Here is a 115,343-nt window from a genome sequence, read left to right as displayed (position 1 = left end):
TGTACGGTAAACCAACAGCGTCGCCTTTGGCGGTAATGTGTCATTATCTTACAAGGTAAGGCTGTAATTCGTAACGTGCTGAAAAATAGCGGGATGCCAGAGGTGTCCCGCTTTTTTATTGGAACTCCATCACAAATAACCCCAGAATTAATGTGTAATAAAATTACAGGAAATCGCCAAAACAAAAAAATTATCAAATAATGCTTGTAATAAAACTACAGTTAGCTATACTTGCTCTCGTTGACAGGGCAAGATGCCCGTCACCTCTAGTCAATCCAGGATGGATACCTCTCCAGGGAACCGAGTGACAAGTTGTCTCCACGGATATGAGAATCTCTAGCTCCAGGGAACCGAGCCAAGCTTCGCTAGAGTACTTACTGACTTGTTAATTTGGAGCTTATGACTATGTCTTACACTGGTAAAAACGCATTTGTTTGGCAGAACACCTGGTTTAACGCAACTTTGCTGCGCGGTGGTCTGTACACCATGACTTTCAAGGGTTAATCGTCCCCTTAATGGCGGTTCAAGGGTTTAACTACCCCTTCCCTAAGTAGTTTCCATCATCCATCAACCTTTGTGTTACCCCTTTGGGGTACTTTTTGGACTCAAGTTGTATGTTGATACGCATCTGTCGACATACCAGGTTTTTCCGCTAGCGCGGTAATTCTTTTCCCATCCGGGACGCTTGAAACATGTCTTTGCCTGCTCATTGAGCAGGCTTTTTTTTATCCATTGCAACCATAGCCGCTAATTTGCGCATTCGATTGCATCCTGTCTGCTGCCCCGCTTAGGGAAGGTGCGAACAAGTCCTCGCACAGCTCTGGCTTTGATAGCGACGACAGTTCAAGGCATTCAACTGAAAGCATGCCGAGGCCTGCTGAAGTTGAATAACGCCGAAATGGTGTTGCTATCAAAGCCCCGTAGGGCGTGGCTTAAAGCGGTATTTGCTGCGTTACAGTTCTTGCGAAGGACTAGGGCCATTCGCTGCAAACTGTGCCTTGCATCTATCCACTTTAAGCACACGCAGAGCAAGCACGGGACTTATTCGCACCTTCCTTAGCCATTTATTCTGGCCTGACCAGGCCAAAGTCCCTATAATCTGCGCCGGATTGAAAATGTTAAGGCATTTTTACATTCGCTCTGATACCCATTATTAAAACAAGATCAAGGAACCCGGTTCCATGTTAGAAAAAATCTTTAAACTCAAAGAGAATCAAACGACTCTGAAGCAGGAAGTGGTTGCGGGGTTAACGACCTTCCTGACGATGGCGTACATTATTTTCGTCAATCCCATGATGCTGGCCGATGCTGGTATGGATCACGGCGCCGTGTTTGTGGCGACCTGTCTTGCGGCCGCAATCGGCTGCTTGATCATGGGCCTGATGGCCAACTATCCCATCGCGCTGGCACCCGGCATGGGCCTGAACGCCTTCTTCACCTACACGGTGGTGGGTGAGATGGGTTACAGCTGGGAAACCGCGCTGGGCGCCGTGTTTATGTCCGGTGTCTGCTTCCTGATCCTGTCGCTGGTACGTATTCGCGAGTGGATTGTGAACTCCATTCCCATGTCGCTGCGTCTTGGTATTGCTGCCGGTATTGGCTTGTTCCTCGCCCTGATTGGCCTGAAAAGTGCCGGTATTGTGGTGGCGAGCCCGGCAACTCTGGTGACCATGGGCGACATCAAAGCCTTCCCGGCGGTGATGGCGGTACTGGGCTTCTTCCTGATCATTGCCATGGTCAACCGCGGCATGAAGTCGGCGGTTATCTTAAGCATTCTCGCCATTACCGGCCTGGGTCTGCTGTTTGGTGATATCCAATACAATGGTTTGGTTGCCGCGCCGCCATCAATTGCGCCCACCTTTATGAAGATGGACCTCTCGGCCGTGCTCGAAGTGAGCATGCTGTCGGTGGTGTTTGCCTTCCTGTTTGTGGATCTGTTTGACACCTCGGGCACCTTGGTGGCCGTGGCCCAACGTGGTGGTTTCCTTGATGACAAGGGCCGCCTGCCACGCCTGAACCGCGCCCTGACTGCCGACAGCGTGGCCACCATTGCCGGTGCTGCGCTGGGTACGTCAACGACCACCAGTTACATTGAGAGTACCGCTGGCGTGAGCGCCGGTGGTCGCACCGGTCTGACCGCCGTGGTGGTGGGACTGCTGTTTTTGGCCGCGCTGTTTATATCGCCACTTGCGGGTATGGTGCCGGCTTATGCCACCGCAGGTACCCTGTTCTACGTGGCCATTCTGATGATGTCTGGCCTGGTACATGTTGAGTGGGAAGATATCACCGAAGCTGCCCCAGTGGTGGTGGTGTGTCTGTTGATGCCGCTGACCTTCTCGATTGCCTCGGGTATCGCCTTTGGCTTTATCTCTTATGCTGCCATCAAGGCGCTCAGTGGTCGCTTCCGTGACCTCAATGTGGGCGTGGTGGTGCTGGCGCTGCTGTTCCTGGCGAAGTTTGCCTTCGCCTAAATAAAGCGCTCAGTGATTAAGGGTCATACAGTGTATGGCCCTTTTTTTATGGGATTTTTCAGCAAAGGTGCTTTTTGTGGCAAATATTACCCGGCCCCGTTGTGCAAGGGCGCTTGCTTTGGGTATAAGGGATGGTGCGAACAAGTCCTCGCACAGCTCTGGCTTGGATAGCGACGACAGTTCAAGGCATTCAACTGAAGGCATGCCGAGGCCTGCTGAAGTTGAATAACGCCGAAATGGTGTTGCTATCAAAGCCCCGTAGGGCGTGGCTTACAAGCGGTATCTGCTGCGTTACAGTTCTTGCGAAGGACTAGGGCCATTCGCTGCGAACTGTGCCTTGCATCTATCCACTTTAAGCACACGCAGAGCAAGCACGGGACTTATTCGGTAAGTTCGGCTTTTTTTACTGGAACAATATGAACTCGAATGAGCAAGGCTACCGGCGGGTAGTGGTAAAACTGGGAACCAGTGTGCTCACCTCCGGCAGCAAATCGCTGGATAAGGCGCATATGGTGGAGCTGGCCAGACAGATGGCAGCACTGATGAAGTCAGGTGTGGAAGTGGTGTTGGTGACCTCGGGTGCCATTGCTGCTGGCCGTGAACATCTGGGTTACCCGGTTCTGCCCGACACCATGGCCAACAAACAGCTGTTGGCTGCTGTCGGGCAAAGCCAGCTCATTCTCGCCTGGTCACAATTGTTCAGCATTTACGGCCTGCATGTGGGCCAACTGTTGCTGACCCGGGCGGATCTGCACGACCGCGAGCGTTATCTCAATGCCCGCGATACCCTCAATGCGCTGCTGGCGCAGGGGATTATTCCCATCATTAATGAAAATGATGCGGTGGCGACCACCGAAATCAAAGTGGGCGACAACGACAACCTGTCGGCCAGGGCGGCGCTCCTGTGCGATGCCGACCTTCTGATGTTGCTCACCGACCAAAAAGGCCTCTTTGATGCCGACCCCCGCAAGGAGCCCAACGCCAGGCTCATTCCGGAAGTGCAGCACATTGACGACAGCCTGCGTTTGCTGGCCGGGGGCTCTGTGTCCGGTCTTGGTACCGGCGGTATGGCCACCAAGCTTGAAGCGGCAGATATCGCCCGCCGCGCAGGTATCGAGGTGATTATCGCCTCAGGTCATCATTCGGAAGTGATCCAAAAGGCCGCCAGCCGTGAGGCGGTTGGCACCCGTTTTCTTGCTATCGAAAGCCCGCTTGAGAGCCGCAAACAGTGGATTTTAGCCGGTCCCAAAGCCAAGGGGCGGCTGTATCTGGACGCCGGCGCCGTGGCTGCCGTGACGAGCCGTGGCCGAAGTCTACTGGCCAAGGGCATTGTCTCGGTGGAAGGTGAGTTTGAGCGCGGCGATACCCTGGAGCTGCTAAGCCCCGAGGGCAGGGTGGTTGCCAGGGGCATAGCCCGCTATCAGGCCAGGGCGCTTAGCGCCATCGCAGGTAAACACTCCGATGATATTGAGCCGCTGCTTGGCTATGACTATGGCGATGCCGCTGTGCATCGCAACGATATGGTGGTATTGGCGGGAGGTGAGCGCTGATGAGCGAGCAACAAGCGTATTTGGAACAACTGGGGCAAGCGGCAAAGACCTCGGGTTTTGCGTTGGCAAATCTGGGTATTCAAGCTAAAAATCAGCTGCTTGCGGCTATTGCCGCTGAGCTTCACGCCGACAGCAGCACAATTTTGGCGGCAAATCGCCGTGATGTGGCATCCGCCCGCGAAGCCGGGCTCAACGATGCCATGATAGACAGGCTGCTGCTGGATGAGGCGCGGCTTAATGCCATTATCGCCGATATCGACAATGTAATATCCCTTGCCGATCCTGTGGGTGAAGAGTTTGATAACCGCGTGCTGGATAACGGTATTCGCCTCAGTCGCCGCCGGGTGCCCCTTGGGGTTATTGGGGTGATCTACGAGGCGCGCCCCAATGTTACCGTGGAGATTGCGGTGCTGGCGCTGAAAACCGGTAATGCGGTCATTTTGCGTGGCGGCAAGGAAACCCGTGAATCGAACCTGGCACTGGCGGCCGCTATTCGCCGGGGGCTGAATCAGCAAGGACTGCCGCAAGATTGCGTGCAACTGATTGATAATCCAGACCGTGCTTTGGTGACCGGGCTTTTGAAGCTCGATAAACATGTCGACATGATAGTGCCCCGAGGCGGCCAGGGACTGCAGCGGCTGTGCGCCGAGCAGGCGACCATTCCGGTTATTCTGGGTGGGATTGGTATTTGTCATTTGTATCTGGATAAGGATGCCGACACCGGCCGCGCAGCGGATGTGATTATCAATGCCAAGGTGCAGCGTCCGACCGTGTGTAATGCGCTGGATACCCTGCTTATCCATCAGGATAAACTCGACTGGTTGCCGCAGCTTGCCAAGGCTTTGCAGCAGCAAGGTGTGAAGCTGGTGGCCTGTGAGCAAAGCCGGGAGGTACTGACAGGCGCTGGCTTGGCCTCTGAAGCGGCAACCGAGGAGAGTTTTGGCATCGAGTGGTTGTCGCTCACCCTGGGGGTGCGGGTCGTGCCTGATATAGACACAGCCATCAACCATATCCGCCGCTATTCATCCGGGCACTCAGAGGCGATTCTTACCGACAATCTCGCCGCAGCGACCCACTTTATGAATGAGGTGGATTCGTCGGCGGTGTATGTCAATGCCTCGACCCGCTTTACCGATGGCGGTCAGTTCGGCCTTGGCGCCGAAGTAGCGGTCAGCACCCAGAAGCTGCATGCCAGAGGGCCAATGGGACTGGAAGCGCTGACCACCTACAAGTGGCTCGCCATCGGCGACTACACCTGCCGCTGAACCGATAAGTTACAGCAGCCACTAAAAAAGCCGCATCAAGCGGCTTTTTTATTGTCTTTTTATCAGCGTGGTTTTTTCGGTGGCACGTATTGATCGCCCATCAGCTCTTTCAGCCTTTCTTCTTTGGGGAAGACCGGCGGGTCGACGATGTAATCCACAATTGCGATGCTCCAAACGATAACCATGCCGATGATGATGGCGATGGACATAATTCGAAAGGCAATGATTGGATCCTGGGCGTGGGCGAAGTACCTGAGCTGTACATAGCGGTTCAGGTAAATGGCGGGAAACAGAAACATGGAATACATCAGCACTGCGGTGGTGGTGAATACATTGCCGTAATAATGGTCCACCACGAGCATAAACAAACACACCAGTAAGGCCGTGTAACGAAAGCGAATTTCGGCCCTGGGAGAAAGGTGGAACAGGGGTTTGCCGTCAATAACCAGACTCATGCTCTTGCGCGCTCCTTTGCACTTGAGGTTTCAAGTTATAAACCTGTTAACGGAAGTTTTCAACCTCGTATGGTCTGAATGGCCAAGTCGATGGTGAAATTCACTAATAGCTGAGGCCTTGGAAACTCATCTTTCGCTGCGCCAATTTTATCGTGTTGAAAAATAAGGATATAAATTTTGGCATTCTCTTTGCTATCTCAACCTTTAGACAAACTGAAGAGTTCCGCGTTTCAAGGAGAATCAAAATGAGAACAGCACTGACCACAGCCACCCTGACTGCACTGTTATTAGCCGTACCTGCGTTTGCTGCCGATAAAACCCTGACCCAGAGTTTTGATTATCAGGGCGAAACCCTGACCCTGGATGTGGGCGTGGGTGAGGTGGAGATAGTTGCCGCCGATACCCAGCAAGTTCAGATTGAGGTAAGGGTTGAGCCTTCCAACGATGGTTTCCTGTTTTTCGGTGGCCGCAAGGATGTAAGCGATGTGGATCTGCACGCCAAACTTACCGAAGGCAAGAAGCTGACGCTGCGTCTTAACGACAACGACGATGTGAAAGAGCACTGGCGCATCTCCATTCCGGCCTCAGCCGCCATCAATGTGGACATGGGCGTGGGCCGCATCGAAACCAACGGACTGGATAACAGCGTCGAAATCGACCTGGGTGTGGGCGAAGTGGAAGTGAATCACAGCCACGATTATGGCGATATCTCGCTGCACTCGGGTGTGGGTGATGTGAGCTTCAGCCACAATGGCCAAAACGTTGAAGTTGAGCGCGCCATGGTGAGTGCCAGCTATCAGGCCAATGCCGGTGGTCAGGGCCGTCTGGCGGTGGATGTGGGTGTAGGCGAAGTCGACATCAACAAGCTGTAAGCGGTTTTCCGGCATTAAAAAAGCCCCATCGAGGGGCTTTTTTAATGGGCGGGCTCAGCTGCTTAACGGCGCCTTGGCGGTATTTTTAAGCCGTGGCAGCAATTGCTGCAGTGCCAGCGCGAACAGAATCAGCGCCAGCCCAACAAAGGTTGAGGCTTTAATGGCTTCGCCCAGGATCAGCGCGATAAAGCCAATCGACATCACTGGCGAAAGGAATACCAGGGTGCTGATGCTGGCGGTGCGTTCGGCGGTTTTCAGCGCCATCAGCCACAGCACGAAGGTGACGCCCATTTCAAACAGACCCACATAGACAGCGGCCGCCAATCCCTGAGGATTAAAGCTTGGCCATCCCTGCGTGGCCAGCATTGCCAGGGTCACGAAAGGCAGACCCACCATAAAGCTGAGCAACAGGCTCACCACAGGGTCGCCCTTATCGCGGGTATTCACTATCCAGTACAGACACCAGAGCACAGTGCTGGTGAGCGCCATCAGCATGCCGGTGGGCTTCTCAATCGAAAAGCCACCCAGGCTGCCACCGGTGGCAATTACAAACACGCCGCCGTAGGCCACAAGCGCCGCCAGTAAGTCGGTTTTTCGCAGTTTTTGCCCAAGCAGCGGCACCGCCAGCAGCGGCAATAAAATTGCCCAGGTGTAATTGAGCGACAGGGCTTGCTGGGCGGGCAGCAGGTCGTAGGCTTTAAACAGCACCAAATAATAGAGGAAAGGATTGAGCAGCCCGGTTTGCAGATAAAACAGCGGCCGCGTTTTGAACTGGCGCTTGAGTAATGACAGTTTGCCCTGATATCCCAAAATGGCAGCAAGGGCACAGATGGAGCTGATGACAGCAATAAACAGCAGCTGCAGAGGCGAATAGTGCGCCAGTGCCAACTTAAAGGCCGTGGCAACCGTAGACCATAGCAGTACGGCAGCCATACCGTAAACATAGGCCAAACTTGAGGTTTTCAACGATAGTGTTCCTGTGAACCGAGACAACGTTGTCAATGGCATGGCCACTGACGCTTCGATTGCATGCATTATACGCTTTTCGGCTATCAATTTTGCAAAAAGGATCAAAATTTTTTATTCGGCCCTTGTAATCGAAAAGACCGACCCAATATAGGCGTTAAGGACGAGATGTGGCGAGCATCATGCGGGACTTGAAAAGTTCAGACCGCGGCCCCATATCCAAAACCAAGCAACGAATTACTGCATTTAAAAGATTTTTTGGAGGACTCCATGGGTAAGATTATCGGTATCGACCTCGGCACAACCAACTCTTGTTTAGCTGTGCTCGATGGCGGCAAGGCGCGAGTGATTGAAAACGCTGAAGGCGATCGCACTACGCCCTCCATCATTGCGTTTACTGAAGACGAAACGCTGGTAGGCCAGCCTGCAAAACGTCAGGCCGTCACCAACCCAACCAACACTTTCTTCGCGATCAAGCGTCTGATTGGTCGTCGTTTCAAAGACGACGAAGTTCAGCGCGACGTGAACATCATGCCATTCAAGATCATCGAAGCTGACAACGGTGATGCCTGGGTGGAAAGCCGCGGCAAGAAGATGGCACCTCCACAGGTGTCTGCCGAAGTGCTGAAAAAGATGAAGAAAACGGCTGAAGACTTCCTCGGTGAAGAAGTGACTGAAGCGGTTATCACTGTACCTGCTTACTTCAACGACGCCCAGCGTCAGGCCACCAAAGATGCCGGCCGTATCGCGGGTCTGGAAGTAAAACGTATCATCAACGAGCCAACCGCTGCGGCGCTGGCCTATGGTATCGACAAGAAGCAGGGCGACAACATCGTGGCCGTGTACGACCTCGGTGGTGGTACTTTCGATATCTCCATTATTGAAATCGACAACAACGATGGCGACCAGACCTTCGAAGTACTGGCTACCAACGGTGACACTCACCTCGGTGGTGAAGACTTCGACAACCGTCTGATCAACTACCTTGCTGACGAGTTCAAGAAGGAGCAGGGCCTGGATCTGCGTAACGATCCACTGGCAATGCAGCGTCTGAAAGAAGCCGCTGAAAAGGCCAAGATTGAGCTGTCCAGCACCAACCAGACCGAAGTGAACCTGCCGTACATCACTGCCGATGCCACTGGTCCAAAACACCTGGTGGTTAAGGTGACCCGTGCCAAGCTGGAATCGCTGGTTGAAGATCTCATTCAACGTTCTCTGGAGCCGCTGAAAGTGGCCCTGGCCGATGCCGACCTGTCTGTGTCTGACATCAACGAAGTGATTTTGGTGGGCGGTCAAACCCGTATGCCAAAGGTTCAGGAAGCTGTAACCAACTTCTTCGGCAAAGAGCCTCGTAAGGATGTAAACCCTGACGAAGCTGTGGCTATCGGTGCTGCCGTTCAGGCCGGTGTACTGGCTGGTGACGTGAAAGACGTACTGCTGCTGGACGTGACCCCACTGTCTCTGGGTATCGAGACCATGGGTCAGGTGATGACTAAGCTGATTGAAAAGAACACCACTATTCCTACCAAGGCAAGCCAGGTGTTCTCTACTGCCGACGACAACCAGAGCGCCGTGACCATTCACGTGCTGCAGGGTGAGCGTAAGCAGGCCAGCGCCAACAAGTCACTGGGTCAGTTCAACCTGGAAGGCATTGATCCAGCACCACGCGGCATGCCACAGATTGAAGTTACCTTCGATATCGACGCCGACGGTATTCTGCACGTGTCTGCCAAAGACAAGAAGACCGGCAAAGAACAGAAGATCACCATCAAGGCTTCTTCTGGTCTGTCTGACGACGAAATCGAAAAAATGGTACGTGACGCCGAAGCCCATGCCGACGAAGACAAGAAATTCGAAGAGCTGGCGCAGGCCCGTAACCAGGCTGATGGTCTGGTACACGCGACCAAGAAGCAGGTTGAAGAAGCCGGTGAAGCCCTGGGCAGCGATGACAAGGCCAAGATTGACGCCGCCATCGCCGATGTTGAAGTGGCTGTAAAAGGCAACGACAAAGAAGCCATCGACAAGGCCACTCAGGCACTGATTGAAGCTTCTTCCAAGCTGGTGGAAATCGCTCAGGCCAAGGCCCAGAGCGCCGAGGGCAGCGCCCAGGGTCAGTCTTCCAGCAATGCCGGTGGCGACGATGTTGTTGACGCCGAATTCGAAGAAGTGAAAGACGACAAGAAGTAATAAGCCCGGCTTATTACCTCGGTAGCGGGCGTTAGGGGCAACCCTCACGCCCGTTTGTCCAAGCCAAGCAATGAAAGCGTGAGCATATGTCAAAGCGAGATTATTACGAGGTGCTCGGCGTTGGCCGTGACGCCAGCGAGCGGGAAATCAAGAAGGCGTACAAGCGCCTGGCGATGAAGTATCACCCCGACCGTAACCCCGGAGACAAAGAGGCAGAAGCCAGCTTTAAAGAGGTTAAGGAAGCCTATGAAATCCTGACCGATGCTGACAAGAAAGCTGCTTACGATCAGTTTGGTCATGCCGGTGTTGATCCCAACCGCGGTGGCGGTGGTTTCGGTGGTGGCGGTGATTTCGGTGATATCTTCGGCGATGTGTTCGGCGATATCTTCGGCGGCGGCCGCCGTGGTGGTCAGCGTCAGGCAGCCCGAGGCTCAGACCTGCGTTACAACCTGGAGCTGTCACTGGAAGAGGCCGTACGCGGTCTGACCAAAGAGCTGAAAGTGCCAACCCTGGTTGGCTGTGACAGCTGTGATGGCTCAGGTGCCAAGAAAGGCTCGTCTGCCACTACCTGTGGTACCTGTCATGGTATGGGCCAGGTGCAGATGCGCCAGGGCTTCTTTGCCGTGCAGCAGACCTGTCCAACCTGTCATGGCCGCGGCAAGATAATCAAAGATCCTTGCAGCAAGTGTCATGGCAATGGCCGTGTTGAGAAGACCAAGACCCTGTCGGTGAAAATTCCGGCCGGTGTCGATACCGGCGACCGTATCCGTCTGGCCGGTGAAGGTGAAGCGGGTGAGTTCGGTGCACCACCGGGAGATCTGTATGTACAGGTAACCGTGCGTGAACACCCGATTTTTGTTCGCGACGGCAACAACCTTTACTGTGAAGTGCCGATTTCCTTTGCCAAGGCTGCCCTTGGCGGTGAAATCGAAGTGCCGACCCTGGATGGCAAAGTGAGCCTGAAGATCCCGGCCGAAACCCAGACCGGACGCATGTTCCGTCTGCGTGGAAAGGGCGTAAAATCGGTTCGCAGCCATGCCGTGGGCGATCTGCTGTGTAAAGTGGTGATGGAGACGCCGGTCAACCTGTCTGAGCGTCAGAAAGAACTGCTGCGCGAATTTGAAGCCAGCCTCACCGGTGAGTCGAAAAAACACAGCCCCAAGGCTGAAGGCTTTTTCGATGGGGTGAAGAAGTTCTTCCAGGATCTGAACAGCTGATCCCAATCCGTAAATTGAAAAGCCCGGCAATGCCGGGCTTTTTATTGTCTGATTTTTATCGTTTTTTCAGAGCAGACTAAACGGCTACTGCGCCTTGGGGGCGGGCTTGGGCTGACGGAATACCAGTTTGGCACCATCGAATATCAACCTTGAGAGCAACTTTTTACAGTTGCCGGTGCCGGTATCATCAAATTGCAGGCCATATTCCTGACGGCCCCTGTGGACCCGGCGGTTGCGGATAATGCCTGACAAGGGGAAGGTTTCGCCGCTGTCGGGGGATGCGACTTCGAGCGTCATCTCCTGCCCCGACTCAAACACCGGCGCTATGCCCTGATAGGAAAAACAGCAGCCGCTCATGGAAATGTCTTTGAGCGCCACCTCCATCCGCCGCTGTGCAGTCAGCAGAAATCCATTGATATTCAGCTGATAGCGCATCTCGCCCCTCAGCTGGAACAGGGTGGCCTGTTCGGGCAGCTTGAGGATCATCAGCCCAACCGGGGTGCGAATGACATGGTCGATGCAGGTTTTGAACTTAACGATAGCGCCTTCCGCCCGCTCGGAAATACAGGTAACAAACACCCAGAAACCCACCTGCAGGTACAGGTCCATTTCGGCGGGTTTCATCGCAGGCAGGCTGTAAAAGATGTGCTTTTTATTGTCGTAACCGATGAAGTGGGTGTTGGCCGTTAGCCTTTGCCCAAGCGGGGTGGTAATTTCCACCGACACTTCGCTGCCATGGTCGATATGATCCATGGCCATCAGGCCCGACACTGCCTTTTCACGGTCTTTGGAGTAGAGAGCTTTGGGCTTGTTTTTGGCCTGATTTGTCATGGAACGCATACGCTTTTATTGGGTGCCTTCCTAAAAGATAACACAATTTTTACAGGAGGCACCCTGAACAAATCAGCAGCACATCAGAGGCTTATCGGCGCAATTTCGCCCATTTCCACCATGCGGCCGATGGCAGGGCGGTCAATACAGCGTTTCAGGTAATCCATCAGCTCAGGCATCACCTGCAGCCCGACCTTGAAGTGCATCATCAGTGCCACACAGTTGTGAATGTCGGCCAGAGAAAAGCCGCTTTCCAGCAGATAGCCGCTGCTGCTTATTCCTTTGTGCAGAATGCGCTGGGCCCGCATGCCCTCCCAGCCCATGGTTCGCTTGAGCGGTGCCATCTCCAGCTTCAGCTCATCCGGGTAGATACGCTCGTTTTTAATCAGTCCCCAGGGCCCGACTTCCAGCTCTGACAGAGCAAAGTCGCTCCATTGCATCAGCTTTGCCTGTGCTTTGGGGCACTCGGGCAACAGTGGACTTTGCGCCGCTTTGGCGATGTAAAAACAAATGGCGTTGGTTTCAAGCAAAATCAAATCATCATCCTGCAGCGCCGGTACCTTGCCATTGGGATTGATGGCGAGGTACTCGGGCTGGCGACACTCGCCGCCGCGCAGATCCAGCCTGCGATACTCGTAGGGCAGGGTGGTTTCTTCCAATGTCCATAACGCCCTCACGGTTCGGGTGTTGGGGCTTCCAAATAAGGTCAACATACGCACTCCTTTGTCAGTGTTTCAATCGGTCTTGTGCTTGCCAGTCTAGTGCTTGCAGTTAAGGCAAATAATGGTCATATTTGCCCATAAAGGTGCGAAATGTGACTTGGAGCCAGGAATGCCAACGATTGCCGTGTTAGCCATGCCAGGATGTATGGCCTCTTCAGTGCACAATGTGCTGGATGCCTGCTATGTGGCTAATCGCTGTATTGCCGCATCAAAAAGTCCGCAAAAGGCTGATGACCAATCCGCTGAGCTCTCTTCAGGCCTGAGCGCCAATGCCAAGGCTGGCAATGGCCAGGCGGCTTCCGGGCAACATGGGCTTATAAAAAATGTTGAGGCCGGGTTTGTCGCCAAGATAGTCACCATGGATGGCAAACCGGTCGATACCACTACAGGGCAGCAGATCCATCCCCATGCAGGCATCGATGATATTGAGCGGCCGGATATCATTCTTATCTCAAGCCTTTTATCTGCCTCGGCCACCTTTGCCGATGTGGATAGCTATCTTAAGAATGCCGCGCCTGCGGTCGACTGGGTCCGCCAGATGAGCCGGGACGGCAGTTTTATTGCCAGCGCCTGCAGCGGCACCTTCCTACTGGCAGAGGCCGGGCTGCTCGATGGCCGCGATGCTACTACACACTGGATGCTTGAAGGGGTATTTCGGCGCCGCTACCCAAGAGTCAGCTATCACGGTGAGCGATTACTGCTGGAATATGGCGACCTTATCTGCGGCGGCGCTTTCAGTGCCTTTAATGATGTGCTGCTTCGGCTGATTGAGCGCTACGCCGGGCGGGAAATCGCGATGCTCTGTGCCCGGGTGATGCTGCTTGAGCCGAGTCGTGAACTGCAACAGCCCTTTGCCGAGTCCGGCAACAAGCACCACGAAGATGAAAGCATTGCCCGCGCCGAGGCCTGGCTTAAGCGCCATTTCGACAAGAAAATCAGTGTGGAAGAGGCCGCCGATGCCGTCGCCATGGGCGGGCGTAACTTCAAACGTCGCTTTAAGGCGGCGACCGGGGAGACCCCGCTTGAGTATTTACAGCGGCTTCGTATTGAATCGGCAAAACGCCAGCTGGAGCAATCGGCCCGAAGCAGCCTGAACGTCATCTGGTCGGTGGGGTATGAAGATGCCAGCTCGTTCAGGCGCCTGTTTAAGAAGCACACCGGGGTGACAATGGAGCAATACCGGCGTCGTTTTGGGATGGTCCACGCGCCCGGAGCGCAATCGCCGCAGGCATCCGCGGGCGATTTGGCCTGAGGCAGCAGTCGGCGTAGAATGGTGCCCATGTTGAGCCCCTGTTAAATCATGACGGGTAATTAAAGGAATAAGCCAATGAAACAACTCCTTTGCGCCGCTGCGCTGCTGGCGCTGCTTGGTGGCTGTGCCACTCACCAATCGCCAACAGGCCGTGGCCAAACCCTGCTGTTTTCCGCATCAGAAATGGACCAGCTTGGTGCCGCGTCGTTCGAAGAGATGAAAAAGCAGCAAAAGATCAGCAAAGACAGCAAGGTAAATGCCTATGTGGGCTGTGTGGCCAATCGGGTCACAGCGGCGCTGCCGGGTAACACCCAGCGCTGGGAAGTGGTGGTGTTCGACTCGCCCCAGGTGAATGCCTTCGCGCTGCCGGGGGGCCATATCGGCGTGTACACAGGCCTTTTGAAGGTGGCTGAAAATCAGGACCAACTGGCGGTGGTGCTGGGCCATGAAGTGTCCCACGTGCTGGCGCAGCACAGTAATGAACAGGTGTCCCGGGCACAGATGACCGGCACTGGGCTTCAGCTGGCCAATGTGGCACTGGGCGCAGGCGGTATCGCCAATCGTGACCTTTATATGGCGGCGCTGGGGCTTGGCGCTCAGGTGGGCTACATTCTGCCCTTTGGCCGCGAGCAGGAAACCGAAGCCGATGTGATGGGGCTTGAACTGATGGCCCGCGCCGGTTTTGACCCCAGAGCAGGCACCAGGCTGTGGCAAAATATGGCTAAAGTGGGCGGCGAGCAGGGGCCAGAGCTGCTTTCAACCCACCCTTCACACGGCACACGCATCAGTGAACTTAGCCGTCTGGAGCAAAAAGTGCTGCCCCTGTATGAGGCCGCAAAAGCGGCCGGGGTGAAGAACTGTCAAATTACTAAATAAGGCAGAGCTTTTTCGCCGCGGCTGCCTATTTCGTGATAGAATACCTGCCGTTATTTTCATGTACATTCGAGAGAACCCGAATTATGTCTGATAAATTCAGCACTGTTGAGCTGCAGGCGAGCTACGGCGTAGGCCGTCAGCTGGGCGAGCAACTGGCCGCCAATTCCTTTGAAGGTCTGGACATCCCTGCCGTACAGGCCGGTCTGGCCGACGCATTCGACGGCAAAGAAAGCGCCGTTTCCATGCAGGATCTGCAGATTGCCTTTACCGAAATCAGCCGCCGCCTGCAACAGGCTCAGGAAGAAGCTGCCGAAGCCGCTATCGCCGAAGGCGAAAACTTCCTGGCTGAAAACGCCAAGCGTGACGGTGTATTCGTGACTGAATCTGGTCTGCAATACGAAGTGCTGAGTGAAGGTAATGGCGACAAGCCTACCTACGAGTCAACTGTTCGCACTCACTACCACGGTTCTTTCATCGACGGTAAAGTGTTCGACAGCTCTGTTGTGCGTGGTCAGCCAGCCGAGTTCCCGGTATCTGGCGTTATCGCCGGCTGGACCGAAGCGCTGCAGCTGATGAACGTTGGCGCCAAGTACAAGCTGTACGTGCCATTCCACCTGGCCTATGGCGAGCGTGGTGCGGGTTCTTCCATCCCGCCATACTCAACTCTCGTTTTCGAAGTTGAGCTTCTGGATATCGTTTGATGTTAAGCGCCTGAGCAATGCTCGGGCGTTTTTTTGTGTTTCAGGGAGCAATAGATGACAGCACATGTGCGAGTCGCCGTCATTGGTGCCAGCGGCCGTATGGGCCGTGCACTGCTGGAAGCGGCCGGTAACCACGAAGGCATAGTGCTCGGCGCCGCCATTGAGCGTCCGGGTTCAACCTTGATCGGTGTTGATGCCGGTGAAATGGCCGGTTTGGGTAAGCTGGGCGTGAGCCTGGTGGATAGCCTGGATGCGGTAACCGAGCAGTTCGACGTACTTATCGATTTCACCTCTCCGGAGTCCACGCTGATTAATCTTGATTGGTGTGTTAAGCACGGCAAGGCCATAGTGATTGGCACTACCGGTTTTAACCATGCCCAGAAAGAACAGATAGTGGCGCTGGCAGAAGAAACACCAGTGGTGATGGCCCCCAATATGTCAGTGGGTGTCAACCTGATGTGGAAACTGCTGGAAGTAGCCGCCAGGGTGATGGGTGAGTACACAGATATCGAAATCATCGAAGGCCACCACAGACACAAGAAAGATGCGCCTTCCGGTACCGCACTCAAGATGGGCGAAGTGATTGCCCAAACCTTGGGGCGTGACCTGGAAAAAGTGGCCGTCTACGGCCGTGAGGGCATCACGGGTGAGCGCGATCGTCAGACCATCGGCTTTGCCACTGTGCGCGCCGGCGATCTGGTGGGCGAACACACCGCCATGTTTGCCGATATCGGCGAGCGTTTGGAAATTACCCATAAAGCATCCAGTCGTATGACCTTTGCCAATGGCGCTATGCGTGCAGCCAAATGGTTGGCCGATCAGAAGTCGGGTCTTTACGATATGCAACAGGTATTGGGATTGAGTTGATTAAAAAAACCGCCATTGAGCGGTTTTTTTATAATCTCTGACCGTACTGTATAGACGAAGCCAAGCTTCGCAGATATAATCATTGGAATTTGTCAAAATTTCGTGTTTTTGCGGAAAATTGGTAATTAAATCGACAAAATTCTTCAAATAACAATGACTTGGCTCTTTCGGAGGTCGCGTTGACAAAGTCTGCCTTACTCGTACTCGAAGATGGAACCCTGTTCTCAGGCACAGCAATAGGTGCAGATGGAATTGCTGTCGGAGAAGTTGTTTTTAACACTTCAATGACAGGCTATCAAGAGATATTGACGGATCCTTCTTATTCTCGCCAGATAGTTACCCTGACTTACCCCCACATCGGAAACACCGGTACCAACGATGAAGACACTGAATCCAATGGGGTTCATGCCTGTGGTCTCATCATTCGCGATCTTCCCCTAATCGCCAGTAACTTCCGTTCCACCCAATCCTTAAGTGATTATCTCAAAGCCAACAACGTCGTTGGTATTGCCGATATCGATACCCGCAAGCTGACCCGCATTCTGCGTGAAAAGGGCGCTCAGGCCGGTTGTATCCTGGTGGGTGATTTGGACAGCGACAAGGCACTGGCTGCGGCCAAAGCCTTCCCAGGCCTCAAGGGCATGGATCTGGCCAAGGAAGTGACCACTGCCGAGCGCTATCAGTGGCGCAAGGGCAGTTGGCGTCTGGAAGGCGGTCTGCCTTCAGATACCCCGGAAAGCGAACTGAAATTCAAGGTTGTGGCTTATGACTACGGCGTGAAAACCAACATCCTGCGTATGCTGGTTGACCGTGGTTGTGACGTGACCGTGGTACCTGCCAAGACTCCAGCCAGCGAAGTGCTGGCGATGAATCCGGACGGTGTGTTCCTGTCAAACGGCCCTGGCGACCCAGAGCCATGTGACTACGCCATTGCGGCAATTCAGGACATCCTCAAGACAGACATTCCGGTATTCGGTATCTGTCTGGGTCACCAGCTCCTTGGCCTTGCCAGTGGCGCCCAGACCCTGAAAATGAAGTTCGGTCACCATGGTGCCAACCACCCAGTGGGTGACGTTGAAAAGGGCACTGTGATGATCACCAGCCAGAACCACGGTTTTGCCGTGGACGAGGCAACGCTGCCAGCCAACCTCAAGGTGACCCACAAGTCACTGTTCGACGGTTCGCTGCAGGGCATTCACCGCACAGACAAGCCGGCGTTCAGCTTCCAGGGGCACCCGGAAGCCAGCCCAGGTCCACACGACTGTGCCCCGCTGTTCGACCATTTCATCGAACTGATTGAAGAGTATCGCAAGAACGCCAAGTAAGCCGAGCTGGAGAAGATTGAAGCAATGCCAAAACGTACTGACATAAAAAGTATTCTTATCCTGGGTGCTGGCCCGATTGTTATCGGCCAGGCCTGTGAATTCGACTACTCCGGCGCCCAGGCCTGTAAAGCCCTGCGCGAGGAAGGCTACCGCGTCATCCTGGTGAACTCCAACCCGGCCACCATCATGACCGACCCAGAGATGGCCGATGCCACTTACATCGAGCCAATCCACTGGGAAGTGGTACGCAACATCATCGCCAAAGAGCGTCCAGACGCCATTCTGCCTACCATGGGTGGCCAGACTGCGCTGAACTGTGCGCTGGAGCTGGAAGCCAAAGGCGTTCTGAAGGAATTCAACGTTGAGATGATCGGCGCCACTGCTGATGCCATCGACAAGGCTGAAGACCGCGCCCGTTTCGACCAGGCCATGAAGAAGATTGGCCTTGAGTGTCCACGCGCCGGTATCGCCCACAGCATGGAAGAGGCCTACGGCGTTCTCGACCTGGTTGGCTTCCCTTGTATCATCCGTCCATCCTTCACCATGGGTGGCTCGGGCGGCGGTATCGCCTATAACAAGGAAGAGTTCGAAGAAATCTGTTCTCAGGGTCTCGAACTGTCTCCAACCAATGAACTGCTGATTGACGAGTCGCTGATCGGTTGGAAAGAGTACGAGATGGAAGTGGTGCGTGACCGCAACGACAACTGCATCATCGTCTGCGCCATCGAAAACTTCGACGCCATGGGTGTGCACACAGGTGACTCCATCACTGTGGCTCCAGCCCAGACTCTCACCGATAAGGAATACCAAATCATGCGTAACGCCTCTATGGCGGTACTGCGTGAAATCGGTGTGGAAACCGGTGGCTCCAACGTACAGTTTGGTGTCAGCCCGACTACCGGCCGTATGGTTGTTATCGAGATGAACCCCCGTGTATCGCGCTCATCTGCGCTGGCCTCTAAAGCAACCGGTTTCCCGATTGCCAAGGTTGCCGCCAAGCTCGCCGTGGGCTTTACCCTCGATGAGCTGATGAACGACATCACCGGCGGTCGCACCCCTGCGTCCTTCGAGCCGTCCATCGACTACGTGGTAACCAAGGTGCCACGCTTTAACTTCGAAAAATTCGCCGGTTCCAACGACCGTCTGACCACTCAGATGAAGTCTGTGGGTGAAGTGATGGCCATCGGCCGTACTTTCCAGGAGTCGGTACAAAAGGCCCTGCGTGGTCTTGAAGTAAGCCGCAACGGTTTCGACCCTATCGTCGACCTGACCGACGCCGATGCTATGCAGAAAATTCGCCATGAGCTCAAAGAGCCGGGCGCTGACCGCATTTGGTACATTGGCGATGCCTTCCGCGCCGGTCTGTCTGTGGATGATATTTTCGCCCTGACCAACATCGACCGTTGGTTCCTGGTGCAGATTGAAGAAATCATCCAGCTGGAAGCCAAGGTGAAAGAACTGGGTGTTACCGGTATCGATGCGGACTTCCTGCGTAAACTCAAGCGTAAAGGTTTCTCCGATGCGCGTATGAGTGCTCTGCTTGGGATCAGCGAAGGCGAAATCCGCAAGCTGCGTGAGCGCTTCAACGTGTTCCCGGTTTACAAGCGTGTGGATACCTGTGCCGCTGAATTTGCCACCGACACCGCTTACATGTACTCCACCTACGAGGAAGAGTGCGAAGCCAATCCGTCCGACAAAGACAAGATCATGGTACTGGGCGGTGGTCCAAACCGTATCGGTCAGGGCATCGAGTTCGACTACTGCTGTGTACACGCCGCGCTGGCGCTGCGTGAAGACGGTTATGAAACCATCATGGTTAACTGTAACCCTGAAACCGTTTCTACCGACTACGACACTTCAGACCGTCTGTACTTCGAGCCAGTGACCCTGGAAGACGTACTGGAAATCGTGCGTATCGAGCAGCCAAAAGGCGTTATCGTGCACTACGGTGGCCAGACGCCACTGAAACTGGCCCGTGCCCTCGAAGCTGCCGGTGTACCTATTATCGGTACCAGCCCAGACGCCATCGACCGCGCCGAAGACCGTGAGCGTTTCCAGCAGGCCATCAAACGCCTTAACATGAAGCAGCCTGAAAACGATACAGTCACCACGGTTGAAGGTGCTGTGATTGCTGCCGAGCGTATCGGTTACCCACTGGTGGTTCGCCCATCTTACGTACTGGGTGGCCGCGCGATGGAAATCGTGTACGACGAGCAGGATCTGCGCCGCTACTTCAACGAAGCAGTAAGCGTATCCAACGCCTCGCCAGTACTGCTGGACCGCTTCCTGGACGATGCCACCGAGGTGGATATCGATGCCGTGTGTGATGGCGAAACCGTGGTTATCGGTGCCATTATGGAGCACATCGAACAAGCCGGTGTTCACTCTGGTGACTCTGCCTGCTCGCTGCCTCCTTACACCCTGTCCAAGGCGATTCAGGACGAAATGCGTGAGCAGGTGACCAAGCTGGCTTTCGAGCTGGGCGTAGTGGGCCTGATGAACGTGCAGTTCGCCGTGAAGGATAACGAAATCTACATGATTGAAGTTAACCCACGTGCTGCCCGTACCGTGCCATTCGTGTCCAAGGCCACCGGTGTGCCACTGGCCAAGATTGCCGCCCGTGTGATGGCAGGTCAGAGCCTGAAACAGCAGAACTTTACCAAGGAAGTTATCCCGCCTTTCTACTCAGTGAAAGAAGTGGTGCTGCCTTTCAACAAGTTCCCTGGCGTTGACCCGCTGCTCGGCCCTGAAATGCGCTCTACCGGTGAGGTAATGGGTGTGGGCGATACCTTCGCCGAAGCCTATGCCAAGTCTGAGCTGGCCTCTATCAAGGATGTTCCACGCTGTGGCCGCGCGCTTCTGTCTGTGCGTAACAGCGACAAGAAGAAGGTTGCCGACCTGGCCGCCAAGCTTTTGGAGCTGGGCTATGAGCTTGACGCCACCCACGGTACCGCCGTGGTACTGGGTGAAGCCGGTATCAACCCACGTCTGGTGAACAAGGTGCACGAAGGCCGTCCACACATTCTTGACCGCATCAAGAACGGTGAGTACGCCTATATCGTGAACACCACCGAAGGCCGTCAGGCCATCGAAGATTCACGCCAGCTGCGCCGCGCTGCACTGCGTTACAAGGTGAACTACACCACCACCCTGAACGCGGCCTTCGCCAACTGTGTGGCTCACAACGCCGACGACCGTAACAAGGTTGCTTCGGTGCAGGAACTGCACGAGCGCGTGAACAAAGCCCAGGGCTAATTGGCCACTAAGCCAACACGCTAAATAAAAAAGCCACCCAATCGGGTGGCTTTTTGTTTCAGGGTAGAAAAGTGTTGGGAGATTGGTTAGGAGCCCTGAAACCAGGGCTCCCCGAGCAAGGTTAGAACTTGTAGTTCACACCTACAGTGAAGCGCTGGCCGATTACATCGTAATAGGCACCGGCGTTGTAGGCGCCTGGCTGACGAGGTGGGGTTTCGTCAAACAGGTTGAGGATACCACCGCGAACCTGCAGATCGTTGGTGATGTTGTAACGAGCGGTCAGGTCAAACGTGGTGTATGAGGGAACCTCATTGTAGTTGTTCACGTTTGGAGCCCAGTCGTTATCCAGCACGCTGCTGTCTCTGTGGTTCATGGTCAGCACCGCAGAGAAGTCCTCGTAGGTATAGTCTGTGGTGAAACGATGACGCCAGCGAGGGAAAGCCTGCTCGCCACGCTCAACCACTTCGTCCTCAGCAAAACCGGTTGAGTTGAACTTACGCTCATCCAGGTAGGTGGTGAACAGGCGGAAGCCTATGTCACCAAAGCCGGTTTCAAGCTTGTAGTTCACTTCGATGTCGATACCGGCAGTTTCGCTCAGAGCCGAGTTAACAGGCTTTTCATAGTAGTTAACGATTTCATGGCTGACTGGGTCGCGTTCGATCAGCGGGCAGAACTGGTTGTCTACGCTGCTCGACTGGTAGCAGTATTTCACCAGGTTTGGACCGCTGAAGCTGTAGATCATATTTTCGATCTCAAACTTCCAGTAATCCATGGTGATGCTGAAGTTTTCAATGAAGCTTGGGGTATACACGAAGCCCAGAGTGATGTCGTGAGCCACTTCGTTTTGCAGATCTTCGTTACCTACGATGAAGCCTGGGCGGGTAGAGCCGTACCATTGTTCTGAAGGTTCGAAATCAGCAGGAATACCCTGTGCAGCACAGTTGGCCAGCACGTTATCCAGGTACTCTGGGTTGATCTGATTGCGGTAGCTCAAGGCACAGTAATCGCGCATGCTGCGATAGGTCTGGCCAGGTGGGTTGTATAGCTCGGCAATGTTTGGAGCACGTACTGACTTGGAGCGGTTCAAACGCAGACGCAGATCGTCATACACGCTCCAGTTCAGGCCGATTTTCCAGGCATCGTCGGAACCAGAAGTAGAGTAATCCATGTAGCGGTAAGCTGTTTCCAGTACTACATCTTGCATCAGGAATACGTCAGAAATCAGCGGAATAGACAGTTCTACCGCAGCTTCAGTTACGTCAAACTCACCTTCCATTGGCTGAGAGCTGTTGTTGAACAGCAGACCGGCGCGCATGGCTGGATCGGGCAGAGTATCAGAGGATTCTTTACGGTATTCAACCGAGAAAGCACTGGCCACAAAACCTGCTGGCAGTTCGAACAGATCGCCGCTTACAGAGGCACCGGCAGCGATTTGCTCAATGGATGAGCGGCGCAGCGCGTCGGTGGCAACCCAGTCATAAGCTTCCTGATCGTACAGACCACGGCCAAAGATGTTCAGTGGCAAACAGCCCTGGGCACGAGCAACTTCGTCGCGACAAACAATCTCACCGGCGTCGTTGCGCACCACATCAACGGCGCTCAGGAAACGCTGCTCGAACATTTCACCGTACCATTCGGTGTCTGCCTGCACGTGGCCGATAGTGGCATAGACGTCGTAGCCCCAGGTATCGGTCAGGCTGCCTTCAAAACCGACAGCACCGCGCAGAGTCGTACGCTCCTGGCTGTATTGACGGTTACCAAAGTCTGCGGCCAGATAGCCAACACCTACGCGATTACCGACAATAGCGGCTTCTTCAGGGGACAGGAAGGCGTTGTCGCCACGCAAACCGAAGAACAGGAATGCAGGAGAGCTTTCGCCATAGGCTTCTGAACGGGCTGCAGAAACTTCCATGGTAAATCTGTGATCATCATTGATGTCATAGTTCATGAAGCTGAAGAAGTTAATGCGGTCCAGCGGAGTACGCATGTAACCGTTTTCTGCAAAGCTGTAACCTTCACCGCCGAGGTAATCGATACGACCACTGGTCAGTGGTGGCAGAGGCTCACCCAGCTGTTGCAGGCGCAGGGTACCGTTGTCGTCAAAGGTGTAGCGCTGGCCGTCAGATGCACGGAAGCTACCAGTTTTGGTGTAAGAGGCCAGCACCTGTTCACCGTAACCCCAGAAAATTGCCTGAGGGTCGTTTTCAGTTTGCGCATCCTGGTTGCGAACCACGATAGGCGCATCGCGCAGGAAGTCACGGTCGAGGTAAGAGATCTGTCCCTGAGACGCAAAGCTCAGGTTAGCGATAAAGCTCGCTTTCTCACCTTCGTTACCCACGGTCAGCGAGGCGTATTTCTCTTCGCCACCGTCCTGTGAAGGTTGAGTGGTAGAAACATCCACAGCCAGGCCGTCAAAGCTCTTCTTGGTAACAATGTTTACCACACCGGCGATAGCGTCGGAGCCATATACAGCAGAAGCGCCACCGGTGGTGATTTCGATACGTTCAACCACGGCAGTCGGAATGTTGTTAAGGTCAACAGCACCAGAGCCTGGAGAGCCGGCTACGAAGCGACGGCCGTTTACCAGCACCAGAGTACGGTTCGAACCCAGACCACGCAGGTCAGTGTTGTTCAGACCACTGGCGAAAATGGTGTTGTTGGTGGTTTCTGGTGACAGACCAACCAGAGTGTTAGGCATTTTGTGCAGCAGGTCGGCAACGTTAACCACGCCAGCTTCTACCAGGCCATCACCGGTAATAACGGTAACTGGAGTCGGGGCCAGTTCACCGATACGCTTGATTTTAGAACCGGTAACTTCAATACGTTCAACAGGCTGTTCTTCTGCTGCTACAGCTGGAAAAACCAGACTGGTGGAAAGCGCCAAAATCCCCAAGCGCACTGCGTTTGCTGTCAATGATACAGAGTTCTTCATTACATCTCCTTGAACTTTATAGTTATGTCCGTTGCCAATTGAGCACGGTTAAGCTCGTGGCAATGGGCTGTTCCCGCAATGTTTCTGTGTGTGTTTCGTCTGTTGCGAAAATATTGCGGACTGTGCATATCAAATGAATTTCCTTAAACAATTCTTAAAACATGTAAATTCGGGCGGGATTTTCATCAGCAATGCTGGATAAGGGTGGAATAATTTCGATACAGACGGGCGGAGAAACGGCGGCAGGCATGATGTATAGGGTCATCAGAGTGCAAAACAAGCCTGTCATGCTGCCTGTATCAGACGCTCGATTGATTTTTGTGTTCGGGTGGCCAATTATATTTAAGAGAGGGTTACCAAGTTGTTGCAATGCTGCCAAAGGCTTGGGTGGCACCCTCTAGTTGTCGTGCAGTGCTGAACCCATCCGGCTGCCAGGGAAGGAGGTACGGAGTTTATAACCCTAACCAGGAGAACCCGTATGTTTTCCAGCCTCAGGCTCTCTCAGCAGCTCTATTACTCATTCGGTGCCGTGATTCTGCTTCTAATGGTGGTCACAGTGGCCGGATACCGTGGACTGACTCAGGGCTTTGATAACTTCACTGAATATAGGTTGCTGGCGCGAAGCTCCAACGCAGCCAGTGAAGCCGAAGCCACTTTGCTCCGTGCCCGGGTCGATGTCCTCAAGTACCTTAAAACCCCGGAAGATAAGGTTTATCAGTCATTTCAGACAAACATGGCTGAGCTCAATAAAGGCTTTGCCAAGGCCAAGGAACTGGAGCTTGATGCCGCCCGCGACCGTCTGCTGGCCCAGGCCGACGAACTGGTGAAAAACTACGCCTCTACCTTTGAAGCCGTTACCCGCGACTTTGCCGCCCGCAACAAGGTGGTACACGATGTATTGGACCCTACGGGGCTTGGCATGCGGGAAAAGGTGACCGATATCATTACTGCCCTGTATCAGGAAGGTGATTCCGAAGGCTTGTTTATTGCCGCAAGAAGCCAGGAAAAACTGATGCTTGCCAGGCTGTATGCTTCCAAGTTTCTGATTTCCAATAAAGAAGATGATTATCAACGGGCATTGCAGGAACTGTCAGCCCTCGATGGCACTGTCGATGGTCTTAAAAATACCGAAAGCGCGGCCGTGATTGCCGACAAGGTACAGAGCATAGATGAAGGCCGCGCCAAATACCGCGACGCACTTAAAGAGGTGTACGGCATTATTCAGGGCCGCAATAAGCGCATCAATGAGGGACTGAATGTGATTGGCCCCAAGGTGGCAGGGGTGCTTGATGAGTACAACAAAGCGATTCAGCAGCAGCAGGATGAGCTGGGCCCCCATGCGCAGCAGGAAAGTGAAGCAGCCATCAATACCGTGATTGTGGTATCCATAGCAGCGCTGCTGCTGGCCATTTGGCTTGCCATTACCGTAGTGCGCGCCATTCGTCGGCCTGTGGGTGGCGAACCCAGAGAAATGGCATCCATTGCCCGAGAGATCGCCGCTGGGAACCTGGGGCAGAACTTCCAGACCCAAGGCAGTACCGGTATTTATGCGGCCATGGCTGAGATGAATGACAACCTGCGCCGCATTGTCAGCGAACTCACGGAGGCATCCCGTACTCTGGGCGAGTCCTCCAGTGGCATGCTGGGCGTCACCGAAGAGAGCCGGGTCAACTCAGAGTCTCAGGCCGATCAATTGGCGCATACCGCCTCGGCGATGCAGGAGATGACCCACACTGTGGATGACATAGCCCAGAATGCCCAGCGCGCTTCGGAAATGGCCTCTGAAGCCGATCACCATGCTCAGGACGGCATGGGCGTGGTAGAAGACACCCGTCGCAGCATTATGGCGCTGGTGGACAATATCACCGATGTGAGCGGCATTATCGAGAACCTTGAGAAAGAAACCGAAAACGTAGGCTCTATCCTTGGGGTTATTCGCGGCATTGCCGAGCAGACCAACCTGTTGGCGCTTAATGCCGCCATTGAAGCGGCCCGCGCCGGCGAACAGGGACGCGGCTTTGCGGTGGTGGCAGATGAGGTGAGAAATCTTGCCAGTCGAACCCAAAACAGTACCGAAGAAATTCAGTCGCTGATTGGCCGCTTGCAGGCCGAGTCCCGCCGCTCGGTTGAATCCATGCGGGTCAATGTGACGGAAGCCACTCAAACATCAGAAAAGGCCAATAAGGCGATTGCTGCCCTGGGGGCGATTGCCGACTCTGTGATGGCTATCCGTGACATGAACCACCAGATTGCGGTTGCCGCCGAAGAGCAGGCCACTGTGGTCAACACCATTAACCTGAGTGTGGAAGAAATCAGCGTGCTGGCCCGCAAGAACGCCGAGGGCAGTGAGCAGGTGCAAAGTTCGGCCAATGGTATCAACGGAATATCCAGTAAACTCAGTGGTATAGTAGGGCGATTCAAGCTCTGATCCCCAAAGCCCCGACATCATATGGCTGGTCTGTCCTTTGTGATGTTGGGGCTTTTATTATTGGCGCGCCGCTGCAGGCGTGTTATCAACGACCTGTTAGCCCAACCTTTTTGATTATTTACAGGCCGCAGGTTTTGCTTGCACCAACGCAGTTTCTGGAGAAGCGTCGGCCCTTATTGATGGTATCCCGCCACGGATGCCTGGACGGGGAATCGCCATGAGTCTCAACAAACTTGCCGAAGCCAAACATTTGCTGGAGCAGCCCATGACCCTGGGTAACCTGAAACGCTTTCAGGTGCTGTGTCAGGGAATGGACGCCGAAACCGACGCTGTGCGCGAGCTGCGTGAACCACTCAAAGCCCGCGTGGCCGAAGATGAAGAGCTGTTTTTTACCGCACTCGAGCAGGGGCTGCTTTGACCGGCACTCAGTACAAGTGAGCTACCGCCAAGACGCCTGGCTTCAGCCAAGAACATAAAGCTTCAGCTGCGAAGCAGCTGCACGAGCCACGATATAGAGCCAATGTTTAGTGTTCGGTGCGCTCCCGGCTTACTGTTGTTTCGTGCCCATCCAGCACTTGATGTAATCTGCCCTTGAAAAGTGCCTGAGCGAGCCCCATATTAGCCACTATGAACGCCACCAAATCTGTCTTTGCCGCACTGCTATTTGTTCTCGGCCTGCTTTTCGCAGTCTGGGCGGGCGCGGTGCAGGCATCTGCCGCCGACCACTCGGTCGAGTCGGTGGCCTTATCCGGTGGACAATCCTGTGTTGAGCTTTGCTCTGATTTCGATGGCATTTTTTCTGAAATCAATGGCATTTTTTCTGACATTAATGGCACAAGCGGTGATAACTTGCCGGTGCATCTGGACCTCAGTGCCGCCACGCCGCTGGCCGCCAAGGTATTGGGATCGGGAAGTCATCACGCCGGCTCGTCACTGCCGCTTGGCAAAGATCTTAATATTCCCCGCTCGTTTCGATGGCAGGTGCTGCAAAGTCAGTGGCAGCGCGATTTTGCCCCCGAATATCAGTTGCTGTTCGAATTGGCGATGCCAAGCTCGCCCGAACTTGAGCCGGGACGGATAGAACCCAAGCCACCTCAGGTACAGTGGGTGCTTGGGCCGCAAACCGGTGGCACCTTGCGCCCCGGTGGCTGGAAAGACACCAATCTGCAATTCCGCTTTATCCAACAAGCCGATTTTTCTCTCGCTTAATCAGGCCTTTGGCCTGTCTGGGGCCGCGCGGTTTCGTCGCGGCTTGGACACAGATTTTGTGAGAGAACATCATGATTACCGATTCTATCCTCCAGCGTGGGCGGCAAAAGTCGTCTGCGCGTAAAAGCCTTAACCGTAATTCCCCCTGGCAGGTGCTCAGCCTGCTTATTGGACTGATTTTACTGGCATTGTCGGCCTTGCCGAGCTTCTTTGGTGAAGATGCCGCGCTGGTGGTGGGCAAAGATGCCTGGCTTGGGCCAGAGACCATCAGTGAGCAGCTTGGCGCTGCCAATATTGCCATTAAGCACATCAGCCGCGACGGCGATAATGTGCTGGTGGTGCTTGCCGAGCCGCAGCAGCAAATGCCGGCCCGAGCGCTGTTGTTGCCAACAGCCAGAGAAGCCTCAGCCATTACCCTGTCTATGGTGCCTGCCGCGCCCGAGTGGCTCAGTCGGCTCGGGCTTTCGCCGGTAAAACTCGGGCTGGATTTGCGAGGCGGGGTGCAGTTTTTGATGCAGGTGGATCTGCAACCTGTGTATGCCGCCCAGGGTGATGCCTTGTCGTCGGCTATCCGTGAACAGCTGCGTGCTCAAGGCAGCCGCGGCGTTGCGCTTTACAAAGACGATGCCAGCGGCGAGACGCCTGACGCCATCCGCGTTGCAGGCGATGAAGCTGGCTTGTCGCAGCTTAAAGTTTGGCTGCAACGCAGCTATCCACAGTGGCATATCAGCACCAAAGACGGTGCGCTGCATTTGCGCCTGTCCGATAACGAACGTCAGCTTATCCGCCAGCAAACCATGGGTGAAAACGTGCGCATTATGCGTGGCCGCATTGGTGAGCTTGGGATCACTGAAGCCGTGGTGCAGCGACAGGGCGACAGCCGCATTCTGGTGGAGCTGCCCGGAGTGCAGGATCCGGTTGCCGCCAAGCGGGTGCTGGGGGCAACTGCAAGCCTGGCCTTCTATGAGCTCAGCGACAGCCCCGGCGCGCAGCAAATGCCCTTCGGCGAAGGGCGTATCGGCATTGCCCGTCAAAGCGTGCTTGGGGGCGAGCATATTAAGGATGCCCGCGCTGGCAGCGATGAAATGGGACGCCCTTCAGTGAATATTGCGCTGGATACCGAAGGCGGCCGCCGGATGGCGGATTTTTCCCGTACGCACATTGGCAAGCCCATGGCCACCAGTTACAGCGAGTATCAGGCCACAGAGCAGGGCACCCGCAAGGACAGCCGGATTATTTCGGTGGCTACCATCACCAGTCAGCTGGGGAATCGCTTTTCTATCACAGGGCTTGGCAGCCATCAGGAAGCGCAGGAGCTGGCCATGTTGCTGCGGGCTGGCTCAATGACGGCGCCGGTGACCATCAAAAAAGAGCGCACCATAGGCCCAAGCCTGGGGGCGGAAAACATTCACAATGGCTTTGCAGCACTCACTCTGGGGCTGGGAGCCACCTTGCTGTTTATGGCGCTGTGGTACAGACGTCTTGGCTGGGTGGCCAATGTGGCGCTGCTGGCCAATATGATCATGTTGCTTGGGCTGATTGCCCTTATCCCCGGCGCTGTGCTCACCCTGCCGGGCATCGCCGGCTTGGTGCTCACCGTCGGTATGGCTGTCGATACCAACGTACTGATATTTGAGCGTATCCGCGACAAGATGAAAGAAGGGCGCAGCCTGGCGCTTGCCATCGACCGCGGCTTTTCCTCTGCCTTTGGCACCATCCTCGATGCCAACCTCACCACCATGATCACCGCGTTGGTGCTGTATGCCATAGGTAATGGTCCGGTGCAGGGCTTTGCCCTGACCCTGGGTCTGGGATTGGTGACTTCCATGATCACCGGCATCTTCTTATCCCGGGTGATTATCAATTGGGTATATGGCCGCGATGAGCGCAAGGCAGTGAGGATTTAAACATGAAAAATCAAACGTTAAGCCGAATTCGGTATCTGATGAGCGGCATCTCTGTGCTGCTGCTTTTAGCCTCTATGCTGCTGGTGGGGTTCAAGGGCTTTAATCTGGGACTCGATTTTACCGGCGGCGCCTATGCCGAAGTGGTGATGGCCCCCGACACCGAGCCCCGTACCCTGGAGCAAGCATTGACCCCAGTGATGGGCGCCAACCTGTCGGTGGTGGCCACCGAGCCTGGGCGATTTTTGATCCGTACCGGCGAGCCGCTGGATGAAGTCTCCCGTCCGGCGTTCAATCAGGCGCTGACATCCATCGATGCCGATGCGCGGGTGCTCGACAGTGACTCAGTTTCGCCGCAGGTGGGCGAGGAGCTGTTTGAGCAGGGCGGGCTTGCGCTGCTGGTGGCGCTGATGTGTATCCTCGGCTATCTGTCGCTGCGCTTTGAGTGGCGTCTTGCCAGTGGCGCCCTGCTGGCGCTGCTGCACGATGTGGTGTTGGTGCTGGGGGTGTTTGCCGTTACCGGAATGGAGTTTAACCTCACTGTGTTGGCGGCGGTGCTGGCGGTGCTGGGTTATTCGCTCAACGACTCCATCATTATTGCCGACAGGATGCGCGAGCTGATGATTGCCCGTCCCCATGACAAGTTGGCTGACATCAATAACGCCGCCGTGGTGCAAACCTTCTCCCGCACCATGGTCACTTCGGGCACCACGCTGATGACGGTCGGTGCCCTGTGGCTGCTGGGAGGCCCGGCGCTGGAGGGGTTTGCCACTGCCATGGTGATAGGCATAGTCACCGGCACCTTCTCGTCGATTTCGGTCGGTACCGTGCTGCCGGAGCTTTTGGGTCTTACGCCCCAGGCGCTGGCCAAGCCGGTGCATGAATCGCCCTGAAAGCGCGATTGAAAGCAAGCAGGCTGCCCTGTGGCGGCCTGTTACCAATTGATGCAGTTGCGCTGGATCTATACAGCATCAGCAGCTTAGGAGTAGCTAGGTTGTGAGCAGTTTGGTTGCTTGTAAGTCAAAGGTTTGAGTCTTTTGGTTAAATGGCATAGCATGCGAAAAAACTTTGCTGGACATGTCATGCAGTCTGTTATCGATTATTTTGCCGAACACCAGATAAACGACTTTGTGTTTATTCCCAATCCGGGCAACGCCGGGGATTCGCTTATCAATGCCGCCACCTTTCAGGTATTTGATGAAGCAGGCCTGAACTATCAGGTCAGAAGCCCCCGGCAGTTGTACAAAGCCATTTGTGCCGGACACAGCATGGACGCCCTGCAGCTGAAAGACAAAATCGTGGTAATGGGGGGCGGCGGCGCCTTTACCTCCCAGTACCGTTATTCTGCGACCCTGGTGCAGGCGATCCACTCGGCCGCCAGGCGCTTGATATTACTGCCCTGCACCGTGGAGGGGCATCAGCAGCTCCTTGGCAGCCTGGGGGCCAACGTCACCATTTTCTGCCGCGAGCGCATCAGTCTTGCCCATGTTCAGCGCCATTGTGATGGGCCCGAGGTATTGGTGCACCACGATATGGCATTTTTACTGAATGTACCCTGGCTGCTGTCACAGCCGCTGCAGGGCATCAGTCTGCGAAAGCGGATCCGGCTCTATTTCAACCGCCGTGGCATGGCAGCGCTCAGGCAGCGCAGCGGTAATGAGGTGCTCAATGCCTTCCGTTTGGATGTGGAGTCCTGCGGCCGCGCTATTCCGAAAGACAATAAAGACCTGTCGCAGCTGTTTTCCCTTGGCAGCCAAACCCGGGCGCAAAACCTGTCGTCGGCCAAAAGCTTGCTGTCGGAGGTTAATCAGTTTGAGCGGATTAAAACCAACCGCCTGCATGTGGGAGTGGCCGCTTTTCTGCTGGGTAAGCGCCTCGACTTTTACGCCAATTCTTATTTTAAAAACCGCGCCGTGTATGAGTTGTCTATCGCAGGGCGAGATGGGGGCAGGGTGAGCTTTATCGACTCCCCCGCAAAAGATACAGCCGCTGCTGAAACAGCAGCGAATGGGGCTGAGACCGGCACAGCAGCCTGAGTTTCCATACCGCAAAACGGCAGCCCTGGGCTGCCGTTGTTGTTTCAGCCGTTTAAGGGTTACCATGGCCAGCACATAGCCGCTTTTACATCGGCGTTAACAAGGTGGGAAAACAGCGGGCAGAGGTATTTCTCCCTGCACCTACCGACAAAAAGTAATCAGGGAATGGATATCAGGGAATGGGTACAAAAGTGACTTGGGATATATGGGGGCTACTGTGAGCAGCATGTCCGGCACCGCTGTCAACAACAGCATTACCAACACCGCCAGAACAAAGCTGGTGGCCGTGACTGCCGCCGATGAGCCTCTGCTTCAGGTTCTAAGTGAGGCTTTACCGGCGATACTCACCCCTGAGGTATGTCTGCATTTGCCGCCGAATTTTTCAGATATCGGCTCTGCAGCCAAGGCAAGAGCGCTGCTGGATGAGATGTTATCTCAAAGTCAGGTCACTGCTATTTTTGTCAATCTGGACGATAAGCAAGACGCTAACCCACTGGCTGGGCTTATCTTTATGCATATCGACGCGCAAGAGTCGGCGAGCGGCGCTTCCGAGGCGCACCTGGGTTACCTGTTGGCGGAGCGCTTTTGGGGCGGCGGCATCGCCAGCGAATGCCTGAGCGCCTTTGTCGCTGAGGTGACAAAGTCGGCCCCGGTGAACACCCTGGTGGCCGGGGTCGAGGTTGGCAATCTTGCATCTATCCGATTGCTGGAAAAACTCGGCTTCAGACTGCAGGCCAGTGACAGCCAGAAGAACAGTGATAGCCAGCAGAGCAGAGACAGCCAGCAGGCCACGCTTCACTACGCTCTGGACCTGCGCTGTCACGGCTAGTCCTTTCACAGCGAGTCTCGTAACAGCTAGTCCCGCCGTTTTGAACTGGCTTGGCGATTCTCTGCTTTAACGCCTGGATCTGTACTGGCATAGGCTGCCACTCACTCTCTCAGAGGCAGTAGCCGCCATCTATGGTGAGGCTGGTCCCTATTACCCCTTCGGAGCCGGGAGACAGCAGGAATGTCAGTCCCGCCAGCATCTGCTCAGGTTGCAGGAAACCGCCAAAGGCTGTGGCGGACAGCTGGTCGCCAAGGCCGTCAATCTGCTGTTGGCTGAAGCCGGCCTTTTGCTGAATTTCGGTCAGAGTCACCCCGGGGCGCAGGCTGTTGATGCGAATGCTCCGCGGCGCCAATTCCAGGTTAATGGCAGCCACCGCCGCTTCGAAGGCGCCTTTGCTGGCGCTGTAAATAGCGGCACCGGCAAAGCCTTTTTCAACCGCAATGCTGGAGGTATACACCACGGACGCGCCCTGGTTCAGCAGTGGCAGCAGGGTTTGCAGGGTAAATAGCGGCCCTTTGAAATTCACCTGCATGGTTTCTTCAAACATCGAGTCTGTCATATCGGTAAGGTCAAACGGCTTGAAAATCCCGGCATTGAGCAGCAGGGCATCGAGGCGGATTTGGCACTCTTCCAGCGTGTGCATAAGCCTCGGTAAATGCGATACATCAGCGCTGTCGGCCAGCACGCCCAGCACCTTTGCCCCTTTTTGCTGTGCCAGCAGCTGACTAACGGCATCATCGAGCCTTGCCTGATTGCGGCCGGTTATCACCAGCTGCCAGCCGAGTTTAAGAAAATGGCTGGCGGCGGCATAGCCGATGCCTGAGGTGGCGCCGGTGATCAGCAGTGTTTTTTGTGGGGCTTGTTGTGTATCCATGGGGTTCTCCTGTGGTGTATTGAGCTGCTTTTCAGCATACTTAAGCCTTGGCGCAAGGATTAGCCCCCAACTGGGCAACACAATGATTCCCAAAGGTAAACACTGATGTATGAGCCTGTTTTTACAGCGGATGTTAGCGATGACAGCAACAGCATCGCACCCGCACAGCCGCCCCAATCTCCCATTAAACCGCATCTTTTGCACCAGCAGTTGCCGCTGATTTATGTGTTCAGGCTGGTGGCTGAGCTTGGCAGTTTTCAGGCGGCGGCCCACAGGCTGGCGTTGCCACGCTCTTCTGTCAGTAAAAAAATTGCGGCGTTGGAAGACTTTTGCGCCGAGCGCCTGTTTGCCCGTCATACCCGGGCACTCAAATTGACCGATGCCGGTGTGGCCTTGCTCAATGCTACCGATGGCCTGTCGCAGCTGCTGGCCCAAACCGAAAACTGGTTGGTGGGTCAGCAAAGGTCACTTTCAGGCAGAGTAAAGCTCAGCTGCTCGACCTTGCTTGCCGCCGAATACCTGATGCCAAGGGTGATTGAACTGCGGCGCCTCTATCCACAAATCAGCCTGGAGCTGGACTTTCGCGACGAGCTGGTGGATTTGCTCGATGAAGGGGTGGATATTGCCATTCGGGTGGGCAAGCTGCCGGATTCGTCGCTGGTGGCAAAAAGGGTTGGGCTCAAACGCTTTGGCTGGTATGCAAGCCCCGGCTATCTTAAGCAGCGAGGCGTGCCAGAGGCACCTGAGTCTTTAAGCGAGCATGATTGTATCGTGTATCGCAATCGTCATTTGTGTATGGATTTGTGGCGGTTCAGTGGCCCCGACGGGCGAATCAGCGAGCACAGGGTTAGTGCCGCAATACTTTCAAGCGACAGCCGCAGCCTGCTGGAGCTGGCGCTGGCCGATCAGGGAATTATCATGGCCGACCGCCTGCTGGCCCGCCGCTACCTAGGCACCGGCCAGTTGGTGAGCCTGTTCGATGAATGGCAACATCCTGAAACCCAACCTGTGCATCTGGTTTGCCTTGGCCGCAATAGCCGCAGCCGCGCTGCAGAAACCCTATGGGAGCGACTGGCTGAATGGCTGCAAGCAGATTTGGCCTGAACAGGCTTGGCCTGACCTGTTTGTTTTGAACAGGCTTGGCCTGTGCTGCGGAGCGCTTTGGTGATCGATATCAGCCGCTGGTTCGTAATCTTTGCTGACTGCCACGGCTTTTGCCATCGCCTTTGCCTTTGCGAACGCCTTTGCACAGGTTGTGATTACCCTTTGTCGTGGCCTTTCTTTCCCAGCCGGAATGAGCCACAACCCGATGTTACCCCAAAGCCCCAAGGGCGATTTTAAGTTCCATACGCTTCGATTACTCCTTGGCGATCAGCTGGGGAGTCACCACTCCTGGTTCAGTCAGCGCGATGATGGCGTGCTCTATCTTATTGCTGAGCTTAAGCAGGAAAACAGCTACGTTACCCATCATATCCAGAAGGTGTGCGCCTTTTTCGCGGCCATGGTGGACTTTGCCACAAGCCTTAAGGCAGCGGGTCATAGGGTGCTGCACCTCACCCTGGACGACAGCGCCGAATTTGTCGACCTGCCAGCGCTTTTAAGCCATGTGCTGCAAATAACAGCTGCCGGTCGCTTTGAATATCAGCGCCCCGATGAGTATCGGCTGCTGTTGCAGCTTGGCAGCTTTGAGCCGCCTGGGGTGCAAGTCGAGATGGTGGAAAGCGAGCACTTTTTACTGCCGTTTGATGAGATAAATGCGCTCTTTCCCAAAGGTAAACACATACTGATGGAAAGCTTTTATCGGCGGATGCGAAAGCGCTTTAACATTCTGATGGATGGTGCCAAGCCCGTCGGTGGTCAGTGGAATTTCGATGCCAGCAACCGCAATAAATTAAAAGCGCCCGACATTGCAAACTTGCCGCAGCCTTTGCAGTTTACAAACGATATCAGCGAGATAGTCGCGCGCCTGCAGCGCCATGGCATTGTTACCATCGGCAGTCTTAAGCCCGGAGCAAGGCAAAGCTTCGCAATGGAAAGTGAGTCATACGCCAGTGGCGACCTCTTCGCCACATTCGCTGAGCCAGAACCAGAACTTGAGTCTGAACATGCCTCCCGGGCCACACCACACACACTGCTGTGGCCCATCAATCGCCAGCAAAGTCTGGCCCTGCTGGCTCATTTTTGCCGTTACTCCCTGCCGCAGTTTGGCCGTTTTCAGGACGCGATGACGGCAAACCATCCGTCCGCCTGGAGCCTTTACCACAGCCGCTTATCCTTTTCGATAAACAGCAAAATGCTGCATCCGGCCGAGGTGATAGATGCCGCCATCAGCGCCTTTGAGGCCTGCGGCAATGATGGAGCAAGCGGCGCAATCGATATGGCGCAGGTAGAAGGATTTGTACGGCAAATTCTTGGCTGGCGGGAATACGTGCGCGGTGTCTATTGGGCCAATATGCCGGATTACGCCAATCTTAACGCCCTTGGCGCTCAAAAGCGGCTGCCGCACTATTTCTGGAGTGGCGATACCCGCATGAACTGTATGCGCCGCGCCATAGGGCAATCACTGGATTATGCCTATGCCCATCATATTCAACGGCTTATGATCACCGGCAATTTTTGCCTGCTCACCGACATCGACCCTACGCAGGTGGACGATTGGTATCTGGGCATCTATGTGGATGCCATTGAATGGGTCGAGATGCCCAACACCCGAGGCATGGCGCTGTTTGCCGATGGCGGCATTGTGGGCACCAAACCCTATGCCGCCAGTGGCGCCTATATCAACAAGATGAGTGATTACTGCCAGGACTGCCATTACAACATCAAGGCCAAAAGCGGCGCGGGCTCATGCCCCTTTAACAGCCTGTATTGGCGCTTTATGGATAAACATAAAGAGCGCCTTGGCGCCAACCATCGGCTGGGGATGATTTTCGCCAGCTGGTACAAAATGACTGAGTCGCAGCGCAGCGCGATTCTGGCCACGGCCGAACAGTATATTGCCGACCTGGAGCGACTGTGATGAAGATTTTGATTGTGGGCGGCAGCGGCGGTATTGGCAGTGCCATGGTCAAAGAGGCGATGGCAAGGTTTCCAGATACCGAGGTGCACGCAACTTTTTACACAAGAAGCATTCCGCCCAACAGCGAGCAGATTCCCGGTGTTCGCTGGCACAGGCTCGATGTAACCGATGAGGCCGAAATTCAGGCACTAAGCGCAAGCTTTGACAGTTTGGACTGGCTTATTAACTGCGCAGGTATGCTGCACACCGCCAGCAGGGGGCCGGAAAAGTCCCTGTCGCAGTTTGATGCGGATTTTTTCCTGCACAATATAAAAGTGAACGCCTTGCCTTCTTTGCTGCTCGCCAAGCACTTCAGTGCAAAATTAAAGTCCAGCGCTGCGCCGCGACTGGCGGTGCTTTCCGCCAAAGTTGGCAGCATCAGTGATAACCGCCTGGGCGGCTGGTACAGTTATCGGGCCTCCAAGGCGGCACTCAATATGCTGATTAAAACCCTGGCGGTGGAGTGGCAGCGCAGCCTGAAACAGGGCGTGGTGCTGGCGCTGCATCCCGGCACCACCCAAACACGCTTATCCGCGCCGTTTCAGGCCAATGTACCCGAGGGCAAGCTGTTCTTACCCGAGCGGGTAGCGGCTGATTTAATTACCATTATTGCCAATGCCAAGGTTAGCGACAGTGGCAGCTTCCTTGCCTACGACGGCACAGCGCTTTGTTGGTGAAGGCTTAGGGAAGGTGCGAACAAGTCGTCGCACAGCTCTGGCTTTGATAGCAGCGACAGTTCAAGGCATTCAACTGAGGGCATGCTGAGGCCTGCTGAAGTTGAATAACGCCGAAATGGTGTTGCTATCAAAGCCCCAGAGGGCGTGGCTTACAGCGGTATCTGCTGCGTTACAGCTCTTGCGAAGGACTAGGGCCATTCGCTGCGAACTGTGCCTTGCATCTATCCACTCTAAGCACACGCAGAGCAAGCACGGGACTTATTCGCACCTTCCTTAGAGAAAATCCTCAATAAACCAGGCGGCAAAGCCATGTCTGCCGCTGACTCCGGCCTTTTTGTACACCGCCGAGGCCTGCTGGCGAATGGTCTTCTCGGCGGTGCCACGCAGCAGGGCAATTTCTCTCAGTGACAAGCCCTTAAGTAACAGCAGCCCCACTTCTTTCTCGCTTTGGGATAGCTCCCAGCGCTGAAATTGCAGTGCTATCACCTCCGATAATCTGTGCCTGACATCTATCAGGCCTTCATCCTGTGGCAGCGGCAGATTGCGGGCTTCATCCAGCGCCTGTTTCAGCGCCGCTATCTCAGTCTTTTGCCTATGGTGGCTGTTTAAGATCCAACCCAACATCAGGGTAGCCAGCAGCAACAGCGCGCCTTCCTGAAACAGGTGCGCCCTGGAAGCCCCTTGGCTTAAGTCGGCATAAAGATCCTGACCACTGGCAAAAATCACCAATAGCAGCAGCCCTATGGTCAAGGTGTCGCGGTTTGGCATTGGTTGTCCTCAATTCCTCTGTTATCGCTGTTTTGGCCAGATTTTTGGCTCTTTGATGTATCCGGCAAATGTCCTAAAGGCTTGTCAGTCAGGCGTTTGCCCAATGTATCTGGCCATTCGCAGGCAGATAATCCGCTTATCGCATAGAGCCTTACGGCGCCGATTATCCAAGCCCTGCTGCGGGTGAACTTTTACCGGGCAGCCACGGAAAACCGCAATAGCAGCAGGGCTTTTTTAGACATCACACAGGAGTCAGTGTCATGCAAGAGAAAAAATACGTTTGGGACATTTTTGTCAGAACCTTCCACTGGTCGCTGGTTATCGCCTTTGTGGTGAGCTACTTCAGTGGCGATGAGCTGCAAAGCCTGCACGTGGCCAGTGGCTATTTCATCCTTGGCCTTATCCTGATGCGGCTGGTGTGGGGCTTTATTGGTACCAAGCACGCGAGATTCAGCGACTTTGTCCGCTCCCCGGTTGCCGCCTTTGGTTACCTCAAGGGGCTGCTGGGAGGCGATGGCCGAGATGCTGGGCCACGGTATGAAGGCCACAACCCGGCTGGCGGCCTGATGGTGTTGATGCTGCTTGCATCTATACTCGCCACCGGTTTCAGCGGCCTTAAAATCCTTGGCTATGAAGGTGAGGGGCCTTTTGCCCAAACCGGCATCGCTCAAAGCGACGGCAATAGTCAAACCGACATTGTTCAAACCGATATGGCTCAAAGCGAGATGGCGCCAACCCTTGCAGCTCAGCCAGATATCGCCATCAAGCAGCCAGCAGCAGGCAAGGATGATGATGACGATGACCATCATCAAAGCGCCTTTGGCAACGACGGGCACAACCGGCAAGCCTATGCCTCGGTGGGCGACTTCCATGACCATGAAGGCGCCGAGAGCGAAGCCGAGGAGTTCTGGGAAGAAATTCATGAGTTCTTTGTCAACTTCACCCTGCTGTTGGTCATACTGCATGTGGGCGGGGTATTCCTGTCGTCCCGCGCCCACGGCGAGAATCTGGTGAAGGCCATGGTAACTGGTTATAAAGGCGAAAAAGACTGACTTGCCCCGGGCGATTGCAGGGGCAGCCGCACAGTCGTTTTCAGTATCTTGCAAGTGGCACAGCGCTGTTTGGTAAACGGCGCTGCGTCGCTGGTAAACTGGCGAATCTACTACTTCAGACCTACCTTTAATCTGGTTTATCAGGAGCAGATAAAATGGAGGTCAAAATGAAACCGGCAAAAATGATTGGCGTGTCGGCAGCTATGATTTCAGGGCTGTTAGCCACAGGCGTACAGGCAGACGTGGATACTGAGGCGTTTCCTTTGGTTTTTCTGGAGGTTAACACCCAAAGTGCCGACACCTTCCTGCAGTATCACGGTAAGGCACTGACCAAGATAGCAACCGGTGTTTATGAGGAATACCGCTGGGGTGGTACGTCCTGCGGTACCCGGGTGCTGAACGACGATCAGATTGCGATGCTGCAACGGGCCTTGGATAACCCGAATGTGAAGGTGGCGTTCAGGTATCTGGATGGTCAGGGCATTTCCAAGTGTGTTGTGGGTTTCTCCCTGGTTCGTAAAGGGTATTCGGAATAGCCATTCGGAGTTGTCATTCGGAGTGTTCAGCAAACAGGCGAGCCCCGAGGTATGGGGCCGTTTAGCCGACGGCAGGGCGGCATTCTTCGGCGTTATCATCCCTTCAAGTCTTCAGTTCAGCAAATCTTCACTTCATCAATCAGTTCATCTATTTGCTTATCCGCTGTTTCTACAACCATGGTGCTTGGGCTTGCTGGTTAAAACGTCATACGCTAGTATCGCTCTATAGAGTGTTTTTTATTAATTGCCAATTAAAACAATGGTTAAGGTGTCTCTTAATTAATTGGGTACTGACAGTGGTTTTCCACTGTGGTGTTGGTGGTTTTAGCGTTTATGCGTGCGCGGCAGCAAGGGATTGCAGATGTTTATTCCTTTCCTTACTTCTTCTCACCCGATACGTGGTTTTTCAGGGCGCTGCCTTGAACCTATTTTAATCGCTTTTTGCAGGGTTTAACCCTGCGGGTTGGCTATCTGACTCGGTCGGTATGAAAGAGTCGCTTTGCAAGCGACTGAAAACCGAAGCCTTCCAGGCTTCACCGGGGCAAGGGGCTTTGCTCGTCCAAAGCCCCTTGCAACCCAAAAGACGCCCCGACGAAGCCGGGCACTTTGGCTTTCCGGGCTGAAAACGACCAACGCGTCAGACGCTCATCCATGATTCGACTGACGCTGCCTCGACGTCCCTGTCTCGGCTCACTCGTTTCACTCAGCCCAACAGCCAAAGCGGCTTCGAGGGGGAATAAGCGTGTCTGACGACACGCGGGGTAGGGGGAGCAAGCCCCGGCAGCTGAGTCGTTGATGATGAATAGAGCTACCTTGCAAGGTAGGGCAAGCTTACAAGCTTGGGTAACCTTGCATGGTCGTATGAATAAAATGTTAGGCGCAGGAAATATTAAATGAATTTGGATGAGATTGATTGGGTTTTTATCGTAGCCGTAATTATCGGTACGTTGGCTTCACTTGCACGAGAGGTTGTAAACTTTGTTGGAGCTGACAACCTAGATGCGATAATTCTAACAATGAAGTTTATAGCTGCAGTGTTGACTGTAGTGTTTGCTATTTTGAAATTTCTACGCCTAAAACCATTTACAATTGATTTGAGAGCATCAGATTTTCACTTTTCAGATCGCGCTGATTTAAAAGAAGGTGTGGCATTCATAAGTGCAAAGAGGCACAAAAAAGGAAAATCCCCATCGGTAAAAACATACGATGTTAAAGCAGATGGATCAATCGCACAAAAGAAAGGACAGCCAAACCTTTTGGATGTTTTTCATACCCTCGACTAGGCTTTGAAGTACCTGCTTTGAACCCGTTGAGGCTTGCTATGACTACCGCCCGTCGCCAGTTGATAGATGCTGAAAGCACGCCCTTCTACCATGTGATTAATCGCTGTGTTAGAAGGGCGTTTTTGTGTGGAAGAAAAGAAGGGACAGCCAAACCTTTTGGATGTTTTGCATACCCTCGACTAGGCTTTGAAGTACCTGTTTTTAACCGTTGAGGCTTGCTATGACTACCGCCCGTCGCCAGTTAATAGATGCTGAAAGTACGCCCTTCTACCATGTGATTAATCGCTGTGTTAGAAGGGCGTTTTTGTGTGGCGAAGATGTGCTTTCTGGTCGAAGTTATGAGCATAGGCGAGGCTGGATAGTGGATAAAATCAGGCAGTTATCGTCCATATTCTGCATTGATGTGTGCGCCTATGCGGTGATGTCCAATCACTATCATCTGGTGCTGAAAATTGATGTGGCGGCTCAACAATCCTTATCTCAATTTGAGGTGATAGAGCGTTGGACTCGGCTTTTTTGCGGTAACCCTGTAGCGGCAAAATTCCTCAAGGGGGACAAGTTAGTCGAAGGTGAAAGAATACTGCTCGATAGCCTGGTTTGTGATTGGCAGGAGCGACTTGGCAGTATCAGTTGGTTTATGCGCTGTCTAAATGAAGAAATCGCCCGCAAGGCCAATCGGGAAGACGGTTGCAAGGGTGTGTTTTGGGAGGGGCGCTTCAAATCTCAGGCGCTGCTGGATGAGCAAGCACTGCTCGCCTGCATGATGTATGTAGACTTAAATCCGATACGGGCAGGCATAGCTGACTCGCTGCAAGGCTCTGATTACACATCGATTCAGGAGCGAATTGAAGAACTTGCAGAAACTAAACCTGCAAACCTCTCACTTAAGCCATTGCTTCAATTTGATGGTGCAGTCACAGCCGCCGAGCAAACGGATATCCCGTTTCACTTTGCCGATTACCTTGAGCTGATTGATTGGACTGGCCGCGCGGTGCGGCAAGACAAGCGTGGTTTTATCGACTCCTCAAGGCCAAAGCTATTGGCAGAACTTGGTATCAGTGATGATGCCTGGATAACCTCAGCCAAGGAGTTTCGCCGCCAATATAGTGGACTGAGCGGCCGCTGGGATGCGATGTGTGCCATGAAGGCTAAATCTGGCGGTAAATGGTGTCGGGGTAAGCGACAAAGCGAAGCTATTCATCCCTGTTAACTTGGCAAGTTGGTTCTTTCTTCACTCTTCACTTAAACAGGCACAAGCCTGCGGTTTGTCTGAGTGTAAATCAGCCTTTTTAACTCTATATCCCTGAGTCGTCTGATTTTTCGATAGGTTTTATGACAATCACCATTGGAACTGTAGGTATTCGAGAGGAGTAGTGCCTTGTCAGTTTGTGTGGTAAGTGTTTTGGATGTCCCGTTTCTCTTCAGTGCCTTGTCAGTTTGTGTAGTAAGTGTTTAGGATGTCCCGTTTCTCTTCAGTGCCTTGTCAGTTTGTGTAGTAAGTGTTTAGGATGTCCCATTGCTCGCCGTGAAAATCTCATCAAGGTGTTGGTGATAGTCTCGAGGAAAGGTCAGTATATCTAGAGTGGATTACTTTAAATTAATGGAGTAAATATGGAAGAAGGAAAAGATGTCGGTAATAAGGGAGTTTCTGACGCTAACTATAGTACTAAAGGCATTTTTGTTGCTACAGTTTTAAAAATGTGTATTGGTATCGTTTGCATAGGCATTATTTACCTTACCAAAGAAATATCCTTTGTAGGTTTCGGTTTGCAATGGATTGTCTATTTGATTTTTTCTGCTTATTTTCTTTTCGAGAGTATTTGCTTATTTCTCGCATCTACAATCACACTTCTAGGTGTTGATGATGACAAGCCTTTGATACACATTTTATTTGATGCATTTCTTGAGGCGACCATGATCTTCAATTCACTTTTTATTATAGGAGTGACGTATTCAATCTCTGAAGGTCTTACTTTAGAGAATTTTTCAGAGTTCAAATTTACATGGTCAACAGCTATGCTGATAGCTTATTTATCCGTTATGGTTGTCTTAATGATTCCTTCCATAAGGAATTCGATTTCTAGGCGAGTTTCTGAAAATTTTAGAGAAACAAATTTTGATAAATTTAAAAATACCGTCAAAGATGATTTGGGAATAGATTTGTCTCATTTGAAAACCTCGAGTGAAGTGTTTTTATTTCTACAACAGAAATACCCAGAGAATTATTTAATGTTTGATTGTGAATGTGTAGGTGATGATTTTTCGTATAGAGATTTGTTGATGGAATATTGCTCAATAACCAACGGTTCCTTGAAAGCGAAAAATATTAAATCAAAAATAGACTGGGATTCAGAAAAGGCATATGTAATTGGGGAGTTAAATAATAAATCAGTAAGATGGAGCTTTAAACAAGACTCCGACTGGTTTAGTGGTGATTTTCATAAAAAAATGAAGAGGATTTCAAAAAAAATTACTAGCGGAGAGTTCTTAGCCTTTCCAGTAGAAGATCAATGCGCAAAAGTGATTTTTCTGGAAAGGAAAGAAGCTAAGGTATTTAAAAAGTATGGCTACTTATACTAGGGAATTCGTAATGGAATGATAAGAAAGATAGGGCAGGCACAACTTTTTGCTTGAAGGTTGCACCGCTTTTGCCCCATCGAAGCGGCCGAAGCAGCGCCAGTCGAGAAGGGGCGAATGTCGCGAAGCGACAAGCTAATGAGCGCGAGGCAAGGAAAGCCGAGCTGAGGTGGATTTATAGGGACGTAAATTCGAGCGTCTGGCGCGTTAGCCAATTTTCAGCATAAGCCCGAAGGGGCTTTCGACAACTGCTCCCTGCGTTGTTCTACCTCCAACATCCATGTTGTCGTCCGATTCGTCTGGGGTCGCTGGGGGATTGGAGCTCGTGAGAGCGCTTATGAGCGAGAGGCATGGAGGCGAACTGGCTCTTTTGCATGGATGCAATTGCAAGTCGATACTGCCCCCTTTCCCCGGGTGAAGCCTGGAAGGCTTCGATTTCAGTCGCTTGCAAAGCGACTTCTCATCAAGGGGTGATAAACTGCCCCGTCCAAGAGAGTGGGGGTCGGTATCTAAGCCATGAAACGATTTGGGTACATTCTGAGCATATTTCTGATTTCCGCTGTGGCAGAGGCGGAGTTATTTGAGTTTGGTGCTTATGACGCGAGGGCGCAATCTGCGTTGATCCAGCTTAGCTATGGAACTCAGACAGGGCGGCCGTTTGCTGAAGCTATCCGGGATATCAATCTGGAAGCGGATGTTGTGGTTATCCGGCTGCTCGGACACTTTTCCGATAAGACTAACGCCGAACTGCTGAGTTACTATCACAAGAAAATTCCTGCCGAGTTGCAGATTGCGCTGGGATCTTCAGGGAATCTGCACAACCCCGCGCTGCGGCCACTGCTAACCAACTTCTCCGCTGCCTTTAAAGAAACAGAGTTATACCTGAGCATAGAAACAGAGCTGCAAAAGACTGGGTATCAGGTGTCATCTGTAGAATTTGAGAAATATACCATCAACACCAAGGGCTCTCCCCGGATTTGGGTTGCCGATATCTGGCTGACGTTCAGTAAGTGAAGAAAAGCGGCGAATTTTATTTGTATTCATAACTCAGGAATATTCAGGCAGATCTCTGTGGTGTTGCCTTCTTCGAGCAGACATACCTTATTATTTTCAATGGTTTCATAGGAGTATGAGCGCCCATCAAACCGTTCGGTCTTTCGGTTGGAGTAGAATAAATTTATCAAAAATCCCCTTGTTCGGATCTTTGTAATATCTTCAGCGAAGGAGACAAACCTTGGTCTGGATGTCATGGCTAAGAGTGAGCCTACGGGATTTAAAATATCCAATACCAAGTGGGGGTTATTGTCTGTGTTGTAATTGATAAAGCTCCAACGCTGGAGCAGTTCTTCATTCTTTATGCCCATGACGGTACATTCGTACATCAGGTTGATAGTTTTCTTTCGATTGAAAGCAAGCTTGTGATTCAGGTAGTCGATCATGTTGTCGTTTTTATCCAGGTTGTTTTCAGAAATCATCTTATCCATCAGGTAAACCTGACTGGCAAATTCGAGATCGTATACATCTTCCTCGGCCAGTATGGCTTCGGTGACGGGCTTGAATATCTTTTCGATATCGCCCCAGAGATGTTTGTCCTTTGTTTGCTGATACAGGTAGGGGAAGAGATGAATGGCACTATCCAGGATCAACAGTGACTTTATTTTTTCATTCAGGTAGGGCGATTGCGCCATTATCAAAAGCGCATGCTCAATGATTATTTTGAAGTTGTTGACCGCCTGCGCTTCGTCGCCAGCCCGGAGCAGGTTGAGCAAGTTAACCAGATTTATCTTTTGAATATTGAGCCCCATAAGTTCCGGGTCAAACAATTGGTAGCTGTCTGCGGCTGTCGAGATTGAAATCGAGTCGAAGTATCGATAGGCGTAAACACCCTGATATTCATCGAATATTTCTTGGTTTTGTTGGATAGCCTCGTGGGCCAGTGCGGATATCGCGAGCAGCGCCTTTTGACACTCGAGTTGCTCAAATTCACACAGGAACTGCTGTTGCTGCTCAGATAGTTCAAGTTCTACGTAACTCATTAGCGGCGAGCCACTGTTATTCACGAGTGTCAGCCCGCGCTCGTATGGGGTTCCTTCTCCCCTATAGTAGAGCCCAAGTTGGTACACGCTGCCGTTAGCTACCAGATTGCTTTGGCTGTATTTATCCAGCAAACGTTGAGCCTGAGGGAATATTTCCTCTGCCAGGGCAACGGATGAAAACAGGCTTAGCGCCAGAAGTGGCGCGAATGAAACTGCCCAGAGTTTCGCTTTACCCATAATCAACAAACTCATTTAAATAAAACCGCCGGCTGCATGGCCCAAGTGCTCAAGGTGTTTGACTGGTACTGAGCATATTTAATTGAAGAAAGGCGAGCAACCTGAAATGTAGCTTGCACAATATCCGCTGAAACACTTTATGTAGCACACTACAAAGTACGCGCCATAACTTTGTATGTATCTGACTTTAAACTAAAAAGTCCGTTCTTGGTCGTCCTTCAACAATCTTCAGAAACCTTTAAGACCCTTCAGGCCAGTTTGTCCCTAAGCTGTGAGTCTCGCTAATCCGAAGGAAGATAATATGATACGAAACAGCCTGTTGATAATGGTGGTTGCCGCGCTGGGCATAGCAGCCATTACCCCTGAAACTATGATCGGAGCTATGACAGGATCTGGTCTGATAGCGAAAGCCGCTGCGGCCGAAGCTGCTGCAACTGATGTATCTCAGCAAGGCGCCCGGCAGCAAACTGAAGCCGCCAAAGCACATGTGATAAGCGACAAGCTGAACATTGGGGCGCAGATATTGGCATCCGAGCCGAAGCTGTTAAGCAGCGTGATAGTGATGCACCAGGGCAGATTGGTGCATGAGTCCTACTACAATGGCGCCAAGGCGGATGGCCTGCATGACTTTCGCTCCGCCAGTAAGAGTCTGACTGGCTTGATGTTTGGGGTTGCGCTGCACGATGGCTATTTTAATTCAGAGCACGATAAGGTATTGCCGCTGTTTAAAGACTATGACCCCCTGCTGTACCCCAGCACTGAGAAGTCGGCGATGAGCTTTTTCGACTTGCTGTCGATGACCAACCCCCTCGAATGTGACGATATGAATAACTTCTCGGCAGGCAATGAAGAGCGGATGTATCTGCGTAAAGACTGGCTACGATTCTTCTTCGATTTGCCGTCACGGGCTAATCCGCCCTGGGAAGCACCGATGGATAAGCAGCCCTTCGGCCGTGACTTTTCATACTGCACCGCAGGCATTTCCATTACCGCGGCGGCCATCGAGCGAGCGTCAGGCAAGCGATTGTCTGATTACGCCGACGCGGCGCTGCTAAAACCCATTGGAGTGGGCGAAACCCAGTGGCTGTATTCGGCCACTGGCATTACCCAGGGGGGCGGCGGACTGCGGATAGCGCCGCGGGACTTTTTGAAAATTGGCGAGCTGATTTTGAACAAGGGCCGCTGGGGCGACAAACAGTTGCTGCCCGCCGAGTGGATTGCCAAGAGCCTCGCGGCCTATTCTGAGTCTATGCCTGAGCTGAATGCCAGCTATGGCCTCACCTTCTGGCAGTTTCCCTATGAGGTAAAGGGCAAAACAATCAATGCCTTCGCGGCAGCTGGCAATGGTGGTAACTATCTGTTTATTGTGCCTGAGCTTAAGCTTGCGGCCGTGATTGCGGCCACGGCCTACAACACGCCTTACATGCACAAACAATCCCAGGGCATTTTTTCCGCTATTGTGCTGCCTGCATTAGTTGATTAGGCAAGGGCAGGGATATCAGGCCGATTTTGGTGCGCTCGCGGGCACTTAAATCGGCCATATGATCCAGCACCTTTTGCAGCTCGCCTGTCTGAAGCAGGCCTTTAAAAGGGGGCAGGCTGGCAATAAACTTATGGTCCAGATAGCCAAGCCGCGCCGCTTGTTCCAGCGCCTCTATTGCGGCCTCGTTATGGCCATCGGCGATGTCCAGCAGGCTTTGGGCAATGAAGAGGTTAGGCCAGCCATCCAGGCTGGGGTTGATCTGTGGTTTCAGCGGCATCTTGGTTTGCTGCGTATCTGCTCCAGGCTCAGTTTTTAGCAGCCAGTAGCGCAGGGCAAGGGCGGTGGCCGAGTTGCTGTCTTTCGAAATGGCGCTGTCCAGCAGCGCCATTGCTCTTTGCCAGTCCTCGGCCTGCATCGAAATCAGCGCCTGTAACAGCAGGCTGTCGGCGGTGGCAGTATCCAGGGCGTGCAGCTTTTCAATCGCCGCAAGTGCCTCAGCAGATTGGTTATTCACCATCAAAGACCTGGCATAGAGCAGCGAAGTGAAGTTGTCGTTGGGGGCCAGGCTGTAGGCAAGCGCTATCCACTCATCGGCCTGGGGCGCATCAGCCAGATAGAGCACTTCGGCAATTTGCAGATACTTGTAAGGGCTGTTGCCTGCCAGCGCCGACAGATTGAGGTTGATTGACTCGTACAGCCGCCCTTTTTGGGTGTAGAGGTAGGCGAGGGAGCCTGCTATCCGGCTTTGCAGCTTTGAGGGCTTTGCGAGTGCCAGCTCGTAACTGGCAATGGCCTGATTAATATTGCCAAGCACATCCTGATGGTAGCCTTCGAGCCAGAGGATTTCGGCGTCCGGCTGCGGGTTTTGCTTAAGGTCTGAGATAAGGCTGGCGGCTTCATCCAGCAGTTCAGCCTTGCCATCGAACTTGGCCACCCGCTCCAGCAGCGCCTTACAAAGGCCAATCTGTGCTTGCTGCTGGCTCGGTGCACCGGCTAAAAACTGCCGATAGAGCTCTATTGCCAGCAGATTACCCGCCGCAGTGTGCTGGTTGGCAAATTGCCCGGCCTTTTGCAGCAGCACAGGTAAGTCGGCAGCTTCTTGGTTGTTACTCATTCTCCCTAAGCCTGAACCACTATCAAAGGTGGCCGATTGCCAGTTAACCCAGGCAAAGAGGGCCAGGGCGCACATCAGCGCAGCCGCCATTACTACAGGCCAATACCGCTTTTCTCCTTTGGTGGCTGTTTGCGCATGCACAGGGGCGGCTGAGGCCAGACCGGCAACGCTTGGAGGTTTGGGCGCTTCAGCGGATGCCGAGGTGACTTCCCCAAGCCAGATATAACCCACACCGCGCTCGGCTTCTATGGCATCACGGCCCACATCGCCGAGGGCTTTTCTAAGCAGGGATACCCGCTGGGCAAGGGTATCGTCACTGACAAAGTCTTTGTTCCACACCAGCTTGGTAAGCTGCTCTGTGGGCAGCGGCTTGGCGGGATTGAGCAAGAACACCTCCAGCAGGCGATAACTTAGGCCATTGATATTCACGGCCTCGCCATCAATGCAGACCTGCCTTGACTGGGTATTTAGCTGAATGCCACGGCTTTGCAGTATTGTCGGCCCGCTGGCTGAATTGATATAGATATCAGGCATATCCGCTAAGATAACCAAGCTTGGTGGAAATTGATACTGCCAAGCAGACCGTTTGATAGGGGAAAGACGCAAATTCAAAACAGCCCGCTATCGCAGATAGCAAAAAGGCCCGCGAGGGCCTTTAGGGTCATGCCATTTAGAGGATGGCATAAAAGGGATGTTACTGAATCATCCCAAGGTTATTCCGGCTTGGGTGGAACATAACCTTCGATTTCAACATCCTTGCCTTCGAACAGGAACAGCTGCATTTGCTCTTCGAGCAGCTTGCGATGCTCCATATTCATCATATTGAGCTTCTTCTCATTGATAAGCATGGTCTGCTTTTTCTGCCACTCTCCCCAGGCTTCTTTGCTGATGGTGTCGAAAATGCGCTTGCCGAGTTCACCGGGGTAGAGCTGGAAATCCAGACCTTCGGCTTCTTTACCCAGATAGACACACTGAATGGTACGGGCCATGTTTTACTCCTTGTTGGCGGCAGCGTTGCCGCCGGATTCTTGCTTAAGTTCGCTTACAAGGCTCGCCAGAATGCGCTCGGTGGCGGCGGCAAGCCCAAGATTTTCGCCTTGGAGGAGGTTATACCAGAGACTCAGGTTATCTTCCATGATAAGCGCCTCAGCCTGGGGGCTGCCAAGGCGCAGCTTTACCGGCTGAATGTCGAGGTGAAAGTGGCTGAAGGTGTGGCGAAAGCCATCGAGCAGGGCAAGCTTATCGCTATCAAAGCCATTGGCCTGGACAAAATCATTGAGCGCCTGCTGGCTGTCAAACTGCGGGAAGCACCAGAGGCCACCCCAAATTCCGCTGGGTGGCCGCTTGATAAGCTTGACCGTGTCTTGCTGCTGCAGAATAAGCATCCAGCCTTCGCGGGCGGGAATGGTCTTTTTCGGCTTTTTGCCGGGGAACTCAGTCTGGCGACCGGCAAGCTGGGCCCGGCAGTCAATGGCGACCGGGCAATCGCCGCATCTTGGGCTGCTGCGGGTGCAGACATTGGCGCCCATATCCATCATCGCCTGATTGTACTTTTGAATATCTTCCTTTGGCGTCAGCGCTTCGGTGAGCTGCCACAGGGCGGTATCAACACGCTTCTCACCGGGCCAGCCTTCGATGGCGCCGTGGCGCGCCAGCACTCTTTTTACATTGCCATCGAGAATGGGGTGATGTTGCCCCAAAGAGAGCGACAGCACTGCACCTGCGGTGGAGCGGCCAATGCCGGGCAGGGCCAGCACTGCGTCAAAATCGGTGGGAAACTCGCCGCCGTGCTCATCGCGGATAATTTGTGCAGCCTTATGCAGATTACGGGCGCGGGCGTAGTAGCCAAGGCCGGTCCAGTGGTGCAGCACTTCATCTTCGTGGGCGTTTGCTAGGTCGCTTACCGTGGGGAAGCTCGCCATAAAGCGCTCAAAGTAGGGGATAACAGTGGCCACCTGGGTTTGCTGCAGCATGATTTCCGACACCCACACTTTATAAGGCGTCTTATTTTGCTGCCACGGCAGACTCTTGCGGCCGTGTTTGTCGTACCAGTTGATAATGCGCTCGCCAAAGGAGGCGCTGGGGTGAGTTGCTGCCATGGAAGGTGTGAACCGCTCCTGAATACCTGAGTGTGATGCTAAGGATTGGCGGGCAGTGTAGCCTCGCAGCGCCTAAGGGACAAGCCGGACGCAGCAGGCTGTCAAAAAGCGTTATGAAAACGGCTGGGAATTCAGGCTGTCAGCAGGCGCTGCTGCTGGTATACTTTTTCAGCTTCGGGGCTTGCGCTCAAGGGATAACTTTGGATAATGCCCCTTCCTTTTTGAATAGTGTTTTAAGTTGTCTGCAATCCAGCGCACGTGAGGCCTTGGGTTGCGGGCAGATGCGAGGCAGCAATGAGTGAAGTAACCACCGCAGAATTTAACGAGGATGGCGTATATCTTCGCAAAATACGCAGCTTTGTTCTGCGTGAAGGTCGCCTGACCACAGGCCAGGCCAAGGCCCTTGAAAGTTTTTGGCCCACCATGGGTTTGGAATACAGCCCTGAGCCTGTGAATTTTGCCGAGGCCTTTGGCCGTGAAGCCGACACAGTAGTGGAAATTGGCTTTGGCATGGGCGCTTCTCTGGTGGAGATGGCGGCCAACGCCCCCGAGCTTAACTTTATCGGTATTGAAGTGCACAAGCCTGGCGTAGGCGCCTGCCTCGGTGATGCCGGTGCGGCTGGGGTCAGTAACCTGCGGGTGTATCACCACGATGCGGTGGAAGTGCTGGAAAACGCTATTGCCGATGGCTCTTTGGCCCGGGTGCAGCTGTTCTTCCCTGACCCATGGCACAAAAAGCGTCACCACAAGCGCCGTATCGTACAGCCTGAATTTGTGCAGCTTTTACGCCGTAAGCTCAAAATCGGCGGTGTATTCCATATGGCCACCGACTGGGAAAACTATGCCGAGCATATGCTGGAAGTGATGAGCGCTGCCGAAGGCTATAAAAACCAGTCTGAAACCAACGACTATGTTCCGCGCCCGGATCATCGCCCACTGACCAAGTTTGAAAACCGTGGTCACCGTTTGGGCCATGGGGTGTGGGATCTCATGTTCGAACGCGTTGAATAATCAATTATTTCCATCAACCAAAGAGGGAAGAAACATGGCCAAGAACCGTAGCGCCCGTCTGCGTAAAAAGCTGCGAGTGGATGAGTTCCAGGAACTGGGTTTTGACGTACGCTGGGTATTTAACGACAGCGTCAGCGAAGCCGACATTGATGCGCTGGTGGATAAGTTTATCGACGACGTGATTGAGCCCCGCAAGCTGGGCTTCCACGGCGGCGGCCACAAGGAATGGGAAGGCATTGTTGCCACTCAGGCCCTGGGCAAGTGCACCGATGAAGACCGCGCAGCCGTAAAAGCCTTCTTCGATACCCTGCCGGTATCCGATGTGGAAGTGTCTGAGCTTTACGATCTCTGGTGGGATTAATTGATGGCCGAGCAGGCACTGCTTGACGAGCTGGTCGCCAGAGTCAGGCCGTTGCTCGGACAGGGCAAGGTGGCGGATTATATTCCGGCCCTTGCCCGGGTTTCACCCCACAAGCTCGGCATTGCCATAACCAGTCTCGATGGCACCACCATTGGGGCCGGTGACTGGCAAGAGCCATTCTCGATTCAAAGTATTTCCAAAGTATTCAGCCTCACCGGCGCCATGATGCTCTACGAAGAGAGCGAGATCTGGTCGCGGGTAGGTAAAGAGCCGTCCGGGCACTCGTTCAACTCGCTGGTGCAGGTTGAGCTTGAGCGGGGCATTCCCCGTAACCCCTTTATTAATGCCGGGGCGCTGGTGATTGCCGATATGCTGCAAAGCCGCCTTGGCGCACCCAAACAGCGGATGCTGGAAGTGGTGCGGATGATGAGCGGTAACAGCTCTGTGTGCTACGACAAGGTGGTGGCCGCCTCCGAGTACCAGCACAGCGCCCGTAACGCCGCTATTGCCTATTTGATGAAGTCCTTCCGCAACTTCCACAACGACGTGGACAAGGTGCTCAGAAGCTATTTCCACTATTGCTCGTTGTCGATGAGCTGCGCCGATTTGTCCCGGGCGATGATTTATCTTGCCAACAAGGGCATGACCCTGGATGGACGCGAGATAGTCAGCCCCACAGAGACCAAGCGCCTGAACGCGCTGCTGGCAACATCGGGCCTCTATGATGGCGCCGGTGAGTTTGCCTACCGTGTCGGTATGCCCGGCAAGAGTGGCGTGGGCGGCGGTATTATCGCGGTTATTCCCGGGGATATGGCGGTGTGCGTCTGGTCTCCTGCGCTGGATGCCAGCGGCAATAGCCTTGCGGGTACCCGCTTGCTGGAGCTGCTTGCCGAGGAGCTGGGGCGCTCGATTTTCTGAGCCTTTCTTTTGGGGTTTTCTGCCCTTCGCTCAATTACAGCTACGAATCTTAAAGGCGATTTCCTGATTTGCGGATATGACTCCCCATCGCAGGAAATCGCTTTTTGTTATCTTTCTCAGTAACTGGTGAAAAAAATCACTTTTTAGTGATTTAGCTCACGCCTGTCTTTGCTTTGATTCAGCTCATCTTCATTGAAATTATATTAATTCCTTATTAATCATTGAATTGTGAAAGTTGGCACGACCTTCGCTATATCAAGCCATATAACTTACAAAGGCAAGGATAGATGCGATGAAAACCAAGACTCTTGTTACCGGTGTAGCTTTGGCAACTTTGATTGGCGTGACCGCCGTGGTGCCTGCCATGGCCCACGGGATCAGCAACGACAGCTGCGATGTGAACCTGAATTATGACATTTCTCTTGAGCCTCAAAAGCTGGTGCTGAGCCAGAAAGGGGATGAGTTTTATCGCTTCGAACCCGGCAAATTGTATGTGGAAGGCAAAGAAGTTGCCCTGACTGCCGAGCAGCGCGCGCTGGTCGACAGCTACGCCGACAGCGTGGCCCGTCAGGTGCCAGAGTTCGTCTCCCTGGTGACCGAAGCTGTGGGGCTTGCCAGTCAGGCAGTAAACACGGCGCTGACGCCGCTGCTGGGTGAAGATACCGGCAACCGCGTAGGTGAGCTGATGGACAACGTAAACGAGCGCCTTGGCGAAGTGATGCACAAGAACGGTGACAGCTACTACATAGGCGTAACCGATGGCTCCATCGATGAGGTGTTCGACAAGGAGTTCGAGCAGGAAATCGAAAACCTGGTGCAGGAGTCCGTAGGCACCCTGATGGTTCGTCTCGGCACCGAAATCCTGTCTTCAGAAGGCGACAGCTTCGAGGCCAAGATGGAAGCCTTTGGTCAGAAAATGGAAGCCATGGGCGAGCAGATTGAGCGTGAAATGGAAGCTCAGGCCAGCACCCTGGAAGCCCGTGCCAACAAGATGTGCGACGAGTTTGAAACTCTGGTAGCCCTCGAGAGCGAGCTTAGGGCCAAGGTGCCTGAGCTGTCCAAGCTTGAGCTGGCCGACGCCAAACAAGAGGCGCTGCGCGAGTAACAGATGTAAGGCAAGTATGTTGTGAGTAACTGAATTTCAGCGGCATTTCTCAGCAAGATTTTTAACTGACATTCCTTGGTTCATTCCTTGAACGTTTGGCCCCATCCCCTGGGGCCGTTTTTTTATTCTCCTGTTGCTGCTTGGGCCACGGCAGAAGTGGAGACAGCGAGCGGATTTTTGTTATACTGCTAAAAAATAACAAAAAACTCGGGTTTCTCCGGGATTCACTGACTCTACCTTAACGTGCTTTTTTGGTATATCTGATTGATTATCATTGGTTTGTCTGAGCTTTGGCCCCGGTCCGAGCTGAGCTCGCCGAACATAGCTTAAGGCCACCTTCATGTTAGAACTGTTAGAACCCATTGCCATTTTCACCCATGTTGCCAGGGCGGGAAGCTTTAGCGCAGCGGCGAGGAAACTCGGGATTTCCAAGTCAAAGGTGAGCACCCAGGTGGCTGATCTTGAACATAAGCTGGGCGTGCAACTTATTCAGCGCACCACCCGCAGCCTGAGTCTGACCGAGGCAGGTCATCTGCTGTATGTGCAGGGCGAAGAGCTGCTGCGGGATGCCGATCAGGCCGTTGCCAGCGTTCACAATCTCAATGATGCAACCCGTGGTGTGCTCAAGGTGGGGATTTCCCAGTCCTTCGGGACCATGCACATTATTCCTGCGTTGCCTGAGTTTATGACCCGTCACCCCGAGCTTGAGCTGCAGGTGAGCTTGCTGGATCACAAGGTGGATGTGGTCAGTGAGGGGCTGGATTTGCTGCTGACCATGTCAGAGCAATTGCCGCTGGGTATGGTGGCGCGGCCGCTGATGAAGTGTCAGTTTTTACTGGTGGCTTCCCCGGATTACATCGCCCGCCATGGCGAGCCGACCCGCCCAGAGCAGCTCGTTGATCACAATTGTCTTGTGTATCACGGTGAGTGGCACGAACACAGCGTGTGGCAGTTCAAGCGTGGTGATGATTACTGCGAGATTGGTGTTTCAGGTAACTTCCGGGTGGATAACGCCCCGGCGCTGAAGTCGGCTGCCGTAAGCGGTTTGGGTGTGGTGTATCTGGCGAGCTATCTGCTGGAAGATGAAGTGCAAAAGGGGACTCTGGTGCCGCTGCTGCGCGACTGGCAGCTGACTCACCACTTGCCGCTGCAGGCCGTGTATCCGCGCCGTAAGCACCTGGCGCCCAAGGTGAGCTCCTTTATCGATTTCATCAAAAATCATATTGGTACTCCACCTTATTGGGATGCGCCTTATCAGGAACTGTACGCCGAACGTCGATGATTTTATAAATTCATTGTTTGTGAAAACGGATAATGCTGTGATCTGGGTGGCAAAAATCCAATTAATTCACAAATAATCAAACGTTTAGCAAAAGTATTAAACCGGTCTAAAGGGCCGGTTTTTTAGTATCCGCTTAAGCAGTTTTTCCTACATCACTTGCACTCTGTTCATGAATTAATACAATGGATGCCAATTGGATTGGGGCGATCTGAGCCCGTATCGACAGGGGAAATGACCCCTTCCGCTGTTGATGCGCAGATCACGCGATAAGCAGTCCCAAGACAATGCCGGCAGAGTTTATTATTAAAACCGGTCCGGCTTTGAAACCATCATCCTAGTTTTTTGGTTTACCCCGGACGTCATGCCGGGGTGATTTTTTATGGCCAGACTGATTTTGTGATGGAACAGATTAAGCACCCTGTACCCTACAAGCCGCCGAACGATAATAATGAGCGGCACACAGGGCGCCAAATGGAAACGGCTGTCATTGCGGCATACGCCAGGATGACTCAAGCTTCCAGAAAAAAAGCCACAACCCAGGTTGTGGCTTTTTTTCGTCTTGTGGTCTTGTCCTTTTGTAATAGTCCCTATGCCTGTTGTGATTGCCCTGATGTGTTTTGTGCGGGCTTTCATCAGCCTTTTCTGTGGCCTTATCGGTAAGCTTTCCAAACGGTTTTTATTGGCGCGCCAAACAAAAAGTCCGGGTCAGAGCCCGGGCTTTTTGTTTATTCGGCGGCAGTTGCCGCCTTTGGGGCAGCCGTTACAGCTTGGCGGCGCGTGCCTTGGTGTCCTGCACCCAGGCCTGTACCTTGGTTTCGAGCACATCCAATGGCAGCGGGCCGTTTTTCAGCAGCAGGGTGTGGAATTCACGGATATCAAAGTCTTCACCAAGTGACTTCTTGGCGTAAGCGCGCATATCCAGAATGCGGTTCATGCCCACCTTGTACGCGGTGGCCTGGGAAGGCATTACAATATGGCGCTCAACCATTTTCACCGCATCAGACTCGGCGTTGGGGGTGTTTTCCACATAGTAGGAAATACCTTGCTCGCGGGTCCATTTTTTGGCGTGAATCCCTGTGTCCACCACCAGGCGGCAGGCGCGCCACAACTCCATGGCCAGACGGCCAAAGTTGGAGTATGGGTCCTGGTACAGGCCCATTTCCCGTGGGAAGTACTCGGTGTACAGGCCCCAGCCTTCAACATAGGCGGTATAGCTGCCGAAGCGGCGGAATTTGGGCAGACCTTCCAGCTCTTGGGCAATGGCAATCTGCATATGGTGGCCGGGCAAGCCTTCGTGGTAGGCCAGGGCTTCCATCTGGTACTTGGGCATGGCCTTCATGCTGTAGAGGTTAGCATAGTAGGTGCCGGGGCGACTGCCGTCGGGAGAGGGCTGGCTGTAGAAGGCCTTACCGGCGCTTTTTTCACGGAACGACTCAACCGGCTTCACAATAAGCCCAGCCTTAGGTTTGATGGCAAAGACTTCATCGAGGCGTGATGACATGTTGTCAATCAGGGCCTTGGCATCGTTGATATAGGCTGCTTTGCCTTCATCGGTTTCCGGATAGTAGAACTGCTCATCGTTGCGCATGAAGATAAAGAAGTCTTTCAGGCTGCCTTTAAAGCCCACTTCTTTCATGATGTCGCGCATTTCATTGTGAATGCGCTCCACTTCCTTAAGCCCCAGCTCGTGGATAGCGATGGCATCCATATCCGTGGTGGTAGTGCGCTTGAGGGCATTGTTGTAGAAGGCATTGCCGTCAGGCAGCTTCCACACGCCATCTTTGTTGTCGGCACGTGCTTCCAGGGTGCCCAAATAAGTTATCAGATCACTGTAGGCCGGTTTAACCGCGTTTTTCAGTGCCGCCTCGGCCTGGGACAACAGCTCAGCGCGCTCGGCATCGGTGATCTCCAGCTTTTCGACTTTACGCTTGAAATCGGCCCACAGGGTGCTGTCGGCGCCGTTTTCAAACGGGGCACCCTTGATGATGTTGTTGCTGTCGTTGATTACATGGGGGAATACAAACTTGGGCGCTATGATGCCCTTGGCGGCTCTGAGTTCCAGCGCATCCTTAAGCTGAGCAAAGCGCTGTGGTACGCCATTGAGGCGGCTGATGTAAGCCTTGGCATCGTCGATGTTGTCGACCATATGCTGGTTGATAAGTATTGATGCAGTCAGCGAGTGCACGCCGTACATCTGGTTTACCGGATAGTTGTGCAGGCGCCATTTGTGGTCGGCAATCTGATTTTCCAGCCGCTGAATTGCCAGGGTTAAGCTGAGGGCCGTCTGCTCATCCAGCTCGCTTGGATTAACGGCCTGAAGGCGTGCCAGCTGAGATTTGGCCCGCGCCAGTTCCTGTTCGCTGGCCGCTTCACTGATTTCATCCCATTTGCCATAGTCGGCGCCTTTGATGCCCAGCATGGTTTGGCTGATTGGACTGGCCATCACGTTTTCCATAAACAGGGTCTCGAACAGGGCGTTGGCCTGCTCAGATGCAGACAGTGCCTGCTGCTCGGCAGCGGTCTTGGTGGTATCGGCGATGGCCAGTGACGGAGCAGTGCCCAAAGCCATCATCAGGCTGAGGGCGAGAAAGGTTTTATTGTTTTTATAAGATGAGAACATTGGCTGACTTTAGCTAGGTTGATTTGCGATGGGATCATCCTAAAGAAGCCAGTGTTAAATTTCAGAGTTTAGTGTTAGGAAATGTTTCGATGTGCGCGGTATCACGGCTTTTTTCAGTCAGCCGTGAACCCTGCGCACTCAAAGATCATAAAAACTGCGACAGCAGATCGTTGACGAACATATGACCCTTGGGGGTAAGGGTCCAGTGGCTGTCGCTGATTTCTATCAGGCCACGTTCGGCGGCGCTGTGCATACCCTCCGCAATAGCATCGGCAGCGATTCCGGTGCGGCTTTCAAACTCGGCCTTGGGAATAGGGCTCATCAGCCGCAGCCGGTTCATCAGGTACTCGAGCGGCCGGTCTTCTTCAGCCACCTCTGAGCACTCGAACATAAAGTCGCTGGCACCCAGATAACCTTTGGGATGCTTAATTTTTACCGTGCGCACAATGCGGTTTTCTGACGCCAGAGTCAGTTTGCCATGGGCGCCGCAGCCGATGCCGAGGTAGTCGCCAAACTGCCAGTAATTGAGGTTATGGCGACACTGGAAGCCCGGTTTGGCATAGGCCGAAATTTCGTATTGCTCATAGCCAAGCGCCGCCAGTTTTTTCTGACCTTGTTCATAGATGCGCCACAGATCTTCATCATCAGGCAATTGCGGCGGCCGCGAATGGAACAGGGTGTTGGGCTCAATGGTGAGCTGATACCAGGACAGATGCGGCGGGTTCAGGCTGGCGGCAGTATCGATATCGGCCATGGCCTCATCGAATGACTGATTGGGCAGGCCGTGCATCAAATCCAGGTTAAAGCTTTGATAACCTGCGGCTTTGGCAAGCTCGGCGGCGCGGGTGGCTTCATCCTTGCCGTGAATGCGGCCAAGCAGATTGAGCTTGTCTTTGGAAAAGCTTTGCACCCCAACCGACAGGCGGGTGACCCCGGCGCTGCGATAGGCGCTGAAATCGTCATGTTCCAGGGTGCCGGGGTTGGCCTCCATGGTGATTTCGATATCGGCTTCAAAGGGGATGCGCTGCTTTACGCCATCAAGCAGCCTGCCAATGGCGCTGGCATCAAACAACGATGGCGTGCCACCGCCGATAAAGATGCTGTGCAGTTTGCGGCCTTGAACATAACCAAGGTCGGCATCCAGATCCTTAAGCAAATCGTCGACATACTCTTCCTGTGGCAGCTCGCCTTGCTTGCCATGGGAATTAAAGTCGCAATAGGGGCATTTTTGCACGCACCAGGGGATGTGTACGTACAGGCTCAGCGGTGGCAGCGTTAAAGAGGGGCTGCCCTGGGTCACGGCTTGGCTCATAGAATTCAGATGATACCCTTGGCCTTGAACTCAGCCAGCAGCAGCGCCAGCGCCTTACCGCGATGGCTGACGGCATTTTTGGCTTCGGATGACATTTCGGCTGCGGTCAGCTCGCCGCCTTCGGCGATGAAAATCGGGTCGTATCCGTGGCCATTGTCGCCCTTGGCTTCAAAGCCGATGCGACCTTCCCAGGCGGCCTGGCAGATGATGGGGGTTGGGTCCTTGGCGTGGCGCATAAATACCAGCACGCACTGGAAGCGGGCACGACGCTCAGTTTCTTGTTCGAGGGCGCCGAGCAGCTTTTGCCAGTTGTCGGTGTCTTTGGCGCCAACGCCTGCATAGCGGGCGGAATAGATGCCCGGGGCACCTTCGAGGGCGTCTACTTCGAGCCCTGAATCGTCGGCAATGGCAGGCAGACCGGTAATGGCGGCGGCGTGGCGGGCCTTGATGATGGCGTTTTCAACGAAGGTGGTGCCGGTTTCTTCGACATCGGGTACCTGAAACTCGCTTTGAGCTACAACCTCAACGTCAAACGAAGCGAACATTTCATTGAATTCTTTCAGCTTTCCTTTGTTGCCACTGGCAAGAACCATCTTTTTCATCATTACCCCCGATAGGCTTGGAAGGCGCACCACAGCAATGTTTCGGGCGCCATTTCAACGTGGCGCCATGATACCCAAGGACACCTTCAAAGGACAGAAAAAACAAAGCCTGCGAATGCAGGCTTATCGGCTGTGAAATTTGTCAGTCTATGTAGAACTTCTGCTTGAATTTCAATGTGGTATTTAGCTTGTTACCGCTTTTGACCGCAATCTGGAAGTTGATTTCTTCGTCGTTGCGAACCGGCACCTCGGCAATGTAATAGATTGCCGCGCCTTCGCGGATTTCACGGAACTTGAGTTCTACCTTGGCATCCAGCAGGTTATTGGCCACGCCGCTGATCTCAACGGGGACTGCAGGGTTACCGGCTTCGGCGGTGTCGAGCACGGCAATATTGACTATGCCCTTGTAGCTGGAACGCTCAATGCCATAGTTTTTGGCGATGGTGGGGGTGAGGAAGGTACTCGGCAGAGCCATGTAGTGGATATCGTACTGACCTACCTGTTCCTTTTGTTCGGCGCTGGCCAGGCCACAGAGGCTGGCGGTCAGTACCAATACTGCGCAGAGTTGACGCAACATAATCCTGTCCTCCTGAAATGGACGTATTGCATAAGTATAAACCGGCGAAACGCGACTGACATTTCGCCGGGGTGGCTGTTTTATAAAAACGCTTTGAAATCTTCCGGGATTTGGCTGGGGCTTTTGATGCGGATGAGCTTGTGGCGGCCTAGTTCGCCGCGCTCAATGACCACATTGCCCTTGGCGACTTTAAAGCGCTTGGCCAGCAGCTTGCAGATATGGGCATTGGCCTTGCCGTCCACCGGTGGCGCTGTGATGGCGAGTTTAAGCTCCTCGCCGTGCAGCCCCATCAGGTCGTCCCGGCTGGCCTTGGGCTGAACGTACAAGGCCAGCAGCAGATCGTCGTTGTCGTATCTGATGGCTTGCATCAGATATAAGCCCAGAAGGGCACGTACTGCGACAGCAGCATATTGATAAAGTTAAGGGCGATAAACACTACCAGTACCGACAAATCCAGGCCACCTATGGGTGGAATGATACGGCGTACCGGCGCCAGCACAGGCTCGGTCAGCTGGGCAATCACCATGATAAAGGGGTTATAACCCTGATTGAACCAGCTGAGGATGGCGCGGATAAGCAGCATCCAGAAGAAGAGCACACCGGCGTTTTTAATCACCGCCACCACTGAGTAAGCGAGTATGGTGGGCAGGTTGATGACAGCCCCTGCTATCAGGGTCAGCACCAGCATTTTCACCACTACCACGGTAATGGCCAGCAGCACGGAGGCGGTGTCCAGTTTGCCGATAGGAGGCAAAATGCGGCGCAGCGGTGCAATCACCGGATGAGTGGCTTTTACCACAAACTGGCTGAAGGGGTTGTAGAAGTCGGCTCTGGCCAGCTGCAGCCAAATCCTCAAGATCACCACCATCAGGTAGAGGTCAAACAGGGTGTTAACCAAAAAAACCATCGCATTCATGAAGTTTGCCCTTAGTTTCTAAAACGGGTTTAAACAATCAGTTCCCAAAATTCGTGCCGTTAAAAGCTTTTGGCCATCTCTTCGGCGCGCTTGATGCAATTGCCCATGGCGTCCTTGACCAGGCTGCGAAGCCCACCGGCTTCGAAGGTGGCAATGGCCTCGGCGGTGGTGCCGCCCTTGGAGGTTACATTGGCCCTGAGCTCGGCCGGGGTGAGATCCGGATTTTGCTTAACCATGGCAGCGGCGCCAACGGCAGCCTGCTGCGCCAGGGTGCGGGCGTCGGCTTCGGGGAGCCCCATCTGCACACCGGCTTCTATCATGGCCTCAATGAACAGGAAAAAATAGGCCGGTGAACTGCCTGCAAGTGCAATTACCTTATCGATACCAGACTCATCGGCGACCCACACCACATCGCCACAGGCACGCATAAGGTGCTCGGCAAAGGCTTTGTCATCTTCGCTGATGCCGGCAGGGGCGTAGAGGCCTGTCATCCCCAGCCCCAGCTGCATTGGGGTATTTGGCATGGTGCGGATAAGTTTGACCTGCTTGCCGAAGTAATCATGATAGCGGCTTTCAGGAATACCCGCGGCTATGGTGATAAGCAGCTTGCCATCGATAACATCGGCCAGCGCTTCGCAAACCCCTTGCATCAGCTGGGGCTTCACCGACAGCAAAATCACATCGGCATTGCTGGCGGCATCGAGGTTATCGTGGGAGGTATTGATGCCGTAATCGGCTGCCAGCGCCTCAAGTTTGGCGGCACTTGGGTTGGTGGCAGTGATAAGGGCTGCGTCGTAGCCACTTTTTACCAGTCCGCCGATGATGGCCCGGCTCATATTGCCGGCGCCGATAAAACAGATTTTCTTTTGTTGCATCTACAGGGCCTCTTGGGCTGTGTTATAGGGTCAATATGGGGGCCGGGTGCTGCAAAAACAATGCAATCAGTAAAAATCAGCCTGCTGAAATCGGCCCGGGTTTGATTGATATGTCAGCTTGACTTGGCGTAGTCGCGTTCGCCAAAAATGGCGCTGCCGATGCGAACCATGGTTGAGCCAGCGGCGATGGCAAGTTCCAGATCGCCGCTCATGCCCATGGACAGGGTATCGATTTGTGCCCGCTCGCCATGGCTTTGTTTGAGGGCATCGAACAGGGTTTTCATGGCGCCAAGCTCGGCGCGGGCACGGGTTTCATCTTCGGTAGCCGCAGGAATCGCCATCAGGCCTCTGAGTTTTAGCTGGGGCAGGGCGCAGATGACGTCGGCAATGGCTGCTATCTCATCAGCGCCGATGCCGGATTTGCTGTCTTCTTCGCTGATATTCACCTGAATCAGCACATTGAGCGGGGCCAGTGCGGCCGGGCGCTGATTGGCAAGCCGGGTTGCCAGTTTTTCTGAGCTTAAGGTATGCATCCAATCGAAGTGTTCGGCCACCAGACGGCTCTTGTTGGATTGCAGTGGGCCTATGAAATGCCACTCGATACCGGGACAAGACTCGCCAAGGGCTTCTATCTTGGAAACCCCTTCCTGAACGTAGTTTTCACCAAAGCAGTTCTGCCCGGCGGCAAAGGCTGCCTGTATATCGGCCACAGGTTTGGTTTTACTGACCGCAAGGAGTTTGATTTCTGATGGGTTTCTTGAAGAATTTTGCGCCGCTTGGGTGATTCGCTGCTGGGCGAGAGCCAGTCTGTCTGCTATTGTTGTCATCATGTAATCAATCGGTTGAATGGATATCCCATACCATGGAAATCACAGAGTTACTGGCGTTTAGTGTAAAACACAAAGCCTCGGATCTACACCTGTCTGCCGGGGTTCCCCCCATGATCCGTGTGGACGGCGAAGTGCGTAAAATCAATCTGCCTGCACTCGATCATGCCGGCGTACACTCCTTGGTGTACGACATTATGAATGACAAGCAGCGCAAAGACTATGAAGAGCACCTGGAAATCGACTTTTCCTTCGAAGTGCCCAATCTCGCCCGTTTCCGTGTGAACGCCTTTAACCAGTCCCGCGGTGCGGCGGCGGTGTTCCGTACCATTCCCAGCCAGATCCTGACCCTTGAGCAGCTGGGCGCGCCGGAAATCTTCAAAAAAATCGCCAGTTTCCCCCGTGGTCTGGTGCTGGTAACCGGCCCAACCGGTTCCGGTAAAAGTACCACCCTGGCAGGTATGATTGACTACGTGAACGAAAACCGTCACGACCACATCCTGACCATCGAAGACCCTATCGAATTTGTGCATCAGAACAAACAGTGTCTGATTAACCAGCGTGAAGTGCACCGCCACACCCACAGCTTTAACGCCGCCCTTCGAAGCGCGCTCCGTGAAGACCCCGACGTGATCCTGGTGGGTGAGATGCGTGACCTTGAAACCATTCGTCTGGCCATGACAGCCGCAGAAACCGGTCACCTGGTTTTCGGCACCCTGCACACCACCTCGGCGGCCAAGACCATCGACCGTGTGGTTGACGTATTCCCCGCCGGTGAAAAAGACATGGTGCGTACCATGTTGTCAGAATCCCTGCAGGCCGTAATTTCCCAGACCCTGATCAAAAAGATTGGCGGCGGCCGGGTGGCGGCGCACGAAATCATGATGGGTACTCCGGCTATCCGTAACCTTATCCGTGAGGACAAGGTGGCGCAGATGTATTCGGCCATTCAAACCGGTATGGCCCACGGCATGCAGACCCTCGAGCAGTGTCTGGCCAACCTGGTGAACCGTGGTCTCATCACCCGTGAAGATGCCATGGCCAAGAGTTCCAACAAGCAGGCGACATTTTAAGGATTAACCATGGATGTACGTCCCTTTTTGAAGGTGATGGTCGAGCGTAAAGCCTCGGATTTATTCATCACCGCAGGCTTTCCGCCCAGCGCCAAAATTGATGGTGAGCTGCGGCCGCTGGCGGAAAATCCATTCAGCCCGGCGCAGTCGCTGGACTTTGTTGAATCGCTGATGAGCGATGCGCAAAAGAAAGAATTCCACGAAAGCCGCGAATGTAACTTCGCTTTTGCCGCCAAAGATCTTGGTCGTTTTCGTGTGAGCGCCTTTTGGCAACGTGAATCGCCTGGCTGCGTGATGCGTCGTATCGAAACCCGCATCCCCGAGATGGAAGATCTGAAGCTGCCGCCGGTACTGAAAGATCTGGTGATGAGCAAGCGCGGTCTTATCATCATGGTGGGTGGTACGGGTACAGGTAAGTCAACGTCGCTCGCGGCCATGGTGGGTTACCGTAACGCCCATGAGCGCGGCCATATTCTGACTATCGAAGATCCGGTGGAATTTGTGCACGACCACCGCAAGAGCATCATTACCCAGCGCGAAGTGGGCATTGATACCGACTCCTTCGATGCAGCGCTGAAAAGCTCGCTACGTCAGGCGCCGGACGTGATCCTTATCGGTGAAATCCGCAGCCAGGAAACCATGGAGTTTGCCCTGTCGTTTGCCGAAACCGGTCACCTGTGTATGGCAACTCTGCACGCCAACAACGCCAACCAGGCGCTGGACCGTATCATGCACCTGGTGCCTGAAAGTAAGCACCAGCAGTTGCTGTTTGACCTGTCGCTTAACCTGCGCGGCATTGTGGCGCAGCAATTGGTGCCCAAGGCCGATGGCACAGGTCGCCGTGCCGCCATCGAAATTCTGATTAACACTCCCCGTGTGTCCAGCATCATTCAGAAAAATGAGCTGCATTTGCTGAAAGACACCATGGCCAAGTCCAACGAGCAGGGGATGCAGACCTTCGACCAGGCGCTGTTCCAGCTGTATCAGGAAGGTGAAATCAGCTACGCCGATGCACTGCACCACGCCGACTCGCCAAACGACCTGCGTTTGATGATCAAGCTGGCAGGCTCGGAAAGCACAGGCTCAGGTTTCCTCGAGGGCGTGACCCTGGATATGGACTGACCCCGAGCGGTAAACAAAAACCAGGCGCATGCCTGGTTTTTTGATCGCGGCGGCCGCTTGTGGCGTACTCTCACCTATACCAAGTACTTTCCCTCATTGGCCGGTTAACGCCGGGAAAGGTCACTGAAGACATTAATATTCAGGAGTCAGGATGCGTAGTTTATTGTTTCCATTACTGTTGATTGCAGGTGTTCATCCGGCAATCGCCGAAGTGCAGGGCGCCGAAGTACAGGGGGAAGTGCAGGGCTCTGAAGCTCGGGGCGCCGCGGAGCAAACAGTGGCCGCTCAGGCCGCTTGCCCTGCGTATCTCAACCACGAGTTTCGAAAGCTGCACTCCAGCGAATCGGTCAACCTGTGCGACATTGCTGCCGGCAAGCCGGTGCTCTTTATCAACACTGCCAGTAATTGTGGTTTTACCCCGCAGTTTAAGGCACTGGAGCAGCTGAATAAGGAATATGGTCCCAAGGGACTGGTGCTGGTGGGCTTTCCTTCCGATGACTTCTTTCAGGAAGAAAACGATGAAAAAGACACCGCCAAGGTGTGTTATCTCAATTACGGGGTAACCTTCACCATGCTGGCCACTTCGGCGGTGCGTGGCGGCGACGCCAACCCGGTGTTTGAGTATCTGGGAGATAAAGCCGGTTCGCCCAAGTGGAATTTCTACAAGTATCTGGTATCTGCCGATGGCAGTGAAGTAAAGGCATTCAACTCACGGGTAAAGCCCGACAGCCTGGAGCTTAAGGCTGCCATTGAGGCCCTGTTGCCCAAGGCGCTTTGAGGTATCGCAAGCAAGTTCAGGCTGAAACAAAAAAACGCCGCATCAGCGGCGTTTTTTATTGGCGATATCAGCCGCCATATTGATTTTCAAAGTAGCTTTCGACAATCAATACCGCCGATACCGCATCCACCTGGCCCTTGGTCAGCGCCTTGAATCCGCCAAGCTCAAACAGCCTGGCCTTGGCATCAGCTGTGGTCAGGCGCTCATCCTGGGTGGCAATCTTCACCCCGAAACGGCCATTCAGGCGGTTGGCAAACTTGCGTGCCCGCTGGGTCATTTCCTGCTCGGTGCCATCCATGTTCAGTGGCAGGCCAATCACCAATAAATCGGGTTTCCACTCGTTAATCAGCTTGCCGATGTCATCCCAATTGGGGATCCCATCTACCGCCTTCACCGAGGTGAGCGGATTGGCGCTGCCGGTAATCGACTGGCCTACGGCGATACCTATGCTCTTGGTACCAAAATCAAACCCCATCACTGTACTCATCAGGCATGTCCCGTCTGGCTGGATACCTGCCACAGTTCAAAGCCCAGCGACTTGCTGGCCTGTTGCCAGCGGTCTTCGTGGGGCAGGGCAAATAGAATTTCATCGCTGGCAGGGATGGTGAGCCAGCTGTTGTCGGCAAGCTCCTGCTCGAGCTGGCCCGCACTCCAACCGGCATAGCCCAGCGCCACCACAAAGTCCTTGGGAGCCTTGTGGGTGCCAAGGGATGAGAGAATATCCCGCGATGTAGTGAGCATCAGCTCGTCGGTCAAGGCACTGGAATTGGCCCAGCCGCCCTGGGTGGTGTGCAGCACAAAGCCGCGCTCCGGATTCACCGGGCCGCCCACCAGTACCTGATCGCGGGTTTCACTCAGTAAAATGCCTTCTTCCGGCAACAGGTCGAGCTGGACAAGCAGATCCCTGATTGACATACCCACCGGACGATTGATCATCAGCCCCATGGCGCCCTTGGCATCGTGCTCACACAGGTAAACAACGCTGCGGTCGAAAAAACCGTCATTAAGGCTTGGCATAGCAATAAGTAAATGATTTTTAAGACTGTCCATAGGCCTAACCCCCGGCGAGTTTAACCGTGAAGCCTTGCTTTTCCAGCAAGGATTTTAGCTGCTCGCGATTGTCGGTTTGGATTTCAATATCAAAGTCTTTGACTGTACCGCCGCAGCCGCACTGTTTTTTCAGCTTTTGCGCCAGCTCTTTAAGTTCACTAACGTCCAGCCCCAGACCTTTAATCACGCTGACACCTTTGCCCTTACGGCCTTTACTGTCTTTGTGAATACGGACGACGCCATCCCCTTTGGGGACTTCGGCCTGTTCCTTGGGCTCATCGATTCTGCCTTTATCTGTGCTGTAGACCAGTAATACGTTCGGATCGATTCTCATTTTGGGATGCTTTTTCCACGGGGCATTTTTGCCAGTTTACCAGAGTGCACGGGCATTTGGCTCCTAGACAAACGACAAAAGCCACCCGCAGGTGGCTTGTCTGACTACCAGGGCTTAAAACATCAGCAGTAGATTGGTCAGCAGCAACGCCGAGGTCAGCAGCAGTGCCGGCAGCATAAAGCGGCGCAGGCTCGGCACAGTTAAAATGGCGCTCAGCGCCAACATCGCCAGCGCCAGGCTGGCAGGCAATAACTTCTCGGGGGTGATCTGGGTGAGCAGTAACCAGCTGGTCACCAGCAGGGAGACAAGTAGTAGCCCGGGATTCGTCAGGCTGGAGTTTTCCGTGCTGATGTCGGTACTGACCTTGTTGGACGCCGGGGCGAAAAAGAACACGGCAGATGCAATCACAATGGCAGCGATAAACCAGTACACGGGCAAACCTCCTGTAAAACCTAATTGATAATGATTATCAATAAATGTTTTATCCGGGTCAAGTGCTACCTGGAAATCGTGATATTTTTCAGTTGTTACTCACAAAAATGGCAGTTAAGCTGAAACCAATTTACCGTCCTTCTGTCTTACCCAGCAGAAGAATCGCTTTTTCGGGGAAGTTATTATGAAGAAACTTATTATCGCGGCAGCAGCGCTGGCACTCAGTGCCTGTTCCAGCCTGAATACCAGCTGGGACTTCGATCCCGGCGTTAGCTTCAATCAGTACAAAACCTATAGCTGGATTGAAAAACAAGGCGATGAAGCCGGTTACCATCTGGATGGTTTGATGGATCAGCGGGTACGCGACGCCATTGAAGCCGAGCTTAACCAAAAAGGCTTCAGCAAGACCGATAAGGCGGGTGCCGATCTGCTGGTGAATTACCTCACCAAGGTCGACAAGAAAATCAACGTCGACACCTTCAACACCAACTATGGCTACAACCCATATTGGGGCCCGGGCTGGGGTTGGGGCGGCCATGTGCAGACCCAGACCACAGTGCGCGAGTACGAAGTGGGCACGCTGATCATTGATTTGGTTGACAGTAAAACCGGTAAGCTGGTGTGGCGCGGCTCAGTGGCCGACACCATTCGCGATAAAAACACCCCGCAGGAGCGCGAAGCCAAGGTGCGTGAAGCCGTCTCCAGCGTGATGATGAATTATCCGCCCAAGCCAGAAAACAACTGACAGCCTGCAAAAACTGGCAGCCCAGAACACAGTGGCAGCCTGATAACAAGTGATTGCCTCTGAAGGTAAAACTTGCACCTCAAAAAGCGACCATAGGTCGCTTTTTTCATGCCTCGGGTTTCAGTTCAGGGCTTTGAGCTTTATCGCCATTAAAAATGTCTCGCTATTTGAGCCGCAGCGCGGCTCGAAGGTGCTGACCCAGCGGTGACATCGACAGGCTGTGATGCTGGATGATATCCACATTGGCCTGCCACCCCAGAGACTCAAAACTGATGGGCAGCCGTTGCATATTGCCCTTGAGCAAGTCGCGCTCAACCAGATGTTTGGGTAACAGCGCCCATCCCAGCCCCTGCTGAACCAGGGTCATCAGCACAAAGTAGTTGTCTGCATACCAGGCATCGGGGGAATGGGGCTCACTCAGAAAGCTGCGCTGCTGCCCGCGGGCGCCTATTACCAACTGTCGGTGCAGCTTAAGCTCATCTATGTGTGCCAGGGTGCGCTTGGCCAGCGGATGGTGGCTTGCCACCACCGGCTCAAAGCGTACGCTGCCGATGGACTCAAAATCCATGCCTTCCGGATAAAGCGCCTCACTGAATACCAAGCCTGCGCCCACCCGTCCGGTGCGGGTCATTTCGATAATATCGCTGCTCGCAGCAGACAGAATTTCCACTTTAAGCCCGGGAAAGGCAGCGGGCAGCTCGGTCAGCAGCCGCAGAAGCTGCTGCTCGGGAATGCCTTCATCATAGGCGAGCGTCAGACTGGCAGGACCGATTTGCCCAAGCAGTGAAACTTGCTGATTGAGCCTGTGCTGCTGGCCAAGCACGGCTTTGGCATAGGGAAGCAGCCGCTCACCTTCAGCGGTCAGTGCAGGGTAGCGGCCCGTCCGGTCGAATAACTGATGGCCGCAGTCGATTTCCATATTGATCACCTGCTGACTCACCGCAGATTGCACCTTGCCAAGACGTCTGGCGGCGCCGGAAAAGGAACCTTCTTCCACCGTAGTGACAAAACAAAGTAGCTGCTCGTGACTAAACATATCGACATCCAAGATGGTATCTAACTTTATTTGGCATTTTAGCAGATAGAAAATGGCCGTAGTCGGATCTTTTGGGAGACAGAACATGGGCAAGGGTCAAAAGAGCAACAGGCAAAAGTGCAACGGCCAAAAGAGCAATGGTCATATGGGCAATGCGAATGCAGCGAAGTCTGAACTGACGGCTGAGATAACCAAATCAGAAATGAGCACGCCTGAGCGGGCGCTGCAGGCACTGATGTTTGAGCTGTTGGGGCTGGTGATGGTGGTACCACTGGCTGCCTGGCTGACCGGTGAAAGTGACGGTCATATGACGGTGATAGGCGCGCTGCTGTGCATCTTTGCGCTCTTGTGGAACTACGTCTACAACCTCTGGTTCGACAACGCCATTGTCGTACCAAGGGCCAAACGCGGCTTTTGGCTGAGGGTAGGGCATGTGCTTGGCTTCGAGCTTGGGCTGGTGTTGGTGAGTGTGCCTGTGATTGCCTGGTATCTGGATGTAAGCCTGTGGCAGGCGCTCCTGCTGGATGCCGGATTTTTGCTGTTCTTCTTTGTATATGGCGGCCTGTTCTTTTGGCTGTACGACAAGCTGCGGCCGCTCTGGCACCGCCCTGTGCCCTGCAATCCATAAAGACGCAAGCCACGCCGCCGGTGAAGGGCGCTGCCAATCGTGGGTACAACTCGACCAAAGTCGAGCAGCAGCGCCGCGAACGCCTTGTTATGCTGCCAGCCGGTGGTGGCATTTGTGGCACAAACTAAGGCGCCGCCGCTATTTTGTTAACCCGCGCTGTTACTCAGCCTAAAAAGGCATTGGGTAACGCATCTGGCAGAAGGCTTACGCTATGCAGGCATTTTTGGCATCCTGGTTTGACAGTTTGGAAGGGGGCGATACGCCCGATGCCGCGCACTCAAGCCGCTGGCGGGAACTGATCCAACAGGCCGCCAATGGCGAGCTGGATGACTGGCAATCCAGCCCTCCCGGAATGCTGGCGCTGATTTTACTCTTCACCCAGGTGCCAAAGCGCCTCGGGCTGCCAAGCCCTGAGCGTTGGCACTTCAAGGCCCGTGCTCTGTGTATCAGCGGTATTCGCCGCGGCTTTGATACCCAGCTTGATCTGAGCGGCCGACACGGCTTTTATGCGCCGCTGTTTCACTCCCAACTCGAAGAAGACAAACTGTTGCTGTCACGTCTGCTTGGGGGCATGCGCGCCCTCGCAGCCGACCAGGATCCGCAGCTGTGTCGACTGGCCCAATGGCAGGGCTGGTGGCAGCAGGCGGGCCTTGAGTCCGCCGCGGCAGGATGTCAGTCAAATGTTTGAATTTCCAGACACTACTGCTAGCCTTATCCCATGATGAAAACAAAATGCTTTTTCTTTGTGAATTAAGCAGTAAAATATCATTCGTTGATCATGGGGTCGAAAGATCCTGAAATGGCGCAGATTATGCTGCGTCCGTGATTAAACCTCAGGGATTTCACTATGGATCCGTGGCTAAAAGGCTGTTTACTGCTGCTGTGTCTTTACGGACCCTGCGTGCAGGCAAACAGTGATAAAGATGGAGATGGGGTACCGGACTTCAAGGACGCATGTCCCGGCACTCCCGCAGGCAGCAAAGTTGGCGCCAACGGGTGCGCAGTTCAACCTTCTTTTTCTTCTCCTCTGTGCTTGATGACCTCGGACAATCAGCCGTTTCCGGCCGATTGTAACCATGCTGAAATTCCATCGGTTTATTTTGAATTCGGATCGGCTTTTGTGCCCTTTGAAGATGCCGCCATGCTGGCGCGGTTGGCAGATTCAGTGAGGGAGCAAAAGGTGTCACTGCTGCTTAAGGGGCACACCGATATTATCGGCAAGGATGACGTCAACCGACGCTTGTCCCTTGCACGAGCCGAAAATGTGGCGGCTGTGCTGAGTGGTGACTTTGGCATTGAAAGGGCGCGGATCCGTCTCGAATCCTGTGGGGATTCCGAGCCGGTCGCCTCCAACGAAACCGAGTACGGCAGACAACAAAACCGCCGCGTGGATATACTGATAATTGTTGAATAAAAAAAGCGTTTCTACTTTTTAAGGGAGTAACTTAATGGAACATATCCAAGCGCTTCTCGATCAAGCCCCTGAGCTTGCGATGACCTACGGCATGAAAGTTATTTTTGCCATCATCATCTTCCTGGTGGGTAAGTACATCTCCAACGTGGTAAAGAAAGTCACCACCAAGTTGATGACCAACCGTAAGATTGACCAAACCGTCACCTCGTTTGTGGCCAACCTGGCATGGGCCGTGGTGTTTGTGTTCACCATCATTGCCACCCTGGGCCAAATTGGTGTGCAGACAGCCTCACTGGTTGCGGTCATCGGTGCCGCCGGTCTGGCGGTAGGTCTGGCGCTGCAAGGTTCTTTGTCCAACTTTGCTGCCGGTGTGCTGATGGTTCTGTTCCGTCCATGCCGCGTGGGTGACTATATCGAAGCCGCTGGCATTGCCGGTACCGTTGATGAAATCACTATCTTCTCTACCAAGCTGCGTACTCCTGACAACAAGGTCATCATCGCGCCTAACTCTGCCATCATGAATGGCACCATCACCAACTATTCCGCCATGGACAAGCGCCGTGTGGATCTGGTGATTGGCGTGTCTTACGATGCCGACATCGCTCTGACCAAGAAGGTGCTGACCGAGATTCTGGATAACAACCAGTATGTGCTCAAAGACCCTGCTTACACAGTGGCGCTGAACGAGCTGGGTGCATCTTCCATCGACTTCGTGGTTCGCCCATGGGTGAAAGGTGGCGACTACTGGGCTGCCAAGTTCGAGCTGATGGAGCAAATCAAGAACGCGCTGGATGCCAACAACATCGGCATTCCTTATCCGCAGATGGATATTCACGTAAAAGAATTGCCTGCTGCAAAATAATCAGCAGTTATTCTGAAAAGAGCCGGCTTTTGCCGGCTTTTTTATTGCCGCCTCTGGCGATAGCAAAGGCTTTTTGCAACACTGTTTGGTTAATAGTGCTGATGGCGTCAGGTCATCAGTCCATGCAAAAAGGCACAGCTTCAGGGAGAGTCGCCATGTTTAAACCACTGTTATTGGCAGCCTTAATGGCTGTTTGTGTCAGCCCATACGCCGCCGAGCGCGCCAGCGTGACCATGGGAGGCAAACCGGTTGCCCTGTCAGGTACCTTACCTGAGGTGGGTCAGGCAGCGCCGGGATTTCGGGTGGTCGACAGCGCCTTTAATCCGGTCGCCCTGAGTGACTTTAAGGGCAAAACAGTGCTTATCAGCGCCGTGCCGAGCCTCGACACCGGCGTATGTGCGCTGCAAACCAAGCGCTTCAACGATGAAGTGGGTAAGTTTGATCCCAAGTCGGTGGTCATGCTGACCTTAAGCACCGACTTACCCTTTGCCCAGAAGCGTTTTTGCAAAGTGGAAGGCGTTGAAAATATTCAGGTATTGTCCGACTCTGTCTGGCGCAACTTTGCCGAAGAGTACGGTCTGCTGATTGAAAATAAAGGCCTGCTGGCCCGCAGTATCTTTATTGTTGATGCCGATGGCGTGCTCAGATACAGCGAGCTGGTTCCGGAAGTGAGCAAGCACCCTGATTATGATGCGGCGCTCAAGGCGCTTACTGAGATAAGTAGCCGCTGATAGTGCGGTGATTAAAAAAGCGCCGCAATAGCGGCGCTTTTTCTTGATATGGCTCAGTGGGCGTGGGGATCGCTCTGGTAATTAAAGGTCGGCATTGACCAGCGATAACGGATAGCGCACATCCTCAGGCCAAAGCCCAGCAGCAGACAGCCCAGCAGACTTGGCCAGCCGCCAAAGCCACTCATGGCCAGCAGCACATAGGCCGAGGCGGTTAATGCTGAGGCGAGTGCGTAAAATTCACGCCTGAAAATCAATGGGATCTCGTTACAGAGAATGTCGCGAAGCACCCCACCAAACACGCCGGTCACTACCCCCATGGCCACGGCCACCACAGGGCTGAAACCCAGCATCAGGGTTTTTTGGGCGCCGGTAATGGAAAATACCGCCAGCCCCAGTGCATCAATGGCCAAAAACAGCCTGCCCAGATAACGCATCAGCGGCGCAATCAATACTGTCAGCAGCGAAGCGGCGGCAATGGCAATCAAATAGTGCCAGTTGGCAATCCAGATCAGCGGATAGTTGCCAAGCAGCATATCCCTAAGGGTGCCACCACCCACGGCGGTGACCAGACCGATAATCACTACCCCGAACAGATCCATCTGCTTGCGACCGGCCGCGAGGGCACCGGTCATGGCCTCGGCAAGCACACCGATAAGCCAAAGGATCATAATGAATTCTGTTTGTGCCACTGTGGCGCTCCGATGGGGTGAAAAACGCTGCATTTTGCCTGAATACCTGGTCTTTTCAACCAAGATTAGCTCAAGATTTGCATTAGATTATGTAATGTGTGAACCAGGTGTTTCCGGGCACAGATGAACGCCTGTTCGGCTCACAGTGTTGCTGTGCTGGCCTTTCATGACATTAGCCTTGATAATCGGCTGTGACTTTTCTTAGCGGGGGGACAACCAATGCCAGTGGATTTCAGAAGTGATACCGTGACTCAACCAACCGACGCCATGCGCCGCGCCATGTTTGATGCGCCGCTGGGGGATGATGTGTACGGAGATGATCCCACGGTCAACCGTCTGGAAGCCATGGCCGCAGAAATGCTGGGTTTCGACAATGCGCTGTTTACCAGTTCGGGCACACAGGCCAATTTGCTGGCGCTGATGAGTCACTGTGATCGCGGCGACGAGTACATCTGCGGCCAGCAGGCCCACAATTACCGCTTCGAAGGCGGCGGCGCGGCAGTGCTTGGCAGTATTCAGCCGCAGCCACTGAATAACCAGGCCGATGGCAGCATCGCCCTTGAGGATATCGAGGCGGCCATTAAGCCTGACGATGTGCACTATGCCCGTACCCGTCTTTTGAGCCTTGAAAACACCATAGGCGGTAAGGTGCTGCCGATGAGTTATTTGGCCGAAGCCCAGGCACTGGCGTTCAATCGTGGCCTTAAAATTCATTTGGATGGCGCCCGGCTTGCCAATGCCGCGGTGGCCCTGAACAAGCCCATGGCGGAGATTGCCGGTCACTTCGACTCGGTATCCCTGTGTCTGTCCAAGGGGCTGTGTGCGCCAGTGGGCTCGCTGCTGCTTGGGGATGACAGGCTTATTCAAAAGGCGCGTCGCTGGCGCAAAATGCTGGGGGGGGGCATGCGTCAGGCCGGTGTGCTTGCTGGCGCTGCCATAGTGGCGCTGGAGCAGCAGGTCGAACGGCTGGCGGACGATCATGACAATGCGGCATTGCTGGCCCGGGAACTTGCGCAAATCGACGGTTTTGACGTGGATATGGCGTCGGTGCAGACCAATATGGTGTTTGCCAGGGTGGCTGACAATATCGATATTCAGGCTGTCGCGGCCGAGCTCAGCAGCCGTGGTTTTGTGATTTCAGCGTCAAAGCAGCTTCGTCTGGTCACCCACAAGGACATCAGCTGCACAGATGTACACAGCTTCATTGCGGCGCTTAAATCAATCTGTCAGTAAGCCCGACTGACCCAGTGCGACCTGTTATCGGCTCAACTGCCGGGGCTGAGAATATGCCCCAGCGCGGCGCGCTCTTGGAGACGCACGCGCAAACTTGGTGCAGTTTTTACCTCTATTGAGGTAAGAATTTTTTCAACTGATTGATTTATAAAGCGCAACAACTGTGGCGCGGCGGTTGCAAAGACATTGGGGTGAACATCACGGAGGACACCCCATGAAATACCTGAGCCGTCGTTTGGTTAAACCCGATCACCTCAATCCCGCCAATACCCTGTTCGGCGGTCAGCTGCTCAGCTGGCTCGATGAAGAGGCGGCCATTTTTGCTGCCTGCCAGATGAAGAGCGAGCGGCATGTCACCAAACTTATTGCCGAAATCAACTTTATCACGCCGGCGCGGGCTGGTGATGTGCTGGAGTTTGGCTTCGAGCTTATCAGCATGGGGCACAGCTCCATTACGGTGCGTGCCAAGGTGCGCAACAAGGTGTCGCTGCTGCCTGTGGTGACCGTGGAAAAGCTGGTTTTTGTGCATGTGAATGAGAAGGGATTGCCCACCCCCCATGGGATGCGGGTCTATGCCGCCTGATGGCTCACCCCTTCTGTTGGAAACCAGGAGCTAATCCCGGGCGTGAACTGGCGGCAGGGACGCCAGTCAGTTTTTCTCTTCCGACAGCTCTTCTTTGACCGAATTCACAGCATCGCGGGAGGCATGGCCAACGGCCTTGGTGGCATCACGGGTAGCGTGACCAATCGCCTTGGTGGCATCGCGGGTGGTGTGGCCGATTTCGCGGGTAACGTCCTTGGTGGTATCTCCCACGGTGCGCCCGGCGTCTTTAAGCTCGGCGCAGCCGCCAAGCAGTGCCAGAGTCGCAAGTGTGGTGGTGAGAGTTGCTAAGGCTTTCATATAGGCTCCTTGGTTATTGGCGGCCATTATACTACCAATTACTGCCTTTTTTGCCTCCTGGTTTGTGGCCACCTTCCCTAAGACTTGTTAACACTCGCCGGTTAGCCCTGCCTTTATCGAAAAGACTATGATAGGCTGATTTCACAAAACAATAACAAAATCTGTGAGTTCCCTATGCTTTCGTCTCAAACTCCGCCGGCCGATCCCCTGGCCATCGACATCTTCGAAATGCAGCCTGCCGACTTTGCCGATGTGCTTGCGCTGGGTGAAACCGTGCACGGTGAAGCCTATCTCGACTTGTCTCATCTTGAGGCGCTGTGGCGCGCTGGCGTGAAAGGGGGCATTAATGCCAGTTTTGTCGCCCGCAGTGGCAGTGAGCTGCTGGGGTTTCGCCTGACCGTTGCGGCCGGAAACTGGCAGCCTGATACCTGGTGCAGCCCCGAGCTTTGGGGAGTGGCGATTGAAGAGGTGTGTTATTTCAAATCCAACACCCTGGCTGAGCACGCCCGTGGCAAGGGCCTCGGTGGTTTGCTGCTTGCCAATGCCGCAGCCGCCGCCAAGGCGCAGGGCGCCAAAGCCGGGGTGGCCCATCTGTGGCAGGAAAGCCCCAACAATGCGGCGGTGCGCTACTTTACCAAGGCCGGGGGCAAGCTTATCAAGGCCCATCCGGACCGTTGGAACCAATCCCACGATAATCCCGATTACCTGTGCACCCTGTGCGGTAACGATTGCCACTGCACTGCCTGTGAAATGCTGTTGATGCTGTAAGGAGCCCGCCGTGTACGATCCTTTGGTTAGTTCGTGCCCAGCCGGGCTGCCGCTGGCGCGCTCCTATTGGAGTAGCACGACCGAATTGGCGCCGCCCAGACCACCGTTGCAGGGCGGCCACAAAGCGGACGTGGTAGTGATTGGTGCCGGTTTCACCGGGCTGCTGACGGCCTGGTATCTGGCATCGGAATATGGCCGCGAGGTCACAGTGCTTGAGGCCAACCGGGTAGGTTTTGGCGCCAGTGCCCGTAACGGCGGCTTTGTGCTCAAAGGCTCGGGGCGCCTCAGTTACGCCCAAATGGCGTCCCGCTGGAGTCTTGATACGGCCAAGGGCATTTATCAGGAATTTTCCGAGGCTGTCAGCCGGGTTGAGGATATTATCCGTACTACTGCCATCGACTGTGAACCTCAGCAGCAGGGTTACCTTAAAATTGCCCACAGCCCCAAAGCAATGGCTTCAATGCAGGCCGGTGCCGATTTTATTGCCCGCCATATGGGGCAGGGCGCCGAGTTTATCAGTCCTGAACAGCTCAAAGCGGAGTTTCTCTATCATCAGCAATCTTTCGGCGCATTGCGCCTTGCCGACGGTTTTGGCCTGAATCCGCTTAAGTTGCTGCTGGGTTACGCACAGCTTGCCGAACAGGCCGGAGTGGTAATTAATGAAGGCAGCACTGTGCTTGGCAGTCGTCAGGAGGCAGCGGGCTATGTGCTTGAAACCTCCCAGGGCCAGCTGCAGGCAAACGCGCTGGTGTATGCCGGTAATGCCTATTCGCAGCCGTCGCTGACGGACATGCTTGCCGGGCGTTTTTTGCCGATTTTGAGCAATGTCATAGTTACCGAACCGCTCAGTGACGAGCTACTTCGTGAAGCCGGGCTATACAGCCGTCAGGTAGCTATGGATACCCGGGTGCTCAAATACTATTACCGTTTGCTGCCGGACAACCGGCTGCTGTTTGGTGGCCGCGGCGCGGTGTGGGGCAAGGATGCCGATGACTATGTTTATGTGCGGCGCTTGCAACAGGCCATGTGCCGCGCGTTTCCGGCGTTATCCAGGGTTTCGCTCAGCCATCACTGGCACGGCTGGCTTGCTGCCGCCATGGATGATATGCCCCATGTGTATACCAAGGGCGGCGCGGGTTACAGCATGGGTTATTGCGGTGCAGGTGTGTCTTTCTCGGCCCAGGCAGCCTGGCGCCTGGCGGGAATGCTAAGCGGTGTAAAGCCGCCCCAGTTGCCGCTGTATGGCACGCCTTTGCCGCATTTTCCGCTGGCGCCGCTTCGTCGCCTCGGACAATGGGGCTACTACCATTACGGCCGTTTCCGGGACGCCCTGGGATAGGCAACAAAAAAGCCTGGCGAGATTGGTGTTTCCCCAGGCTTTTTCTTTTAAAGCGCTTTAGTCTGCGATTTCAGCTGCTTGCTTTTCATCCAGCAAAGACTCTGACTCATCCAGCGGCAGCAGCTTGATCTGGAAGTAGGCATAGCCAGCACTCACCACAGGGCAGATGTAATTGAAAAAGGCGAATGGCAGATAAGCAATGGTGGCGACGCCAAGGGTGCTTGCCATAAAGGCGCCGCAGGTGTTCCAGGGAACCAGCGGACTGGTGACAGTGGCTGAGTCTTCCAGGGCCCGCGACAGGTTTACCGGCGCCAGATTATGACGGCTGTACTCAAGCTTGAGCATACGGCCGGGCAAAATGATGGCAATAAACTGATCGGCGGTGATGATATTGGCACCGATGGCGCAGCCCAGAGTGGTGATCACCAGGCTGGATGAGGTTTTTACCATCGACAGCATGCTTTGCAGCAAACGGTTCAGCAGCCCGGTGGCTTCCATCACCCCGCCAAACGCCATGGCCGACAGAATCAGCCATACGGTGTTGACCATGCCCGACATGCCGCCACGGCTCAGCAGGCTGTCCAGCATCTCATCGCCGGTGTTGGCGCTGTAGCCATTGAACATGGCAATCCATAGCCCCTTGATGAGCGCCAGTGGCTGCCCCAGGCTTGGGTCTGCGGCAAGCTTGGTCACGCCATCAAACTGGAACAGCGCGGCGCAAAGCACACCGGCGAGGGTGCCCAGGATCACGGTAGGGAAGGCGGGCATTTTGCGGTAGGCAAGAAAGATAACCACCAGCAGTGGCAACAGCAGATGGGGGCCGATATGAAACTCGCTGTCGAGCAGCGCCAGGGTGGCGTCGAGGTTGGTTTCCACCCCGCTGGTATCGGCCGACAGACCAATAAAGAGGAAAATCAGCAGTGCAATCAGGATGCTGGGCACTGTGGTCCAGGTCATATGGCGGATATGGCTGAAAATATCCGTGCCCGCCACTGCGGGTGCCAGATTGGTGGTGTCCGACATTGGCGACATTTTATCGCCAAAATAGGCACCGCTGATGATGGCACCTGCGGTAATTTCAAGGCTCAGGCCAACTGCCTGGGCAATGCCGACAAGGGCGATACCCAGGGTGCCTGCCACTGTCCAGGAGCTGCCGATAGACAGCGCCACCAATGCACACAAGAGGCAGCTTGCCGCATAAAAATAATTCGGGCTCAACACCTGCATACCGTAGTAAATCATGGCGGGCACTGTGCCAGAGAGGATCCAGGCGCCAATTAAAGAGCCCACAGAGAACAGGATCAGCAGCGCCGGGGTGGCGACTCCAATACTGCGCACCATGCCTTCTTCGATATCTTTCCAGCAAAAGCCATTTTTAATGCCCACCACCATGGCGATACAGGCGGCGAGGATCAGGGCTATCTGGTTGGCACCGGAGGAGCTGTCGGAGGAGAAAAGGTAAACGGCGGCGGCGAGCATGGTGACCAGGGCCGCCACGGGGATAAGCGCATCCACCAGGCTGGGCTGTTTGTGGGAGGTCATATTTTACATCCTGAAATTATTATAATTTTTATTCCGACTTTGGTGTCGGATGGCCTGTTTTGGCCTTTATGTTTTTGCTTGTGTTTGGCAGTGTCTGCCGGACGCTGAGCGCCTGTGCGCGCCCAGAGCAAGCCTATCCTGACATACTTGAATGACAAAAGTCGATAACAAATCCGTTACCTTGGCGCCATCCAGGCCGCGTTATTCGGTGAAGCTGTGGAAGGTTAAAAGCCGCCGCAGGAAGGAGAAAGGAGCCATGGATGTGACGAATGAAGTGAGGAGTCCCAAAAACAAAAAGGGCGCCCTTTGGCACCCTTTAAGTGGTTAAGCACAATCAGATTTTGCCGAGGCGGTCCTGATAATCTTCGATAAGGTGGCTGACAATCGCCTTGGGATCGGCTTCGTCGCAGCACTCATCCAGGAAGAGTTTAAAGGTGACCAGGGCATGGCCGTCGTTTTTCAGCCGGGAGCTTTGCACTGCAAAAAACGCCTTTTCATCGGTGGCCTTGCGTATCACAAACCCTGCGTCTTCAAATGCCAGCTCTCCGGACTCGCTGTGCCATTTGGTGATACGTTTCAGGGCGATTTCACTGGAGTGGTTCAACTCGATGTGGTTTTTCCAGCTAACCTCGTGCTGGGGATCCTTGTAGTGTGGGCAGCGTACTGTGTAGTTATAAACATGGGTAATGGCTGTCATCGCTTTCCTGCCTTATGTTCACCAAAAATGTTGCGCCTAAGATAGTGTTACCTTAGCCCGATTTTCAAAAATGTGTAGCATCAGTGTCACTTGTCTTGTTTGTAACATGCTCATGGGGGTTAAAACGGGTGTTGGATCAAACTTTAGCAATCGCTGATGAAAAACTGAACAGTCCTAATCTAAAGCCGGGCTGAGTGGACTGGCTGGTTTTGGCAAGGGTTAGCCGCCGGCAAATGGTTTCGCGTAATGACTTTCGCGTGATGACTTCCGCGTGATGATTTTAGACGTCGCTTGGTATCGACACTTATTGCCGCTGCTTGCTTGCCGCTGCCTGCGCTGAATGGAAGTGGTTAACGCATCAGAAAAGAAACGGCCCGGCATTAAGCCGGGCCTGTGTTTGCCTAATCTTTGCAGGGAAAAAGCGAACAAGCACATTCTAAGTGATTTGTATCATTCTGTAACCCTGCGCTGGCTAAAAATGTAGGTAAATTTACATCAATCCGGGGAAATCTTTGCCTTTTGAACCGCGATCGCGTCATTAAATGATGCTGTACGCTATCGAGCTGTTTCATTGATATCCATTCGGGGATCAAGTGGCCAATAAAAAGGCCCCCGGGGGAGCACCGGGGGCCTGGCTTTGCCTCGCTGGAAAGGCTGGGCTTAAGCCCGGCCGTCAGCGAAAGTTAAAGCGCATTCTTGAAAATCTGACAGATTTCTTCGTGGCTTGCCTGCTTGGGATTGGTAAAGCCACAGGCATCTTTCAGGGCGTTGTCTGCCAGCACCGGAATGTCCGCTTCTTTCACCCCAAGTACGGTGAGGTTTTCAGGGATGTTCACCGCTTTGGACAGGGCCTTGATAGCATCGATGGCCGCCTGGGCGCCTTGCTCGTCGGTCAGCGCCGCAACCTCAACACCCATGGCTTTCGCCACATCTTTCAGTCGCTTAGCCGCAACCTGAGCGTTGTACTCCTGCACATAAGGCAGCAGCAGGGCGTTACATACGCCGTGGGGCAGGTCGTAGAAACCACCCAGTTGGTGCGCCATGGCGTGCACATAACCAAGGCTTGCGTTGTTAAACGCCATACCGGCAAGGAACTGGGCGTAGGCCATCTGTTCGCGGGCTTCAAGATCCTGACCATCGTGCACCGCGCGGGCAAGGTTAGCCTGGATAAGTTCAATCGCCTTGATGGCGCAGGCATCGGTAATGGGGTTGGCGGCAATGGATACGTAAGCTTCAACCGCGTGGGTCAGCGCGTCCATACCTGTTGCAGCGGTGAGCGCGGCGGGCTTTTTCAGCATCAGCTCAGGGTCGTTTACCGACAAAATTGGCGTGGTGTGCTTGTCCACAATGGCCATTTTGATATGGCGCGCTTCGTCGGTGATGATACAGAAGCGGGTCATTTCGCTGGCGGTACCTGCGGTGGTGTTAATGGCCACCAGCGGTAGTTGCGGCTTGGCCGATTTGTCCACACCTTCGTAGTCCTTGATGCTGCCGCCATTGGTGGCCACCAGAGCAATGCCCTTGGCGCAGTCGTGGGGCGAGCCGCCGCCCAGTGAAACCACAAAGTCACACTGGTTGTCTTTCAAAAGTTTAAGACCGGCTTCCACGTTGCCCGTGGTGGGGTTGGGCTGAACGCCATCAAACACCACGGCCACAATGCCGTTTTCACCGAGTTTTTCGACCAGATCGCCGGCAATACCGATTTGTACCAAGGGCTTATCGGTCACAATCAGTGCCTTTTTAAAGCCGAGGGTTTTGATATCGCCAATGGCATCGTCCACCGCACCCTGACCGAGTACGTTTACTGACGGGATAAAAAATTTAGCAGCCATACATCCACCTTTCTAAGCTGAAATTGAGTTTCTTCTGGCGCTAAAGGTAACAGTGGCTTTGGGCTGAATTTGTGATCCGGCGCAGGCTTTGTACCCACAAGTGGGTAAAAGAATTCAAAAGTTGTAAGTGGTTAACACAATGGTGTTGCCCTGTTGTCTGGGGCAGTACTTTACCGTGCAGCGGCTGATGCATTTTTGTGCAGCCTGCACCGCCTTGGTGCTCAAATGAAATCAAATACCTGCAATTCCACCCACTTACCCTTGGCCGCAGATTCTCCAAGTTAATAATTTTTATCTTCATTTTGCTGAAACCAAAGTGAAGCAATTCCTTGGCATGCTGTCTGCTCCATGACCACTGATGGTCGAATTGGGTGGAGAGAATGGCATTGGACAAGCTCTTTTATCTGCAAGGGATAGGAGACAGGTTCATCGATTGCAGCGGCGCCGAGCGCAGCTTCAGTCATGATGAGCGCATGGCCTTGCTGTGTGCCCTGATGCGTAGGGACTCAGCACCGGGCGAGCAGGATATTGCCAAACGTATTGAAGCGCTGGACGCTGCCCCCTGGCTCCATGTGCTGCCGGGGCTGCAACACGCCTTTGTTGATGAGCCCGCCATAGAACTGCAGCTGCCGGAGTCTGCCTTTGCGGGCGCGCCGCTGCCTGTTGCTCCGCAGCATGAGTCTGGTTCAGCCGCTACCGCCAATCCTCTGCCTCCCCAACACTCAATTGAGCTTTGTATTCGCTTGACTGGCGACGAAAACTCAGGCGCCAAAGCGCCGGCAAGCTATCGGCTCAGTTTGACGCTCGCGCAGGCAAAAGAGGTGGGCGACTATCTTCGCCCCGAAGGCCGTTATCTCAGACTGCGTTTGCCATTGCCTCTTGAGCTTCAAATTGGCGAGTACCAACTGACGGCGACACTGGATTGGTTCGCGCAACATGCCTTTTCCGGCGAGTTGTTGATTGTCCCCAGGCGCGGCTATCAGGGGGTGCTGGATACGTCTGCGCCCTCCAAACTCAGTCGACCATGGGGCCTTGGGATCAGCCTTTTTTATCTTCGCAGCCAGCGCCAGTGGGGCGTGGGCGATTTTGCCGATTTGGGCAAATTGATTGAGCTTGGCGCCGAATCCGGCTGCGACTTTATTACCTTAACCCCGCTGCACGCGCCTTCCCTCGCAAGCACCAGCCTTATCAGCCCATATAGCCCGTGGGATCGACGCTTTCTAAATCCACTGGCGATTGCCATCGACTGGCTGCCGGAATATGCCGGTCTCAGTCAGCAATTTAAAGCGGGTGAGTGGCTGCGCGAGCGGCTGCTGCTCAACCAACTTGCCGAGATTGATTACCCCAAAGTCGCGCTGCTCAAATACCGGGCATTGGCGCGACTGTTTGCGGCGTTTGAGGCCATGGACGAACTGAGCGGCCGGGTGCAGCGCTTCGAAGCCTTTGTAAAAAGCCGCGGTCAGGCGCTTGAGAGTTTCTGCCAAAGCCAGCTTGCTGAAGCCAAGGCGCTCGGCGCCGTAAGCGAAGGCGCACTCTGGTGGGCCGACGAGGCGCTGTCTGTGGCGCTCGATACCCCGCGCTTCTTTGGCTGGCTGCAATTTGTTGCCGATGAACAGCTTGAGCAAAGTCAGCTGCGCTGCCGTCAGGTGGGAATGCGCCTTGGACTGGTACGGGATCTCGCCGTCGGCGCGCTGGGGCAGGGCAGTGAAGTCAGTGCCCGCTACCAGAGCTGCCCTGCAGAGCCCTTACTGCAAGAACCTGCTGGAGAGCCTGCTGCAGCGGCATCTGACGGGTTCGGCGCCTTTTGTGAGCGGCTCGATATTGGCGCGCCGCCAGACCCCTTTTCTGCCACCGGCCAGAACTGGGGCATGCCGCCTTTCGACCCAGTGGCCCTGAAGCAATCTGCCTTTCACGCCTTCAGGCGCCTTTGCCGCGAAAACATGCGCCACTGCGGCGCCCTTCGTATCGACCATGTGATGGCGATGAGCCGCATCTGGTGCTGGAGCCCCCCCTTGACGGCGACGCCGCCCAGCAAGTTCACCCGGAGCAGAACGGCGGCGCTGGCGATACACGACTTGGATGTTACCTGCATTTCCCGGCCGACACCCTGCTGGCCATCTTAACCCTCGAGAGCCATTTAAGCCGCTGCGTACTCATAGGTGAAGATCTGGGTACAGTGCCGCCAGGTCTCAGAGAAGAGCTTAAAAAGCTTGGGATTTTTGGCAACGACCTGATTTATTTCTGCCGCGAAGGCGAGCGTTTTATTGCCCCGGCCAAGCAGCGCCGCGCGGCCTTGCTGCAGCTGGGTAATCAGGATGTGCCGCCCTTTATCGCCTGGTGGCGAGGGCTGGATTTACAGCAGCTTGACGCCATAGGCCTTGGCCGTGAAGGGGCACTTATGCAGCGTCAGCGCGATAAAGGGGCGCTGGTTCAGGCGCTGTCGGACGAAGGGGTGTTGGCAGCAAACGCCCTGAAGTCGGATGCCACTGCGGCCGACGATGAGCTGGCGGCATTTGATGAACTGGCAGTATTCGATGCCCTGCTCAATTGGTGTGGTCGCAGCCGCGCCGAGCTTGTGGGGGGCAGCCTTTGGGATCTGGCGCTGGAAACCCGGCCGGTGAATATCCCCGGCACCCATAACGAATATCCCAACTGGCGCGCCCGCCTGAGCCAATCGTTGGACAACCTGTGGCAATCGGCCGGATTTCGCGCCCGCTTGCATGCCATTCGTTTGGGCAGGCGCGGTGAATTGCAGCCTGACACTGTGGCGACCCAGGGGACAGATGCCTGAGCACAGAATTACATTTTAAAAATATCCAGTTACCGCCTTTGGAGGACACCATGACAGCCCCGGATGTTTGCGAAAGCGATGTGAATAGCACCCTGGTCAGCGCTTCGGCGTCGGGCCAGAACTCCGAGCAGGCGCATGCCGATGCGTATTCACAAGTCCAAAGCTCAGCCTTGGCTCATTCAGGGCTTATCAGTGAGCAGGAGGCCCGCCTGTTGGCCCGTGGCGAATACGTCGATGTGTTTTCCCTGCTGGGCATGCACAAGGTTGCCGGCAAGCTCTGTGTGCGCTGCTTTTTACCGGGTGCCATGGCGGTGGATGTGCTGACCAAAGACGGTAAAAAGGTGGCAACTCTTGATGCGGTGGCGCGGGAAGGGCTGTTTGCCGGCCTGCTTGGGCGGCGCAGCAACCCCTTTACCTACCGGCTGAGGGTGGCCTATCCCGCCTTTGAGGTGGTGATTGATGACCCCTACGGCTTTGGCTCGCAGCTTGACGACACTTCGCTCTACCTTTTCGGTGAGGGGCGTGAGCTGTATGCCCAGGATTATCTGGGGGCCAACCAGCGTGTGGTCGATGGCGTGGCGGGTATTTTGTTTTGCGTTTGGGCGCCCAATGCCAAACGGGTTTCTGTGATTGGCGATTTCAACCACTGGGACGGCCGGGTGCATGTGATGCGCCAGCACCCCGCCAGCGGCATCTGGGAGATTTTTATCCCGGCAGTGCATGATTTGGCCCACTACAAGTTTGAAATCCTCACGCCTGCAGGGGAGCTTCTTATCAAATCCGACCCCTTTGCCAAAGCGATGGAAGCGGCGCCCAACAATGCATCCAGAGTGGCGCCAGCCTCAGCATTTGTGTGGCAGGATGATGCCTGGATGAGCGGGCGCAGCCGCGACTGGCACAAAGAAGCCGTGAGTATTTACGAGCTGCATCCCGGCTCCTGGCGGCGAAAGCAGGACGGCAGTGAGCAGCCACAAGGCACCTGGCTCAGTTACCGCGAGCTTGCCGATGAGCTGGTGCCTTACATCAAGTCCATGGGCTTTACCCATATTGAGCTGATGCCGCTGTCGGAATTTCCCTTTGATGGTTCATGGGGTTACCAGCCGGTAGGCCTCTTTGCCCCCACCCAGCGCTTTGGCAGTGCCGATGACCTTAAATATCTGGTGGATGCCTGCCACCGCGCCGGCATTGGCGTGCTGCTGGATTGGGTGATAGCCCATTTCCCATCCGATGCCCATGGCCTGGCGCGCTTCGACGGCAGTTGCCTTTATGAGCATGAAGATCCGCGCCTTGGACGTCATCCCGACTGGGACACCCTCATCTACAACTATGGCCGCGTCGAGGTGCAAAGCTTTTTACTGTCGGCAGCCACCGTGTGGCTTAGGGACTTTCACATCGATGGGCTCAGGCTCGATGCTGTGTCGTCGATGCTGTATCTGGATTACAGCCGCGAGGCGGGGCAGTGGCTGCCAAACAGCGAAGGTGGTCGCGAAAACCTTGATGCCATCGACTTTTTAAAGCTTCTGAATCAACGGCTTTATGCCGAGTTCCCCGGCATAATCATGATTGCCGAAGAGTCCACCGCCTGGGACGGTGTTACCCGGCCCGTGCATCAGGGCGGGCTTGGCTTTGGTTTTAAATGGAACATGGGCTGGATGAACGACAGCTTAAGTTATCTTGCCAAAGACCCCGTCTATCGCAGTTTTCATCATCATCAGCTTACGTTCGGCATCATGTACGGCCACAGCGAGCAGTTTATTTTGTCCCTCAGTCACGACGAAGTGGTGCACGGCAAAGGCGCGCTGCTGTCGAAAATTCCCGGTGACGACTGGCAGAAGTTCGCAACGCTTCGCGCCTACTACGGCTACATGTGGGGCTTCCCCGGCAAAAAGCTGTTGTTTATGGGCGGCGAGTTTGGTCAGCGTGATGAATGGAGTCACGACAGAAGCCTCGACTGGCACCTTTTGCAATATGCGCCCCATCAGGGGCTGGCGCTGTGGCTTGCCGATTTGAACCGCTTGTACCGCGAGCGCAGTGTCCTTGGACAGAGCGATCACGATATGTCAGCCTTTCATTGGCTTGACTGCGACAACGCCGCCCACGGCATTTACGCCTTTGTGCGCGGCTGGGGCGAAGAGGCCCTGGTGTTTGTGGTCAATATGACCCCTGAGCTGTATCACGGCTACCGACTTGGACTGCCGGATGTTATCGAGGCTGACGCTGGGGAACACGATGCTAAGCAGGGTTGTGTTGCGGGGCAGGCCTGTGTTGCGGGGCTGGACAGAGCTGCCGCCGTTGAGTGGTGCGAGCTTTTAAACAGTGATGCCCACTGTTATGGCGGCAGCAATCAGGGCAATGGCGGGGTAATTGTCTGTGACGACGTGCCTGCCCAGGGGCAGCGAAGAAGCGCCCTTATCACAGTGCCGCCCCTTGGCTGCCTGGTGATTGCCCGTGCTGCTTCCAAACGCACTGAATCCGGGCAAACGCTCGCTGTGGTTGAGTCTTCGCTCGCCACTGCCAGTAAAACCGCTGCCACTAAAACCGCAGCCGCTAAAACCAACGCGGTTAAAGCTAAAACCGAGAAAGCTAAAACCGAGAAAGCTAAAACCGAGAAAACCAAAACCACGAAAGCCAAAACCGCGACAGCCAGGCCAGTCGCAGGTACCGGGTTGAAAGGGGCGCGAAAATGAACTTCCACGCCGGACAGCCTGGAGTATGGCTAACCGACGAAGGCGCCAGTTTTTGCGTGTTCAGCGGAGACAGTCAGGCGGTATTTTTGTGCCTGATTGACGAGGCTGATAAAGAGTTTTGTTATCCAATGACCCGTCGGGGTGACCTCTGGTCTTTGACCGTGGAAGGGGTGCGCCATGGCCAGTGTTATGGCTACCGGGTCCACGGCGAGCAGGACGCCTTTGGTTCGCTGAAAGACCCATCAAGGCTGCTGCTTGACCCCTATGCCCGCGCCATAGTTGGCATGCCGGCAAAGTCACAGCGCGAGGAAGCTGTTCTCAAAAGTCGTCTGCTGGATACTGCCGCGCTGCCGCCCTTTGTGCACCCCAAGCCCGAGCAGCGGCTGGAGCACAGCGTGCTTTACGAGCTGCATGTAAAGGGCTTTTCCATGGGGTTTCCCGGTATTCGCGATGAGCATCGCGGCAAGTTTCTCGCCTTTACTGAGCCTAAGGTGCTCGATTATCTCGCCAACCTTGGCATTACCGCGGTTGAGTTGATGCCCTGCCAGCAGTTTTTTCACGAGCCCTTTTTAACCGATAAGGGGCTCACCAACTACTGGGGTTACAACAGCATCGGCTTTTTCGCGCCCCACAGTGACTACGGTGATATTAGCGACTTTCGCGCCATGGTCGACGCCCTTCACGGCCGCGGCATCGAGGTGATTTTGGATGTGGTCTACAACCACACCGCCGAAGGTGGCGCCGAGGGACCGGTTTACAGCTTCAAGGCCCTCGATAATGCCGCCTATTACCGGCTCACCGAGGGCGGCGGTTATATCAACGACACCGGCTGCGGCAACACATTGAATCTCAATCATCCGCGGGTGCTTGAGTTGGTGATGGATTCGCTGCGCTACTGGAGTGAGGTGGGCGGGGTTGATGGATTCAGATTCGACCTGGCCGCTTGTCTTGGCCGCACGTCGACCGGCTTTGATGTGATGAGTGGCTTTTTCGCCGCCATCGGCCAGGACCCTCAGCTTAAGCGTCTCAAGCTTATCGCCGAGCCCTGGGATGTGGGACCGGGGGGGTATCGCTTAGGCGAATTTCCGATGGCGTTTTCGGAGTGGAATGACAGATACCGCGATGCCATCCGCCGCCTGTGGCGCGGCGATGAAACCATGTTGGGGGAGTTTGCCCGCCGCTTTCACGGCTCGGCGGATCTGTTTGAAGCAAGCCTGCGAGGCCCCTGGGCGAGCCTTAACTTCATCACCAGTCACGACGGTTTTACGCTTCGGGATTTGCTCTCCTACACCGAGCGCCACAACGAGGCGAACCTTGAAGATAACCGCGACGGCCACCGGGAAAACCTGAGCCAGAATCAGGGCGTTGAGGGCGATGCCCCCGAGCTTGAGCCACTGCGCCAGCACAAAGCCCGCGCCATGCTGATGACGCTGCTCTGCTCCTTCGGGGTGCCTATGCTGCGCGCCGGTGATGAGCTGTGGCAAACCCAAAAGGGCAATAACAATGCCTACTGCCAGGACAATCCGCTGGCCTGGATTGACTGGGAAAACGCCGACCAGGATTTTGCAGAATTTGTACGTGAGCTTATTGCCATTCGCCGCCGCCTGCCGCTCCTCGGCGCTGAGCGTTATATCCACAGCACCAGCGTCGAAGATGGCCGCAAGGGGCGTTTTCTGGCTTGGTTTAACGAGCGCGGCGAGCCGATGCAGGACGCCGATTGGCAGGGCGCGGCAAAGCGTGAGCTTAAAGCGGGCATAACAAGGGCTTCTGGGCCGCGCCATGAGCAAACGCCGCTGGCGCAGGCCATAGGTGATGCCGTCGGGGCCGAGCCGAACTTTTACGACCTAAGCCCGGATGTCTGCAGGGCAAGTTCAGGCGCGCTCGAGTGCTTTTCAACACAGAAAGTGGCCCCAGAAGAGGAGCTGGCAATTGTAGCCGAGGCCATCCAGGGCACCACAGCGCTGATAGCCGCCTTTGGCGAGCATCATCCCCTTCGCGGCGAGCAGTTGCTGCTGTTTGTGATAAATCCCGGCAGTGACGATCGCATCCTGCGTTTGCCCTCATTCAGCCTCTGGTCGCAGCTTACCGTCCTTTGCAGCAATGCCGCTGACTCTGCGAGCAGTCCCGATAACAACCTTGATAGCAGCAGCCTTATCCAGGGCCGCATGGTGCAAAGCGGCAGCTGTGTGTATCTGCCGGCCTTTGGCGCGGCGCTGCTGCAAAGTGTCTCGACGGCGGCGGGCGGGGCGCAATTTCCCGAGTCACAGCAGCAAGCTGCCGATGATGAAGGTTCCAACCCTTAAGCCTCAGGGCATGTGGCAAAGGAGCAAGTTATGCCTAAGCGTGAAACAAGTACGGTTGAATCAGCTGCTGCCGGTGGCGTGCAGGCCACTGAGCATTCGATGAAAGGTAAAAGCCGTCATGAGCCCTGCGAGCCCTGTGATGCGCTGCCAGCCTGCCTTGAGCGGCAGCTGCGTTACAACCTGTGCCGGTTTGAACCCAGATCGCAGGATCTGTTTCATGCGCTGGCGCTTGGGGTCAAGGAGCAGCTGCTCGATGACTGGCGCAGCACCCGCAGCAGGGATGCCGAGGGCGATAAGCGACAGGTGGCCTATCTGTCGCTGGAGTTTCTGATGGGCCGCGCCCTTGGCAATGCGCTGCTGAATCTGGATTTAACCCAGGATGCCCGTCATGCGTTGCTGCCTTTTGCAGTGACTCTGGAGACGCTGGCGCAGGAGGAGCACGACGCAGGCCTGGGCAATGGCGGCCTTGGCAGGCTGGCAGCCTGCTTTTTGGATTCCTGCGCCAGTATGGACATTGCCGCCACCGGTTACGGCATCCGCTACGAGTACGGCATGTTCGCCCAGAAGATTGTCGATGGTTTTCAAATCGAACGTCCGGACCGTTGGCTCAGAGAGGGTAACCCCTGGGAAGTTCGCCTGCATGCCTATTCCGTATTGGTGCCCTTTTTTGGTCATACCGAGTCCTATGTTGACCGAGAGGGAAGGCGGCATATCCAGTGGGTCGGCACTCAGGATGTGCGGGCTGTTCCCCACGATATGCCGGTGCCTGGCTATCGCAACGGCCGTATTAATACCCTGAGACTGTGGAAGGCTGAAGCTACCGATGATTTTGATTTGGAAGAGTTTAATCAGGGCGACTATGCCGAAGCCGTGGCCCGTAAGAACCTTGCCGAGCAGATCACCATGGTGCTCTATCCCAATGATGCCAGTGAAAACGGCAAGGAGCTTAGGCTGCGCCAGCAGTACTTTTTGTGCTCGGCGAGCCTGCAGGACATGCTGCGCCGCCATATCGCCCGCTTTGGGGATGACTTGAGTCAATTTGCCAAACACAACGTGGTGCAGCTTAACGATACCCATCCGGCCATTGCCGTGCCTGAGCTGATGCGGCTGCTTATCGATGTGCATTGCCTTGAGTGGGACCAGGCCTGGGCAATCACCAGCGCCACCATGGCCTACACCAACCATACCCTGCTGCCGGAAGCGCTGGAATGCTGGAGCGTGCGCATGCTGGGGCACATGTTGCCGCGGATTTTGGAAATCATCTTTGAAATCAACGCAAGATACCTGGATTTGGTGGCCCACCACTGGCCCGGCGATGCCGACATGCTGGCGAAGATGTCGATTATTGAAGAGGGCAGCGAACCCCGGGTGCGGATGGCCTACCTTGCCATTGTTGGCAGCTTTTCAGTCAACGGTGTGGCGGCGCTGCACACCGAGCTTTTAACCCGAGGTCTTTTCAAGGATTTTCACGCCCTTTGGGCGGACAAATTCAACAATAAAACCAATGGAGTTACCCCAAGGCGCTGGCTGATGGCCTGTAATCCGCAGCTTGCGAGCCTTATCGACAGGCGCCTTGGCAGCGACTGGCGCGAAGACTTAAACCGGCTTTCAAGCCTGGGCGCTTTTACCTCGGATACTGACTTCATCAAGGCCTGGCGCGAGGTGAAAACTGCCAACAAGGCGGCGCTGGCGGCCTTGGTTGAACATGAATGTGGCGTTACCTTCGACACCCAAATGCTGTTCGATGTCCAGGTTAAGCGCATCCATGAATACAAGCGCCAGCTGATGAATGTGCTGCATGTCATTCATCTCTATCAGCGGGTGCTGAAGGGTGACACCCAGGGCATGGTGCCGCGCTGCGTATTGATTGGCGGCAAGGCGGCGCCGGGTTATGCCACCGCCAAACTCATTATCAAGCTTGCCGGTAATGTGGCCCACATGGTCAACAGCGACCCCCACGTTACCCCCTGGCTGAGGTTTGCCTTTTTGCCCAACTACAACGTGAGCGCCATGGAAGTGATAGCGCCGGGCACCGATTTATCGGAACAAATCTCCACCGCAGGTAAGGAAGCCTCTGGCACCGGCAACATGAAATTCATGATGAATGGCGCGCTTACCATGGGCACTCTGGATGGCGCCAATATCGAAATTCTGGAAGCCGTGGGTGAGGACAACTTTTTCCTGTTTGGCCTCAATGCCGATGAGGTGGCCAGGCTTAAGGAAGATTACCGCCCCAAAGACATCATCGCCGCTTCACCAGCCCTTTGTAGCGTGCTTGAGCTTATCCGCAGTGGTCATTTCAGTCTGCAGGAGCCGGGCCTCTTTGACCCCTTAGTCGATGCTATCGAAAGCCCCTGGGATCAGTGGATGACCGCCGCCGACTTTGATGCCTTTGTAAGCGCCCAGGCGCGCGCAGCGGCGCTTTACGCAACCCCCGACGAGTGGACGGTGCGCAGTATCCGCAATACTGCCGCCAGCGGCCGCTTTTCCTCCGATGCCACCATTGCCCGCTATCGCGACGATATTTGGCGCGGCGCCTGACAACCTGAATCAAGGAGCCTTTTATGCCCAATCACAGCCCACGCTACATCAGTAACCTGACCCGGGAAACCTATGCGCTGATCCTCGCCGGTGGCCGGGGTTCACGCCTGTATGAACTGACCGATTGGCGCGCCAAACCGGCGCTCTATTTCGGTGGCAAGTTCCGGGTGATTGACTTCCCCCTGTCCAATTGCGTGAATTCGGGCATTCGCCGCATTGGGGTGGTCACCCAGTATCAGTCCCATTCGCTTATTCGCCACGTGATGCGTGGCTGGGGCCATTTCAAGCGTGAGCTGGGCGAGTCGGTGGAGATTCTGCCCGCCTCCCAGCGCTATTCGCAAAGCTGGTATCAGGGCACGGCCGATGCGGTGTTTCAGAATATCGATATCATCCGCCACGAGCTGCCCAAGTACGTGATGATCCTCTCGGGCGACCATGTGTATCGCATGGACTACGCCGGGATGCTGGCGGCTCATGCCCAGTCCGGCGCCGACATGACGGTGTGCTGTCAGGAAGTCAGTGTGGCGGAAGCGGCGGGTGCTTTTGGGGTAATGGAAGTGAGCGATGAGATGCAGGTTATCGGTTTTGAAGAAAAACCCACTGAGCCCAAGTCATTACCCCACGACCCTGAACGCTGCCTTGCCTCCATGGGCAACTATGTGTTCAACACTGAGTTTTTGTTTGAGCAGCTGAAGAAAGATGCCGAAAACGCCGACTCAGACCGCGACTTTGGCAAAGACATCATTCCATCCATCATCAGCGAGCACAGGGTATTTGCCTATAACTTCAAGAGTGGCCTCGGCGTTGGTCAGGATTACTGGCGCGATGTGGGCACCCTGGACATGTTCTGGCAGGCCAACATGGAGCTGTTGTCGCCGGAGCCGCAGCTGAACCTGTATGACGCCAAGTGGCCTATCTGGACTTATCAGGAGCAACTGCCCCCTGCCAAGTTTGTGTTTGACGATGACGAGCGCCGCGGCATGGCGGTGGACTCCATTGTCTCCGGCGGCTGCATTATTTCCGGCGCCAAGGTTAAACGCAGCGTGCTCTTTAACGAGGTGCGGGTGTGCTCATACTCAGAGGTGGAAGGGGCGGTGATTTTGCCCGATGTGGTGGTGCTTAGAAACTGCCGCATTAAAAATGCCATTATCGATCGGGGCTGCGTTATTCCGGAAGGCATGGTGATTGGTTATAACCATGACCACGACAGGGCCCGTGGCTTCAGGGTAACCGACAAAGGCGTGGTGCTTATTACCCGCGAGATGCTGGGGCTGCCGGTGGGGTTTGAATAAGATGGTGCAGTGGGAACAAGGCGGAGCGTTGCAGCAGGCTGAGCCGCTGTCGGTATTGATGCTGGCTGCCGAGCATGGCGCCCTTAAAGGCGCCAAGGTGGGCGGCATGGCCGATGTGATTGCCGGGATAGTACCGGCGCTGGCATCCATTGGCGTAACCGTGAATGTGGTGATGCCAGGCTATGGCTTTCTGACCCAGTCTTTGGGGCTTGGCGAGCTGTGCAGATTTGCGGTGCCATTTCGCCATGGCATGGAAGAAATTGCGCTTTATCAGCATCTTGATGCTGACACAGGTGCAACTCTTTATTTGCTTGAACATCCTTTGTGGCGCTCTTCCCCCGGCAGACTCTATGTCACCAGCGCCGATGGTCGCCCCTTTGCCGATGATGCCGACCGCTTTGCGCTGTTTGGGTTAGCTGTGGCCGAAGCGCTCACCCTTGGGCTTATCCCTTTGCCGCAGCGGCTGCATCTGCACGACTGGCATCAGGGCTTTTTTGCGCTGCTTAGGGCAGTCGATAGCAAGTATCAGTCGCTTAAGGCCACGCCCTTGGTGCTCAGTATCCATAACCTGGCGCTGCAGGGCACCCGTCCGCTCGAGCAGGAATCCTCCTCCCTTGCCGCCTGGTATCCCTGGCTTGGCCTGGGGCAACACTCGGCGCCGGCCTGGGGGCGGGACCCGCGCTTTGGTCACTGCTTTAATCCACTGCGCGCGGCTATCAATTCGGCCGATATGCTGCATCTGGTATCGCCTCACTATTGCTCCGAGGTACTCCAACCCTCAGATCCGGTAACGGGTTTTGTTGGCGGTGAGGGGCTTGAGGGCGACTTGCAGCGCCTGAGTGATGAGGGGCGTTTGGTCGGGATTTTAAATGGCTGTGAATATCCCCAGCTGCCTGCTGCCGGGTGCACCGAACCTGATGCAGTTGTGGCTGCCATCCTCGCCGCCCTTGGCAGAGCACAAGGCAGCGCACAAGCCAGCGCGGGGCCTGTCATGGCGGTAGATTTTCTGGCTGGGATCCGGCTGCAGGAAATGCAGCTTGCTTGGCTTTCAAATAAGCGCCCAGATCAGTTCGCAGATAATCAATTAGATAAGTGCGCAGATAAAAGCCAGCAGCCATTTTTGCTGACCTCGGTTGGCAGGCTGACCGAGCAGAAGGTAGGGCTGCTGCGCTTACATTTGCATGGCAAAAGCGTGCTGGAATCTCTGCTGGACAGCCTTCGTCACTTCGATGAGCGGGCGCGTTTTATCCTGCTTGGCAGCGGCGATGTATCCATAGCCAGAGAGTTTCAGGCTATCTCAGCAAGGAATGATAATTTCATTTTTATCAATCACTTTGACTTAGAACTGTCGGCGGCGCTTTACCGGGCCGGGTCGCTGTTTTTAATGCCAAGCAGCTTTGAGCCCTGTGGCATCAGTCAGATGCTGGCGATGCGTGAAGGTCAGCCCTGTCTGGTGTCCAGCGTCGGTGGTTTGGTGGACACAGTAAAGCATGGCGAGAACGGCTGGCGCTTCGATGGGCAGACGCCGCAGGTGCAGGCGGCAAGGCTGCTTGAGACATTCGCTGCGCTGCTGGAGCAATACGGCAGTGCTGACTGGCAACGGGTGGTGGATGGTGCCCGTGACAGCCGCTTCAGTTGGGATGCCGCCGCAGCCGATTATCGTGAGCGCCTGTACCGGCCATTGCATACTTACGTCTGATACCCTCTGCTACAATTCTGGAAAGATTAAGACTTTTCTTTCCCCATGCCATCGGGGCATGATAAGGGAAGTGCAAGACTTTACCGGTCCAGGCCGGTTATCCGGGGGAATTCAGGCAGACAATGGATCAGGGTATTCTGTTCCCGCTGGTGGAAAACGCCGCGCTATTGCTGGCGCTGGTGTTTATCTACGATGCCATACCATGGCTGAAGCAGCAAAGACTGCTTGGGCTGTGGCGAGTGCTGCTTGGTGTGGTCATCGGCGGTATTGGCATGACCATTATGTCGACCCCCTATGAGTTCGCCGAAGGCATTTATTTCGATACCCGCGCGGTGCTGCTCAGTGTCAGTGGCCTGTATTTTGGCGGCGTACCAACCATTATTGCCGCCGCCATGACCGCTGCATTTCGGGTCAGCATTGGCGGTCAGGCAATGTTTGCCGGCATTGCCGGTATTGTTTTCAGCGCAGGTCTAGGTCTGTTGTGGCGCCTGCGCTGGAAAGACAACCTCGCTCATATCCCCCTGTTACAACTGCTGGTGCTGGGTGTGCTGGTGCATCTGTGTGTGCTTGGCAGCATGTTTATCATGCCCCTCGGTGTGGCCTGGGATCTGCTGTCGGCCATCTCACTGCCTGTGCTGCTGGTTTGCCCGCTGGCGACCATGCTGCTGGCCAGATTGCTGGCGCGGCGCATCGAAATCGAGCGCGATGAGAAAATCAAATTACAGGATGACTTCCTGTTTCGTTCCCAGTTCAACGTCGGCAATATCGGCATTGCCATCACCTCGGTGGACAAGCGCTGGATTAAGGTGAATCCACGCCTGTGCCAGATGCTGAAATACACCGAAAAAGAGCTGCTTGGCCTCAGTTGGGAGCAAATGTCCCACGAGGATGATTTGGCCAAGGACTTGGAGCAGTTCCACCGTATGCTGGCGGGCAGTATCGACCAGTACGAAATCAATAAACGTTTCTACGCCAAAGACGGCAGCGTGGTGCACACCCATATGACGGTGGCCTGCAAGCGCAGCGGCGGCAAGGTGCAATTGGTGATAGCCGGCTTTATGGATATCAGCGATCAGACCCTGTCGGAAATGCGGGTGCGGGCCAGTCGCGAGCAGCTTGCGTTGGTGCTGGCCTCCGGCGATTTGGGCTTTTGGGACTGGGATCTTAAGTCCGACATAGTGGTGCGCAACGAGCGCTGCGCCCAGATGCTTGGCGTATCCATGGCTGAAATGATAGATAACAACCGCATTTGGGTCGATGCGGTGCACCCGGATGACCGCCTTAAACTGCTGCGCTCACTCGATTTACACCTTAACGGCCACAGCCAGAACCATAACCTCGAATACCGTATTCGCCGCAAAGACGGACAGGTGATCTGGGTGCGGGACACAGGCCGGGTGATGCACAGAGATGTCGACGGCAAGGCGCTGAGGATGTGCGGTATCCACGTGGATATCACAGATGCCCGTCGCAGCCAGGAGCAATTGGAGCTGGCGGCATCTGTGTACAACAACTCCAGTGAAGCCATGAGCGTGATGGATGATAAGGGCAATATCATCACCATCAACGCCGCTTTTACCGACATCACCGGCTACAGCGAAGATGAGGTACTGGGGCGCCATATCAGCCTGCTTAATTATCCCCGTAACCCTGAGCACTTTTACGATCAGCTTAACCGCGAAGTGCAAACCTCTGGCCGCTGGCAGGGGGAGATGTGGCAAAAGCACAAAAATGGCGAGGAATACCTGATTTGGCTGACCGTGAATACCATTTACGACAGCTACAATCGCCCTTATCGCCGGGTGGCGCTGTTCTCGGATATCACCGAGAAAAAGGCGCAGGAGCAGCTGATTTGGCAACAGGCCAACTATGACCCTCTCACCGGCCTGCCAAACCGGCGCATGTTGCTGGATTATCTGGATAAAGAAATTGCCCTGTCGGAGCGGCAGCACAGTCACTTTGCGTTGCTGTTCCTCGATTTGGATTTCTTTAAAGAGGTGAACGACACCCTGGGCCACGATATGGGTGACAAACTGCTGGTGGAGTGCGCCGAGCGGATCCGCGGCTGTGTACGCGAGTCGGATGTGGTGGCGCGCCTCGGCGGCGATGAGTTCACTGTGATAATCCGCGATATCCACGACCCACAGGGTGTGGAGCGGGTGGCCAGCAAAATCTTAAAAGCGGTGGCCGAGCCTTATCTGCTTGGGCAGGACACCGCTTACATCAGCGTCAGTATCGGTATTACCCTGTTTCCGGACGATGCCAACAGCCGTGAGGCGCTGCTCAAACACGCCGATCAGGCCATGTACGCGGCCAAGGAGCAAGGCCGCAACCGCTTCAATTACTTCACGCCTTCCATGCAGGAATACGCCCGTTATCGGATGCGGCTTATTCAGGATCTGCGTCTGGCGGTTGAGCAGCAGCAATTTACCCTGTATTTCCAGCCGATAGTGCAGATGTCCAGCGGGGCGGTGCACAAGGCAGAGGCCTTGCTGCGCTGGCAACATGAGGAGCGCGGCTTTGTGTCGCCGGCGGAATTTATTCCTGTGGCCGAAGATACCGGGCTTATCCTGGAAATCGGCACCTGGGTGTTTGAAAATGCCGCCCGTCAGAGCCGGGACTGGCAGCGCAAGTTTGGTCAACCCATTCAGCTCAGCGTCAACAAATCGCCGGTGCAGTTTCGCGATGAAGGGGAAAACTTCGAGCGCTGGGTGGAACTGCTCAAAGAGCTGGAACTTACCCAGGGCGGCATTTGCATCGAAATCACCGAAGGGCTGCTGCTGGATGCCTCATCCGGGGTATCGGAAAAACTGCTGGCTTACCGCGATGCGGGCATTCAGGTGTCCCTGGATGACTTTGGTACCGGATACTCGTCTCTGGCGTATCTTAAAAAGTTCGATATCGATTATCTTAAAATCGATCAGTCCTTTACCCGCAATCTGGAGGAGGACTCCAGCGACCGCACCCTGTGTGAAGCCATTATCGTGATGGCCCATAAGCTGGGCATGAAGGTGATTGCCGAAGGGGTGGAAACCGCCGCCCAGCGCGACATTCTGCTGGCCATGGGATGCGATTACGGCCAGGGCTACCTGTATTCCAAACCCGTAACGGCACAGGAGTTTGAAGCGCGCTATCTGGCAGCGCCTGTGAAGGAAGCCACTGCACCCAGCCTGCAACAGTAAACAGGGCGCAGCCTGAGCAAGGTGGATTTATCTGCCGCAGTTGCCGATTGCCATTTCGTCCCGGGGGACTATACTGCCGCCTCGGTTTCTTCACCCCAACAGCTGCGAACACGCCATGACTTTTTCATCCCTCGGGCTAAGCCCGGCACTCACCGAGACGGTCAGCCGCCTGGGTTATCAGACGCCCACCGACATTCAGACCCAGGCCATCGCTGCCATGCTGAAGGGCGCCGACGTGCTGGCCATCGCCGAGACCGGCAGTGGGAAGACGGCGGCCTTTGCCTTGCCGATCCTTGAGCAGCTGCTAAGGCACCCTCTGGCGCCGGTCGAGTCTCAGTCGGCACAGCGGCTGCAATTGGACGCGCTGTATGCCTCAAGGGCGGCCGCAAGGCTGCGGGCCCTGGTGTTGGTGCCTACCCGCGAGCTTGCCGAGCAGGTGGCGGTCAGTGTCAATCGTTATGCCGGCGACAGCGAATTGGTGGCGCTCGCGGTGTATGGCGGGGTGAATATTCGTGCCCAGACCCGCGCCCTCGCTGAGGGCGTGGACGTGCTGGTGGCAACGCCGGGCAGACTGTGGGATCTGATTTGTCATTTTGGCCTTTCCCTCGATGCGGTGCGCTATCTGGTGCTCGATGAGGCCGACCGCATGCTGGATATGGGCTTTGCCCCGGCTATCGATAAAATCCGCACCCGCCTTGGCGCTCATCAATCGGCGCTTTTTTCTGCAAGCTTTGGCGAGCGTGAGCGCGCACTGGCCAAGCGCTGGCTGCGCGAGCCCGTAACCGTGGAAACCGCAGGCACAGGCACCACCCCAGAGCAGCTGTCAGTCGAGCTGTTTCACCTAGACAGGCGCCGCTGGGCCGAGTGGCTGGCGGAGCTGGTGGGCAAGCGTAATTACGGGCAAACCCTGGTGTTTGTTGGCACCAAGGACAGCGCCAACAACCTGGTGCGGGAGCTTAAGCTCGATGGCCTTCGCGCCGAAGCCTTCCATGGCGATAAAACCCAGGGCGCCCGCCGTCGCGGGCTGGATGAGTTCAAGCGCAGTGCCGTGCGTTTGCTGGTGGCCACCGATGTGGCAGCACGAGGGCTGGATATTGCCAGGCTGCCGGTGGTGATAAGCCTTGGGATGCCCCACAGTGAAGAAGATTTACTGCACCGACTGGGGCGCAGTGCCCGCGCCGGACACGCAGGTCACGCCATTGTGGTGCTGGAGCGGGACGATAAAGCCGGGCTGGCCCAATTGGCTGCGGTATGCCCGGGCTTGCCCGAAGCGGTGACGCCCGCAGGCTACGGCCCTAAAGATCCGCTGCCGGAGCGTTATCGCAATCAGCTGGGCGGCAATCAACAAAGCGGCAATCAGCAGGGCCGAAATTCCAAATCAGCAAATACATCGGCGCGGCCATCTACACGAAAAGCCCCCCAGGGCCCGGGGAAGTCCAGGCAGCGAAGCAGCGACAGACCTGGCAAAGATCAGCGCCCGGCACGAAGCTCAGAGAAGGGCAGGAGCAACAGTGGCCGGAGCGGTTGGCAGAAATAATCCGCACGTGTCGCCTTCAGGCTTGCTGAGGTACACTTGCCGTTTTGGCGTTTCGATGTACAGGGAGACCTGAGATGCTGCTTGCCAATATTCCGGTCAATATAATCACCGGCTTTTTAGGCGCGGGTAAAACCAGCTTTATCAAATGTTTGCTTGCTCAAAAGCCCAGGCATGAACGCTGGGCCGTGCTGGTGAATGAGTTTGGTGAAATCGGCCTCGATGGGGCGCTGCTGGGTGAGGCAGATGGCGTGGCCATTCGCGAAGTGCCGGGCGGCTGCCTGTGCTGTGCGGCGGGTGTGCCCACCAAAGTGGCTATTGCCGGGCTGCTGAAAAAGGCCAAACCCCACAGATTGTTGATTGAGCCCACAGGGCTTGGTCATCCTGCCAATATTTTGCAAACCCTGCAAAGCGATGAATACCGCGGCGTGCTTGAACTCAAAAGCAGCGTGTGTCTGGTTGACCCGCGCAATCTGGCCGACAATAGATACACAGAGCATGCTCTGTTTAACCAGCAAATGGCGATGGCCGATATGGTGCTGGCAAGTAAAGCCGATTGCTACGCCGAAGCGCCGCTGCGCTCGCTGGCTGAGTATTTGAGTGCCATCAACCCGGATGCGAGCATGATGGCGTTTTCCCGTGAGCAGCCCGTTGCAGCATCTTTGCTTGAGATGCTTGATAGGCCTTCGGGCGCCCTACTGCGCGCGAAAAGCGCCCAAAAGAGCCGGTTTCAAGCTGCCGGGCTGGCCTTCAGCAGGCCTGCCGTGAGCCTGTTTGATGTCCAGCTTGATGATTCCCCCATGGACTTTAATCCGCAGGGCTTTGTACGCAAGCCCCATCAGGGCGAAGGGCTGTATGCCTGTGGCTGGTGCTTTGCGGCCGATTGGTGTTTTGACTTCGATGCACTTATGTCCCTCTGCGAGGCAACCCCGAGCCTGCGGCTTAAAGCAGTGATGATTACCGCAGATGGCATATTGGCCATCAACCGCCTGGAGACAGAGCTGAACCTGGCAGAGCTTGATGATGCGCTGGACTCGCGAATCGAGTTTATCAGCCGTGAGCGTCTGGATTGGGATGCCATCGAAAAGCAGATCCTGCGCGCAGGACGGCGGCAAAACGCTGGCTAATCTCAGTGCTCATCCGCTACAATCGCCGCTGGCAATGTAAAAAATAACAATCATAAAGCGCAATAAATAACACATGAACCATACCCAAGCCCTGCTGGATGCGCCCATCCATCGCCTGTTCTGGCGCTACACCCTGCCCACAATCGCCTCCATGCTGGTGACGGGGGTGTATGTCACCATTGATGGCATGTTTGTCGGCCATTTCCTTGGTGAAACCGGGCTTGCGGGCATTATGCTGGCGTATCCTGTGGGCGCCTTGCTCTATGCAGTAGGTGCCATGATTGGCATGGGTGCCGGTGCGCTGATGTCGATGCGTCTGGGGGAAGGGAAAACCGATAAGGCGCGACAGCTGCTGGGCAACGCCTTCAGTTTGGTGCTGCTTGCGGCGCTGTTTTTCACCATTGTCGGTTCAGTCAGTGCCAGGCAATTGCTGATATGGCTCGGCGCTGAGGGCGAGGTGCTCCAAAGCGCCCATGATTACCTGTTCTGGTACTTTGCCCTGTGTATCTTCCCGCTGATTTCCATGGCCTTTACCACGCTGCTGCGTAACGATGGCAAACCAGCCTTTGTGACCTGGGTACTGATAGGCGGTGGTGTGCTTAATACCTTGCTGGATTATCTGTTTATCGTGGTGTGGGATTATGGTCTGGCCGGCGCATCTATCGCGACCATGTTGTCCCAGGCGGTGACTGGGCTTTTGTGTTTGCAGCATTTTTTCTCCCCCCGCACTCAGCTTCGAATCGATTGGCAGCAGATGAAGCTGACACTGGATAACTGCCTCAATATTGCCAGAGTAGGCTTGCCAAGCCTTTTAATGAACCTGTACTTATCGATAGTGCTGACACTGCACAACACAGCGCTTCTGTGGGTGGGGACGCCGCTGCACGTGGCCGCCTATGGCGTGGTGAGTTATACCGAGGCGTTTTTCTATCTGATTTTTGAGGGTATCGCCCTTGGCTCCCAGCCGGTGCTCAGCTTTAATGCCGGTGCCGGGCGCTATGACAGGGTGAGAAAGACCCGTAACCTCGCCATGATGGTGACCCTGCTCACCGCAGGCCTGGGGCTGATGTTTGTCTATGGCAAGCCAGAGTGGGCGGTGTATATTTTTGCCGGTGATAATCCGGCCTTAAGCCCGGTCGCCATCGAAGGCATGCGGCTCTATTTCTGGGGACTGCCGTTCGAAGGCATGATTCTGGTAGGCGCCAGTTTCTTCCAGGCCATTAACCGGCCGAAGGAGGCCTCCATCCTCACCGGCACCAAGCTGGTGCTGATTGCCCTGGTCATCTACAGTTTCGCCTGGGCCTTTGGTGTGCCGGGGGTGTGGGTGTCGCTTGCCTGCGTCAGCGCCTGCCTTACTGTATGGATGCTGAACCAGATGGTAAAGATTGATACCAAATCGGCCTGATTTGTTTGTGCCATGTGGTGATTGTGATAATTTCGATGGCGGTTTGTGATATGGCCGACAAAAGGAAATTATAACAATGAAAGCAATAGGGAAAATTGCCCCGCTCCTGTTCGCCCTTAACGCGGTATCGCCTCTGGTAGTTGCCGATGAGTTTTCCGATGTTTACAACAGCTATCAGCAGGCTTTGGAAACCGGCAATAACATCGATGCACGCAGTTTTGCCGAACAGGCCTACACATTGGGCGAGGCGAAATTTGGCAAAGACAGTGTGGATTACGCCAACCTGGGATTGAATCTGGCCAGAGCGCTCAGACACGACAATTCCGGTGATTATGAGCTGAATCGTCAGCGTGCCACCGAGATTGCCAGCCTCAGTCTGGCAAGCTATGAAGCACGATTTGGTGAGGAAGCCGTTGATCTGATTGATCCGCTGATGGTGCTGGGTGATGTCACCAACGACAGCAAAACGGCAAAAAATGCCTATCAGCGTGCGTTGGTGCTTGCCAAAGCGTCCGGTAAGGCGGATTTGCTTGCCTATACCCGCATGAACGCCTACAAGCGTCTTTCCCGTACCGAGTATTACAATTCAGCGGTTTATGGCTATATCCGTGATGCGCACGAATATTTTGCCGAAAATTACCCCGCCAACAGTGCCGTGCGCCTTGAAGCAACTTACATGCTGGCCGGTGCCCATATGGGCAATCGCAAACTGAGAAAAGCCGAGCCGCTGTTTCTCGAAGTGATTGAGCAATATAAAATATTTGACTATACGCACCCCTATGCACTGGGCGCCCACAGTCGTCTGGTTGAGCTGTATGAGCTGATGGGTAAATCGGACCTTTCCACCGAGCATTGCATTGCCATTGGCCGTATGAAGCCGTGGGATGAAAATCAGCAGCAGACGCCGCTTTTTCGACGTGAACCCGACTATCCAATGGAACTTGCCCGGCGAGGCAAAAACGGCTGGGCTGAAATCAGCTTTACGGTAGATGAAATGGGGATTGTGCGCGATCCCAAAGTACTCGACTCAGAGGGTGGCAAGGGCTTTGAGAAGGCCTCGATGGAGGCTCTGAAAGCTTGGCGCTATGCCCCCAAGTTTGAAGATGGCAAGCCGGTGAAAGCAGAAAGCTCAGTCAGGCTGGATTTTCGAGTAGAAAGATAGCATCAATAAAAACGCCGCGAATTCGCGGCGTTTTTGTTTCTCGAAAGCGAGCGCTAAATCAAATATAGTCCCAGGCTACAGGCACCGTGGGCGCCCACCACCAGGGCTTGCTCGATATCGGCGGTTTTGGATGGTCCGGCAATAAAGACTCCAAAGCCCAGTTCATCTTCAAGCTTACCGATACGGCCCATGGCCTGATGCATGTCGGCGACTATGGCATCGCGGCGCACCACAAGCAGCAGGTTTTCACAGATAAAAGGGGCAATGCGGGCGGCCAGCTCACCCTGGCTTAACGCCGCTTCCGTCACCCAGACAGCGCCGTTTTCTGCCACTGCCAGCTCGCCGGGGATAACCGCAAAATCCACATCCGCCAGGGCGTGGGGGGAAGCGGTCAGCTCACGGTTGCCGGGCACACCGTCTACGAGGGAGAGCACGACTTTGCCTTGTGCCATCAGGCTTTGGGTGTGCGCCTTTAACGCCTCAATGCCGCCCGGCTCCAGTTTGCCAGCCACTGTGGCGAGGTTGGTTTCAAGGCGGCTTTCAAGCTCGGCCTGGGACAGCTGATTGCCGATACTTTTAAGCTCAGGCATGGCCACATCCGCCATGGCGGAGGTTTTCAGCGCATCGAGAATGGCTTGCTTGGACATATCAGTTCTCCCCCTTGCTGTTCTTGGTGCTCTTTACCAAAAGCTCCGGCCGATTTTTCTTAAGCCAACCCTCGAAGCTTGAGCCCGGCGCTGTGGGCAGCTCACGGTATTTGCCCCAGGCGCCACTCATGGGTTTGAGCAGGCTGTGGGGCAGAATGGCCAGCGCAGTGCGCGCCGCTGCCATACCTGTGTTCAGCAGGGTTTCGCTTGCCATAAAACGGCCGACCAGGGGCATGTAGCTGCCTTTGCCATAGGGCAGGCTGCCACGCTCGGCGTAGAGACGGCGACGGTGGAAAATAATCTTGTCCAGCGGCACCTTGGTGGGGCAGACAAAGCTGCAGGAGCCACACAGGGTACAGGCCCAGGGGCTGGAATGGGTGTCATCTTCATCGGCGCCCACGGCAATACCAATGGGGCCCGGGATGGTGTGACCATAGCTGTAGCCGCCGCTTCGGCGGTACACAGGGCAGGTGTTGAGGCAGCCACCACAGCGGATACATTTGAGCGCTTCGCCCAAAATCTTGTCGCGCATCATCTCGCTGCGGCCATTGTCCACAATGATGATGTGCATCTCGCCGCCGGCTTTGGCGCCGCGGTAGAGACTGGAATAGGTGGTGATTGGCTGACCTGTGGCATTACGGGCCAGCATCCTAAGGAGCACCGCGGCGCTGTCCATGTCCGGCACTATCTTGTCGATGCCCATGGAGTGCAGCTGCAATTTAGGCAGGTTGGCGCCCATATCGGCGTTGCCTTCGTTGGTGCACACAATCACGGCGCCTTCGCTGGCCACGGCCATGTTAACCCCGGTCATGGCTGCATCGGCACTCAGGAACTGCTCCCGCAGGTGGGCACGGGCGGCGCGGGTCAGGCGGGTTGGATCGCTCTCACCCTTGGGCGTACCAAGCTTGTCGTGAAACAGCTCGCCCACTTCCTCTTTTTTCATGTGGATGGCAGGCACCACAATGTGCGAGGGCGGCTGGTGATTGAGCTGAATAATGCGCTCGCCAAGGTCGGTGTCGATGACCTCAATGCCATGACCTTCGAGGAAGGGGTTTAAATGGCACTCTTCGGTGAGCATCGATTTGGACTTCACCAGTTTTTTCACCTGATGGCGCGTTAAAATCTCCAGCGCAATACGGTTGTGCTCGGCGCCATCTTTGGCCCAGTGCACCTGAATGCCGCGCTTGAGGCAGTTGGCCTCAAAGGTTTCCAGATACTGACCAAGGTGGCTTAAGGTATGCAGCTTGATTTGGGAGCCAAGGGCGCGCAGCTCCTCCCACTCGGGCAGGCTTCCGGCGGCGCGGTCACGCTTTTCACGCAGCACCCACAGGGCTTTGGAGTGCCAATCGACCCGACTCTCATCGCGGCAGAAAATCTCGGCCGCCTTGGCATGGGTTTGTACTTTTCGCTCCATGACGACCTCCGTTACAGCGCCAAATCAAGGATTTGGGCAAGGTGGCGGGTTTCGATGGCAAGGCATTTACGGCGGATGGTGCCATCGAGGTGCATCAGGCAGCTGGGGTCAAAGCCCACGGCATAGTCCGCGCCTGTGTCGGCGTGGGCCTGGGCCTTGTCTTTGCCCATCTTGGCAGACACTGAGCCTTCATCCACGCTGAAGGTGCCGCCAAAGCCGCAGCATTCATCACGCCGCTCCGGGTAGCAAATCTCAACGCCGTCGATGCGCGACAGCAGGGCTTCCATCTTGTTGTAGCGCGGCCCCATGTACTCAGTGGGCGCGGCCAAATCCAGCATGCGGATGCCGTGGCAACTGAGCTGCAGGCTGAGCTTTTTATTGAGCGGTCTGCTGAAGGCCGTTACGGGCGCCACATCGTGCAAGAATTCGGTCAGTTCAAACAGCTTGTCGATAACGGCTTTGGCTTCGGCGCTTTTATCGAATTCATGGAAGTTCTCTTTGGCCGCCACCAAACAGGACGCCGCCGGACAGACAATGGCGTCGCACTCCACGCCTTTGAAGGCGTTCAGTAGTTTCATGGTGGTGTTTTTGGCTTCGTTGAAGCAGCCAGAGTTGGTCATGGGTTGGCCGCAGCAGGTTTGGCCTTGGGGGAAGATCACCTGGTGACCCAGTTTTTCCAGTACCGACAGGGTTGCCACTGCAACCTCGGGCATCATCTGGTTTACCAGGCAAGGCGTGAAGAGGGCTATTTTCATCGTTTTGGTCCCATTTGCCGACATGCAATTTAGCGGGCCGCTGAGGCGGCCTCTGTGGACATTCAAAGGGGTATGCCAAAGATGCATATCCCCTATGGCATTTCACTATAGGCCTAAAACCCCATTCAAAACAGTGGTATTTCAGTAAATGCGAAGTTGCTTTTTTGCAAAAATGCAAAGGTTTTAATTTATTGATTTTAAAATGAAAAAGGCCGCAATGTTGCGACCTTTTTTGATGAGGCTTAACGCGCGGATCAGTTACCGCGGCTACATTCTTCCACCAGATACACCAGGTGGCGGTAGGGGATGCCGCTGTGCTTGCCAAGGCCAACTTCACACATACGGTTGGCGTAGTAGCCTTCCTTCACACCAACCGGCAGCAGCTTTTTGATGTTTCGAAGCGCGACTTCGTTGATTTCAGGCTTGTAGAGGCCTTTCTCACCGGCATAGCCACAGCAGTCGATACCTGCAGGACGGTGCACCTGTTTGGCACAGAGCTGGGCGATGGCCTGCATCTTATCTTCCACCTTGAGGTGTTTGGCGCTGCAGCCCAGGTGCAGGGTAACCGCCTCCTTGGGGCTCAGAGTCAGACGCGGCAGCACCTCATCATGGAGGAATTCCACCAGATCCGTGACTTCAATATCCGGATCGCCGCCCAGGGTGCGCTTGGTACAGGAAAGCGCATCGACAAGGACCTTGAGCTTGCCGTTATCGGATTTGGCTTTCAGTGCCTCAATCAGCTCGAGCCGCTTGGCATCGGCATTCTTGAAATCGCCCTTGGACTCCCACATCTGGCCGCAGCACAGGCTTCGACCGTGCTCGGGTACCACCACATTGTAGCCAGCGCGCTCAAGCACAGTTACCACCACCTCAGGCAGCGGCCGCTTGTCGGTATCGAGTGGTGTGGGGCCAAAGGTGCGGCCGCCACAGGCGGGGAAATACACCAAGGTTTCGCGGCCGGGCTTGGGCGCTGACACCTTCGGCAGGCTGCCGCCTTTGGGGAAACTTGGGTCCCAGTAGGGCACTTCTTTGGAGATCATCCGGCCGAATTTCATCAAGCCTGAGGTGAGGCTGTCGCCTGTGATGCGATGGATAACGCCAAGGGCATCGAAACCTGTGCTTATCACCTGATTCACGGCGCCAAAGTGCTTGGCCTGGAAGTCCAGTACCTTTTGCTCTGTGGTGCTGATGTAGGGGGTGCGAAGCTTGCGGACCAGCTGTCCCATGCTGTTGTCCACCGGGCAGGCGATGGTACACAGCTGACAGGCGGCGCAGGTATCCACCACATCGTATTTGGCGGCGGCGCGAAGCTCTTCGGCAGCGGCGCTGTCGCCAGTTTGCTCTAGGCGGCTGATTTCCCTGAGGGTCGCGATACGCTGCCTTGGGGTGAGGTTAAGGGCCGAGGTCGGGCAGGTCTTTTCACAAAAGCCGCACTCGATACACTTGTCCACCAAGTCGTCCACCACCGGGCAGGGCTTAATGTTTTTCACGTGCACCTGGGTGTCGTCGTTGAGGATAACGCCGGGGTTTAACATACCTGTTGGGTCAAACAGCGCCTTGATGTTTTTCATCAGGGTGTAGGCATCGCTGCCCCATTCCATTTCCACAAAGGGCGCCACTGCGCGGCCGGTGCCGTGCTCGGCCTTCATTGAGCCGTCGTAAGTGTTGATGACCATCTCGGCCACATCCTGCATAAAGCCGTGGAAGCGGTCGATGTCGGCCTGGGTGGCGAAGGTGGGGGTGATGATAAAGTGGAAGTTCCCCGCCAGCGCGTGGCCGTAAATCACGCCTTCGGGATAGCCGTGTTTATGGAACAGCGCCGTTAAATCCCGGGCGGCCGCCGCCAGATGTTGCACCTCAAAGGCCACGTCTTCGATAATGACCGAGCTGCCCTTGGGCCGCTCACCGCCAATAATCGGGAACAGCCCCGAGCGCATCGCCCAGTACTTGCTGTAAACGGCTGCATCGGTACTGAATTCAATGGGTTGCCAGGTAGGAATATGGGCAATCTTGCCGATCACTTCGTCGGTGTAGGCTTTAAGCGTTTGCGCATCGCTGGCGCGGGACTCAATCAGCAAAATTGCCGCGCCTTCGGGCAAGTCCTTAAGCCATACAGGCATGCCTTTTTTGCCGGTCACAGCCTTGATAGAGGCCCAGTCCAGCAGCTCGGCGGCGGCGACACTGTCGCCAATCAAAAACGGAATGGCGCTCGACGCCGCTTCCATGGAAAAGAACACCGCCATGGCCGAGGCCTTGAAGCGGGCTTCATCCACTGTGTGGTAGGTCACTTCATCTACAAACGCCAGGGTGCCTTCGCTGCCCACCATCAGGTGATTCAAAATATCGAAGGGCTCTTGAAAATCCACCAGGGCATTGAGGCTGTAGCCAGTGGTGTTTTTAATGGCGTATTTTTTACGAATGCGAGCGGCGAGAGGGTCGTTGGCTTTGACCATGGCTGCAAGCGTAGCAAGGCCATCAAGCAGCTCACCATGGCTTTGACGGAAGCGCTCTTTCGAGGATTCACAGCCGGTATCCAGCGCCGTGCCATCGGCGAGCACCAGTTTCATCGAGGCGACCGTCTGATAGCTGTTTTGCGCGGTGCCGCAGCACATGCCTGAGGCATTGTTGTTGATTATGCCGCCAATCATGGCCGAGGCAAGGGTGGCGGGATCCGGGCCGATTTTTTTATCCAGCGGCTTGAGCGCCGCGTTGGCGTCAGCGCCGATTACCGCAGCCCCCAGAGTGACCTTGGTGCCATCGTCGCTCACCTTTACCGCTCTGAAGCCGTCATGGCCGAGCATCAACAGGATCCCAGGGCCGATGGCCTGGCCAGACAGACTGGTGCCGGCGGCGCGGAAGGTCACAGGAGCGCCGTGCTTGCGGGCCAGGCTTAGGGTGGCCTGAACCTGCTCAAGATTGTCGGCGTGGACCACCACTTCGGGCACTATGCGAAAGTAGCTGGCGTCGGTTGACCAGGCGAAGCGGCGCACCGGGTCACGGCTTACCGCTTTCTCGCCGAGACTGGCTTTAAGCTCAGTGGCCAGGCTCTCATAATCGACCATTTTGGAGACTATGGCTTTGAGCTCTACAGCGTTGGCTTTGAGCTCTACTGCATTGTTATCGACAGACATAATTTGCTCTCTACACTCAAGCGACTGCAATCAGTCGGGCGTTGAAAGTCGCCCTGATTCGCTGGGCGCTTTCTTTTATGGCCTGCTGGGCAGGCTCTTATTTCAGGCGTTGTTTTCACTTTTAACACCACCTCAATGGTGGCTTATTGCATTAACAGCCACCCCGAGCGGGTGGCTGCTTTTCTCAGAATCCACTCAGCTCAGAATCCACCCCAGATAGTGGCGATGGTGCCGGCCAGCAGGGCATAGCCCAGAGCCACCGGCATGGTCTTACGGATGATTTCAGACTCGCGGCCGGCCATACCCACCACTGTGGCGGCGGCAACCACGTTCATCACGCACATCATGTTACCGGCGTTGGCACCTATGCCCTGCAACGCCAGGGTCAGTGCGTGATTGGCGCCAATGTTGTCGGCCACGCTGTACTGAAGCCCCGAGAACATCATGTTGGAGAAGGTGGCACTGCCAGACAGAAACGCGCCGAAAATCCCCACCACAGGCGCCATCCAGTTCCATACCGCGCCCATGGAGCCTGCCAGCATGTCGGCCAGTGCCACCGGCATAGAAGCAAGACCTGCCTCATTAGCGCCCGAGTTCAAAAAGATTTTCACCATGGGCACAGAGGCGCCCAGTGAAATCACCGTCGGCACCATGGATTTTAGCGACACTGACAGAGACTCAGTGATGGCATCGCGGCGCATTCTAAAGAGCACAAACCCAAGCACACACACCAGCACGAAGAAGGCGCCCGGCGCGTAAAGCGTGGCAAAGCCGGCTTTAAGATCAGTGCCGAGCAGATTGGTCCAGCTTAAGTTAAAGCTGTTCAGCCAGGCTTTCAGCGGCGCTATGGTGCGGCTGGCAACCAGCAGGGCGGCCATCACCAGATAAGGTGTCCAGGCGGCAAGTTGGCTGAAACGCACTTCATCCTGTTTGCCTGACTCATTGTCAGAGTCAGCCTGCGACTCTTCACCGGCAAAATCGTGCCAGGGGGTTTTAGGCAGCAGCCAGCCTTTGCGGGCAACCGGAATGACCATCGCCATGCCCACCAGGGCGCCTATCACCGATGGGAATTCTGGGCCTGCAACATAGTTGATGACCCAAGCCGGAACCGTGAAGGCAAAGCCGGCAAACAGGGCGAATTTCCAAATGGCAAAACCTTCGGCGAAGGATTTATTGCGGCCGAAGAAGCCGGTCAGCACTGTTACCAGTACCAATGGAATAAGGGTGCCGGTGATAAGGTCGATGGTGATCATATGCATGGCGATAAAGCGGGCGTAGTCGCTGAAATGGCCACCATGCTCGGCAATTTGTGCCGCCGCCATGCTGCTGCCACCCTCAATCAGGCCTTGCTCCATACCAAAGAGTACCGGCAGACCTATGGCGCCAAAAGACACACTGGCCGAGTCGGCAATCAGCGCTACTACTGCTGCGGCTACCGGCGGAATGCCCAGCAGTACCAGCAATGGCGCGCCAATGGCGGCAGGGGTACCAAAACCGGCCGAGCCTTCAATAAAGGCGCCGAACAGCCAGCAGATGATAATCACCTGCACCCGGGCATCGGCACTGATATTGGTAAAACCGGCGCGGATGGTGTCCATGGCGCCTGAATATTTCAGGGTATTGAGCAGGAATACGGCGCCAAAGATGATAGACAGCGGCGTCAGAGCCGACAGCAGCCCTTCCACCACGGATGCGCTCAGCATCTGGGTATCCATTTGCCATACGAATATGGCGGCAAGCGCGGTGACCAGTGCCGAAATCGGCATGGCCTTGGATGCGGGGAGTCTCAGCAGCACCAGGAACAGCATGACGCTGATCACCGGTGACAGGCTGGCAAGAAGTTGAACGAAAGTCATGGTTGCCTCTTCTAGGGTAGCTTGTTTCGCCGGAAGCCCCGGCCCATCGCCTTGGTTATTGTTCAATCTGTGGCGATTGTTGTATGCAGATTTATCCGGGTCCGTTGTCAGTTTGCAGCAGACTCGTTCAAACCTGTCGACAATAAACGGCTTTTGCCCGATTAAAAACTTGATACAGATCATTCGGAGCAGGAAACACCAGACCAATATCAGGCATTGGGAGTTCGCTCCAGTCGTCTTTGGTCTGGAATGTGATCTGGGTCTTATGCCTCCCGGGTGTTTTTATAGCCAATGGTTATTAAAAGTGAAAAAAACACCGAAATGACGGTGTAGAAGGGCGTGAATGATGCCATAAAGGTAATAATCTGATCGGATTATTTCAAAGCTGTTGCTTATAAAGAGGTAAACAAGAAGGTGCTAATGTGTGCTCGGTCACAAAATTTGGTATGACCAATGTCCAAATAGTGGGCTGTGAAATTAGCTTATTGATTAATATTGGTTTTATTTGGAAGTCAGGCGAGGGTGGTAATTGATGCAAGACAGCAAGTTAATCGTCATAGAGACGGTTAACTGCCGAGCGAATTACCGTTTTGTAAGTTTTTGCTTGCTGGATTCTGGCTGGTGTTTGCGCCTTGCTGGGTTGCTCAAAAGTCTTGATTCTATCATTTGCAGCCAAGCGTTTAGCACTCGCAGCCAATTCAGTGCATTAAAACAGCTTGCTGCCCCAGCCGAGTTTGTTTCTCAGCACATGGAAGTAGTTGTAATTCTTGGGATGAATAAGCCGCAGTCGCTCGTTGCTTTGGCGAATGATGATTTCGTCGCCGGGCAGTACCGCCAGGGTGACGTGACCATCGCAGCTGACTTCAAGGTTTTCGCCATTTTCAGGTGAGACCACCAGTTTGATGGTTGAGTTGGCATCTACCACAATCGGGCGGCATGACAGGGTGTGGGGGAACATGGGCACTAAAATCAGCGCCTGCAGATTGGGGGTCAGGATGGCGCCGCCCGCCGACAATGAGTAAGCCGTCGAGCCGGTGGGGGTGGAGACTATCATGCCATCGGCGCGCTGGGAGTACATGAACTGATTGTCGATATAGACTTCATATTCAATCATATGGGCAATTTTGCCCGGGTGCAGCACAGCTTCATTCACTGCGGTATTGCTGGCTTTGATGGCGCCGTGGCGATGCACCTCGGCTTCCAGCAAAAAGCGATGCTCGGTGACAAACTCGCCATCCAGCACGGCGGCGAGCATTTCTTCAAAGTCGTCCGGCGGCAAGTCGGTTAAAAAGCCCAGGTTGCCACGGTTAACACCAATCACACCCACATCGAAGCGGGCCAGTACCCGCGCGGCGCCCAGCATATTGCCATCACCGCCAACCACAATGGCCAGATCGCAGCGGTTGCCAATTTCCAGCAAATCCACCGCGCGCACGTTGGCACCCAGCTCAGCGGCCACTCTTTCTTCCACCAAAACTTCAAACCCCTGGCTGCCCAGCCAGTGGTGTAAACGCTTCAATGTCAGGTTGGTACCATTGTGATGAGGTTTGCCAATCAGGCCAATGGTGTGGAATTGGGATGTCATAACAGGGAAACTGCGCCCTCAAGGCCTTGAAACGCGGGAATTGATCCCCATAATATGCCCTGTGTATGCAGAAACAAAGCATTTTTAGCTTGGAGTAGAGATGAGCAACGAATCGACCAACCCCCAACAAGAGCCACTGGAACAGGTACAGGACACCGAAGTCGTCACTGATGAGGCGGCGCTGGTAGACGAGCTGACCCAGGCTAACTTCCGTATCGAGGAGTTGGAACAGGCCCTGGCCGCTGCCGAAGCCAAGGTAGAAGAGCAGAAGGACTCAGTGGTCCGTGCTGCTGCCGAGGTGGACAACATCCGCCGCCGCGCCGCTATGGACGTGGAAAAGGCCAATAAGTTCGCCCTCGAGAAATTTGCCAACGAGCTGTTGCCGGTACTGGACAACATGGAGCGCGCCCTGGCGGGTACCAACGCCGAAGATGAGGCCACCAAGGCCGTATTCGAAGGCGTTGAGCTGACCATGAAGACCCTGATGAATGCCGTCGACAAGTTTGGCGTAAAAGTGGTGGATCCTATGGGTCAGCCATTCAATCCTGAGCAGCATCAGGCAATTGGCATGCAGCCAAACCCTGAGGTGCCTGCCAACCACGTGATGGTAGTGCTGCAAAAAGGCTACGAGCTGAATGGTCGCCTGCTGCGTCCTGCCATGGTGATGGTATCGCAGGGCGGTGGTGTAGACACCCAGGCCTGATTCAGCGTGTGAAAACCGCTTTCAATAACAAAAAGGACTGCCGAGACAGTCCTTTTTTTATTTGCGATTCAGGCTATTAAGCTTCGATAAAGGCGCGGATTTGCCGCTCGATGCCAATAGCGTCGAGGCCGAGCTCGGTGAGGATCTCCTCCGGGCCACCATGCTTGATAAACTCATCGGAAATACCGATTTGCAGCAGTGGCTTAAGGCGATTCTTGCTGGCGAGGAACTCAAGGACTCCAGAGCCAGCGCCGCCCATGATGGCGTTTTCTTCCACCGTGATAAGCACATCGTGGTTTTCGGCAAGCTCAAGGATAAGGGCTTCATCCAGTGGCTTTACAAAGCGCATATCGGCCACGGTGGCGTTCAGGGCATCGGCAGCGGTCAAACAGGCGGCCAAAGTGGTGCCAAAGTTGAGGATGGCAATCTTCTCGCCCTGACGACGCTTCACACCTTTGCCGATGGCCATGGCGGTCATCTCTTCAATCTGCTCGGCACCTGTGGCACTGCCGCGGGGATAGCGCACTGCGCTTGGGCCCTTATCGTAGCTGTAACCTGTGTAGAGCATCTGGCGACACTCGTTTTCATCGCTTGGCGCCATGATCACCATGTTGGGGATGCAGCGCATATAGCTTAAATCGAAGGCGCCCTGATGGGTGGCACCATCGGCACCCACAATACCGCCGCGGTCGATGGCAAACAGCACCGGCAGGCGTTGCAGCGCCACATCGTGAATAAGCTGATCGTAACCGCGCTGCAGGAAGCTTGAGTAAATCGCCACCACCGCCTTAAAGCCTTCGCAGGCGAAACCGGCGCCCAGGGTGACCGCGTGTTGCTCGGCAATGGCGGCATCGAAATACTGTTTCGGGAAGCGCTGGGAGAACTCCACCATGCCGGAGCCTTCGCGCATGGCCGGGGTTATGGCCAGCACCTTGTCATCTTTTTCGGCAATGTCACACAGCCACTTGCCGAATACCTGCGAAAAGGTCGGCAGCCCCGGCTTGGTGGCCGGTTTGCGGAACTGAGTGGGATCGAACTTGGGCACGGCATGCCAGCCGATGGGATCTTTCTCGGCGGGCTCGTAGCCTTTACCCTTTTTGGTCATGATATGCAGGAACTGCGGGCCTTTGAGATCGCGCATATTGCGCAGGGTCTCGACCAGAGATTCCACATCATGGCCATCGATGGGGCCTATGTAGTTAAAGCCCAGCTCTTCAAACAGGGTGCCGGGTACCACCATGCCTTTGAGGTGCTCTTCGGTGCGTCTGGCCATCTCTTTGATGACCGGCATGCCCTTGAGTACCTTCTTGCCGCCTTCGCGGATGGTGGTGTACAGGCGGCCGGACATGAGTCTGGCCAGGTGATTGTTAAGGGCGCCGACGTTTTCCGAGATAGACATCTCGTTGTCATTAAGCACCACTAACATGTCTTTGTGCAGGTCGCCTGCGTGGTTAAGCGCTTCAAACGCCATACCGCCGGTAATGGCGCCATCACCGATAACGGCCACCACTTTACGGCCCTGGGCTTCTTTCTCGGCGGTTACCGCCATACCCAGGGCTGCTGAAATCGAGGTGCTGGAGTGCCCCACGCTGAAGGTGTCGTATTCGCTCTCTTCCCGCCAGGGGAAGGGGTGCAGGCCGTCTTTTTGACGGATAGTGTGCATACGGTCCCGTCGCCCGGTAAGAATTTTATGGGGATAGGCCTGGTGGCCCACGTCCCAAATAAGGCGATCGAAGGGGGTGTTGTACACGTAATGCAGCGCCACGGTCAGTTCAACCGTGCCCAGGCCCGAGGCGAAATGGCCGCTGGAAATCCCCACCGAGGTCAGCAGAAACTGCCTTAGCTCGTCCGACAGCTGTTTCAGCGCCGATTGGGGAAGTTGGCGCAGCTCATCGGGGGTGCTCGCCAGCGCAAGCAATGGATAGTTCGAAATGTCCAAACTCATAGCGAGATTCTTTATCTTTTTTATACAC

General features: G+C 54.8%; 98 protein-coding genes and 1 pseudogene (2 of these 99 cut by a window edge). 62 read left to right on the top strand and 37 right to left on the bottom strand.

Features of this window, described 5'->3' with window-relative positions:
* The 4 genes from STH12_RS11500 to STH12_RS11485 all read left to right on the top strand — a co-directional run.
* Positions 1-59 carry the final stretch of a M17 family metallopeptidase gene (locus tag STH12_RS11500; RefSeq protein WP_126167686.1) on the top strand. Its footprint begins 1,471 nt before the window's first position, so the window shows 59 of its 1,530 coding nt (coding positions 1,472-1,530); the start codon falls outside the window, past its left edge; its stop codon occupies positions 57-59.
* A gap of 1,122 nt (positions 60-1,181) precedes the next feature.
* The gene (locus tag STH12_RS11495; protein ID WP_126167685.1) at positions 1,182-2,471 is read left to right on the top strand and encodes an NCS2 family permease; all 1,290 of its coding nucleotides are present in this window, start codon (positions 1,182-1,184) and stop codon (positions 2,469-2,471) included.
* Between the two features lie 416 nt (positions 2,472-2,887).
* Entirely contained in the window at positions 2,888-4,021 is a 1,134-nt protein-coding gene (gene proB / locus STH12_RS11490) for a glutamate 5-kinase (protein ID WP_126167684.1), read from the top strand.
* Positions 4,021-5,286 (top strand): glutamate-5-semialdehyde dehydrogenase, encoded by a 1,266-nt coding sequence (locus tag STH12_RS11485; protein WP_126167683.1) that lies wholly within the window; start codon positions 4,021-4,023, stop codon positions 5,284-5,286. Before proB ends, STH12_RS11485 begins: the two co-directional genes overlap by 1 nt.
* Positions 5,287-5,348: 62 nt before the next feature.
* On the opposite strand, the gene STH12_RS11480 is transcribed toward STH12_RS11485, so the two are convergent.
* Positions 5,349-5,741 (bottom strand): hypothetical protein, encoded by a 393-nt coding sequence (locus STH12_RS11480; protein WP_126167682.1) that lies wholly within the window; start codon positions 5,739-5,741, stop codon positions 5,349-5,351.
* Positions 5,742-5,986: 245 nt separating this feature from the next.
* Between STH12_RS11480 and STH12_RS11475 the strand changes: the two genes are divergently transcribed.
* Positions 5,987-6,613, top strand: coding sequence for a hypothetical protein (locus tag STH12_RS11475; protein WP_126167681.1), 627 nt, complete (start codon positions 5,987-5,989; stop codon positions 6,611-6,613).
* 54 nt (positions 6,614-6,667) lie between these two features.
* On the opposite strand, the gene STH12_RS11470 is transcribed toward STH12_RS11475, so the two are convergent.
* Positions 6,668-7,579, bottom strand: a complete 912-nt coding sequence (locus tag STH12_RS11470) for a DMT family transporter (protein WP_126167680.1) — start codon at positions 7,577-7,579, stop codon at positions 6,668-6,670.
* 270 nt (positions 7,580-7,849) lie between these two features.
* On the opposite strand from STH12_RS11470, the gene dnaK reads away from it, so the two are divergent.
* Entirely contained in the window at positions 7,850-9,766 is a 1,917-nt protein-coding gene (gene dnaK, locus STH12_RS11465; RefSeq protein WP_126167679.1) for a molecular chaperone DnaK, read from the top strand.
* A gap of 86 nt (positions 9,767-9,852) precedes the next feature.
* Positions 9,853-10,983, top strand: a complete 1,131-nt coding sequence (gene dnaJ, locus STH12_RS11460; RefSeq protein ID WP_126167678.1) for a molecular chaperone DnaJ — start codon at positions 9,853-9,855, stop codon at positions 10,981-10,983.
* A gap of 84 nt (positions 10,984-11,067) precedes the next feature.
* Here the strand turns inward: dnaJ and STH12_RS11455 are convergent, their stop codons facing one another.
* Positions 11,068-11,823: a PilZ domain-containing protein gene (locus tag STH12_RS11455; RefSeq protein ID WP_126167677.1), complete on the bottom strand. Its 756-nt coding sequence runs from the start codon at positions 11,821-11,823 to the stop codon at positions 11,068-11,070.
* 74 nt (positions 11,824-11,897) lie between these two features.
* Positions 11,898-12,527 carry a glutathione S-transferase family protein gene (locus STH12_RS11450; protein ID WP_126167676.1) on the bottom strand — a complete coding sequence of 210 codons (630 nt, stop codon included), beginning with the start codon at positions 12,525-12,527 and terminating at the stop codon, positions 11,898-11,900.
* A 118-nt stretch (positions 12,528-12,645) separates the two neighbouring features.
* On the opposite strand from STH12_RS11450, the gene STH12_RS11445 reads away from it, so the two are divergent.
* The 6 genes from STH12_RS11445 (at position 12,646) to carB (ending at position 20,812) form a co-directional block, all read left to right on the top strand.
* The gene (locus tag STH12_RS11445; RefSeq protein WP_164551198.1) at positions 12,646-13,788 is read left to right on the top strand and encodes a GlxA family transcriptional regulator; all 1,143 of its coding nucleotides are present in this window, start codon (positions 12,646-12,648) and stop codon (positions 13,786-13,788) included.
* Between the two features lie 75 nt (positions 13,789-13,863).
* On the top strand, positions 13,864-14,664 hold the full coding sequence (locus STH12_RS11440) for a M48 family metallopeptidase (RefSeq protein WP_126167674.1): 801 nt from the start codon (positions 13,864-13,866) through the stop codon (positions 14,662-14,664).
* 83 nt (positions 14,665-14,747) lie between these two features.
* Positions 14,748-15,365, top strand: coding sequence for an FKBP-type peptidyl-prolyl cis-trans isomerase (locus tag STH12_RS11435; RefSeq protein ID WP_126167673.1), 618 nt, complete (start codon positions 14,748-14,750; stop codon positions 15,363-15,365).
* Positions 15,366-15,419: 54 nt separating this feature from the next.
* Entirely contained in the window at positions 15,420-16,232 is an 813-nt protein-coding gene (dapB, locus tag STH12_RS11430; RefSeq protein ID WP_126167672.1) for a 4-hydroxy-tetrahydrodipicolinate reductase, read from the top strand.
* Positions 16,233-16,411: 179 nt separating this feature from the next.
* Positions 16,412-17,557: a glutamine-hydrolyzing carbamoyl-phosphate synthase small subunit gene (gene carA / locus STH12_RS11425; protein WP_126167671.1), complete on the top strand. Its 1,146-nt coding sequence runs from the start codon at positions 16,412-16,414 to the stop codon at positions 17,555-17,557.
* Positions 17,558-17,581: 24 nt separating this feature from the next.
* The gene (carB, locus tag STH12_RS11420) at positions 17,582-20,812 is read left to right on the top strand and encodes a carbamoyl-phosphate synthase large subunit (protein WP_126167670.1); all 3,231 of its coding nucleotides are present in this window, start codon (positions 17,582-17,584) and stop codon (positions 20,810-20,812) included.
* Positions 20,813-20,933: 121 nt separating this feature from the next.
* On the opposite strand, the gene STH12_RS11415 is transcribed toward carB, so the two are convergent.
* Positions 20,934-23,744 (bottom strand): TonB-dependent receptor domain-containing protein, encoded by a 2,811-nt coding sequence (locus STH12_RS11415; RefSeq protein WP_126167669.1) that lies wholly within the window; start codon positions 23,742-23,744, stop codon positions 20,934-20,936.
* Between the two features lie 478 nt (positions 23,745-24,222).
* Here STH12_RS11415 and STH12_RS11410 point away from each other — a divergent pair, with 478 nt between their 5' ends.
* The 7 genes from STH12_RS11410 to STH12_RS11380 all read left to right on the top strand — a co-directional run bounded on the left by STH12_RS11410 (position 24,223) and on the right by STH12_RS11380 (position 32,150).
* On the top strand, positions 24,223-26,172 hold the full coding sequence (locus tag STH12_RS11410) for a HAMP domain-containing methyl-accepting chemotaxis protein (protein WP_126167668.1): 1,950 nt from the start codon (positions 24,223-24,225) through the stop codon (positions 26,170-26,172).
* Between the two features lie 217 nt (positions 26,173-26,389).
* Positions 26,390-26,590 carry a hypothetical protein gene (locus STH12_RS11405; protein WP_126167667.1) on the top strand — a complete coding sequence of 67 codons (201 nt, stop codon included), beginning with the start codon at positions 26,390-26,392 and terminating at the stop codon, positions 26,588-26,590.
* Between the two features lie 209 nt (positions 26,591-26,799).
* Positions 26,800-27,381, top strand: coding sequence for a hypothetical protein (locus tag STH12_RS11400; RefSeq protein WP_126167666.1), 582 nt, complete (start codon positions 26,800-26,802; stop codon positions 27,379-27,381).
* A 71-nt stretch (positions 27,382-27,452) separates the two neighbouring features.
* Positions 27,453-29,288, top strand: coding sequence for a protein translocase subunit SecD (gene secD / locus STH12_RS11395; protein WP_126167665.1), 1,836 nt, complete (start codon positions 27,453-27,455; stop codon positions 29,286-29,288).
* 2 nt (positions 29,289-29,290) lie between these two features.
* Entirely contained in the window at positions 29,291-30,178 is an 888-nt protein-coding gene (gene secF, locus STH12_RS11390) for a protein translocase subunit SecF (protein WP_126167664.1), read from the top strand.
* Between the two features lie 189 nt (positions 30,179-30,367).
* Positions 30,368-31,321 (top strand): polysaccharide pyruvyl transferase family protein, encoded by a 954-nt coding sequence (locus STH12_RS11385; protein WP_164551197.1) that lies wholly within the window; start codon positions 30,368-30,370, stop codon positions 31,319-31,321.
* Positions 31,322-31,547: 226 nt separating this feature from the next.
* Positions 31,548-32,150, top strand: coding sequence for a GNAT family N-acetyltransferase (locus tag STH12_RS11380; RefSeq protein WP_237158866.1), 603 nt, complete (start codon positions 31,548-31,550; stop codon positions 32,148-32,150).
* A gap of 109 nt (positions 32,151-32,259) precedes the next feature.
* Here STH12_RS11380 and STH12_RS11375 read toward each other — a convergent pair whose 3' ends face one another.
* Positions 32,260-33,024, bottom strand: a complete 765-nt coding sequence (locus STH12_RS11375) for an SDR family NAD(P)-dependent oxidoreductase (protein ID WP_237158597.1) — start codon at positions 33,022-33,024, stop codon at positions 32,260-32,262.
* Between the two features lie 105 nt (positions 33,025-33,129).
* Here STH12_RS11375 and STH12_RS11370 point away from each other — a divergent pair, with 105 nt between their 5' ends.
* From STH12_RS11370 to STH12_RS11360, 3 genes are all read left to right on the top strand, one after another.
* Entirely contained in the window at positions 33,130-34,128 is a 999-nt protein-coding gene (locus STH12_RS11370) for a LysR family transcriptional regulator (protein ID WP_126167661.1), read from the top strand.
* Positions 34,129-34,333: 205 nt separating this feature from the next.
* A complete protein-coding gene (locus STH12_RS11365; protein WP_237158595.1) occupies positions 34,334-36,043 on the top strand; it encodes a cryptochrome/photolyase family protein in 1,710 nt (569 codons plus the stop codon).
* The gene (locus tag STH12_RS11360) at positions 36,043-36,759 is read left to right on the top strand and encodes an SDR family oxidoreductase (protein ID WP_126167659.1); all 717 of its coding nucleotides are present in this window, start codon (positions 36,043-36,045) and stop codon (positions 36,757-36,759) included. The genes STH12_RS11365 and STH12_RS11360 overlap by 1 nt, the downstream gene beginning before the upstream one ends.
* 273 nt (positions 36,760-37,032) lie before the next feature.
* Here STH12_RS11360 and STH12_RS11355 read toward each other — a convergent pair whose 3' ends face one another.
* Complete coding sequence (locus STH12_RS11355) at positions 37,033-37,527, bottom strand: helix-turn-helix transcriptional regulator (RefSeq protein WP_126167658.1); 495 nt, start codon at positions 37,525-37,527, stop codon at positions 37,033-37,035.
* A gap of 260 nt (positions 37,528-37,787) precedes the next feature.
* On the opposite strand from STH12_RS11355, the gene STH12_RS11350 reads away from it, so the two are divergent.
* The 7 genes and pseudogenes from STH12_RS11350 (at position 37,788) to STH12_RS11320 (ending at position 43,989) form a co-directional block, all read left to right on the top strand.
* Positions 37,788-38,579 carry a cytochrome b/b6 domain-containing protein gene (locus STH12_RS11350; protein ID WP_126167657.1) on the top strand — a complete coding sequence of 264 codons (792 nt, stop codon included), beginning with the start codon at positions 37,788-37,790 and terminating at the stop codon, positions 38,577-38,579.
* A gap of 167 nt (positions 38,580-38,746) precedes the next feature.
* The gene (locus STH12_RS11345; protein ID WP_126167656.1) at positions 38,747-39,115 is read left to right on the top strand and encodes a hypothetical protein; all 369 of its coding nucleotides are present in this window, start codon (positions 38,747-38,749) and stop codon (positions 39,113-39,115) included.
* An 893-nt stretch (positions 39,116-40,008) separates the two neighbouring features.
* Entirely contained in the window at positions 40,009-40,398 is a 390-nt protein-coding gene (locus STH12_RS11340; protein ID WP_126167655.1) for a hypothetical protein, read from the top strand.
* Between the two features lie 38 nt (positions 40,399-40,436).
* Positions 40,437-40,556 (top strand): annotated as a pseudogene (locus tag STH12_RS11335) (alpha-amylase family glycosyl hydrolase); the annotation flags it as partial.
* Between the two features lie 62 nt (positions 40,557-40,618).
* Positions 40,619-41,608: a transposase gene (locus tag STH12_RS11330; protein WP_126167654.1), complete on the top strand. Its 990-nt coding sequence runs from the start codon at positions 40,619-40,621 to the stop codon at positions 41,606-41,608.
* Between the two features lie 401 nt (positions 41,609-42,009).
* Positions 42,010-42,978, top strand: coding sequence for a hypothetical protein (locus tag STH12_RS11325; protein ID WP_126167653.1), 969 nt, complete (start codon positions 42,010-42,012; stop codon positions 42,976-42,978).
* Positions 42,979-43,491: 513 nt separating this feature from the next.
* On the top strand, positions 43,492-43,989 hold the full coding sequence (locus tag STH12_RS11320; RefSeq protein ID WP_126167652.1) for a hypothetical protein: 498 nt from the start codon (positions 43,492-43,494) through the stop codon (positions 43,987-43,989).
* Between the two features lie 26 nt (positions 43,990-44,015).
* On the opposite strand, the gene STH12_RS11315 is transcribed toward STH12_RS11320, so the two are convergent.
* Complete coding sequence (locus tag STH12_RS11315; RefSeq protein ID WP_126167651.1) at positions 44,016-45,263, bottom strand: hypothetical protein; 1,248 nt, start codon at positions 45,261-45,263, stop codon at positions 44,016-44,018.
* Positions 45,264-45,549: 286 nt separating this feature from the next.
* Between STH12_RS11315 and STH12_RS11310 the strand changes: the two genes are divergently transcribed.
* Positions 45,550-46,731 (top strand): serine hydrolase domain-containing protein, encoded by a 1,182-nt coding sequence (locus tag STH12_RS11310; protein WP_126167650.1) that lies wholly within the window; start codon positions 45,550-45,552, stop codon positions 46,729-46,731.
* Here the strand turns inward: STH12_RS11310 and STH12_RS11305 are convergent.
* The 3 genes from STH12_RS11305 to mutY form a co-directional block, all read right to left on the bottom strand.
* Entirely contained in the window at positions 46,703-48,274 is a 1,572-nt protein-coding gene (locus STH12_RS11305; protein ID WP_164551195.1) for a winged helix-turn-helix domain-containing protein, read from the bottom strand. The genes STH12_RS11310 and STH12_RS11305 overlap by 29 nt on opposite strands.
* A 284-nt stretch (positions 48,275-48,558) precedes the next feature.
* The gene (locus STH12_RS11300) at positions 48,559-48,834 is read right to left on the bottom strand and encodes an oxidative damage protection protein (RefSeq protein WP_126167648.1); all 276 of its coding nucleotides are present in this window, start codon (positions 48,832-48,834) and stop codon (positions 48,559-48,561) included.
* 3 nt (positions 48,835-48,837) lie between these two features.
* Positions 48,838-49,944, bottom strand: a complete 1,107-nt coding sequence (mutY, locus tag STH12_RS11295) for an A/G-specific adenine glycosylase (protein WP_126167647.1) — start codon at positions 49,942-49,944, stop codon at positions 48,838-48,840.
* Positions 49,945-50,238: 294 nt separating this feature from the next.
* Here mutY and trmB point away from each other — a divergent pair, with 294 nt between their 5' ends.
* The 5 genes from trmB to STH12_RS11270 all read left to right on the top strand — a co-directional run bounded on the left by trmB (position 50,239) and on the right by STH12_RS11270 (position 54,621).
* A complete protein-coding gene (gene trmB, locus STH12_RS11290; protein ID WP_126167646.1) occupies positions 50,239-50,955 on the top strand; it encodes a tRNA (guanosine(46)-N7)-methyltransferase TrmB in 717 nt (238 codons plus the stop codon).
* A 34-nt stretch (positions 50,956-50,989) separates the two neighbouring features.
* Positions 50,990-51,316, top strand: coding sequence for a YggL family protein (locus STH12_RS11285; RefSeq protein ID WP_126167645.1), 327 nt, complete (start codon positions 50,990-50,992; stop codon positions 51,314-51,316).
* A 3-nt stretch (positions 51,317-51,319) separates the two neighbouring features.
* Positions 51,320-52,234 (top strand): glutaminase B, encoded by a 915-nt coding sequence (gene glsB / locus STH12_RS11280; RefSeq protein ID WP_126167644.1) that lies wholly within the window; start codon positions 51,320-51,322, stop codon positions 52,232-52,234.
* 292 nt (positions 52,235-52,526) lie between these two features.
* The gene (locus tag STH12_RS11275; protein ID WP_126167643.1) at positions 52,527-53,339 is read left to right on the top strand and encodes a YggN family protein; all 813 of its coding nucleotides are present in this window, start codon (positions 52,527-52,529) and stop codon (positions 53,337-53,339) included.
* 340 nt (positions 53,340-53,679) lie between these two features.
* Positions 53,680-54,621, top strand: coding sequence for a LysR family transcriptional regulator (locus STH12_RS11270; protein WP_126167642.1), 942 nt, complete (start codon positions 53,680-53,682; stop codon positions 54,619-54,621).
* Positions 54,622-55,381: 760 nt separating this feature from the next.
* On the opposite strand, the gene STH12_RS11265 is transcribed toward STH12_RS11270, so the two are convergent.
* From STH12_RS11265 to STH12_RS11230, 8 genes are all read right to left on the bottom strand, one after another.
* Entirely contained in the window at positions 55,382-57,241 is a 1,860-nt protein-coding gene (locus tag STH12_RS11265) for a DUF885 domain-containing protein (RefSeq protein WP_126167641.1), read from the bottom strand.
* A 145-nt stretch (positions 57,242-57,386) separates the two neighbouring features.
* Entirely contained in the window at positions 57,387-58,553 is a 1,167-nt protein-coding gene (gene hemW / locus STH12_RS11260) for a radical SAM family heme chaperone HemW (protein ID WP_126167640.1), read from the bottom strand.
* 5 nt (positions 58,554-58,558) lie between these two features.
* Positions 58,559-59,155 (bottom strand): RdgB/HAM1 family non-canonical purine NTP pyrophosphatase, encoded by a 597-nt coding sequence (gene rdgB / locus STH12_RS11255; RefSeq protein WP_126167639.1) that lies wholly within the window; start codon positions 59,153-59,155, stop codon positions 58,559-58,561.
* 142 nt (positions 59,156-59,297) lie between these two features.
* Positions 59,298-59,732 (bottom strand): DUF4426 domain-containing protein, encoded by a 435-nt coding sequence (locus STH12_RS11250; protein ID WP_126167638.1) that lies wholly within the window; start codon positions 59,730-59,732, stop codon positions 59,298-59,300.
* Between the two features lie 80 nt (positions 59,733-59,812).
* On the bottom strand, positions 59,813-60,100 hold the full coding sequence (gene yggU / locus STH12_RS11245) for a DUF167 family protein YggU (RefSeq protein ID WP_218567740.1): 288 nt from the start codon (positions 60,098-60,100) through the stop codon (positions 59,813-59,815).
* On the bottom strand, positions 60,100-60,648 hold the full coding sequence (locus tag STH12_RS11240; RefSeq protein WP_126167636.1) for a YggT family protein: 549 nt from the start codon (positions 60,646-60,648) through the stop codon (positions 60,100-60,102). Before STH12_RS11240 ends, yggU begins: the two co-directional genes overlap by 1 nt.
* A 59-nt stretch (positions 60,649-60,707) precedes the next feature.
* Positions 60,708-61,523, bottom strand: coding sequence for a pyrroline-5-carboxylate reductase (gene proC, locus STH12_RS11235; RefSeq protein ID WP_126167635.1), 816 nt, complete (start codon positions 61,521-61,523; stop codon positions 60,708-60,710).
* A gap of 113 nt (positions 61,524-61,636) precedes the next feature.
* Complete coding sequence (locus STH12_RS11230) at positions 61,637-62,350, bottom strand: YggS family pyridoxal phosphate-dependent enzyme (protein WP_126167634.1); 714 nt, start codon at positions 62,348-62,350, stop codon at positions 61,637-61,639.
* Between the two features lie 35 nt (positions 62,351-62,385).
* On the opposite strand from STH12_RS11230, the gene STH12_RS11225 reads away from it, so the two are divergent.
* The 3 genes from STH12_RS11225 to STH12_RS11215 all read left to right on the top strand — a co-directional run bounded on the left by STH12_RS11225 (position 62,386) and on the right by STH12_RS11215 (position 65,323).
* Entirely contained in the window at positions 62,386-63,423 is a 1,038-nt protein-coding gene (locus tag STH12_RS11225; protein ID WP_126167633.1) for a type IV pilus twitching motility protein PilT, read from the top strand.
* Between the two features lie 9 nt (positions 63,424-63,432).
* Complete coding sequence (locus STH12_RS11220) at positions 63,433-64,545, top strand: PilT/PilU family type 4a pilus ATPase (protein ID WP_126167632.1); 1,113 nt, start codon at positions 63,433-63,435, stop codon at positions 64,543-64,545.
* Between the two features lie 151 nt (positions 64,546-64,696).
* The gene (locus STH12_RS11215) at positions 64,697-65,323 is read left to right on the top strand and encodes a glutathione peroxidase (RefSeq protein ID WP_237158593.1); all 627 of its coding nucleotides are present in this window, start codon (positions 64,697-64,699) and stop codon (positions 65,321-65,323) included.
* A gap of 67 nt (positions 65,324-65,390) precedes the next feature.
* Here STH12_RS11215 and ruvX read toward each other — a convergent pair whose 3' ends face one another.
* The 4 genes from ruvX to STH12_RS11195 all read right to left on the bottom strand — a co-directional run bounded on the left by ruvX (position 65,391) and on the right by STH12_RS11195 (position 67,139).
* Positions 65,391-65,810, bottom strand: a complete 420-nt coding sequence (ruvX, locus tag STH12_RS11210) for a Holliday junction resolvase RuvX (protein ID WP_126167631.1) — start codon at positions 65,808-65,810, stop codon at positions 65,391-65,393.
* Positions 65,810-66,373: a YqgE/AlgH family protein gene (locus tag STH12_RS11205; protein WP_126167630.1), complete on the bottom strand. Its 564-nt coding sequence runs from the start codon at positions 66,371-66,373 to the stop codon at positions 65,810-65,812. The genes ruvX and STH12_RS11205 overlap by 1 nt, the downstream gene beginning before the upstream one ends.
* Before the next feature lie 4 nt (positions 66,374-66,377).
* Positions 66,378-66,707, bottom strand: coding sequence for a stress response translation initiation inhibitor YciH (yciH, locus tag STH12_RS11200; protein ID WP_126167629.1), 330 nt, complete (start codon positions 66,705-66,707; stop codon positions 66,378-66,380).
* A 114-nt stretch (positions 66,708-66,821) separates the two neighbouring features.
* On the bottom strand, positions 66,822-67,139 hold the full coding sequence (locus STH12_RS11195) for a hypothetical protein (RefSeq protein WP_126167628.1): 318 nt from the start codon (positions 67,137-67,139) through the stop codon (positions 66,822-66,824).
* Between the two features lie 184 nt (positions 67,140-67,323).
* On the opposite strand from STH12_RS11195, the gene STH12_RS11190 reads away from it, so the two are divergent.
* Positions 67,324-67,884 carry a DUF4136 domain-containing protein gene (locus tag STH12_RS11190; RefSeq protein WP_126167627.1) on the top strand — a complete coding sequence of 187 codons (561 nt, stop codon included), beginning with the start codon at positions 67,324-67,326 and terminating at the stop codon, positions 67,882-67,884.
* 163 nt (positions 67,885-68,047) lie between these two features.
* Here the strand turns inward: STH12_RS11190 and STH12_RS11185 are convergent, their stop codons facing one another.
* A complete protein-coding gene (locus STH12_RS11185; RefSeq protein WP_126167626.1) occupies positions 68,048-68,920 on the bottom strand; it encodes a LysR family transcriptional regulator in 873 nt (290 codons plus the stop codon).
* A gap of 85 nt (positions 68,921-69,005) precedes the next feature.
* Here STH12_RS11185 and STH12_RS11180 point away from each other — a divergent pair, with 85 nt between their 5' ends.
* From STH12_RS11180 to tpx, 5 genes are all read left to right on the top strand, one after another.
* Positions 69,006-69,548: a PACE efflux transporter gene (locus tag STH12_RS11180; RefSeq protein ID WP_237158590.1), complete on the top strand. Its 543-nt coding sequence runs from the start codon at positions 69,006-69,008 to the stop codon at positions 69,546-69,548.
* A gap of 211 nt (positions 69,549-69,759) precedes the next feature.
* Positions 69,760-70,236, top strand: coding sequence for a DUF924 family protein (locus STH12_RS11175; protein ID WP_126167625.1), 477 nt, complete (start codon positions 69,760-69,762; stop codon positions 70,234-70,236).
* 159 nt (positions 70,237-70,395) lie between these two features.
* Positions 70,396-70,962, top strand: coding sequence for an OmpA family protein (locus STH12_RS11170; RefSeq protein ID WP_126167624.1), 567 nt, complete (start codon positions 70,396-70,398; stop codon positions 70,960-70,962).
* A gap of 34 nt (positions 70,963-70,996) precedes the next feature.
* Positions 70,997-71,824, top strand: a complete 828-nt coding sequence (locus STH12_RS11165) for a mechanosensitive ion channel family protein (protein WP_126167623.1) — start codon at positions 70,997-70,999, stop codon at positions 71,822-71,824.
* Positions 71,825-71,979: 155 nt separating this feature from the next.
* Positions 71,980-72,555, top strand: coding sequence for a thiol peroxidase (gene tpx / locus STH12_RS11160; protein WP_126167622.1), 576 nt, complete (start codon positions 71,980-71,982; stop codon positions 72,553-72,555).
* A 53-nt stretch (positions 72,556-72,608) separates the two neighbouring features.
* On the opposite strand, the gene STH12_RS11155 is transcribed toward tpx, so the two are convergent.
* Positions 72,609-73,244 carry a trimeric intracellular cation channel family protein gene (locus STH12_RS11155; protein ID WP_164551194.1) on the bottom strand — a complete coding sequence of 212 codons (636 nt, stop codon included), beginning with the start codon at positions 73,242-73,244 and terminating at the stop codon, positions 72,609-72,611.
* Between the two features lie 219 nt (positions 73,245-73,463).
* On the opposite strand from STH12_RS11155, the gene ltaE reads away from it, so the two are divergent.
* Complete coding sequence (ltaE, locus tag STH12_RS11150; RefSeq protein WP_126167620.1) at positions 73,464-74,477, top strand: low-specificity L-threonine aldolase; 1,014 nt, start codon at positions 73,464-73,466, stop codon at positions 74,475-74,477.
* Positions 74,478-74,691: 214 nt separating this feature from the next.
* On the top strand, positions 74,692-75,060 hold the full coding sequence (locus tag STH12_RS11145) for an acyl-CoA thioesterase (protein ID WP_126167619.1): 369 nt from the start codon (positions 74,692-74,694) through the stop codon (positions 75,058-75,060).
* Positions 75,061-75,126: 66 nt separating this feature from the next.
* On the opposite strand, the gene STH12_RS11140 is transcribed toward STH12_RS11145, so the two are convergent.
* The gene (locus STH12_RS11140; protein WP_126167618.1) at positions 75,127-75,378 is read right to left on the bottom strand and encodes a hypothetical protein; all 252 of its coding nucleotides are present in this window, start codon (positions 75,376-75,378) and stop codon (positions 75,127-75,129) included.
* A 174-nt stretch (positions 75,379-75,552) separates the two neighbouring features.
* On the opposite strand from STH12_RS11140, the gene STH12_RS11135 reads away from it, so the two are divergent.
* Both STH12_RS11135 and STH12_RS11130 read left to right on the top strand, forming a co-directional pair.
* Positions 75,553-76,146: a GNAT family N-acetyltransferase gene (locus STH12_RS11135; RefSeq protein WP_126167617.1), complete on the top strand. Its 594-nt coding sequence runs from the start codon at positions 75,553-75,555 to the stop codon at positions 76,144-76,146.
* A 10-nt stretch (positions 76,147-76,156) separates the two neighbouring features.
* Positions 76,157-77,485, top strand: coding sequence for an NAD(P)/FAD-dependent oxidoreductase (locus STH12_RS11130; protein WP_126167616.1), 1,329 nt, complete (start codon positions 76,157-76,159; stop codon positions 77,483-77,485).
* A gap of 57 nt (positions 77,486-77,542) precedes the next feature.
* Here the strand turns inward: STH12_RS11130 and nhaC are convergent, their stop codons facing one another.
* The 3 genes from nhaC to yiaY all read right to left on the bottom strand — a co-directional run bounded on the left by nhaC (position 77,543) and on the right by yiaY (position 81,556).
* Positions 77,543-79,027, bottom strand: a complete 1,485-nt coding sequence (gene nhaC, locus STH12_RS11125; protein ID WP_126167615.1) for a Na+/H+ antiporter NhaC — start codon at positions 79,025-79,027, stop codon at positions 77,543-77,545.
* A gap of 334 nt (positions 79,028-79,361) precedes the next feature.
* A complete protein-coding gene (locus tag STH12_RS11120) occupies positions 79,362-79,724 on the bottom strand; it encodes a cytoplasmic protein (protein ID WP_126167614.1) in 363 nt (120 codons plus the stop codon).
* A gap of 683 nt (positions 79,725-80,407) precedes the next feature.
* On the bottom strand, positions 80,408-81,556 hold the full coding sequence (yiaY, locus tag STH12_RS11115) for an L-threonine dehydrogenase (protein WP_126167613.1): 1,149 nt from the start codon (positions 81,554-81,556) through the stop codon (positions 80,408-80,410).
* A 380-nt stretch (positions 81,557-81,936) separates the two neighbouring features.
* Here yiaY and STH12_RS11110 point away from each other — a divergent pair, with 380 nt between their 5' ends.
* The 12 genes from STH12_RS11110 to STH12_RS11055 all read left to right on the top strand — a co-directional run bounded on the left by STH12_RS11110 (position 81,937) and on the right by STH12_RS11055 (position 103,279).
* Positions 81,937-83,679 (top strand): 4-alpha-glucanotransferase, encoded by a 1,743-nt coding sequence (locus STH12_RS11110; RefSeq protein ID WP_126167612.1) that lies wholly within the window; start codon positions 81,937-81,939, stop codon positions 83,677-83,679.
* Positions 83,643-84,347 carry a 4-alpha-glucanotransferase gene (locus STH12_RS21715; RefSeq protein WP_250645696.1) on the top strand — a complete coding sequence of 235 codons (705 nt, stop codon included), beginning with the start codon at positions 83,643-83,645 and terminating at the stop codon, positions 84,345-84,347. Before STH12_RS11110 ends, STH12_RS21715 begins: the two co-directional genes overlap by 37 nt.
* A 50-nt stretch (positions 84,348-84,397) precedes the next feature.
* Positions 84,398-87,034, top strand: coding sequence for a 1,4-alpha-glucan branching protein GlgB (gene glgB, locus STH12_RS11100; protein ID WP_218567739.1), 2,637 nt, complete (start codon positions 84,398-84,400; stop codon positions 87,032-87,034).
* Entirely contained in the window at positions 87,031-89,337 is a 2,307-nt protein-coding gene (glgX, locus tag STH12_RS11095) for a glycogen debranching protein GlgX (protein ID WP_126167610.1), read from the top strand. Before glgB ends, glgX begins: the two co-directional genes overlap by 4 nt.
* Positions 89,338-89,436: 99 nt before the next feature.
* Positions 89,437-91,878, top strand: coding sequence for a glycogen/starch/alpha-glucan phosphorylase (locus STH12_RS11090; RefSeq protein WP_237158865.1), 2,442 nt, complete (start codon positions 89,437-89,439; stop codon positions 91,876-91,878).
* A 23-nt stretch (positions 91,879-91,901) separates the two neighbouring features.
* The gene (glgC, locus tag STH12_RS11085) at positions 91,902-93,170 is read left to right on the top strand and encodes a glucose-1-phosphate adenylyltransferase (protein WP_126167608.1); all 1,269 of its coding nucleotides are present in this window, start codon (positions 91,902-91,904) and stop codon (positions 93,168-93,170) included.
* A 1-nt stretch (position 93,171) separates the two neighbouring features.
* Positions 93,172-94,869, top strand: a complete 1,698-nt coding sequence (locus tag STH12_RS11080; protein ID WP_237158863.1) for a glycogen synthase — start codon at positions 93,172-93,174, stop codon at positions 94,867-94,869.
* A 122-nt stretch (positions 94,870-94,991) separates the two neighbouring features.
* On the top strand, positions 94,992-98,051 hold the full coding sequence (locus STH12_RS11075; protein WP_126167607.1) for an EAL domain-containing protein: 3,060 nt from the start codon (positions 94,992-94,994) through the stop codon (positions 98,049-98,051).
* 115 nt (positions 98,052-98,166) lie between these two features.
* Positions 98,167-99,588, top strand: a complete 1,422-nt coding sequence (locus STH12_RS11070) for a DEAD/DEAH box helicase (RefSeq protein WP_126167606.1) — start codon at positions 98,167-98,169, stop codon at positions 99,586-99,588.
* A gap of 74 nt (positions 99,589-99,662) precedes the next feature.
* Complete coding sequence (locus STH12_RS11065; protein ID WP_126167605.1) at positions 99,663-100,712, top strand: CobW family GTP-binding protein; 1,050 nt, start codon at positions 99,663-99,665, stop codon at positions 100,710-100,712.
* A gap of 73 nt (positions 100,713-100,785) precedes the next feature.
* Positions 100,786-102,117, top strand: coding sequence for an MATE family efflux transporter (locus STH12_RS11060; protein ID WP_126167604.1), 1,332 nt, complete (start codon positions 100,786-100,788; stop codon positions 102,115-102,117).
* Positions 102,118-102,193: 76 nt separating this feature from the next.
* Entirely contained in the window at positions 102,194-103,279 is a 1,086-nt protein-coding gene (locus STH12_RS11055) for an energy transducer TonB (RefSeq protein ID WP_126167603.1), read from the top strand.
* A 53-nt stretch (positions 103,280-103,332) separates the two neighbouring features.
* Here the strand turns inward: STH12_RS11055 and STH12_RS11050 are convergent, their stop codons facing one another.
* The 6 genes from STH12_RS11050 to nadK all read right to left on the bottom strand — a co-directional run bounded on the left by STH12_RS11050 (position 103,333) and on the right by nadK (position 112,667).
* The gene (locus tag STH12_RS11050; RefSeq protein WP_126167602.1) at positions 103,333-103,926 is read right to left on the bottom strand and encodes a LutC/YkgG family protein; all 594 of its coding nucleotides are present in this window, start codon (positions 103,924-103,926) and stop codon (positions 103,333-103,335) included.
* Between the two features lies 1 nt (position 103,927).
* Positions 103,928-105,340 carry a lactate utilization protein B gene (locus STH12_RS11045; protein WP_126167601.1) on the bottom strand — a complete coding sequence of 471 codons (1,413 nt, stop codon included), beginning with the start codon at positions 105,338-105,340 and terminating at the stop codon, positions 103,928-103,930.
* A gap of 11 nt (positions 105,341-105,351) precedes the next feature.
* Entirely contained in the window at positions 105,352-106,095 is a 744-nt protein-coding gene (locus STH12_RS11040) for a (Fe-S)-binding protein (RefSeq protein WP_126167600.1), read from the bottom strand.
* Positions 106,096-106,349: 254 nt separating this feature from the next.
* Complete coding sequence (locus tag STH12_RS11035; protein ID WP_126169495.1) at positions 106,350-109,157, bottom strand: FAD-binding and (Fe-S)-binding domain-containing protein; 2,808 nt, start codon at positions 109,155-109,157, stop codon at positions 106,350-106,352.
* A gap of 269 nt (positions 109,158-109,426) precedes the next feature.
* Entirely contained in the window at positions 109,427-111,082 is a 1,656-nt protein-coding gene (locus tag STH12_RS11030; RefSeq protein ID WP_126167599.1) for an L-lactate permease, read from the bottom strand.
* A 706-nt stretch (positions 111,083-111,788) separates the two neighbouring features.
* Positions 111,789-112,667, bottom strand: a complete 879-nt coding sequence (nadK, locus tag STH12_RS11025) for an NAD(+) kinase (RefSeq protein ID WP_126167598.1) — start codon at positions 112,665-112,667, stop codon at positions 111,789-111,791.
* 100 nt (positions 112,668-112,767) lie between these two features.
* Between nadK and grpE the strand changes: the two genes are divergently transcribed.
* On the top strand, positions 112,768-113,370 hold the full coding sequence (grpE, locus tag STH12_RS11020; RefSeq protein WP_126167597.1) for a nucleotide exchange factor GrpE: 603 nt from the start codon (positions 112,768-112,770) through the stop codon (positions 113,368-113,370).
* 76 nt (positions 113,371-113,446) lie between these two features.
* On the opposite strand, the gene dxs is transcribed toward grpE, so the two are convergent.
* Positions 113,447-115,315 carry a 1-deoxy-D-xylulose-5-phosphate synthase gene (gene dxs, locus STH12_RS11015; protein WP_126167596.1) on the bottom strand — a complete coding sequence of 623 codons (1,869 nt, stop codon included), beginning with the start codon at positions 115,313-115,315 and terminating at the stop codon, positions 113,447-113,449.
* A 20-nt stretch (positions 115,316-115,335) separates the two neighbouring features.
* Positions 115,336-115,343, bottom strand: partial view of a (2E,6E)-farnesyl diphosphate synthase gene (ispA, locus tag STH12_RS11010; protein WP_126167595.1) — the 3' end only. It continues 874 nt past the right edge of the window; 8 of the gene's 882 nt are visible here — the last part of the coding sequence; its start codon lies beyond the right edge, outside the window; it ends in the stop codon at positions 115,336-115,338.

The sequence above is a fragment of the Shewanella khirikhana genome (assembly GCF_003957745.1).
Taxonomy (GTDB): Bacteria; Pseudomonadota; Gammaproteobacteria; order Enterobacterales; family Shewanellaceae; genus Shewanella; species Shewanella khirikhana.
This window is presented reverse-complemented; position numbering and strand designations above follow the sequence as displayed.

Coding starts and splice junctions, on each gene's coding strand:
- STH12_RS11365 (WP_237158595.1), top strand. CDS start 34,334: ATGTTACCCCAAAGCCCCAAGGGCGATTTTAAGTTCCATACGCTTCGA.
- STH12_RS11340 (WP_126167655.1), top strand. CDS start 40,009: ATGAATTTGGATGAGATTGATTGGGTTTTTATCGTAGCCGTAATTATC.
- dapB (WP_126167672.1), top strand. CDS start 15,420: ATGACAGCACATGTGCGAGTCGCCGTCATTGGTGCCAGCGGCCGTATG.
- STH12_RS11175 (WP_126167625.1), top strand. CDS start 69,760: ATGCAGGCATTTTTGGCATCCTGGTTTGACAGTTTGGAAGGGGGCGAT.
- STH12_RS11170 (WP_126167624.1), top strand. CDS start 70,396: ATGGATCCGTGGCTAAAAGGCTGTTTACTGCTGCTGTGTCTTTACGGA.
- STH12_RS11475 (WP_126167681.1), top strand. CDS start 5,987: ATGAGAACAGCACTGACCACAGCCACCCTGACTGCACTGTTATTAGCC.
- STH12_RS11400 (WP_126167666.1), top strand. CDS start 26,800: ATGAACGCCACCAAATCTGTCTTTGCCGCACTGCTATTTGTTCTCGGC.
- STH12_RS11385 (WP_164551197.1), top strand. CDS start 30,368: ATGCAGTCTGTTATCGATTATTTTGCCGAACACCAGATAAACGACTTT.
- STH12_RS11145 (WP_126167619.1), top strand. CDS start 74,692: ATGAAATACCTGAGCCGTCGTTTGGTTAAACCCGATCACCTCAATCCC.
- STH12_RS11450 (WP_126167676.1), bottom strand. CDS start 12,527: ATGTTGACCTTATTTGGAAGCCCCAACACCCGAACCGTGAGGGCGTTA.
- STH12_RS11180 (WP_237158590.1), top strand. CDS start 69,006: ATGGGCAAGGGTCAAAAGAGCAACAGGCAAAAGTGCAACGGCCAAAAG.
- dnaJ (WP_126167678.1), top strand. CDS start 9,853: ATGTCAAAGCGAGATTATTACGAGGTGCTCGGCGTTGGCCGTGACGCC.
- hemW (WP_126167640.1), bottom strand. CDS start 58,553: ATGAGCCAAGCCGTGACCCAGGGCAGCCCCTCTTTAACGCTGCCACCG.
- STH12_RS11040 (WP_126167600.1), bottom strand. CDS start 106,095: ATGAAAATAGCCCTCTTCACGCCTTGCCTGGTAAACCAGATGATGCCC.
- STH12_RS11050 (WP_126167602.1), bottom strand. CDS start 103,926: ATGTCCAAGCAAGCCATTCTCGATGCGCTGAAAACCTCCGCCATGGCG.
- dxs (WP_126167596.1), bottom strand. CDS start 115,315: ATGAGTTTGGACATTTCGAACTATCCATTGCTTGCGCTGGCGAGCACC.
- STH12_RS11135 (WP_126167617.1), top strand. CDS start 75,553: ATGCTTTCGTCTCAAACTCCGCCGGCCGATCCCCTGGCCATCGACATC.
- STH12_RS11345 (WP_126167656.1), top strand. CDS start 38,747: ATGAAACCGGCAAAAATGATTGGCGTGTCGGCAGCTATGATTTCAGGG.
- STH12_RS11110 (WP_126167612.1), top strand. CDS start 81,937: ATGGCATTGGACAAGCTCTTTTATCTGCAAGGGATAGGAGACAGGTTC.
- mutY (WP_126167647.1), bottom strand. CDS start 49,944: ATGGCAGCAACTCACCCCAGCGCCTCCTTTGGCGAGCGCATTATCAAC.
- proC (WP_126167635.1), bottom strand. CDS start 61,523: ATGCAACAAAAGAAAATCTGTTTTATCGGCGCCGGCAATATGAGCCGG.
- STH12_RS11080 (WP_237158863.1), top strand. CDS start 93,172: ATGGTGCAGTGGGAACAAGGCGGAGCGTTGCAGCAGGCTGAGCCGCTG.
- STH12_RS11270 (WP_126167642.1), top strand. CDS start 53,680: ATGTTAGAACTGTTAGAACCCATTGCCATTTTCACCCATGTTGCCAGG.
- ruvX (WP_126167631.1), bottom strand. CDS start 65,810: ATGAGTACAGTGATGGGGTTTGATTTTGGTACCAAGAGCATAGGTATC.
- nhaC (WP_126167615.1), bottom strand. CDS start 79,027: ATGACCTCCCACAAACAGCCCAGCCTGGTGGATGCGCTTATCCCCGTG.
- STH12_RS11360 (WP_126167659.1), top strand. CDS start 36,043: ATGAAGATTTTGATTGTGGGCGGCAGCGGCGGTATTGGCAGTGCCATG.
- STH12_RS11045 (WP_126167601.1), bottom strand. CDS start 105,340: ATGGAGCGAAAAGTACAAACCCATGCCAAGGCGGCCGAGATTTTCTGC.
- STH12_RS11215 (WP_237158593.1), top strand. CDS start 64,697: ATGCGTAGTTTATTGTTTCCATTACTGTTGATTGCAGGTGTTCATCCG.
- STH12_RS11250 (WP_126167638.1), bottom strand. CDS start 59,732: ATGTTGCGTCAACTCTGCGCAGTATTGGTACTGACCGCCAGCCTCTGT.
- STH12_RS11445 (WP_164551198.1), top strand. CDS start 12,646: ATGCCAACGATTGCCGTGTTAGCCATGCCAGGATGTATGGCCTCTTCA.
- STH12_RS11315 (WP_126167651.1), bottom strand. CDS start 45,263: ATGAGTTTGTTGATTATGGGTAAAGCGAAACTCTGGGCAGTTTCATTC.
- STH12_RS11330 (WP_126167654.1), top strand. CDS start 40,619: ATGACTACCGCCCGTCGCCAGTTAATAGATGCTGAAAGTACGCCCTTC.
- STH12_RS11090 (WP_237158865.1), top strand. CDS start 89,437: ATGAAAGGTAAAAGCCGTCATGAGCCCTGCGAGCCCTGTGATGCGCTG.
- STH12_RS11140 (WP_126167618.1), bottom strand. CDS start 75,378: ATGAAAGCCTTAGCAACTCTCACCACCACACTTGCGACTCTGGCACTG.
- STH12_RS11350 (WP_126167657.1), top strand. CDS start 37,788: ATGCAAGAGAAAAAATACGTTTGGGACATTTTTGTCAGAACCTTCCAC.
- glsB (WP_126167644.1), top strand. CDS start 51,320: ATGGCCGAGCAGGCACTGCTTGACGAGCTGGTCGCCAGAGTCAGGCCG.
- glgB (WP_218567739.1), top strand. CDS start 84,398: ATGACAGCCCCGGATGTTTGCGAAAGCGATGTGAATAGCACCCTGGTC.
- STH12_RS11410 (WP_126167668.1), top strand. CDS start 24,223: ATGTTTTCCAGCCTCAGGCTCTCTCAGCAGCTCTATTACTCATTCGGT.
- dnaK (WP_126167679.1), top strand. CDS start 7,850: ATGGGTAAGATTATCGGTATCGACCTCGGCACAACCAACTCTTGTTTA.
- STH12_RS11190 (WP_126167627.1), top strand. CDS start 67,324: ATGAAGAAACTTATTATCGCGGCAGCAGCGCTGGCACTCAGTGCCTGT.
- rdgB (WP_126167639.1), bottom strand. CDS start 59,155: ATGAAAAAGATGGTTCTTGCCAGTGGCAACAAAGGAAAGCTGAAAGAA.
- yiaY (WP_126167613.1), bottom strand. CDS start 81,556: ATGGCTGCTAAATTTTTTATCCCGTCAGTAAACGTACTCGGTCAGGGT.
- glgC (WP_126167608.1), top strand. CDS start 91,902: ATGCCCAATCACAGCCCACGCTACATCAGTAACCTGACCCGGGAAACC.
- STH12_RS11075 (WP_126167607.1), top strand. CDS start 94,992: ATGGATCAGGGTATTCTGTTCCCGCTGGTGGAAAACGCCGCGCTATTG.
- STH12_RS11440 (WP_126167674.1), top strand. CDS start 13,864: ATGAAACAACTCCTTTGCGCCGCTGCGCTGCTGGCGCTGCTTGGTGGC.
- STH12_RS11225 (WP_126167633.1), top strand. CDS start 62,386: ATGGAAATCACAGAGTTACTGGCGTTTAGTGTAAAACACAAAGCCTCG.
- STH12_RS11375 (WP_237158597.1), bottom strand. CDS start 33,024: ATGGATACACAACAAGCCCCACAAAAAACACTGCTGATCACCGGCGCC.
- glgX (WP_126167610.1), top strand. CDS start 87,031: ATGAACTTCCACGCCGGACAGCCTGGAGTATGGCTAACCGACGAAGGC.
- STH12_RS11455 (WP_126167677.1), bottom strand. CDS start 11,823: ATGCGTTCCATGACAAATCAGGCCAAAAACAAGCCCAAAGCTCTCTAC.
- STH12_RS11310 (WP_126167650.1), top strand. CDS start 45,550: ATGATACGAAACAGCCTGTTGATAATGGTGGTTGCCGCGCTGGGCATA.
- STH12_RS11300 (WP_126167648.1), bottom strand. CDS start 48,834: ATGGCCCGTACCATTCAGTGTGTCTATCTGGGTAAAGAAGCCGAAGGT.
- STH12_RS11185 (WP_126167626.1), bottom strand. CDS start 68,920: ATGTTTAGTCACGAGCAGCTACTTTGTTTTGTCACTACGGTGGAAGAA.
- STH12_RS11325 (WP_126167653.1), top strand. CDS start 42,010: ATGGAAGAAGGAAAAGATGTCGGTAATAAGGGAGTTTCTGACGCTAAC.
- STH12_RS11415 (WP_126167669.1), bottom strand. CDS start 23,744: ATGAAGAACTCTGTATCATTGACAGCAAACGCAGTGCGCTTGGGGATT.
- STH12_RS11485 (WP_126167683.1), top strand. CDS start 4,021: ATGAGCGAGCAACAAGCGTATTTGGAACAACTGGGGCAAGCGGCAAAG.
- STH12_RS11370 (WP_126167661.1), top strand. CDS start 33,130: ATGTATGAGCCTGTTTTTACAGCGGATGTTAGCGATGACAGCAACAGC.
- STH12_RS11435 (WP_126167673.1), top strand. CDS start 14,748: ATGTCTGATAAATTCAGCACTGTTGAGCTGCAGGCGAGCTACGGCGTA.
- STH12_RS11240 (WP_126167636.1), bottom strand. CDS start 60,648: ATGAATGCGATGGTTTTTTTGGTTAACACCCTGTTTGACCTCTACCTG.
- STH12_RS11035 (WP_126169495.1), bottom strand. CDS start 109,157: ATGGTCGATTATGAGAGCCTGGCCACTGAGCTTAAAGCCAGTCTCGGC.
- STH12_RS11480 (WP_126167682.1), bottom strand. CDS start 5,741: ATGAGTCTGGTTATTGACGGCAAACCCCTGTTCCACCTTTCTCCCAGG.
- STH12_RS11165 (WP_126167623.1), top strand. CDS start 70,997: ATGGAACATATCCAAGCGCTTCTCGATCAAGCCCCTGAGCTTGCGATG.
- yggU (WP_218567740.1), bottom strand. CDS start 60,100: ATGCAAGCCATCAGATACGACAACGACGATCTGCTGCTGGCCTTGTAC.
- STH12_RS11030 (WP_126167599.1), bottom strand. CDS start 111,082: ATGACTTTCGTTCAACTTCTTGCCAGCCTGTCACCGGTGATCAGCGTC.
- STH12_RS11055 (WP_126167603.1), top strand. CDS start 102,194: ATGAAAGCAATAGGGAAAATTGCCCCGCTCCTGTTCGCCCTTAACGCG.
- STH12_RS11220 (WP_126167632.1), top strand. CDS start 63,433: ATGGATGTACGTCCCTTTTTGAAGGTGATGGTCGAGCGTAAAGCCTCG.
- STH12_RS11320 (WP_126167652.1), top strand. CDS start 43,492: ATGAAACGATTTGGGTACATTCTGAGCATATTTCTGATTTCCGCTGTG.
- yciH (WP_126167629.1), bottom strand. CDS start 66,707: ATGAGAATCGATCCGAACGTATTACTGGTCTACAGCACAGATAAAGGC.
- STH12_RS11275 (WP_126167643.1), top strand. CDS start 52,527: ATGAAAACCAAGACTCTTGTTACCGGTGTAGCTTTGGCAACTTTGATT.
- STH12_RS11285 (WP_126167645.1), top strand. CDS start 50,990: ATGGCCAAGAACCGTAGCGCCCGTCTGCGTAAAAAGCTGCGAGTGGAT.
- STH12_RS11355 (WP_126167658.1), bottom strand. CDS start 37,527: ATGCCAAACCGCGACACCTTGACCATAGGGCTGCTGCTATTGGTGATT.
- STH12_RS11060 (WP_126167604.1), top strand. CDS start 100,786: ATGAACCATACCCAAGCCCTGCTGGATGCGCCCATCCATCGCCTGTTC.
- trmB (WP_126167646.1), top strand. CDS start 50,239: ATGAGTGAAGTAACCACCGCAGAATTTAACGAGGATGGCGTATATCTT.
- tpx (WP_126167622.1), top strand. CDS start 71,980: ATGTTTAAACCACTGTTATTGGCAGCCTTAATGGCTGTTTGTGTCAGC.
- carB (WP_126167670.1), top strand. CDS start 17,582: ATGCCAAAACGTACTGACATAAAAAGTATTCTTATCCTGGGTGCTGGC.
- proB (WP_126167684.1), top strand. CDS start 2,888: ATGAACTCGAATGAGCAAGGCTACCGGCGGGTAGTGGTAAAACTGGGA.
- STH12_RS11065 (WP_126167605.1), top strand. CDS start 99,663: ATGCTGCTTGCCAATATTCCGGTCAATATAATCACCGGCTTTTTAGGC.
- STH12_RS11070 (WP_126167606.1), top strand. CDS start 98,167: ATGACTTTTTCATCCCTCGGGCTAAGCCCGGCACTCACCGAGACGGTC.
- STH12_RS11405 (WP_126167667.1), top strand. CDS start 26,390: ATGAGTCTCAACAAACTTGCCGAAGCCAAACATTTGCTGGAGCAGCCC.
- ltaE (WP_126167620.1), top strand. CDS start 73,464: ATGCCAGTGGATTTCAGAAGTGATACCGTGACTCAACCAACCGACGCC.
- secF (WP_126167664.1), top strand. CDS start 29,291: ATGAAAAATCAAACGTTAAGCCGAATTCGGTATCTGATGAGCGGCATC.
- STH12_RS11205 (WP_126167630.1), bottom strand. CDS start 66,373: ATGGACAGTCTTAAAAATCATTTACTTATTGCTATGCCAAGCCTTAAT.
- grpE (WP_126167597.1), top strand. CDS start 112,768: ATGAGCAACGAATCGACCAACCCCCAACAAGAGCCACTGGAACAGGTA.
- secD (WP_126167665.1), top strand. CDS start 27,453: ATGATTACCGATTCTATCCTCCAGCGTGGGCGGCAAAAGTCGTCTGCG.
- STH12_RS11495 (WP_126167685.1), top strand. CDS start 1,182: ATGTTAGAAAAAATCTTTAAACTCAAAGAGAATCAAACGACTCTGAAG.
- STH12_RS11230 (WP_126167634.1), bottom strand. CDS start 62,350: ATGACAACAATAGCAGACAGACTGGCTCTCGCCCAGCAGCGAATCACC.
- STH12_RS11120 (WP_126167614.1), bottom strand. CDS start 79,724: ATGACAGCCATTACCCATGTTTATAACTACACAGTACGCTGCCCACAC.
- nadK (WP_126167598.1), bottom strand. CDS start 112,667: ATGACATCCCAATTCCACACCATTGGCCTGATTGGCAAACCTCATCAC.
- STH12_RS11265 (WP_126167641.1), bottom strand. CDS start 57,241: ATGTTCTCATCTTATAAAAACAATAAAACCTTTCTCGCCCTCAGCCTG.
- STH12_RS11380 (WP_237158866.1), top strand. CDS start 31,548: ATGTCCGGCACCGCTGTCAACAACAGCATTACCAACACCGCCAGAACA.